This is a genomic window from Allobosea sp. P1_B10, assembly GCF_056406735.1.
On the sequence record NZ_JBFTZP010000007.1, the window covers coordinates 109,835 to 222,084 of the forward strand.

Consider the following 112,250-nt stretch of genomic DNA (forward strand, 5'->3'; position numbering starts at 1 on the left):
CGGCGGCGGCTCGCACAAGCTGACGCTCGCCAACCCGATCGCCGCCGATCTCTCCGACATGCGGCCCTCGCTGCTGCCGGGCCTGATCCGCGCGAGCCAGAGCAATGCCGATCGCGGGCTAGCCGATGTCGCGCTGTTCGAGGTCGGGCAGGTCTTCCAGAGCGACGAGCCGGAAGGTCAGCTCATCGCGGCGGCAGCGCTGCGTCGCGGCACGGCCACGCTCGAGGGTGTGGGCCGTCATTGGGACGGCGCCGCCAAGGCTGTCGACGCGTTCGACGCAAAGGGCGACGTGATGGCGCTGCTGGCGGGCCTCGGCGTTCCCGTCGGTGGGCTGCAGGTCGTTGCGGGCGGGCCGGACTGGGCCCATCCCGGCCGTTCGGCCACGCTGCGCTTCGGACCCAAGGGCGTCATCGGCGCCTTTGGCGAAGTGCATCCGAAGGTGCTCAAGGCGCTCGACGTCAAGGGACCGCTGGTCGCCTTCGAGATCCATCTCGATGCGCTGCCGCTGCCGAAGTTCAAGCCGACCAAGGTCAAGCCGAAGCTGGTTCTGTCTGGCTTCCAGCCGGTGACGCGCGATTTCGCCTTCATCGTCGACAAGGCGGCTGCCGCCGGCGACATGGCCAAGACCGCGCAGAACGCCGATCGCGCGCTGATCTCGGATGTCTCGGTCTTCGATCTCTATGAGGGCGCCGGCGTCGAGGCCGGCAAGAAGTCTGTGGCGCTGGCTGTGACGCTGCAGCCCATCGAGAAGACGCTCACCGAAGTCGAGATCGAGGCGGTCGGCGTGAAGATCGTCGCCGAGATGGCCAAGCGCTACGGCGCCGCGCTGCGCGGGTAGGGAAAGCCCGCGTCATGCTCGGGCTTGACCATGGCATCTCCTGCAAGAGGTTCTCGGGTCGACGCTTTGCTCCGCCCGAGAACGACGCGTGCTGTGACGCCCCCCGACCATTGATCAGGATTGTGTAATAATCGATGCGAGCAATCCCCGAGCGATCGGGGTATCGCCTGCAGAGCGTTGCAACCCTACGATCCCAAAATGACCGTCACCGACCTTCCTGTCCGGGACAGCCTGTTCCCGGGCTTCCGCCTGCTTGATGTCACGACATCGGGCGCGCGGATTCGCGTGCGGACGGGCGGGCAGGGGCCGGCATTGCTGCTGCTGCACGGCTATCCGCAGAACCATGTGCTCTGGCACAAGGTCGCGGCCCGGCTGCAGGACCGCTTCACGCTCGTGTGCGCCGACCTGCGCGGCTATGGCGACAGCGAGAAGCCGCCGACCGACGCGCAGCACGCCCCCTATTCCAAGCGCGCCATGGCCCTGGACATGGCTGAGGTGATGACCGCGCTCGGCCATTCCAGCTTCGCCGTCGGCGCGCATGATCGCGGCGCGCGTGTTGCGCATCGTCTGGCGCTCGACCACTCCCACCGCGTCACGCGGCTGGCAACGCTCGACATCGCCCCCACACGCGAGATGTACGCCAACACGACGGACGCCTTTGCCCGCGCCTACTGGCACTGGTTCTTCCTGATCCAGCCGGCCCCATTTCCCGAGCGCATGATCTCAGCCGATCCCTCCGCCTACTGGCTCAAGAAATGCGGGTCGGGTTCGGCCGGCCTGACGCCGTTCACGCCCGAGGCGCTTGCCGAATACCAGCGCTGCTTTGCCGATCCAGCCGTGATTCACGCCAGTTGCGAGGATTATCGCGCCGCAGCGACCATCGACATAGCTCATGACGACGCCGATGGCGGCCGGAAGCTCGACCAGCCGCTGCTGGCGCTCTGGGGCGAGCACGGCGTCATCGGCCGCTGTTTCGATCCGCTGGCGCTTTGGCGCCTGCGTGCACAGGATGTGCGCGGCCATGCCTTGCCTGGCGGGCACTATCTGGCGGAAGAAGTCCCTGATCTCGTCGCTGCCGAATTCGCTGCCTTCCTTGGAGTATCACCATGACCGGAACCAATCGCGTCCATCGCATCGCCGTGATCGCCGGCGACGGGATCGGCAAGGAGGTCATGCCCGAGGGCCTGCGCGTGCTCGAGGCCGCCGCGAAGAAATACGGCTTTTCCGTGCAGGTGGACGAGTTCGACTTCTCCTCCTGCGACTACTACGCCAAGCACGGCAAGATGCTGCCGGACGACTGGAAGGCCCAGATCGGCGGCCATGACGCGATCTTCTTCGGCGCGGTCGGCATGCCGGCGCAGGTGCCCGATCACATCTCCCTGTGGGGTTCGCTGCTGCTGTTCCGGCGCGAATTCGACCAGTATGTGAACCTGCGACCCGTGCGCCTGATGCCCGGCGTCCCCGGCCCGCTGGTCGGCCGCAAGCCCGGCGACATCGACTTCTTCGTCGTTCGCGAAAACACCGAGGGCGAGTACTCCTCCGTCGGCGGGCGCATGTATGCCGGCACCGAGCGCGAGATCGTCATGCAGGAGACGGTCATGAGCCGCGTCGGCGTCGACCGCGTGCTGAAATACGCCTTCGAACTGGCCATGCGCCGGCCGCGCAAAAAGCTGACCTCCGCCACCAAGTCCAACGGCATCTCGATCACCATGCCGTACTGGGACGAGCGGGTGAAGGAGATGGCGAAGAACTATCCCGAGGTCACCGTCGACCAGTACCATATCGACATCCTGACCGCGCATTTCGTGTTGAATCCCGACCGTTTCGACGTCGTCGTGGCGTCGAACCTGTTCGGCGACATTCTGTCCGATCTCGGCCCGGCCTGCACCGGCACCATCGGCATCGCGCCCTCTGGGAACATCAATCCGACCGGCGAATTCCCCTCGCTGTTCGAACCGGTGCACGGCTCGGCGCCTGATATCGCAGGCAAGGGTATCGCCAATCCTGTCGGCCAGATCTGGTCGGCTGCGATGATGCTCGACCATCTCGGCGAGACCGAAGCCGCCAAGGGCATCGAGGCCGCGATCGAGCGCGCTCTGGGCGACGCCCGCACGCGGACCCGCGATCTCGGCGGCAGCCTGGATACCGAGGCCGCCGGCAAGGCTGTCGAACAGGCTCTGGGCTGACGACGTTGAAATGCGTGCCCCGCTACCGCATGCTGGAAATCCGGCATGCGGTAGCGGAGCACATCGTTGGCAAGATTTAGGAACGACCGGATATGGAGATGTCTACCCTCTTCGCGACCGACCCCTTGATGTGGGGGAAGCTGTTCGAAATCGTGATGCTCAATATCGTCCTGTCGGGTGACAACGCGGTCGTCATCGCCCTGGCATGCCGGGCGCTCGCGCCCGGTCAGCGGACGATCGGCATCGCACTCGGGGCCGGCGTCGCGGTCGTGATGCGCGTGCTCTTCACGGTGCTGATCGCCTCGCTGCTGAACATGCCCTTCCTGCACATCGTCGGCGCGGTCCTCCTGGTCTGGATCGCGGTGAAGCTGATCATCGAGGATGGCGAAAGCGACGACAACGCGATCGCCGCCAGCAGCAAGCTCTGGAAGGCCGTCCAGACCGTCGCAATCGCCGATATCGTCATGAGCCTCGACAATGTCCTGGCGATTGCTGCCGTCGCCAAGGACTCGATTGCGCTGCTGGTCGCGGGCCTGATGATCTCGATCCCGCTTATCGTGGTCGGCGCTTCGCTCATCACCGGCCTGCTGAGCCGTTTCCCGATCCTGGTCTGGGCGGGTGCCGCCCTGCTCGGCTGGGTCGCCGGCGAGATGTTCGACAGCGACCCCTGGCTGATCAAGACATTCGGTGAAGCGCTCTTGCACAAACTCGAATACCCCGCCGCAATCCTGGGCGCGCTTCTCGTGCTCGGGCTTGGCTATTGGCTCAAATCCCGCCGGCCCGAACCGGCCCTCTGACACAGGGATAGACCGTGTAATGGACTTCTCATCATCCCAATTCTGGGTATCGCTGCTCCAGATCATCTGGATCGACCTGCTGTTGTCGGGCGACAACGCGGTGGTCATAGCGCTGGCCTGCCGCTCGCTCCCGCCAAAACAGCGGACGGTCGGCATCTGGCTGGGCGCCTCGGCGGCGATCGGCTTGCGCATCATCTTCGCGCTGGTTGTCACCTACCTCCTGCTGGTGCCGTATCTCAAGATCGTCGGCGGCCTGCTGCTGTTCTGGATCGCGGTCAAGCTCGCCATGGGCGAGGAGGAGTCGCACGACAACATCGAGGGCGGCACATCGCTCTGGCAGGCGGTGCGAACCATCGCGATTGCCGACGCCGTGATGAGCCTCGACAACGTCATCGCCATCGCCGCCGCTTCGCGCGGACACCCTGAACTGTTCATCTTCGGCCTGCTGCTCTCGATCCCGCTGATCATCATGGGCGCGCAGTTCCTGACGGCCATCATTACCAAATACCCGATCCTGATCTGGCTCGGTGCGGCCCTGCTCGGCTGGATCGCGGCGGAGATGCTGATCGGCGACATCGCCGTGCTGCAATGGCTGCAGGTCAACAAGCCGAGCTGGGTGACCACTGTGCCGCTCGATGTCAGCGCCATCGGCATCGCACCGGCCAAGATGCCGCACTATGTGAGTTCGGTGATCGGAGCGCTGTTTGTCTGCGTCGTTGCCTACCTGCTGAAGAAGAAGCCGGCCGATCAGCCCGGCTGATCCCTGCCTTCAGCCCATCGTCACCATCGCGGCGGCCAGGATCTCCTGGCCGCCGTTCTTTTTGATGATCCGCCCGAGGCCCGAGGTCACGCCTGGGCAATCCGGATCGTCAACGGCAAGGCTTTCGTCCTCGCCCAGTATCACGCAGAAACTCTCTGGGGCTCTCACGAAGCCAAGGCCCAACGCTTTCACATAGGCCTCCTTGGCGCTCCACAGCCGGGCGAAATCCAGAGCCCTTGTGGCCGCGGGAAGAGCAAGCAGAGCCGTGCGCTCGCGCGGGTGCAGCGCTCCAAGCGGCAATGCGAGAGCCGGATCGACCCGCTCGACATCGATCCCGACAGGCCGCTGCGCGAGCGCAATGGCGACGAAACCGCCGCGCGTCGCCAGCGAGATGTGAAGGCCTGCGTGCCCCGGGGCTTCCAGCAGGGGGCGGCCGTTCGCGTCATGGGCGATGCCGATTTCCGCTGCCGGCACGCGCAGCTGCCGGGACAGGATGGTCCGGGCGGTACCGCGCCGCAGCGCCGAACGCGCGACCAGATTGGCCGGAGCTTCGCCGGTCGCGATCAGCCAGGCAGCAGGCAGGTGGGGCGCGATCGCATCGGGGGAGGTCAGCCAGATCATGCGCTCAGCGTAGCCAGCCGGCCGGGATTTGTCCCGTCCTGCGCTCCGGTCATGGAGCGCCTACAGGCACGCGCATTGACGCTTGGGCCCAGCGGGCATTTGGAAGGGGAATGCCTGTGCGAGTTCTCGACCGATGATCGACAAAGCCGCTCCCCTGACTTGGCAGGGCACGCTGCTGGGCGTGCGCCGTGTCTCGGTGCTGATCCCCGGAATCGTGGTTTTCGCGGTGGCCTTCGGTGCAGCTGCCGCTGCAAAAGGGCTTAGCCTGCTCGACACCATGCTGATGAGCGCCTTCGTCTATGCCGGCGTGGCCCAGCTCGTGGCGATGGAAATCTGGCGGCCCGAATGGACATGGGGCGCGATCGCGGGCCTTGCCGCCGTCACGGCGACGGTCAACGCCCGCATGATCCTGCAGGGCGCGTCGATCCAGCCATGGCTCGCGCGATATCCCTGGGCGCTCAATGCAGCCCATCTGTTCCTCTTCACCGACGCAAACTGGTTGATCGCCACGCGCTATCGCGCCGAGGGCGGCCGCGACCTCGGCCTGCTCGTCGGCTCCGGCATAGTCCTGTGGATTGTCTGGCTCGTGACCACGGGGGTCGGCTACATGCTGGGCGCGCTGGTGGCCGATCCGCGTGTGTATGGCATCGACCTCGTCATGCCGATCTTCTTCGCCAGCATGATCGTGCCGATGTGGCGCGGACGGCGCGCGGCGCTGCCCTGGGTGGTTGCGGGGCTGGTCGCGCTCGTCACGGCCAAGCTGATGGACGGCTACCTCTTCATCATCATCGGTTCGCTTTCGGGCGCTGTCACGGGAGCCTTCCTCGATGGCCCTGCCTGAGCTCGGAACCTGGGGCCCTTATGTCGCGATCGCTGCGATGGCGCTCGCGACCTATCTCTGCCGCATCTCCGGCGTCGTGCTGATGAGCTTTATCCCGCTGACCCCGCATGTCCGCCGAGGACTGGCGGCGCTGCCGGGCTCGATCGTCGTTGCCACCGTGCTGCCGTTGATCGAGAGGCTCGGTCTGGCGGCTGCGCTGGCGCTCGTCGCTGCCATCGGCAGCATGTTGCTGAAGCGCAGCGAACTGCTCGCCCTCGTCGTCGGAATGGCGGTGGTCTCGGCTGCCCGTGCGTTCGGTCTCTGATCCATCAGCCGTTCGGATTGCACCCATCACATCCCGTCATCGCCAGTGAGCGCACTGTGTGTTGACGCGGACGAGCCGCAGGCAGACGGTGCGGCCACCAAATTCGGATGAGCAGGAGCGCCTTGATGGCCTGGTATTCGCAGACATGGACCTGGTTCGGGGGAGAATGGCTTGAGGGCAACCCGGGCATCGCCGGGCCGCGCAGCCACGTGCTTTGGCAGGCCTCGTCCGTCTTCGACGGCGCGCGCTATTTCGACGGCGTCGCCCCCGACCTGAACCTCCACGCGGCGCGCGTGAACCGCTCGGCGACGGCCATGGGCCTCAAGGCCAGCATGCCGACCGAGGAGATCATCGCCAAGGCGCTTGAAGGCGTAAAGAAATTCAGCGGCGACGTGCCGCTCTACATCAAGCCGATGTATTGGGGCGAGGCCGACGGCCCCTCGAGCATCATGCCTGATTATGACTCCACCCAGTTCTGCCTGTGCCTGTTCGAGGCGCCGATGGGTGACCCCGGCAAGGGCTTTTCGCTGACCAAGGGCGCTTATCGCCGCCCGACGATGGAGACTGCGCCCACCGACGCCAAGGCCGCCTGCCTTTACCCCAACAATGCCCGCGTGCTGCGCGTCGCCAAGGAAGCCGGCTTCGACAATGCGCTGGTGCTCGACATGCTCGGCAACGTCGCCGAGACCGGCACCTCCAACATCTTCCTGGCCAAGGATGGCGTGGTGAAGACGCCTGTGCCGAACGGGACCTTCCTGAACGGCATCACGCGCCAGCGCGTCATCGGCCTGTTGCGCCAGGACGGCGTCACCGTCGAGGAAACCAGCCTGAGCTACGACGACTTCCTCAACGCCGACGAGATTTTCGGCTCCGGCAATTATTCCAAGGTCATGCCGATCGCCCGCATTGACGACCGCGTGCTGCAGCCCGGCCCGCTCTATCGCAAGGCGCGCCAGCTCTACATGGACTTCGCGCACTCGAAGGCCTGACCACATGACACGCCTCGTCACCCGGCTGACGCAAAGGCTCGGCATCGACCATCCGGTCGTGTCCGCGCCGATGGCGTTGGCCGGGGGCGGGGCGCTTGCTGCGGCCGTCACGCGGGCCGGCGGGCTCGGCCTGATCGGCGGCGGCTATGGCGATGCCGCCTGGCTCGAGAGCCAGTTCGCAGCCGCTGGCAATACGCGTATAGGCTGCGGCTTCATCACCTGGTCGCTGGCGAAGCAGCCGCATCTGCTGGGCGCCGTGCTCGCGCACAGGCCGGCTGCACTGATGCTCTCCTTCGGCGACCCAACACCCTTCGCAACCGAGATCGCGGAGGCCGGCGTTGCGCTGATCTGCCAGTGCCAGTCGATCGCTCATGTCCGGCAGGCGCTGGATGCCGGCGCGGCGATCATCGTGGCGCAGGGCGCGGAGGCCGGCGGGCATGGCCACCGACGCGCCACATTGCCCTTCGTGCCCGAGGTTGCCGATCTGATCGCGCGCGAAAGCCCGCAGACGCTGTTGCTGGCGGCAGGCGGCATCGCTGATGGCCGCGGGTTGGCTGCTGCACTCATGCTCGGCGCCGACGGCGTGCTGGTCGGGACCCGGTTCTGGGCCAGCCGCGAGGCGCTGGTCCATGCGAACCACCAAGCTGCGGCGGTTGCTGCGACCGGTGATGCCACCGTCCGCTCGTCGCTTCCGGACATAGCCCGCCAACTGGATTGGCCAAAACCCTTCGACATCCGCGTCAGCGACAACGCCTTCATCCGCAAATGGGCTGGGCGCGATACCGAGCTGAAAGCGGGGATTGAGGAGGAGGGGCCCGCCTACCGCTCCGCCTTCGCAGCCGGCGACCCTCAGAACGCTGCGGTGATTTTTGGCGAGGCCGCTGGCCTGATCACCGATATTCCCTCGGCAGGCGAGATCGTCGAGCGCATGGTCGACGAGGCCGTCGCGGTGCTGGCAGCCGGAGCCACGCTCGTCCAGCGCTGACGCAAAGGCTCAGCGCAGCAGCCGCAGAAGCCCGGCCGCCTTCAGGCCACCCGCGACGATGACGATATAGATCGCTCCCGCAAGCACGCCGACCACCGCCAAGGTTGCGAGGCGCTGTTCAAGCGGAAAGCCCGCCAGTGCCATGAGCAGGACGGGCGTCAGCACGCGCGCGACGATACCTGCGATCACCGCCCCCGCGAGCACGATGACGATCAGGCCGGGCAGGCGCCGGTCGGGCTTGGTCAGGCCGCGCCTGAGCGCCAGCAGGAACAGCGCGCCCGCATTGATCCAGGCGCCGGCCGCGGTGGCGAGCGCGAGGCCTGGCGCACCCCAGTCGCGCCAGAGCAGCAGCTTCAGCGCGACATTGGTCGCAATTGCCGCGAGTGAGATCAGCATCGGCGTTGTCGTATCGCCGCGCGCCTGGAAGCTTGCGACCTGGCTGCGGATCAGCACGATCGCTGGCAGGCCGACCGCATAGGCGAAGAGCACTGCACCCGCAGCCTGGCTCGCGGTGGCGTCAAACCGCCCGCGTTCGAACAGGGCGGAGACGATCAGTTCGGGGATTGCAAGGAAGGCAGCCGCGAAAGGCGCCGCCATCACGATCGTCAGCGCAACGGCGCGGTTCTGCGCGTTGTTGGCGCCGCTGACGTCGCCGGCCGCGAGCATCCGGCTCATGGTCGGCAGCAGGACGGTGCCGACGCCGATGGCAATCACGCCGATAGGCAGTTGATACAGGCGCTCGGCGTAATAGAGCGCGGAATAGGCGCCGCGCGGCAAGAGCGAGGCGATGATCGTGTCGGCGAAGAGTGCGATCTGGACACCCGCCGAGCCGATGACGGCAGGCCCGAAGGCTTTCAGGAAGCGCTTCACGTCCGCGTCGATCCGGGGACGTGCCAGGGCTGCTGCAACGCCGGCCCGGCGCGCGGCGACAGCCAGCAGCAGCCATTCCAGCACACCCGCAACCGCCACGCCCCAGGCGGCGGCGTAGGCCGCGCTCGGAAACAGGAAAGCGACGAGCAGGGCCACGATCAGGCAGAGATTGAGCAGGACAGGCGCTGCCGCCGCCACGGCAAAGCGGTCGACAGCATTCAGATTGGCCGAAAGCAGCGTCACCATCGTGATGAAGAGCAGATAGGGGAAGGTGATCCGCGTCAGCGAAACGGCAAGATCGAAGCGTTGCGGGTCATTGGCGAAGCCGGGTGCGAGCAGGCGCACGATCTCGGGCATGAAGGGCAGCGCGAGCGCCAGAAGCACGAGCTGCACGATCAGGTTCAGCGTGAAGACGCGGTTCGCAAACAGCGCGGCTGCGGCAGGTCCCGCCTGCTGGCGCACCCGCGCATAGGCCGGGATATAGGCCTGGTTGACCGCCCCTTCGCCGAAGATGGTACGGAAATGGTTGGGCAGGCGCAGCGCGACCGAGAACGCGTCCATCATCGCGCCAGCGCCGAGCGTGGCGGCAAGGACGATATCGCGCACAAAGCCCGAGACGCGCGAAAGTAGGGTGAAGCCGCCGACCGACAGGATCTTTCTGAGCATTGCGTCCCTACCGGCGGGCTTCGTCGCAGGCCGTCTTCCTGTGCAGCCGCATAGCGGCGTCTGCCCGGATGGTCCAGTGCGCTCTGTCGCGCGCCGACGCCAGCCCTAGCGGATCAGCGGCGGCAGTGCGTCGCCACGCGGATGGTCGACGGTGCGCGCATCGAAGCCAACGCGCTCGCCGATCAGATAGAGCGGCCGCCGCTTCACCTCGGCGAAGATGCGCCCGACATATTCGCCGATCATGCCCAGCGAGATCAGCTGGATACCGGAAAAGAACATGATCGAGACGATCAGCGACGGGAAGCCCGGCAGATCCGTGCCGAAGAACAGCGTGCGCAGCAGGAAGAACAGCGCCGCAAACGCTGCGATGATGGCGATCAGCACGCCGGCCCATGTCGCGATCTTGAGGGGGATGGTCGAGAATGAAGACAATCCGTCGAAGGCGAAGCTGAACAGCTTCCCAAATCGGAATTTCGTCTCGCCAAATTGCCGGTCCGCAACCTCGAAGGAGACGCCCGTCGAGGGAAAGCCGACCCAGGCATAGAGCCCCTTGGAGAAGCGCGCCCGCTCCGGCAGCGCCCGCAATGCGTCGACGACCTTGCGGTCGAGCAGGCGGAAATCGCCGGCACCCTCCGGTAGCGGGGTTTCGCCGAAATAACCGAAGATCCGGTAGAACGCCTTGGCGAGGTTGCGCTTCGTCGCGCTCTCGCCCTCGCGCCCTGCGCGCTGGCCATAGATGTTGAGGAAGCCCTCGCGCCATTTGGCGAGGAAGACAGGAATGACCTCGGGCGGATGCTGGAGGTCGGCATCCATGATCACCACGGCCTCGCCGCGCGCATGGTCGAGACCGGCAGCGATGGCGATCTCCTTGCCGAAATTGCGGCTGAAGGAGATAGCACTGATGCGGGGGTCGCTCGCGTTCAGAAGCTTGAGCACGGCAAGGCTGCCGTCGCGGCTGCCGTCATCGACGCAGACGAGTTCCCAGGATGAGACCTGCCCGGCGAGAACGGCGTTCAGCCGCTCGACCAGCAAGGGCAGGTTATCGGCCTCGTTATGGACGGGCACGACGATCGAAAGCTCGGGCCGCGCGGTCTGGGGCCGGGATTGCGTCTCATGCGGGGCGGCAACTGTATCGGACACGAAAGACCTCTCCGCGTCTCTCGCCAGCCGACGCCGGCTTGAGGCTCGACAGGCGGGACGCGATCTGCACACAAACCTCGAAGCCGCGCCCTCCGCAAGGGCAGGCGACTCCCTCGCGGCCTTTACACGGCCCAAGATGAACCGGAAATAACAGACCAGATGCCGAGTGGTTTCGTTCTCTGCGCCGATGATTTTGCGCTGACCGATGGCGTCAGCCGGTCGATCCTGACGCTGCTGGAAGGCGGCAGGCTCTCCGCAGCCGGCGCGATGACGAACCGCCCGCATTGGCGCGCCTTTGCGCAGGATTTCGCGGACCATGGCGAGCGCGCCGACCTCGGGCTGCACCTCAACCTAACCTGCGCCGCACCGCTGGGAGCGATGCCAGGTCTCGCTCCGGGCGGTGTGCTGCCATCTCTGTCCACGGTTGCGCGCGGCGCGCTGGCCTCCGCCGCCATCCGGCGCGAGATCGGCGCCGAAATCGCGCGCCAGCTTGACGCATTCGAGGATGCGCTCGGCCGCGCCCCGCGCTTTCTCGACGGCCACCAGCATGTCCATGTCCTGCCTGGGGTCCGTGCGGCGGTGCTGGATGCGTTGCGGACGCGGTACCCGGTGGGCAGCGTCTATCTGCGCGATCCGTCCGACAGTCTGCGGGCGATTCGCACGCGGGGTGTCGGCGTGGGAAAGGCGCTGGTCATTTCAGGCTTGGCCCGCGGCCTGCGTCGCGCAGCGACGGCCCGCGGCATTCCGCTCAATCGCGGCTTTTCGGGCGTCTCCCCGTTCGATCCCGCTCGCGAGTTCGGCGCCGACCTCGCGCGCTTCCTGATCGCGCCGGGGCCGGCCCATCTCGTCATGTGCCATCCTGGCTTCATCGACGACGAACTGGCGACGCTCGATCCCGTGATCGCGACGCGCCCGCTCGAGCATGACGCGCTGACGCGCTTCGTGCCCCCGCCGGGCATGGCCATGGTCAGGTTCACCGAATTGCCGGGGTCGGCGACGCCCTGACGGTGCTCGGAAACGCGATTTAGCTGACGCAACGCAAGCCATTCTTTACCTCGTTCGTTCATCCTGTTTGGGGCGGCCTTATGGGATGGGTTCGCTTTGCTGGGCGACGACCGGGGATATCAATACGATGACATGGTTCAAGCGGACTGCGGCAGGCAGCCCGGCTCCGGATTCGGTCAGGGTTGGCGCCCGCCTCTCCCTCAGCAGCCAGATCGCAGGCGCGGCGGTCGCAATCGTCGCTATCGCCATCGTCTTCGTCGTCATCGGCGTCGCGCGCTATAACGAGACCAAGACGCGCGGCGATCTCGAGGAGAAGATGACCGCGCTGACCACGATGGTCGTCAACGTGGCGCCCGCGCTGATCCTGGCGCGCGACACCACTACGCTCGGCTACATCCTGGAATCGCTCCGGCGCGACCCCGATTTCGACTCCGGCATCGTCGCCGATGACGTCTCGGCGCTCGCCAGCGCAGGCCGCAACGAGGAGGCCCGCCTGTCGCTGACGCCCCGCGCGCTGACGGCCGCCCTCGGAATGGAACCCTGGGCGAAGCTCTTGGAAACCCGCGAGGCCCAGATCGAGGACAGCTCTTATGTCATCAAGCTCTATGGCGTGAGGGTCGGCGGCAACCAGAAGCAGATCGGCTATGTCGCGATCCGCTTCGACAAGACTCGTCTCGCCGCCCGGGCGAACTGGGAGCACGTCGCCACCATCGGCTTCGGCCTGGCCATCCTGCTGGTCCTCGGGCCGCTGCTGTGGTTCTCGCTGTCGCGCACCATGAAGCCGCTGACGAGCATGACAAGCGCGATCGTCAGCCTGTCCGACGGCAAGCTCGACACCCCGATCGACGCGATGGGCCGGCGCGACGAGATCGGCGCCATCGCCCATGCACTCGGCATCCTCAAGGTCAGCCTCGCCGAGCGGGCGACCCTGCAGGAGAAGCAGCATGTCTCCGAATCGGAGCGCCGCCTGCACCAGCAGCGCGTCGACCAGTCGATCGACATGTTCCGTGCAGAGGTCGGCGCGGCGCTGGAAGCCTTCAAGAGCAATGCCGATCGCATGAGCGAAGCCTCAGACGGGCTGGCCCGCGTCGCCGCCGAATCGTCCGAGCGCGCCGCCCGCGCCGCGCAGAACAGCCACGGCGCCTCGGCCAACGTCGAAAGCGCGGCCCAGGCTGCCGAGGAGATGGGCGCTGCCATTCGCGAGGTCGAGTTTCAGGTCCGCCGGGTCCGTACCGAGATCGTCGCTGCGGCTTCGGCCTCCCGCGCCACGGCAAGTTCGGTGCATGCGCTCGACGAGACCGCGCGCGCCATCGGCGAAGTCGTGAACCTGATCCGCGACATCGCCGCGCAGACCAATCTCTTGGCTCTCAATGCGACCATCGAGGCCGCCCGCGCCGGCGAGGCCGGGCGCGGCTTTGCCGTCGTCGCCTCTGAGGTCAAGAGCCTCGCCTCCCAGACCGCCGATGCCACCGACCGCATCGTCGCGCAGGTCGGCGCCATCCAGGGCGCGACCGGCGAAGTCGTCGGCGCGATCCAGAACATTGCCGAGCGCATGGGCGCGATCGAGAATTTTGCGAACTCGGTTGCGACCTCGATCGAGCAGCAGGCGATTGCGACTGGCGAGATTGCCAGCGGCGTCGCGATGGCGAGTTCGTCGGCGCTCTCGGTCTCGAGCGATCTCAGCGTGCTGGCCGACAGCGTCGAGGAAACCGGCCGTTCCGCCGAACAGGTCCGCGATGCCTCTAGCGAAGTCGCAGCGCAGGCCCTGCGCCTGGGCTCGACGGTCGACCAGTTCCTCCACAGCGTCGCCGCCTGACAGAAGGCAGCCACAGCGTCCGCAAGACAAAAAAACGGGGCCGCGAGGCCCCGTTCTCATATCCGGACCTGACTTTAGGCTCAGGCCTTCGAGGCGGCGTCGAAACGCTCGGCCACATAGTCCCAGTTCACCAGGCTCTCGAGGAACGCCTTGAGATAGTCGGGACGACGGTTGCGGTAGTCGATGTAGTAGGAGTGCTCCCAGACGTCGACGCCCAGGATCGGGGTCGCGCCGGTGACCAGCGGGCTCTCGCCATTGGGGGTCTTGCTGACGGCGAGCTTGCCGCCCTTCACCTCGAGCCAGGCCCAGCCCGAGCCGAACTGGCCGACGCCTGCGGCGACGAAGTCTTCCTTGAACTTGTCGACCGAGCCGAACGAATCGACGATCGCCTTCTCCAGCGCGCCGGGGATCTTGCCGCCGCCATTGGGCTTCATCCACTTCCAGAAGTGGAGGTGGTTGTAATGCTGGCCGGCATTGTTGAACACGGCCGGGTTCTTGCCGTGGGAGGCCTTGACGATCTCCTCGAGGGACTTGCCCTCGAATTCCGTGCCCTTGATCGCGTTGTTGCCGTTGGTGACATAGGCGAGATGATGCTTGTCGTGGTGGAACTCGAGCGTCTCCTTCGACATGAAGGGCTGGAGTGCATCATGCGCGTAGGGCAGGTCGGGAAGGGTAAAGGTCATAGAGCCTCTCCTTGGGCTGTCAGATCGCTCGGGCTGAGCAAACCGCTAAAAATGAGAATGGCTTGCCGATGAACGGCACAGGTGTCGGAGCGCCCCAGGACGATCCGCCATTCCGGGTAACAGTTAAGCCTCCGCATGGTCACGGGCAACTGCCGGTGCGAGCGGTGAGGCCATGTCTTTGGGGAGGACGCCTCATTACGGCCGGATTCGTGGGGATACCGGGATTTTCAGATATAGCCTGAATGGGATATTGAAACGCTCCCTTATTCAATACGTTAGATGATGGCGGAACCATTCTGGGTTCCGTCGGCCCTCGCGCCGCCTTTTCAGGAATGCAGCAGTGATCATCCTTTTCGTCCTGGTGGGCGTTCTCCTTCTCGGCGGCGGCGCGGCGACCATCATCGACGGTCTGCCCTATCTCGTGCTCGAGCGCGGTTTCACGCAGGTCATCGTCGGCACTGTCGCGGCTACGGGCGGTGTCCTGATGCTGGCGCTGTCTCGTGTGCTCCTCGAGTTGCGAAAGGTCAGGACGACCCTGTCCAACGCGATGATGGCAGTCTCCGTCGCGTCGATGTCCGGCGAGGTTTCGGCGCCGGCGCCGGCCCTCGCGCCCGGCTCCTCAGGTGACGCGGCGTTGGCGACGGGAGCAGGGCTGGCGGCGGGAGCAGGTGCTGCCCTGGTCGCGACACAGGTCTCTGCCGGCGAAACCGGGACAGAGGACGCGCCGACGTCCGACAAGCCCGCCGACCACGAGACCGACGAGCCGGATCTGTTCGCGCAGGCGTTGTCGCGGGACGACGATGCCGACTGGCACGCCAGCGATGCCGAAGCGGCCAGTGCCGAGGAGCCCGCGGAGCCGCAGGAAGCGCCGGTCTACGATCAGCCCGCCTGGCTCGGCGAGGTCGATCTGGAGCGCGAGCAATCCACCGAAGCCACTTCGGAGGCTGCTCCCGAGAGCGATCTGGAGCCCGTGGAGCCCACGGCCGACCTGCCTGAACCCGACCCGGAGCCGGACCATGCAGGCGCCGAGGCGGCCGATCTCACGAGCCACGAGCCGGCCGAACAGGTCGCGAGCTACGACAAGCGGACCGAACCCTGGCTGGGTTGGCCTGAAAAGGCCGACGAACCCATCGCCGAAGCCGAGGCCGACAAGGCCAGGACCGCTGCCGCCGATGAGTTCGACACGCTCCGCGAGAGCCTTGCAAGCCAGCTTGCCGAGCCCGACGGCAAGACAGACGCGCGTTCAGGCCATGATGCGGCGCTGGCCGACCCGCTGCACGATGCGGAAACCTGGATGACGTCCTCGGGCACGCGCCGCGAGCCGTGGTTCGAGCAGCAGGATGGCCAAACCGCGGTCGCTGCGGAGCCCGGGGTCGACGATGCCGTCGAAGCAGCGCACACCCTCCAGCCGCCGCCCTGGCCGCCGCAGACGCGTGACCATGCGGTCGAGCCGACATTCACGGCGACCTGGGACGACGCCGACCGGCAGGGCGAGTTGGCGGCCTCCGAGACCGATCCGGCTGAGCCCGCCGACGCGACGCCTGCCGAACCCGTCGAACAGGTATCGGCTCCTCCCGCAGCGATCGAGCCCGCCGAAATCGACGTCTCGCCGGCTCCGGAACCAGAGCCTGCACCGCCGGCGGCGTCGAATGAAGGCATCGTCGGCGCCTATCAGGTCGGCGACGCGCATTTCACCATCTTCGCCGATGGCTCGATCCAGGCGCGCACGCCCGATGGCGACTACAAGTTCGGCTCGATGGAGGAGCTGAAGACCTATCTCGCCAGCGAGAAGAGCCGGCTCGGCGTCTGATCAGCCGAGCGGCTTGCGCGCCTGCGGCCAGGCCTCCCCGACGGCCTGGATCGCAAAGGCGTAGGCCAACGCGGTTTCCTTGAGCGAGTCGAAGCGGCCGGCCGAGCCGGCATGGCCGGCATCCATATTGGTGTGCAGCAGCACCGGCCCGCCGGAGATCATGGTCGCGCGCAGGCGCGCCACCCATTTCGCCGGTTCCCAATAGGTCACACGCGGATCGGTCAGGCCCGCCATCGCCAGGATCGGCGGGTAGGCCTGAGCCTGGACGTTGTCATAGGGCGAGTAGCTTCGGATGAAGTGGAAAGCCTCGACGTCGCGGATCGGGTCGCCCCATTCGGGCCATTCCGGCGGCGTCAGCGGCAGCGTGTCGTCGAGGATCGTATTCAGCACATCGACGAAGGGCACCTCGGCGATGATGCCGGCGAAGAGTTCCGGCGCCAGGTTGGCAACCGCTCCCATCAGCATGCCGCCGGCGCTGCCGCCTTCGGCGACGATGCGCGCGGGGGCCGTGAAGCCGCTCTGGCAGAGCTCGTGCGCAGCGGCGATGAAATCGGTGAAGGTGTTGGTTTTCTTGTCGCGCTTGCCCTCGAGATACCAGTTCCAGCCCTTGTCCGTGCCGCCGCGCACATGGGCGATGGCATAGACGAAGCCGCGATCGACGAGGCTGAGCGGGCGCGTCCGGAACGAGGCCGACATCGCCGAGCCATAGGAGCCATAGCCGTAGAGCAGGCAGGGTGCGCTGCCGTCGAGCTTGATATCCGCGCGGTGCAGGATCGAGACGGGCACCTTCGCGCCGTCCTTCGCCGTGGCGAAAATCCGTCGCACGCGATAGGCCGCCGGATCATGTCCGGACGGGACCTCCTGCCGCTTCAGCAGAACACGCTCGCCCGTCACCATGTCGTAATCGTAGGTTTCGGCCGGGCGCGCCATCGAGGCGTAGACGAAACGCAGCGTGTCTGTCTCGAACTCGTAGCCTGCATCGAGCCCCAGCCCATAGGCTTCCTCGTCGAAGGCGATGCTGCTTTCGGTGCCGCTGTCGAGTTCGCGGATGACGATGCGCGGGAGTCCGTCCTCGCGTTCGAGACGGATGAGCCGCCCCTTCAGGCACAGATGGCTCAGGATCAGCCGGCCGGGCTTGTGGGGTATGAGATCGCGCCAGTTTGCGGGATCGGGCGAGGCGACGGGCGTGGTCACGAGCTTGAAGTCCACGGCCCCGTCGGCATTGGTCAGGATCATGAACTCATCGCCGTGATGCTCGACGCTATATTGCCTGCCGACCTGTCGTGGTGCGATCGTCACGGGCCGGGCATCGGGGGCGGCGAGGTCGAGCACGCGGATCTCGGAGGTCTCGTGATCGCCGATCGAGATCAGCAGGAAGCGGCCCGACTGCGTCTCGTCGATATCGACGAACATGCCGGCGTCGCTCTCGTCATGCAGCACTTCGTCATCCGCCTGGGCGGTGCCGAGCCTGTGGCGCAGCACCTGCGAAGGGCGGTGGTCGGCATCAAGCCTGACATAGGCGAACGAGAGCGCATCGCGCGCCCAGACGATTTCGCCGGTCGAGTCCTCGATGCGGTCGTCGAGATCGCGCGCGCTCGCGAGATCGCGGACCCGGATCGTGTGCAGTTCCGAACCCGCCTCGTCGGCGCTCCAGGCCAGCAGCTTGTGATCGGGGCTGTGCACGGCGTCGCCGAGGTCGAAGAAATCCTTGCCGTCCGCCAGCTTGTCGGCATCGAGCATGATCGCCTCGCGGCCGGCCTCGCCGCGGGGCTTGCGGCAGATCAGCGGATGCTCGCCGCCCTTGCGGTAACGCGAATAGTACAGGAAGGGCCCGTCGGGCTGCGGCACGCCGGCATCATCCTCCTTGATGCGGCCGCGCATCTCCTTCACCAGCAGGCGCTGCAATTCGCGCGTCGGCGCCATCTGCGCCTTGCAATATGCGTTCTCGGCCTCGAGATAGCTGCGGATGTCGGCTGGAAGTACATCAGGGTCACGCAGCACATCTTTCCAGTTGACCGCGCGCAGCCACGAATAGTCGTCGCTGAGTTCGGTGTCGTGGACGATGCGGGTCTGGCGTCGCACCTCGGCCTGCGGGGGGGTGAGCAGCTTGCGGTTTCGCGCTGATTTCGTCGATTCCGTAGGCGTTAGCGGCATTTCGATCCCCTTCTGATCCGCGAGAGGTAGAGAGCGCGCCGGCGGTTGACAAGGCGAGCACCGAGCGCGCGAAACTAATCTGCGGAAACATTTGCTAACACCTGTGAAAACACCGCTCCGCGCAATATTGATTGTGTTTCATCGTATTCGTTTAAAGATATTGGGTTGCAGCGCCGTTAGTGATCGACTAGATGAACGAGAGATCGATCCGTTGGGATGATTCTGCGGCTGGGGGTCCTTGACCAACCCTTGGCCCTTGTCAGGACAGGCACAACCGTCCCGGGACGCAGGCGATCACCACAGACTTTAGGTCCAAGAACACAGAAGGAGTGATCTCACCATGCTTGACAATGACGGATCGGATTTTATTGAGCTGACAGCGGACATCGTCTCCGCCTATGTCTCGAACAATTCTGTTCCAGTATCCGATTTGCCGGCTCTGATCGCCGATGTTCACTCCGCGCTCGGTCGCGTTGTTGGCGGTGTAGCCCCCGTCGTTCCGGCGGAAGCTCCCAAGCCTGCAATCCCGGTGAAGAAGTCGATCACTGCCGACTTTTTGATCTGCCTGGAGGACGGCAAGAAGTTCAAGTCGCTCAAGCGCCACCTGCGGACGCAGTACAACATGTCGCCCGAGCAGTATCGTGAGAAGTGGAGCCTGCCGCCGGATTATCCGATGGTTGCGCCGAACTACGCCGAAGCCCGCTCGCAGCTGGCGAAGAAGATGGGTCTGGGCCAACAGCGTCGCAAGCGCCGCTGAGGCAGGTCCCGGTCCACTCGCCGGGATTTCGACCAAGACTACCGCAGGGCTGCCGGACTTCCGGTGGCCCTTTATTTTTGGGCCGCGCCCGCGGCCGGCGAGCCCGCGAGCTAAGCCCTTGCAATTCATGAAATAGGAATATATACCTAAAGTTCATTGTCGCGCGGCGGACGGCGGCGCTCTCATGGAGAACATACAATGAACATAGACCAAGGCAAGCATCATGACCCGCTGGGCCTCACCGCTGCGGCGCGGCTGACCGAGGCTGCCATCGCGACCATGGCAGGGCTTCCCGCCGCGAGCATGCGCCAGACGAGGCGGGGTCGCGGCCCGGTAGCCCAGGCGCGCCAGACGGCGATGTACCTCGCCCATGTCGCGTTCGGGCTGTCCCTGACGCGCGTCGGCATCTGCTTCGGGCGCGACCGCACCACCGTCCGCCACGCCTGCGAGCTGACCGAGGATCGACGCGACGATCCCGCCTGGGAACTCGGTCTGGCGGCTCTGGAGGCGGGGCTGCTCGCCCTGAGCGGAGCACTCGCTTCGGAGGCACGTTCATGAACGCCGGACAGGCCATGCAGCGCGATTGCGAGCGGTTGCTGCGTCACCTCCAGAAGGCCGGGGCCTTCGCCGTGGTCTCGCCGCTTGGTTGCGGCCGCATCGCGCTGTTCCGCGACGAGACCGGGACCAGCCTCGGCGCCGGATATGTACCGGCCGCTGCGGCTGACGCGCTGGTTGCAGAGGGACGGGCCGCATGGGACGGGACGGGCAGGGGGCAGCGATTGCTGGCAACGCCAGAACCCGCGCCGCAGCGCGCGTTGGCGAGCCGGGTCATGGTCGTCGATGGCGTCGCGCAGGCTGTCCTGGTGGACGAGCGCGAAAGCCCTTTGCTCTGGCTGCATCGCCGCCTGGGCAAGGACGGCCAGCCGCAGATTTCGGCCGCGCAGTTTGCTGCTGGCGAACGCTTCCGCTCTGACCTGACACTCGCCCAGATGCTGCCGCGCACGACGATGAACTGGGACGCCTCGCTCGCGCCGGGCGTACGCAACGTCGGTCCGCGCGACCCGGCCAGCGCCTCGGACAGCGCGCTTGCGGCGCGCCAGCGGGTGCGCACCGCGTGCGAGCGCCTGGGCCCGGAATTGTCGGGGCTCGCGATCGACGTCTGTGGGTTCCTGAAGGGGCTCGATCAGGTCGAGCGCGAGCGGGGCTGGCCTGCGCGCTCGGCCAAGATCGTGCTGCGGCTGGCGTTGTCGGCGCTCGCGACGCAGTACGGCCTCGAGATCCCGGAGGGCTCCGGCCGCCGGCACGGAGCCTGGCGCGCGCAGGATGCGCGCCCTGCCATCATGCCCGGTGCTGCGCGCGGCTGAGGCTCAAGTCTCGAGCGCGGCCCGGGCGTCGGATTTGATCCGGTCGATCATGGCGCGAACGCCGTTCGAGCGCTGCGGCGTCAGATGCGCGGCCAGCCCGAGCTTCTCGTAGATCGCGAAGGCATCTGTCGCCACGATGTCGCGGGCGGTGTGCCCGGAATAGATCGCCAGCGCCAGCGCCACCAGCCCGCGTACGATATGGGCGTCGCTGGCGCCCCGGAAATGCAGCACGGGCCCGGTTTCCGGCGCCTCTTCGCGACGCATATCGAGCCAGACCTGGCTGGCGCAGCCGCGCACCTTGTTGACGTCGTTATGCGCGGATTCCGGCAAGGGTTCGAGATCGCGCCCGAGCTCGATCAGGTAGCGATAGCGATCGTCCCACTCCTCGAGCAGGTCGAAGTTATCGATGATGTCGTCGAGGCTTGCACTCATATCCGGTCCGCGACCGCCGTTGCGGGCGAGGGGGTATGCAACGGCGCGAGGCAAGCGTCTTCGGCGCGTCGCGCCGCGCCGTCAAGCCTCAACGCAAGCGAGGCGCACTCTCTCTTGGCGGAGCCTCGGCGCGGCCCGATAGCGCCGGCAGCGCCATGGCGAGCAGGCGCTGGCGCGTCTCGGGGTCGAGCCCCGCCAGGATCTGCGCGGTTTCGCGCGCGGCCGACAGGCTCTGGGCGGCGCTATCGACGTCGATCTGCGAGGCGGACCTCGCCAGGCGCTGAGCCGCGGCGCCGATCTCGGTACCTGCATGCTTCTCGCTCTGGACGGGCGAATTCAGCGCGATGACGCCGATGACCGCTAGGCTGCGCAGGATATAGGCCATAACCGATCCCCAATTCGGCCGGTGGGTCTAGCCCGCCCCGGCATTCGTCTTCCCGAACCCTCAGCGACCATAACCGCAGAACTCGGAAGATGGCGTCATTCCGGCCCGATGCATTTGAATTGATTGCCACTCTCGATCTTCAGCTTCCATTCACCCTGACGCAACATCGCGAAGCTGCGAATCATGTGGCCGAAATTCCGTAACCCGCTGGAATAACGTGGCTAATCGCGCGAGCATGGCTTGAAGGGCGCCGACAGGACGCTCCGCTCTTAAGCCCCGCTTAAACCGCTGTGGCGAGGATTGCTCCAACACGGGCAGTCAGAGCCCGCCAAGGGTCAGGCGTTGCAGTTTCCTATGAAGATAGCGGCGATAAAAACTCAGGTAGCGGCGATGGTGCACGCATCCGTGCCGCCGAATTCGCTCGAATGGGTTCGCCATGAGCGCTTCATCCTGACGCGACTGTGCATAGGCGCTGTCGCGCTCGGGCTCGCGCCGGCCTATCTCGCATGGCGCGGCACGCCCGGCGTGCTGGAAGCCATCGTGCTGCTGGCCGCGGCGCTGCCGCTTCTCTCCGCTCTCCTGCTCTCGCGGACCGCCCGGCTCGACCTCGCTCACTGCGTGTCCGCAACTGCGCTCGCGCTCTTCATCTGCGCGCTTTCGGGCATGACCGGCGGGGCCGTCTCGCCCCTGCTGCTCTGGCTCGCGGTCGTGCCCGCCGAGGCGACCTTCTACGGGGCCCGTCCCTATGTGGTGCGCGCCAGCGCGATCGCGGTTGCCGCATTGCTCAGCGTGCTGGCGTTGCATCAGTTCGGCGTCTACGCCGCGCCTGCGCCCTGGACCGCCGCAATGATGCCGGTCCTCGTCACGCTCGCGATCCTGCATTCCATGGCGATCGCCATCGGCTTCCTGCGCCGGCGCGACGACGAACTGCTCGAGCACCGGGCGACCGATGCCCGCGCACGGCTTTTGCTCGACCATGTTGGAGATCTCGTCACCTGGCACGACGCCAACGGCGGCGTCGTCTTCGCCAATGAAGCGGCGAGGGCGCTGACCGGCGCCCTGCCGGTAGAGCTCTACGGCCGTGGCCTGCTCGACCGCGTCCATGTCGCCGACAGGCCCTTATTCCTGAAGGCTTTGAGCGATGCCGTCCACGGCACCGCTGGCGCCAGGGTCTGCTTCCGCACGCTCTTCGTGCCGCAGGGCGAGGGCGCCCAGGCTCCGGTTTCCCTCTGGCTGGAGATGCAGGCGCATCGGATCGCCAATCCCGGACTGAACGGCGCCGCTGTCGTCTGCGTGATGCGCGATATCACCGCGCGCCGGGCGGTGGAGGACGAGCGCGAGCGCGGCCATGCCGAGGCTCTGAAGGCCAATGACGTGAAGGGCCACTTCCTCGCCACCGTCAGCCACGAACTGCGAACTCCGCTCAATGCCATCATCGGCTTTTCCGAGATGCTGAGCAGCGACGTCCAGAACTGGCTCGACGACGCGAAACGCCAGGAATATGCTCGGATCATCCACGATTCCGGCCACCACCTGCTGGACGTCGTCAACACCCTGCTCGACATCTCGAAGATCGAGAGCGGCGCAATGACGCTGGAGCAGGATGCGTTCGATCTCGGCGCTGTCGCCCAGGATTGCTGCGCGCTGATGGCGCTGCGGGCTGAAGGCGGCGGCATCACTTTGGAGCGCGTCCAGGGGCCCGACTTGCCAGTGGTCGTCGGCGATCGCCGCGCCCTGAAGCAGGTCATGATCAACCTGCTGTCGAACGCCGTGAAGTTCACGCCGGCGGGAGGGCGCGTCGTGCTTGCCCTGGTCCGCGATGGCGACATGGTCGATCTCTCGGTGTCCGACACCGGCATCGGCATCTCTGCCGCCGATCTGCCGAAATTGGGTGATCCCTTCTTCCAGGCCAAGGGCTCCTATGACCGCACCCATGAAGGTACAGGCCTCGGCCTGTCCGTCGTGCGCGGGCTGGTCGGCCTGCATGGCGGCAAGCTGACCGTCGAGAGCGCTCCCGGAACCGGCACGCGCGTCGCCGTCAGGCTGCCGATCGGCGGGGTCGCCGCGACCTCCCAGCCGGTGAAAATTGCGACCTTCGCCAGGGCTCCGCGCCGGAGCATGGAGACCAAGGAACCCGTCCGCCTCACCGCCTGACCAGATACGACGACGCCACCCGCATAACGCCCACCGAGCAAGAGCCCCGCATGTCCACGATCGCCGCCCGCGCCCATTCCGGCTCGACACTGTCCGCCCCGGCCCGACGGGCTGCGCCAATCCGGCGCAAAGCGTCGTGGTTCTCGCGGCTGGCCCGTTCCGTCCAGCGCCGCCCGGCCCGGGCCCTGCTGGTCATGACCTTCGCCGGCGTGGCCGGTGCGATCCTGCTGAACGCGATTCTGTTCCAGAAGACGCGCCATCCTGCGCCGATGGCCTCGGCACCCGCTTCCTCGCAGACGCCGCGCACCGTCGAACGCCGCGCCGAGACGCCGACCGCCACCCCGGTCGCCCCTGTCGCGACACCGGCCTCTGCGCCGGTCCCGCCCTCGCGCCCGAACGATCTATCGCAGGCTCCACGCGAGGCGCAGATCCGTCCGCCGGCGGCCGTGACCAGCGTGCCGCGCAGCGCCGCGGCGCCCGCCACGCAGGCGCCAGCGCCCGCTCCGGTTGTCCGCGCCGCCGCTCCGCGCGACCCGATCGCCGACCTGATCAATGGCGGCGACATCCGCCCGCCGGCCGATATTCGTGGGGCGCGCTCGGCCTCCGCGCGCCGTCCGGGCGAAAACTGACTGCACGCGGATGGCCCGCCTGACCAGTGATTTCTGGGTCTCGGCCTATCTACGCCAGGCCGCCCATGACGGGCTCGACGCGGTGCTGCGCCGGCGCGGTGCACAGGAAGCCGGCGCGATCTTCGTGAAGCTCGATCGGCTAGACGGCACAGCTGCCCTTTATGGCCCGGCGCCGCAGACGCTGGCCGATCCCGATGGCGGCCGGCGCTTCCAGCTCATCCTCGATTCCGATCCGGGCTCCGTGGAGGAGCGTGTCGAGCGCGAGCGCCGCTTCGACCCCGATCTGTGGCTGGTCGAGATCGAGAACCGGCGCGGTGATCCGCGCCTCGACCTCGTCGAGCCCTGAGGCGCCTCAGCCCTGCTCGCGGCGCAAGCCGAGCCGCCGCATGACGCCGCCGACCAGCGATTGATTGTCCGCCTTGCTCGCACCCGGGCGGGCCGGCGTGCTGCTGGGGTCCATCGCCGGCTGGTAGCGCGTCTTGCGGGGTTCGGTTCGCGACCGGGCGCCAGCGACCTGCATGACGACCCGCTGAGCCACAGACGGCCGCGTGGCACGCATCAGGGCGACGAGCGCGAAAATGCGGTCGACCGAGTGGGCCGCGTCGTCGCCGAGCCTGATCAGGAAGCGCGTCGCATCCTCGACGCTTGCGCCGGCGGCCATCAGGGCGAGCGCGGTGAGATCGCGCGAATGGTCTCCGGCAAGCGCATCGGCCAGGGTGCCGTCGGCGCCGAGCCGGTCCGCGATCGCGCCGAAGGCGCCGACCGGGTCCTCGCCTGCCGTGGCGAGCCAGCCCGCGAGCTCATCTTGCGCCAGCTGCGGCCGGCGCTCCGACGGGGAGAGCGAGTCCAGCGCCGTCAGCGATTCCAGGATGGCTGTGCGCCGATCGGGACCAGCCTGCAGGAACAACGGCGTCAGCTCGACGCTCGCGATGTCCGTCCGTGCCAGCAGGCCCGGAGCGTAGGCGGCGTCGGTGCGCGAGCGTTCGACCAGCACGTCGAGCGCAGCCCGCGGCATCGGCGAGCGGGTATTGGCGATCAGCGCGAGGTCGATCGCGCGATCCTCGCGATCGACCAGGATCAGGGTGGCGGTGGCCGTCAGATCGGGGCGCTCGGCCAGCGCCACGGCAATGTCGCCGTCGCCGTCCTCGGCGAGAGCTTCGATCTCGGTCTCCGTAGTGTTCATGCCATGGCGCAGCAAGGCCGCCAGCACCGGGCCGCCGCGCGCCTTCAGCGCCTGCAGCACCTCGGGCGGCGTGTGGCGCCAGCCTGCGAGCTTGCGCGCGAGGATCAGGGCCGTGGCGTCGTCGATGCTTGGCACCAGCGCCTGCGCCATGTCGCTGAAGATCGCGAGATCCTCCTGCGGAGGATTGGGCATCGTCATCAGCAGATCCGCCTTTACGCGGAGCGAGACCTGGCTGAGATCGAGACCACCTTCACGGGCGAGGCGGGCGAGCTGGGCGAGTTCTGCTGAAATTCGCGATGGCATTGACTGCAACTCGGGTGGGGAATTTGGCTATTATACGCATGATAATCCCCGAGGCTTTAATAGGGCGTTAACCATGTGGGGGCCTGATGCAACGAGGAGGGCCTAAGCGTCAATGCGGGTTCGGCCCGCGCGGGCGCAGCCCTGCTGCCAACCGCAACCAGGCGCCAGACACGGAGGCGCGTCGATGTCCATCGTCATTCCCTTCGCGCCGCGCGCGAAAACTGCCCACCTCCCTGCGTCTGCGCCGAGTGCGCCGGCGCAGATCCTGTTCTTCACCGGCGTGCGCTATGAGCGTCAGCCCGAGCCAGCGCCTGCCGAGACGCAGGCGCGCCGCCGGGGACGTCCGCCGCGCACGACAGTGCGCGCAACCGTCGCCAGGCATCCCGTGTGACCATCGCCTTCGATACGATCCCGAAACCCGCTCGTGCCCTTCGATTGGTCGCCGTCCTGCTGACCGGGCTGGCGGCGGGCGCCTGCAACACGTCCGGCGATTTCGGCCGTCCCCGCGCCGATCTATGGAACGATACGATCCTGCCCCAGGTCGGTTTCAGGGCTGCATCGTACCGGGGCGAGGCGGCGTCGCCGTTCCGGATGACCGACGACGAGAACCAGCTGCGCGATCGCGCCTGGCGCTTCGTCATGCCGGCCAGCGAGCGCGACTACTTCGAACGCGAGGTCTCGGCACTGGTCTATGCGCGTGTGCTGCCGGTCGACAAGCAGTCGATGGCGATCTCCGACTACCATCGCGCCCTTACGAGCGGGTCCTACGTCTCGCAGGCGTCGCGCTATAACCGCCTGGCCGAGGACGCCAACGCCGACCGCCTGCTGATCTCGCCGTTCCGTGGCAATGCAGCCCGCGTCGTTGCGGCCGACAGGGTGCGCCTGCGCATGGTCGACGGCTCGCCCCTGGTTCCGCCCGACAAGCGCGATCCGGCCTTTGCGCGCGTGGTCGAAAACGAGGGGCTGATCCTCTGGGTCTGCGAGCGCGTTCGCTTCCGCGTCGAGAGCTATCGCTACGCGCTTGCCAATCTCGTGGTCGAAACCCCATCGCGCGAAGCGATCCGCGCCGAGCGCGCGATCATGGCGCTCGAGGCCGAGGCCGTGCCGATGTGCAAGCTGTCGCTGATCGGTGTCTTCGGGGGCGCCTCCGATGCACCGCCGCCGCCGGAGCCGGAGACCCAGCGCCCGGTCGTCTACAAGGGCTGAGGCGTCCGACGGAAATCCTCAATCGGCCGCGCCGCAGGCCACGCCGGTTGCCAGCGCCTCGGCATCCGCACGGTCGGAACCGCGTCCGGCAGGGACCCGCGCCACGATCAGGCCCTGCTGCGTGTCCGAGACAATCCGCAGTTCGCGCACGGGCTCGTTTTCATCGTCGCGGGCGATGCGCTCGTCCTGCTGTGGCTCGGTCATCACGACGAACTCTATCACGCCGCGGATCGCGGCACGGTCCGTGATGGCGTAGAGCACGCCGCCGCCGCGCCGGTGAACGGTCAGGCCCAGAGGCAGGGCCGCAATGCGCGCCACGACACGGACCGGCCCCGCGCTCAAGTCGTAGCCGCACACGGCCGTCGAAACGTAGGGGTCGGCCTCGCGCAAGGCTGCCAGGCCAGTTGCATTCGCAGGGCCCGAGACCAGTTCGGCCCGGCCGCCCGCACCCAAAGCGAGATAGGCGCTGGTGGCGTCGCGGTCAGACAGGACGGGGATCAGCAGCACGGCAACGATGTGGACGATACCCGCAAGCACCAGGCCGGCAATCGTGCCCAGTGCGAAGCGGCGGGCGGCGGCTGCGAGGCGGGCACCCCATCCTGGCCGTACGGCCGCGCCCTGCCGGGTCTGCTCGAGCGTGCTCATCGGCAGTCGAGCCTCGTGATGCTCGGCAGGATGGCCGGACGCAATTCGCTGGCCTGGCTCGAGATCGGGGTGTCGTAGAGCCGAAGGCGGAACTGGAAGCGGTCATTGCGTGGCAGAGGCAGCCAGTTGCCGGGCTGGGGTGCCGAGGCGGCTGCGATCCGCATCGCGCCATCCTCGTCGCGGATGATCTCGGCATCGCTGAAGCCGCTGCGCTCCAGCGGCAGGCGGAACGGCAGCCCTTCCATGTCGGAAACGTTCAGCGTCCAGCGGCGAGTCGTCGGCGTCGCGCCCGAGATCCTGTAGCGGCAGCGGCCATCGAGCGCAGCGCCGTGATCATCGCGCGTGGCGATCAGTTCCAGGCCTTCGCCTGCGCCGAGCGGCAGGTGCACGCCGCGCGCCAGATAGGCCCGCATATAGGGATCGACGCCGCGCCCGCCGCCCCGCGGCCAGGCCGTCCAGGGGCCGATCTCGACCTGGCCGATCCAGGGCCGCCCCACGGCCGTGTACTGGGCGGAGGCGAGCCCGAGACCCGCCCCGATGGCGATGACGTAAGCGAGGTCGAGAACGCGCAAGGCCGTGCTTTCCGCGCCGGCCATCGAGGAGCCGGCGATCACGAGTTGAGCCAGCCGCGACGGCGCCGTCAACCGCCTTGGCGGGTCAGGCAGCGAGCGCGTCTCCATATCGCTTTTACGTCATTGCGAGCAAAGCGATGCAATTCAGGACGACATGGCGCTCTTCCGACCTCTGGATTGCTTCGTCGCATGCGCTCCTCGCAATGACAGGCACTGCCTGCACATCATGCTAGCGCGTCTTCGTCTCGCGTCCGGGCACCGCGTTGATCCCGGTCTGGAACGAGGTGCGAGCAGTCCGCACGGGCTCGATCGTCTTGAACATCGCACCGACCGAGGACAGCACCTCGAAGGAGCGACGCGGCATATGCCCGGCGCCCGGTCCGGCGGCGGCTGGCGCGGCACCGGCAGGGGCGGCCGCGCCCGCCCGGGCGACGGTGGAGGCCTTGGGATCGGCAGGAACCGGCACGCCCGGTATCGGCTTCAATTCCAGGCCCTGATGCGCGAACTGCATGATCTCCTTCCAGGTCATCGCGGGCAGGGCGCCGCCGGTCATGTTGGCGGTCTCCGAGGAATCGTCGTTGCCGAACCAGACCGCGCCGACGAGATTGCCGGAATAGCCGACATACCAGGCGTCCTTGTAGCCGTTGGTCGTGCCGGTCTTGCCGGCGGTCACGACGCCCTCCAGCGCCGCGCGGCGACCGGTTCCTTCTGTCGGAACCTTCGACAGCATGAAGTTCATGTCCTGCGCGACCTGCGCGCTCAGGACCTGCCGGGCAGGCCCCTCGTCGCGGTCGTGCCGGTAGATTTCGTCGCCCTGCGAATTGTGGATCTCGATGGCAGCATGGGGGCGCGCCCGCTTGCCACCATTGGCGAAAACCGAATAGCCGGCGGCCATGTCGATCACCGTGACCTCCGCCGCGCCGATCGGCAGCGAGACGGTGTCGTTCAGCGGTGTCGTCAGGCCCATGGCGCGGGCGGTCTCGACAATCCTGTTGCGGCCGATGCGGGCTGCGCGGGCCTCATGCGTCTCGCCCGTCGCCTTGCCGATCGCGATCGACATCTGCACGGGGATCGTATTGATCGACTTGGCGAGCGCGGTGGTCAGCGGCATCGAGCCGGCATAGGAGCGCCCGTAATTGTTGGGGCACCAATTGCCGATGCAGACCGGACGATCGGTCACGATGGTGTTGGGCCGGTAGAGCCCCGCCGACAGCGCCGCCGCATAGACGAAGGGCTTGAACGAGGAGCCGGGCTGGCGAAGGCTCGATGTCGCGCGGTTGAACTGGCTCGCGCCATAGTCGCGACCACCCACCATCGCGCGTACCGCCCCGTCGGGGTCCATGATCGCGGTCGCGGCCTGTTTGGCGCGGTAGGTCGGGCCGTGCTGGCGCAGGATCTGCTCGATCGCCTCGTCGGCGCGGTCCTGGATCGCCGGGTCATGCGGTGTCTTCACGGTCAGCACCCGGTCCGGGCCGATCTTGCCGTCGTCGGCCAGCTTCTTGATCTCGTCGAAGGCCCAGTCGAGATAATAATCGGGCCTCGCGTCGCGCTTGCGGTCGACCGGCGTCGCGGGGTTGCGCTTGGCGCTGTCGATCTGGCCGGCGGTCAGGAAGCCGGCATCGACCATCGCATTCAGCACGTCGGCGGCACGCGCCCGCGCTGCGGGAAGATTGACGTGGGGGGCGTATTTGGTCGGTGCCTTGAACAGGCCGGCCAGCATCGCGGCCTCGGCCAGGGTGACGTCCTTCACCGACTTGCCGAAATAATAGTCAGCCGCCGCGGCGACGCCAAATGTGCCGCCACCCATATAGGCGCGGTCGAGGTAGAGCTTCAGGATCTCGTTCTTGGTGAGCCGGGCTTCCAGCCAGATCGCCAGGAAGGCTTCCTTGATCTTGCGGTCGAGCGAACGTTCATTGGTCAGGAACAGGTTCTTGGCGAGCTGCTGCGTCAGCGAAGAGCCGCCCTGCACCACGCCCGAAGCGCGCGCATTGACGGTGACGGCCCGCAGCGTGCCGAGCAGATCGATGCCGAAATGGTCGTAGAAGCGCCGGTCCTCGGTGGCCAGAACCGCCTTGATCAGGTGGTCGGGCATCTCCTCGAGCTTCAGGGAATCGTCGTGCCGGGCGCCGCGATGGCCGATCTCGGAGCCGTAGCGGTCAAGGAAGGTCACGGCGAAGACCTGGTGCTTCAGCGCCTCCTCGCGCCCCTCCTGGAAGGACGGGATCGCCAAAGCGAGCATCAGGAAGGCGCCGACGATGCCGATGTTGAGCCCTTCGCTGGCGAACTCGACGGCCAGGCGCTTGCCGCCGCCGACGCTGAAGCGGTCGGCGAAACTGCGGATCCGCTCATGGAATTCGCCGGCACGGCGAGCCGCGCCCCACAGGCCGGCATCGACCCATGAGTCGAAGGCAAGCGCGGAACGCCTGGCCTTGGTCGCCCATCCTGCCTTCTTGAATTCCATGCCGTTGCGGCACTCCAGACAAGAACCCCGGGCATTGTCCCGCCGCGACATGGTCTTGGCAACACAATCCCGGATGCTGACACATAAGTGCCGTTTTATCGCCCGATAAGGGGCAGGATGGCCTGTTTGAGCAGTTTTCGCGCCGTCGCATGACATTATGGTTGACACTGCCGGACGTCCGGCGGGCGGGGTAGCCCCGATGCGTTGCTGCGGCTGCGCGACGCTTTCCTCGCGGGGCAGGGTGGCGCATAAGCACGGGCATGACCGACAAGCCATATTCGAGCGAGCCGTTCTGGCGCACCACTGCGCTGGAGGCGATGGACCAACAGCAATGGGAATCGCTTTGCGATGGCTGCGGCCGCTGTTGCCTGATCAAGCTCGAGGATGAGGACACCGGTGCCATTCTCGCCACCGATATCGGTTGCAAGCTGTTCGACGGCACCAGCTGCCGCTGCAAGGACTATCGCAACCGGTCCACCCTCGTACCCGATTGCGTGACGCTGACGCCCGAGGCGGTGCGCACCCTTCGCTGGCTGCCGCCGACCTGCGCCTATCGGCTGGTCGCCGAGGGCCGGGACCTGCCCTGGTGGCATCCGCTCGTCTCTGGCGACCCGCAGACGGTGGTCGATGCCGGCGTTTCGGTCAGCGGCCGGGTTTTCACGAGCGAGGATGAAATCGACGAAGACGACATTCCCGATCGCATCGTAAACTGGCCGCTGCGCTGGCCGCGCGGAGCCAAGGCCGGAAAGCGCTGAGCGAGCGGTTTCGTCTGTCGCCCCTGGGGCGCGACGACGTGCCGCTCATTGATTGTTCACGTGGTTTTCGGCATGACCACGCCGCGTCGCTGAGTGGCGGCGCGGACGAAACCAATCGACCGCCGTGGCGTTCCTGCGCTCGGCTGTGTTCTGGAAAAGGCTGTTTCGATGGTTGATGGCAAGGCGGCAAGCGGCAAGTGGGTCTACACTTTCGGCGACGGCAAGGCCGAAGGCGCCGCGGAGATGAAGAACCTGCTCGGCGGCAAGGGGGCGAACCTCGCCGAGATGAGCAATCTGGGCCTGCCGGTGCCTCCGGGTTTCACCATCACCACCGAGGTCTGCACCTGGTATTACGATAACGGCAAGCAGTTCCCCGCCGCGCTCGACGCGCAGGTCAAGGCCTCGCTCGCGGAGATGGCGCGGCTGACGGGCAAGGTCTTCGGCGATCCCGCCAACCCGCTGCTGGTCTCGGTGCGCTCGGGCGCCCGCGCCTCGATGCCGGGCATGATGGACACCGTGCTCAATCTCGGCCTGAACGACGTTACCGTCGAGGCCGTCGCCAAGGCTTCGGGCGACGAGCGTTTCGCCTGGGACAGCTATCGCCGTTTCATCACCATGTATTCCAACGTCGTGCTCGACGTGGACCATGGCGCCTTCGAGGAGGCGCTCGAGGACTACAAGGAGCGCAAGGGCTACCATCTCGACACCGATCTCGTCGCCGCCGACTGGAAGGTCCTGGTCGGCAAGTACAAGGAGATCGTGCGCAAGGCACTCGGCAGCGACTTCCCGCAGGACCCCGAGGCGCAGCTCTGGGGCGCGGTCGGCGCCGTGTTCTCATCGTGGATGAACGCCCGCGCGATCAAGTATCGCGAGCTCAACAGCATCCCCGCGGCCTGGGGCACGGCGGTCAACATCCAGTCGATGGTCTTCGGCAACATGGGCGAGACCTCGGCCACCGGTGTCGCCTTCACCCGCAATCCCTCGACCGGCGAGAACGCGCTCTATGGCGAGTTCCTGATCAACGCCCAGGGCGAGGACGTCGTCGCCGGCATCCGCACGCCGCAGGACATCACAGAGGCCGCCAAGGCGGAAGCGGGTTCCGACAAGCCTTCCATGGAGAAGGCGATGCCGGAGGCCTATGCCGAGCTCGTCCGGATCTATGGCATCCTCGAGAAGCACTACCGCGACATGCAGGACATGGAGTTCACCATCCAGGAGGGCAAGCTCTGGATGCTGCAGACCCGGTCCGGCAAGCGCACGGCCAAGGCCGCGCTGCGGATCGCGGTCGAACTCGCCAAGGAAGGCCTGATCTCGCAGGAGGAGGCCGTCGGTCGCGTCGAGCCCGGCGCGCTCGACCAGCTCCTGCACCCGATGATCGACCCCAAGGCCGAGCGTCGCATCCTGACGACCGGTCTGCCGGCCTCGCCCGGTGCCGCCGCCGGCGAGATCGTCTTCAACTCCGACGATGCCGAGAATGCCAAGAAGGCCGGTCGCAAGGTCATCCTGGTCCGCATCGAGACCTCGCCGGAAGACATCCACGGCATGCACGCGGCCGAGGGCATCCTGACCACGCGTGGCGGCATGACCTCGCATGCGGCGGTCGTGGCGCGCGGCATGGGCAAGCCCTGCGTCTCGGGCGCCGGCCAGATCCGCATCGACTATGCCAAGGGCACGCTGACGGTCGGCCAGACGATCCTGAAGGCCGGTGATTTCATCACGATCGACGGCGCGGCCGGCCAGGTCATGCTCGGCGAGATCAAGATGCAGAAGCCGGAGCTCTCCGGCGAGTTCGGCACGCTGATGGGCTGGGCCGACAAGGTCCGCCGCCTCAAGGTGCGCGCCAATGCCGAGACCCCCGAGGACGCCCGCACCGCGCGCGAATTCGGCGCCGAGGGTATCGGCCTCTGCCGCACCGAGCACATGTTCTTCGACGAGGACCGCATCCAGCCGATGCGCGAGATGATCCTGGCCGAGAATGACACCGGCCGTCGCGCGGCGCTCGCCAAGCTGCTGCCGATGCAGCGCCAGGATTTCGTCCAGCTCTTCACCATCATGGGCGGGCTGCCTGTCACCATTCGCCTGCTAGATCCGCCGCTGCACGAGTTCCTGCCCCATGGCGAGGCCGAGGTCGCCTCGGTCGCCAAGGCTCTGGGCGTCACGCCCGAGGCGCTGAAGCACCGCGCAACCGAGCTGCATGAGTTCAACCCGATGCTCGGCTTCCGCGGCGTGCGCTTGGCGATCGCCTATCCCGAGATCGCCGAGATGCAGGCCCGCGCGATCTTCGAGGCGGCCGTCATCGCGGCCAGGGACACCGGCAAGGCGGTGATCCCCGAGGTGATGGTGCCGCTCGTCATGGGCGTCGCCGAACTCGACCTCGTCAAGGCGCGCATCGACTCCATGGCCAAGGCCGTGATCTCCGAGAGCGGCGTCGAGCTGACCTACCAGGTCGGCACCATGATCGAGCTGCCGCGCGCAGCTCTGATGGCCGGCGAGATCGCCAAGAGCGCCGAGTTCTTCTCCTTCGGCACCAACGACCTGACCCAGACCGCGCTTGGCATCAGCCGCGACGATGCCGGCTCGTTCCTGGGCGCCTATACCGCCAAGGGCATCCTGGCGAATGATCCCTTCGTGACCATCGACCAGGAAGGCGTCGGCGAACTCGTGAAGATAGCCGCTGAGCGTGGCCGCAAGGCGCGCCCGGGCATCAAGCTCGGCATCTGCGGCGAGCATGGCGGCGATCCCGCCTCCATCGGTTTCTGCGAGAGCGTCGGGCTGGACTACGTCTCCTGCTCGCCCTTCCGCGTGCCGATCGCGCGTCTCGCGGCGGCGCAGGCAGCGCTCGGCGCCGTGCGCGCCAAGGAAGGCTGAGAGCAGCCTAGGAGCAGACCGCGGCTACGCCGGGAGCATCGGGGCGGCTGGGCGTAGTCTGCCCGCCCTGATCACTTGGACAGCAGGCGCAGCGGTGGCTGCGTCGACGCTGCCGGGCTGAGTGAGCGGCACAGCGCGACGACCTCCGAGGCCGGGCAGGGCTTGCTGAACAGGAAGCCCTGGACCTCCGTGCATTGCTCCGACAGCAGGAAGTCGAACTGCGCCTCGGTCTCCACGCCCTCGGCGGTCGTCGTGATGCCGAGGCTTTCGCACAGGCCGGTGACGGCCTTGATGATCGCCCGGCTCTCCTGCTGGTCGCCAAGGCTGCGCACGAACGACTTGTCTATCTTGATCTTGTCGAACGGGAAGGCGCGCAGGTAGCCCAGCGACGAGCAGCCCGTGCCGAAATCGTCCATCGTGATCCGGACACCCAGGCTCTTCAGCTTGAACAGCGTGGCCGTTGCGGCCGTGATATCCTCGATCAGCGCGTTCTCCGTGATCTCGAGCTCGAGCCTCTGGGGCGCCAGCCCGGAGCTGAGCAGGGCCCGGCCGACCGCATCCGCCAGGCCGCGATGGGCCAGCTGGACCGGGGAGATATTCACCGCGACCCTGAGATGCTCCGGCCATGTCGTGGCTTCGCTGCAGGCCTGCTCCAGCACCCATTCGCCGAGCGGGACGATCAGGCCGATCTCCTCGGTCAGCGGGATGAAATCGGCGGGCTGGACCTGACCGAGTTCGGGGTGATTCCAGCGCAGCAGCGCCTCGAACGAGACCAGATCGCGCGTGCTGACCTTCATCAGTGGCTGGTAGTAGACCTCGAATTCGCGCTCGGCCATGGCGCGGCGCAGCGCGGTTTCCATTACCCGACGCTTTTGCATGCGAGCGTCCATCGCGGGCTCAAAGAAGTAGAACCTGCCGCGGCCTTCCTCCTTGGCGCGGTAGAGCGCCATGTCGGCGTTCTGCAGCGCACGGTCTGCCTCTTCGTCTGCATTGATCAAGGCGATGCCGACGCTGACGCCGATCACGATCTGGTGCCCGAGCAGGTCGTAGGGGCGGCTGAGCTCGGCAACCAGCCGCTCGGCCAGAGCGGATGCGCCGACGGGCTGCGGAGCCCCGGTCTGGGCAATCGCGAAGTCGTCGCCGCCGAGCCGCGCGATCGTGTCGCTGTCGCGGACGGCTGCACGCAATCGTTCGGTCACGGCGCAGAGCAGGGCGTCACCTGCTGGATGGCCAAGCGTATCGTTGACCTCCTTGAAGCGGTCGAGATCCAGGCAGAGCACTGCCTCGGGATGTCCGCGCGAGGCGCGCGAGACCGCCTCGTCCAGCCGCTCCCGGAAGAGGAGGCGGTTGGGCAAGCCGGTCAGCGCGTCGTGGTGAGCCATGTGAGCGACGCGGGCCTGGGCCTGCCGGCGCGCATCCACATCCTCGAGCACGCCTACCCACTCGGTGATGCTGCCGTCCTCGGCCGTGATCGCCGCGCCGCGCCCGCGCACCCAGCGCCACTGGCCGTCCGCAGCCGCGACCCGGAATTCGACATCGAGCAGGGCACGCCTGCTGTTGGCCTCGTACCAGACGGCGTCGACGACGGCGCGATCACTCGGGTGGATGCTGTCGAGCCATGCATTGCCGAACGCGGTCGTCTCCGGCTGCCCGGTGAGTTCCGACCACCCGGTCGCGGACAACACCTCGCCGGAGCTGGCGCGACGCCAGAACACGAGGGCCCCGACCTCGGAGAGCGCCCTGTAGCGACGCTCGCTCGCCGCCAGCTCGCGGGCCGTGCGGCGCTCCGCCTCCGCCTGCAGGCGCAGCGCCGCCTCGGCGCCCTCGATGCTGGAGCGCAGCGCCTCGAATTCCGCGATTGTCGATGGCTGTGCGGGGATGATGTCGGCCTGGCCTCCCTCGGTGGCGACCGCTGCCGCATGGCGGGCGAGCGACTGGATCGGCCCCAATACGAGACGGGCGATCCAGGTTGCAGCCAGCAGGGCGAGCAGGATCGCGAGTGCGCTGCCAATCGCAAGGCCGACCAGCGGCTGCTGCCAGCGCGCATTGAAGACCGCGAGCGGTTCGCCGACGACGACGGCCCAGCCCGGCGTCCCATGCACCTTCTGGAATGCGAACACGACGTCGCCGCCCTCGGCCGTAACAGCCTTGAAACTGCCATGGTCGCCGCCCGCCGCCTCGAGGTTCTCCCAGTCCGGTACGGTGCGCCCGATGAAACGCGCCGGATCGCGCGACCTTGCCACGATTCGCCCGGCCCCGTCGGTGACAGCGACGAGCATGTTGCTCAGTGCGGGGCCTCGCTGCTGCAAGGTGCGCACGAGCTTGCCTGGCGGTACCGCCAGCGACAACACCAGGCTGGCCTGCCCCGCAAGCGGCCGCGCGACCGAGATCGCCAGTTCGGGCTCGCTGCCCGGCGAGGCAGTGAAGAGGTTCGAGAGCGCTGGCTGGTCGCTAGCCGCCGCCCGCTGCAGGACCGAGCGCGGTATGCCGGATCTCGAGATGCCGTCGTCTGCCGTCTCCGTTGATTTCGCCACGGTGTCGGCGACGATGCGCCCGCCCAAAGGCGCACCGGCCTGCTCGAGCCAGCTCAGCCACTGGTCGCTCCCGCCGTCGGGCGCTGTCGGGGCCGAGGCGAGGGCGGAGAGAAATGCTGAGCGCTGCTCGAGTTCGCTTTCCACGGCCCGCGTCAGCGTCCGCGCCGTATCCATCAACTGTGCGGACGATGAGTCGCGAAAGGCCGAGCCCGCATGCCAGACCGCGATTCCGATCGCGCCGATGGCCGGGGCGAGCGCCAGAAAGATCAGGGCAAGCAGATAGGTCCGAAGCGGACGGAGTGCTCGTGGCAACCGCTCTACTGGCAGGAGGGCTTCGCCGAACATCCTCGTGTCCTCGAACAACATCCGTTGTGAAGTCTAGGTCTAGGGCGAATAGAAAGCCTCATGATTGTGCGACGCAGCCGTTGAAAATGGCAAGGGGTGCCGGATTCGGTAAAGCCGGTGTCTACGTAAATCCGACAATCGCAGGGGATCATCCTGCCTCAGGGTCACGTCGGGGGGTGGTAGGGTTGTGCCGGGACCGTTTGACGGCGCGCGCGGAGCGCTTTTCCCAGAGGAATCCTTGCCGCTGCTGGACCCCCTTTGCAAAATGTGCTAGCCCACCCCACGTAAGACGAGATGCGGCCGGGTTCTGGCCATTCCTCCGCGCGGGCTTTTGTCCGGTCGGCGGTCACGATTCAGATCCACCACTCATCGCTACAAGACCAGAGCGAGGCGTCCGCGCGTCGAGCCCTGGGTCGCAATCATACGCGGATCTGAAACGTAAGGACTACCTTCCATGGATAAGGGCACCGTCAAGTGGTTCAACACCACCAAGGGCTATGGCTTCATCACCCCGTCTAACGGCGGTCAGGACATCTTCGTCCACATCAGCGCTGTCGAGCGCGCTGGCCTCCGCGAGCTGGTCGAAGGCCAGGTCGTGTCCTACGAGCTCGTTGCCGATCGCAAGACCGGCAAGACCTCGGCCGGCAACCTCGCCGTCGCCTGAGACTAAATGATATCGGCCGGGTGGGCGTCACCAGACGCTCGCCCGGTTCGCAAACGACGACACCTTCCGGCGCTGTGGCTTAGCGGTTCGCCGGCAGGAAAGAGCAAATAGTCAAGGCCGGGCGCAATCCGGCGGCACAGCCGATACCCACATGTGCCCCTTGCGTCGCGGCGTCCAGAAAGTCTTGTTTTGACACAATTTACCGACCTCGGGCTTGCTGAGCAGCTTCTCAAGGCGCTCGCAGCTGAAGGTTACACCACGCCCACGCCGATTCAGGCGCAGGCGATTCCTCCGATTCTCCAGGGCCGCGACCTGCTTGGTGCAGCCCAGACCGGTACCGGCAAGACGGCCGCCTTCGCGCTGCCGCTGCTGCACCGCCTGCTCAACCAGCCGCGCCGCATGCAGCCGCGCAGCGTTCGCGCCCTGATTCTCTCGCCGACCCGTGAGCTCGCCGCGCAGATCGAGACCTCGATCCGCGCCTATGCAAGCTTCAGCACCATCAAGTCGACCGTCGTGTTCGGCGGCGTTCCCGTCGGCAAGCAGATCCGCGCGCTCGGCCAGACCGTCGACATCCTCGTCGCCACGCCCGGCCGCCTGCTCGATCTCGTCGACCAGCGTGCCGTCTCGCTGCGCGAGATCGAATACCTCGTCCTCGACGAGGCCGACCAGATGCTCGATCTCGGCTTCATCCATGCGCTGCGCCGGATCGCCACCCTGATCCCGGCCAAGCGCCAGACGCTGCTGTTCTCGGCGACCATGCCCAAGCCGATCCGCGACATCGCCGGCGCCTACCTGACCGACCCTGTCGAGGTTTCGGTGGCTCCCGTCGCGACAACGGCCGAGAAGATCGACCAGCGCGTGATCTTCACGCAGCCCGGCGACAAGCCGTCGCTGCTGGCGCGGACCCTGAGCGTTCCCGAAATGGAGCGCGCGATCGTCTTCACGCGCACCAAGCACGGCGCCGACAAGGTTGTCCGCCAGCTCGAGATCTCGGGCATCAAGGCCGCCGCGATCCATGGCAACAAGAGCCAGGGCCAGCGCGAGCGGGCGCTGGGCTCCTTCCGTGATGGCGAACTGCGCATCCTGGTCGCCACCGACATCGCCGCTCGCGGCATCGATGTCGACGGCATCAGCCATGTCGTGAACTTCGACCTGCCGAACGTTCCCGAGACCTATGTCCACCGCATCGGCCGCACCGCGCGCGCCGGAGCGTCCGGCATGGCGATCGCGTTCTGCACGCCCGAGGAACGCGGTGATCTCGCCGCCATCGAGAAGCTGACCCGCGTCGCGATCACGCCGATCGGCGAAGTCCCGTACTGGGATGGTCGCACCCCCAAGAAGCCCCCGCAGAACCAGGGCCGTGGCGGCCGTGGCCAGCAGAATGGCGGCGGTGGACGCGACGGCGGCCGGCCGTCGGGCCAGCGCCAGGGCGCCAAGCCGAATGGCGGCGGCAAGCCCGCGCATGCCAAGCCGGCTCATGCCGGTGGCCGCAGCGAGGGAAGCCGTGCCGACGCGCCGCGCAATGACCGTCCGGCCCGTGCCGAGCAGCCTGCGCAGCGAAAAGAGGGGACTTCTGCCAAGGAAGGGCTTGGCGGCGTGGCCTTCTTGCAGCAAAGAACAGATCAACGACGCACCGACGGCGCCCGGCGCCGCGCGAACTGAACGCGCGACACGCCAGAGTCGGACCGGGTCGAGTTTGAACGCGATCCGGTCCAAGCGCCAAAGGGCACACGAAGGACGACAGTATGGCTAAAGAAGAACTGCTCGAATTCGACGGGACCGTGGTCGAGGTCCTTCCCGATGGCAATTATCGGGTCAAGCTCGACAACGAACACATCATCCTGGCCTATGCGGCCGGCAAGATGAAGAAGAACCGTATCCGCACCATCGCCGGCGACCGTGTCGTCGTCGAGATGTCGCCTTATGATCTCGATCGCGGCCGCATCAACTTCCGCCAGAAGACAGCCGGTCCCGCTCCCGGCGGTCCCCCGCGTAACCAGAACTTCCGTCGGCGCTGAGAAGGCCCCATGCGTTTCACCCGCGTCGAACTGCTTTTCATTGCTGTCGGCGCGGCGCTTGGTGCGATTGCTGCCTATAGTCTCAAGGCGGGTTGGGTCGCGGGTTCCGCGGGCTTCCCGCCTTTCGTTTGGGTCCTGCTCGGCCTCGGCCTCGTCGAGGTCGTCGGCGGACTTGCCACCGGCCACGCGCCCGGCGGCCTTATACGGATGCCAGCGCGCTTCCTGGCCTTCCTTGTCGGCGTCGGCGTGCTCGTGCTGATCAATGGCGGGCTCGCCTGAAGAGCGCCGTCATAGTCGGGCCTGACCGGCCATTTTTGAACCAGTATCGTCTCGTCCTGAAATTCTCGGGTCTGCGCGTCGCTGCGCCCGAGCATGACGCGGCGCTGCCGTTATGCTTGCCCCTGTGGCGAGCACTTGAACATGCTCGACGAAGGAAGCCGTGGATGGTCGGCACAAGACCGACCATGACGGAGAAGGTACCGCTCACACAGAGATCAAAAAAAACCCGGCCTGAGCCGGGTTTTGAGTGGTATTTTCCGTAGTCAAAGGGTCTCGGTAGATAAACCAGTAGAAGAAATCCTCAGTAGCCGGCGCGTGCCCAGTGCTTCGAGCCGGGGCTCACGAGCACCGAGCGCTGGCGCGTCTCGTAGACGGCGGGAACGGTGTGGTGCACGACCTGCGTCGGCCGAACCATGACCTTGCGCTGGCGCTGCGTGTAGACGGGCGGCAGCGTCTCGTAATCGACGCTCGCCGGAGCGACCTCGACCGTGCGCTGCTTGTAGCCGTAGCGCGGCTGGTCGTAGACCCAGCAGCCGGTGGTACGGCCATAGGCGTCCGTGGTGACTTCCCAGCGCTTACCGCCGGGCGAGATCATGACCTTCTCGGTCACGGTCGAATACTGGGCGGGACGATGATGCGGGATCTGGCGAGCCGGATGGATCATCACCTTCTCGGTGACGTAATCGTATTCGGCCGGGATGACCTGTGCCTGCGAACGGGCAGGGCGGGCGAGATAGGTTTCGTCGATGGTCCCGTAGACCGGCGGCGTCTGCACCAGATTGTAGCAGGACGCGCCCTGGCAGGGAGCCGGACGGCAGGATGAGCCGAAGCAGCCGCCAGCCTGTGCGCCCTGGGCGCCGAGCAGCAGAATGCCTGCGAAGGCGGAGGCGGCAAAACCGGTGGTGGAGAGAACCTTGGTGCTCATGTCTGACCCAGCCAGTGGTTGCGGCATCGGCGTGCCGCTTGTGGGATCAGAAAGCCCATTCAAACTGATGAACGCAAGGTAAACGCTAAAACAAGGTAAAATTAACCATAGTGCCTTGGACCCATGCGATTCAGGGGTGTTGAAAGACGGTGAACGAAATCGCTCGAATGCCCATCTTTCCGCGGTGATCCACGCTGATCTTCAGGACTAATCCCATCGGAGGAAGGCGTGAACGCTATCGCCCCAGCGCTGGCGGGCGCGACCTTCAGGTCTGGCCCGGCTTCAGCTGATAGAAGACATGCTGCCCGATGGTGTCCATCTTCCGCAGCTTCTTGGCCCAGTACGGCCGGACATAGTTGGCGTGGTAATGCGTGGAGCCGCCGACCTCGGCGAGATAGGTCGTGCCGTCATAGACCTCTCGAGCGATCCGCACGGCTTCGCGCCAAGGGCCCGGCTCCGTGATCCGCAGCGACTTGCCCTCGCATGTGAAGGTGAACTGGCAGGCCAGGTAGCGGTTGCTGTTCTGGTAGACGACCCCGCAGACGCTGTCGGGGTAGAGGCCGCTCGCGACACGGTTGAGCACGACCTGGGCCACGGCCGCGCGGCCTTCATCCGATTCGGAGCGTGCCTCGAAATAGACCGCCTCGGCCAGGCAGCGCTGCTGCCGCGCCATGTCGGTCGGCACGATCAGGTTGAGGTAGCTGCGGCGCGGGCCGGTGTCGGCCTTGGCGATCGTGCTGGTCGACTGGCCGGGGCGTCCCTTTGCGAGGCGGTCAGTGCGGGCCGGCGCGGCGGGCGTCGCCGGCGGAGCCAGCGTCGCGACATTGTAGTTGACGACAGGGGTCGTGGAGGCGCGTGCGCTTGCGGCGGCCACGGATGGCGAGGAGCCGTCGATGCTCTCCAGGTGCAACTCGGCCTGCCGCGGCGAGGTTATGACGCGGCGCGGCGAGTGCGGCGATGCGTCCGACAGAGCCGGGTCGGTCAGGCCTTCTTCATTGGCATAGGGCTCGAAACCCGTCTGCGGCCCGTGAATCGCCTCCGCCTCGCGCTGTGCGTCGAGCGAGAAACCGCCCGAGATCAGGCCCGGCTGGGTATCGCCGAAGACGACGCGCTGGAGTTCGCGCGACAGGTCGACCGATATGCTCGGCCGCAGGCCCGGCAACGGGTCGCCCTTGGCGCTGCGGTCGACCTCAGGGAAACCGGCGGCCGTCTGCTTCATGTCGTCGCGCGGCTGGCGCGGATCGATCGCGATGCGCCGCTCAGGGTCGTCGAAGGACAGATGCGCCAGCTTGACCGTGGACGCCAGCGCCAGCCCTGGCAGGCGGAAGGCCGTGGCCGCGACGAGCATGGACGGACCCTCGGCCAGCGCCGAATCGACGTTGGGCGCCGCGCGCGGGATCAGCGAATAGGGCAGGGCGTCGGGGCCGTAGTTCTGGCCGGCGGAGGCGGTGAAGGAGACGAGCATGCCTGCCGACAGCGCCCATGGCGCGACGGTGGCCAGAGCCCATTTGAGCCCGAGCAGACCGAACCGCCTCGTACGCCTGCGCAAACGCACCTGACTCACACTCGTTTACTCGCCCAGAGACCCGACTGGCAGCGAAACGTGCCGGATCGCACGCATTCGCGTTCGCAAGTTATTGGCTGGGTAAGGTTGAGCCGCGGTTAATGACGACTTCCGGTGGCGTGCCATTTCGGATACGCCGGCCGCTCATCTGAGCCTGTGATGCTGTTGCTCACGAAAACGCGTTATTGCACTTGGGCCAAGCCGATTATCGTGCAGCCACACGTTGGTGCTGAATCAGACAATTCCGGAGACTGTCCATGAGTGCCGCTCCCGCACGCAACTATGCTCCGGAAATCATCGTGGCCGCTGGCTGCATGATCGCGCTGATCACCTTCGGGCCGCGCGCCAGCGCCGGTCTCTTCCAGATCCCGATGACGGTCGAATTCGGCTGGGGCCGCGACACCTTCTCGATCGCCATCGCGATCCAGAACCTGCTGTGGGGGCTGGGCGCGCCCTTCGCCGGTGCGGTCGCCGACCGGTTCGGCACGGTGCGCGTGCTCTGCTTCGGCGCGGTGCTCTATGCCGCGGGCCTCGTCGTGATGGCCTACGCCGCAACGCCGATGACCCTGCATCTCGGCGCGGGAGTGCTCATCGGCTTTGGTCTCTCCGCCTGCTCGTTCAATCTCGTGCTCGCGGCCTTCGGCAAGCTTCTCCCGGAATCCTGGCGGCCGATGGCTTTTGGCGCCGGCACCGCCGCCGGCTCCTTCGGCCAGTTCCTGTTCCCGCCGATCGGCAACATCCTGATCGACCAGATCGGCTGGCACCAGGCGCTGGTCGTCTTCGCCGGCTCCGTGCTGCTGGTCATGCCCTTCGCGATCATGCTGGGCACCCGCAAGGGCGCGTCAGCACAGCCGGCTTCGGCCGTAAACCTGCCCGGCCAGAGCATCAAACAGGCCCTGACAGAGGCTTTCCGGCACCGCTCCTATGTTCTGCTGGTCCTCGGCTTCTTCACCTGCGGCTTCCAACTCGCCTTCATCACCGCCCACATGCCGGCCTATCTCAAGGATGTCGGCATGGCCGCCTGGGTCGGCGGCTGGACGCTGGCCGTGATCGGGCTGTCCAATGCCGTGGGCTCGCTCTGCTCGGGCTGGCTCTCGACGCGGATGCCCAAGCGCCATCTGCTGGCTTGGATCTATCTCGGTCGTGCGGTCGCGATCGCGGTCTTTATCCTGCTGCCGCCGAGCCCGGCGACGGCGCTCGCCTTCGGTGTCGTCATCGGGCTGTTCTGGCTCTCGACGATCCCGCCGACCTCGTCGCTGGTCATGCTGATGTTCGGCACGAAGTACATGGCGATGCTCTACGGTTTCGCCTTCTTCTCGCATCAGGTCGGCGGCTTCCTCGGGGTGCTCCTCGGCGGCGTCCTCTACGAGGCCACGGGCTCCTACCAGGTCGTCTGGTGGCTCTCTGTCGCGCTCGGTCTCGCCTCGGCGCTGATCAACCTGCCGATCGTCGAGAAGGCCGTCGAGCGGCCGGTGGCGCAGCCGGCCTGAGGTCAGGGGCTGCGGAAAAGACGCACGCCGGGTGCTTGCAGACCGGGCGTCATTGCAGGAAGCGAAGCGAGGAAGCAGTCTAGGGCCCAGTGCATCATTCGCCTGGCTTGCTTCGCTTCGCTTGCAATGACGGAACCACCCCCGGAGACGCCCATGACCACGTTCAAGGCCCTTGTCGCGACCAAGGGCGAGATTGCCCCCACTCTCGCCATCACCGACTTCGCCGAGGCTGACCTGATGGAGGGCGACGTGACCGTCCGCGTCACGCACTCCACGGTGAACTACAAGGACGGCCTGGCGGTCACCGGCAAGGCTCCCGTGGTGCGGCGCTGGCCGATGATCCCCGGTATCGATTTCGCCGGCCGTGTCGAGACCTCCGACCATCCCGATTTCAAGCCCGGCGACCTCGTCGTCCTGAACGGCTGGGGCACCGGCGAAACGCATCTGGGCGCCTATGCCCAGAAGAGCCGGGTCAAGGGCGACTGGCTGGTGCCGTTGCCCGCCGGCATGAACCCCGCCGAGGCAATGGCTATAGGCACCGCCGGCTACACCGCGATGCTCTGCGTGCTGGCGCTGGAGAAATACGGCCTCAAGCCCGCAGACGGCCCGGTCGTCGTGACCGGCGCGGCCGGCGGCGTCGGCTCCGTTGCCATCGCATTGCTCGCCAAAGCGGGCTGGCACGTCATCGCCTCGACGGGGCGCGCGGACGAGGCCGAGTATCTGAAGGCGCTCGGGGCAGCCGAGATCATCGACCGCAACGAGTTCTCCGCGCCCGGCCGCCCGCTAGGCAAGGAGCGCTGGATCGCCGGCGTCGATGCTGTCGGGTCGCACACCCTCGCCAACCTGCTGTCGATGACGAAGTACGGCGGCGCGATCGCGGCCTGCGGCCTGGCGCAGGGCATGGATCTGCCGGCATCGGTGATGCCGTTCATCCTGCGCGGCGTGGCCCTGCTCGGTGTCGATTCCGTGATGTGCCCCAAGCCGCGCCGGCTCGAGGCCTGGGCGCGCCTGGCCACCGACCTCGACCGAGACACGCTGGCGAAGATGACCACGACGATCCCGCTCGACAGCGTCGTCGAGACCGGCAAGGCGATCGTCGAAGGCAAGGTGCGCGGGCGTGTCGTCGTCGAGATCGGCTAGATCGGGCGCGAATCGACAGTCGTTTCGCTGCAGTTGCACGCAACGTCATCCGTATGGATGACGTTGCCTCAGATATTCGATGAGATGCTCTTCACTGCCCGTCGCTTTGATCTTGGGCAGGAAGGGCGGATGATGAGGATCTTCCTGAAATCCATCAGGTGCTACAAGGACACCAGCGAAGCGGATTCCGATGAGCCTTACGCGCTCGTCTTCACGGCCCGGCGCGGATTTCCCCCGGCTGCGAATACCGTTCTCTACGGCCCCTGGGGGGATGTCGACTCCGGCGAGAGCCGCAAGACGGGCATGTTCTTCTACGGCCCAGGCGGACTGCCGCTCGTCCCGCCGGCGAATATCTGGGGCATCAGCGGACAGCCTGAGCCGGCGCCGGATCCTCAGAACGTCGTGATCATCGCCGCCTTGATGGAAAACGACAATGGCAAGGCCGCTGGCATCAGGGCGGGGCTCCACGCGCAGCTTTATGCCGATCTCGTCTCAGCGCCGGCCGAACTCTCGCGCGATCAACTCGTGCAGCGCCTGCTGAAGACCATGCGTGACGCCCTGAAAGGTCCGATCACCATCGGTGTCCTCAACAATGACGACCTCATCGACGTCGGCGAAATCCAGATCGCCAACAGCCTGCGCGCGCGATTGCCGACCGTGGTGTCGAAGCACATGACGGGAGATGGCGGGCGCTACGAGCTTTTCTTCGAGATCGCCCCGTAGCGCTGCGTCGCTACGCCGTGCCCTCCAGCAACCCGCGCAGCTTTGCCAGTTCCGCGCCGCAGAACTCCATGAAGGCCCGTACCCGCGGCGCATTCCTGATGTCGGGATGGGTCAGGATCCACAGGCCCGTCGAGAAGTCAGGATCGGGCGGCGCCAGTCGGACAAGGGACGGCCGCTGGTCGGCGATGAAGCAGGGCAGGGGCCCGATGCCGAGCCCGTTCTCGACAGCCTCCGTCAGCCCCAGTACCGCCGAGCTTCGCAGCGCGATCCGGTCGGGCGCGACATGGTCGCGGACATAGCGCGCAGCCTTAACATGGGCGAGTTGGTCGCCGAGCGTGACCCAGTTGCGTTGGAAGAGCGCCGACGGGTCGGCCATTTCCGCCGCGCTCGGAGCCTCCTCCCTGCGGCCATAGATTGCCCAGTTCAGGGTCGCCAGCCGCCGTCCCACCAGCGTCTCGCCGGGCGAGTCGCTGGCTCGGATGGCGACGTCGGCATCGCGCTTCGACAGGTTCAGCGTCTGGTTGCCGATCACGAGGTCCAGCCGGATCAGGGGACTGGCCGCGCGGAAGGCGGCGAAGATCGGCAGCAGCACGTTGAGATAAAGCGTATCGGTGGTCGTGATGCGGACCTCGCCCGACGGCGCGACGTCGCGTCCCGCCAGGCGCCGGCCGAAGGCTGTGACGTCTTCGTCCATCCGGGCGGCGAGGGTTGCCATCTCGGCGCCGGCTATCGTCGCGACGTAGCCGGTCTTGCGCCGCTCGAACAAGGTCAGGCCGAGTTGGTCTTCCATCTGGCCGAGGCGGCGGAACACTGTGGAATGGTTGACGCCGAGCGCCGAGGCGGCGCCGGTCAGCCCGTCATGATCCGCGATCGCCTTGACGAGGCGAAAATCATCCCAGGCAAGGTTCGAATTCATCAGGCGCCGAGGCTCCACGGTTCACCCGAACCAATCCGATATCTTGCAGCTTTGCAAGGCGCGCCGGTTCAACGTGGAGCAGCTGCCCGTTTCAGGCGATCGTTGATGGCCTCTCCGAGCCCTTCCATGGGGATCGGGGCGATGGCGATGACCGACGGGCCGTCCGCATCGAGTCGACGGAGGAAGCTGAACAGGTTGGAGGCGGCCTCCGCCAGGTCGCCGGTGGGGCTGAGGTTGAGCGAGATGGCCGCCGAATTCACGCCGTCCACGGCAGGTCCGAAGCCGAGCCAGGCCTCGCCAGCCTGTGGCCCCTGCGCGCCGAGCCGGACTCGCGCCGATGGCGCATAATGGGATGCAAGAAGTCCCGGCGAGATCGGCGCGACGCCGCTTTCGCCGGCCAGAACCAGCGAACGGCCGATCACGCCCTCGATCGCGCCGCGCGGTATGCCGCCAGGGCGCAGCAGGCGCGGCGCGCCGTCCAGGCAGGCGACGATGGTCGATTCGAGGCCGACCCTGGTCGGCCCGCCATCGAGCACGGCATCGATCCGCCCGTCGAGCTCGGCCACCACATGCTCGGCACTGGTGGCACTGATCCGGCCGGAGCGATTGGCCGATGGCGCGGCGATGGGCCGGTCCGCGAGCCGGAGCACCGCTTGCGCGACGGGGTGGGCGGGCACGCGCAGGCCGATCGTATCGAGCCCCGCGCGGGCGAGATCGCTGACGGTGCAACCCGGCGAGACCGGCACGACCAGCGTCAGCGGCCCCGGCCAGAAGGCACGCGCCAGAGCCAGCGCGTTGGCGTCGAACAGACCCTGACGCTGCGCGGCGGCGAGGTCGGGCAGATGCGCGATCAGCGGGTTGAAGCTTGGGCGATCCTTCGCGGCGTAGATCCCCGCCACAGCAGCCCCGGAGGTGGCGTCGGCGGCAAGGCCATAGACGGTCTCGGTGGGGAGCCCGACGAGCTTGCCCTCGCGCAGACATGCGGCGGCCATGGCAATGCCGGCCTCGTCAGGCCGCAGATGCTGCGTAATCCGTCCAGCCAACAGGATTGACCTCTAATGGTTTAGATATAAACTAATTGCGGGCCGACACGATCGCGACCGTGGCGCGTAGCGTCGGGGATAGTTCCTCGCTACCATCGCGGCAACGTCAAAAGCAGATCTTTGGCCGGCTGCGGCCGGCCTCTAAGGCGCCAAGGAGACATTTATGAGCTATCGCGCCCCCGTTGAGGACATTCTTGCCACCCTCCGCCATGTGGCGGGCCTCGATCGCCTGCTCGCCGACGGCCTCGCACCGGAACTCGAGGGCGGCGTCACGGAAGCGGTGCTCGACGAAGCCGCCAAGTTCGCAGCCGACATCCTGAGCCCGCTGAACCGCGTCGGCGATGCGCATGGCTCGACACTGAAGGATGGCGTCGTCACCACGCCTCCGGGCTGGAAGGAGGGCTATCAGGCATGGGCCGGAGCGGGCTGGAATGCGCTGCCCGGGCCTGAGGAGTTCGGCGGACAGGGCCTGCCGACGCTGCTGCAATCGGCCTGCACCGAGATGTGGAACTCGGCCGCCTTCGCCTTCGCGCTCGGTCCGTTGCTGACTGTCGGCGCCATCGAAGCCGTGCATGCCCATGGCTCCGAGCATCTCAAGCAGACCTATCTGGCAAAGCTCGTCTCGGGCGAGTGGATGGGCACGATGAACCTGACCGAGCCGCAGGCTGGTTCGGACCTCAACGCACTTCGTTCGAGGGCGGAGCGAGCCGAGGATGGTACCTACCGCATCACCGGCCAGAAGATCTTCATCACCTATGGCGAACATGGGATGACGGATAACATCATCCATCTCGTGTTGGCGCGCCTGCCTGATGCCCCCGCCGGCACACGCGGCATCTCGTTGTTCCTGGTGCCGAAGTACCTCGTCAACGCCGATGGTTCGCTGGGCGAGCACAACGACGTGCGCTGCAGCGGCATCGAGCACAAGCTCGGAATCCATGCGTCACCCACCTGCTCTATGGCGTTCGGCGACAAGGGCGGTGCAATCGGCTGGCTGATCGGCGAGGAAAATCGCGGACTGGCCTGTATGTTCACGATGATGAACAATGCCCGCCTGAACGTCGCGCTGCAGGGCGTCTCGATTGCCGAGCGCGCCTACCAGCAGGCTCTGGCCTTCGCGCAGGAGCGTCGGCAGGGCGCGGCTATCGATGCGCTCAAGGGCGCGCCGATGAGCCCGATCATCGTCCACCCCGACGTCCGCCGTATGTTGATGGACATGCGTGCCAAGACGCAGAGCGCCCGCGCCATCGCCTATATGGTCGCCGAAGGGCTCGACCGGGCCAAGCGCGAAACCGATCCAGGCAAGCGCAAGGCCTCCGCCGAGCGCGCTGCGATCCTGACGCCTGTCGCGAAAGCCTACGCCACCGACATGGGCATCGAGGTCGCCTCTACGGGGATCCAGGTCCATGGCGGCATGGGCTATGTCGAGGAAACCGGTGCTGCCCAGCATCTGCGCGACGCCCGCATCGCCGCGATTTACGAGGGCACCAACGGCATCCAGGCGATCGATCTCGTACTGCGCAAGCTGCCGCTCTCGGGCGGCGAGGCGGTCAAGGTGCTGATCGCCGAGATGCGAGGGATCGTTGCTGAAGTCGAGGGCGCAAACACGCCGGGCTTTGGCCACAGCGCCGCACGTCTGGCTGCTGCCGTCGACTCGCTGGAGCGCGCGACCGACTGGATGCTCGCTACCATGGGCGGCCGCCAGGCCGACGCATTGGCTGGCGCCACGCCATATCTGAAACTGTTCGCGCTGGCGCAGGGCGGCACCGGGCTGGCGAAGAAGGCGCTCGCCATGCGCAGCGAGGACGGCGGCCCAAGCGCACTGGCCACCGCCCGCTTCTATGCCGAGCACGCCGTCACCGAGGCCCCGGCGCTCGAACTGGCGGTCACCGAGGGTGCAGGCGCGGTCGAGGACGCGGCGGCGGTCTTCGCCGCGTGAGCGAAGCCGCCCGCCCGCTCGCAAGCAAGATCTGCCTCGTCGCCGGCGCCTCTCGCGGGCTCGGACGTGGCATTGCGCGGGCGCTGGGCGAGGCGGGTGCGACGGTGATCGTGACGGGCCGCTCCAGCGAGGCCGGCCCGCGCACCGATCAGCGGCAGGAGACGTTTGAGGACGCCGCCCGCGAGGTCGACGCGGCGGGTGGCAAGGGCCACCCCTATCGCTGCGACCACGTCAACGAACGCGAGGTCGATGGGCTTGTGTCCTGGGCCTTGCGCCGGTTCGGCCGGCTCGATTGCGTCGTCGATGCGGTCTGGGGCGGGAATGAGGGCTATGACGGCGAACGCTATCCCGATGGCTCGCAATTCGGCACGCCGTTCTGGCGTCGGCCGGTCGCCCGGTTCGGGCAGAATTTCGAGACCGGTGTTTTCGCGCAGGTGCTTCTCGCCCGCGCCGTCGCTCCTGCCATGGTCCAGAGCCGCAAGGGCCTGATCGTCACGGTCGGCTTCGACACGTCGGCGGGATATCTCGGCGATGTCTTCTACGATCTCGCCAAGGCGACGATGAACCGGCTGACCCTGGCGATGGGCCATGAGCTCAAACCCTATGGCGTCACGGCACTGGGGCTCTCGCCCGGCCATGTGCTGACCGAGCGCGTGCGCGATGCCGGCATGGCTGCCGAGACCACCGAGACGCCGCTCTATGCCGGGCGCGCAGTTGCGGCGCTCGCGGCCGATCCGCAAGTCGCGCGCCATGCCGGTCAGGTCCTGCATGTCGCCGATATCGCGCGCAGCTACGGCTTTACCGACCGGGACGGCACGCAGCCGGCCCGCTTCACCATTCCATCCTGAAGGCAGGGGACGCAGATGTCGCTCAAGAACAAGACGCTCTTCATCACCGGCGGTTCGCGCGGCATCGGGCTCGCCATCGCGCTCAAGGCTGCCCGCGACGGCGCCAACGTCACCATCGCCGCCAAGACCGCCGAGCCGCACCCCAAGCTTCAGGGCACGATCTACACGGCCGCCGCCGAGATCGAGGCCGCCGGCGGCAAATGCCTGCCGCTGATGGTCGATGTCCGCGACGAGCAGAGCGTCGCCGAGGCGATGGCGAAGACGGCCGAAACCTTCGGCGGCATTGACATCGTCGTGAACAATGCCAGCGCGATCTCGCTGACCAACACGCAGATGACCGACATGAAGCGCTTCGATCTGATGAACCAGATCAACACGCGCGGCACCTTCATGGTCTCGAAATACGCGATTCCCTTCCTGGAAAAGGCCGAGAACCCGCACATCCTGATGCTGTCGCCGCCGCTCGACATGTCGATGCGCTGGTTTGCGCCGCATCTGGCCTATTCCATCGCCAAATACGGCATGAGCCTGTGCGTGCTGGGCTTGGCCGGCGAGCTCGCGCCCAAGGGCATCGCGGTCAACGCGCTCTGGCCGCGCACCACGATCGCGACCGCGGCAGTCCAGAACCTGCTCGGCGGCGACAAGATGGTGCAGGCGAGCCGCACGCCCGAGATCCTGGCAGACGCCGCCTACATGGTCTTCGCGAAACCCTCGCAGACGTTTTCGGGGAACTTTCTGATCGACGACAGCTTCATGGCGGGCGAGGGCGTCACCGACTTCACGCCCTATCGCGTCGACCCTTCGGTGCCCCTGATGCCCGACTTCTTCGTGCCTGCGGACAGCAAGCCGCCGGAGGGTGTCAAAGGCGGCATGTGAGTGGCTGCACCGCCCCCGTCATCGGTTTGACACCATGACGGGATTGGAGTTCTTGCAGCGCAGCGAGGCAGCCTCGTTTGCCGCCGAAGGTTGCCTGCCATGCTCCTGATACACAACGTCTGCGCCGACCGTGGCGATCGCCTGATCCACCGCACCCTGTCGGCGGACGAGCCGATTCCGGTTGGCTCGGTCTGGATCGACCTGCTCAATCCCACCGCGCATGAAGACAAGAGGGTCGAGGCACATATCGGCATCTCGATCCCGACTCGCGAGGAGATGCACGATCTCGAGCCCTCGGAGATCATCTACACCGAGAACGGCGCGCATTACATGACCGCGCGCGTCATCTGCCAGTCGGACACCAACGTCCCGAAGCTTGCCGATGTCACCTTCATCCTGACGGAGACGGCGCTCGTCACCGTTCGCTACGACGAGCCCGGCGCCTTCGGCATCTTCCTGAATCGCGTCGGCAAGCCCGGTGGCTGCGGCATCCAGCCGGAAGCGATCATGGAAGGACTGTTCGAGGCCGTGGTCGACCGCGCGGCCGAAGTCCTGCGCGGCGTCGGCGACAAGGTCGATGCCGCCTCGCGCCGGATCTTCGATGGCCGTTCTGCCGATGTCGAGCAGGGCGGGGCCTATCAGGGCGTCATCCGCAAGATCGGCCAGTACGAGCACATCATCTCGAATGTCCGCGAGAGCATGGTCTCGGTGGAGCGCGTGCTGCTTTTCCTATCGGCCAACTACAAGCGGCCGAAGAAGGCTGCGAGCGGCTTCTCGCCGGAATGGCGCACATCGATCCGCGACGTCCAGGCCATCGAGGAGCACGCGACATTCCTCTCCAACAAGCTGCAGTTCATGATGGACGCAACGCTCGGCCTGGTCTCGATCGAGCAGAACAAGATCATCAAGCTGTTCTCGGTCGTCTCGGTGGTGATGATGCCGCCGACCCTGATCGCGTCGATCTACGGCATGAACTTCAAGCTCATGCCCGAACTGGATTGGCAGTTCGGATATCCGATGGCGATCGTCCTGATGGTCGTCTGCGCGGTGCTGCCCTATTTGTTCTTCCGATGGAAGAAGTGGCTCTGAGGCAGACGCCTCAGGGCGCGGGCGAGATCTCGGCGAGCAGCCAGTCGCGGAACAGCGCCACTTCCGGGCGCATTCGCGCCAGCCTCGGCGTCAGCAGGTAGAAGGCTCGCTCCGACGCCAGGTTGATATCCGTCCCGAAGGGCGCAACCAGCCGCCCCTGCGCGATATCGCCGGCAACCAGCGCCGACGAGGCGAGGGCGACGCCCTGGCCGTCCAGCGCGGCCGCCAGCGCCAGTGCGGTCTGGCTGAAGCGGCGGCCGACTGTCTGCGGCGTGGGAGCGTTCGCCAGCTCCAGCCACAAAGCCCATGAATCATGCGCGTCGTGTAGCAACGCCGCATGGGCGAGATCGGCGGGCGCGGTCAGCGTAGTGGCGACTTCGGGACTGCAGACCGGAAACAGGTCGTCGGCAAGCAGGCGCTGGGCCTCCAGCGAGCGTTCGAACGGCGGCGCCGAGAGCCTGATCGCCAAATCCGGCAGGCCGTGGCCGCCCAATCGCTCCTTGGTCTCCGAGGCCAGCACACGCACTTCGACATCGGGAGCGACAGCGGAAAAGCCGCGCAGCCGGGGGATCAGCCAGCGGGCAGCGAAGGACGGCGTCGCCGTGACCGTGACGCCATGCCGCTCGCGTTCGCGCAGCGGCTCGATCGATGCCATCGCGCCTGCGATCAATGCGAAGGCCCGGCGGATCTGGGGCTGCAAGGCGCGGCCGGTCGGCGTCAGGTTGAGACCGCGTGGCTCGCGGTCGAACAGCGGCAGGCCCAGGCTCGCCTCGAGCGCCCTGATCTGCTGCGCGACGGCACCATGGGTCACGCCGAGCTCCTCGGCGGCGAGCCTGAAATTGAGGTGCCGGGCCGCTGCATCGAACACGCGCAGGGTGGCAAGAGGTGGCATTCGCGACATCGCCGCTGTGTAGCAGCGCTACAGGGTTGCCGCACGGGAAATCCATGGCCCGCCTGTCACGGGCGCTCTATCAATGAGACCTGGATTTAAGGGAGACGAACCATGACGAAGAAGGTTGCCATCATCACGGCCGGCGGCAGCGGCATGGGCGCGGCTGCGGCGCGCCGGCTCGCGAAAGACGGATTCGAGGTCGCGATCCTGTCCTCCTCGGGCAAGGGCGAGGCGCTCGCCAATGAACTCGGCGGGCTCGGCGTCACCGGCTCCAACCAGTCCACTGACGATCTGAAGCGACTTGTGGATGCCACCGTCGCTCGCTGGGGCCGTATCGACGTGCTGGTGAACAGTGCCGGCCACGGCCCGCGTGCGCCGATCCTCGAGATTTCGGACGAGGACTGGATCCGCGGCATGGAGGTGTATTTCCTCAGTGCTGTCCGCGCGATCCGGCTTGTGACGCCGGTGATGCAGAAGCAGCGCTCGGGAGCGATCATCAACATCTCTACGGCCTGGGCGTTCGAGCCGACCGCGATGTTCCCGACCTCTGCTGTCTTCCGCGCGGGCCTGGCGTCGTTCACGAAGGTCTTCGCCGACACCTATGCGGCCGAGAACATCCGCATAAACAATGTCCTGCCGGGCTGGATCGACAGCTTGCCGGCCACCGACGAGCGTCGGGCGGGCGTGCCGATGCAGCGCTACGGCCGGAGCGACGAGATCGCAGGCACGATCGCCTTCCTCGCCTCCGACGATGCCGGATACATCACCGGCCAGAACATCCGCGTCGACGGCGGGATTTCGCGCTCGGTTTGAACGCCTTCGCTGATCGTCATTGCGAGGAGCGAAGCGACGAAGCAATCCAGCAGGGTGTAGCGCTCTACCCTGCTGGATTGCTTCTCTTCGCTCGCAATGACGGGGTCGGCGAAAGCCCCTACGCTCCCAGAACCCGCGCCATCACGGCGTCGAGACCGGCATCGCCACGTTCCAGCCAGCCCGGCACGGGCAGGTCCTTGGAGCGCAGGAACTCAGGGTTGAACAGCTTTGACTGGTAGCGCGTGCCGTAGTCGCACAGCACGGTCACGATGGTGTGGCCGGGGCCCATCTGCTGCGCCAGCCTGATCGCGCCGGCGACATTGATCCCTGAGGAGCCGCCCAGGCACAGCCCCTCATGCTCCAGCAGGTCGAAGACGATCTGGACCGCCTCGGCGTCGGGGATCTGGAACGAGACGTCGACGGGCGCGTCTTCGAGGTTCTTGGTGATGCGGCCCTGGCCGATGCCCTCGGTGATCGAGGAGCCCTCGGCCTTGAGTTCGCCGGTGGTGTAATAGGCGTGCAGGGCAGCCCCCATCGGGTCGGCCAGGCCGATCCTGATCGCGGGATTGCAGCGCTTGAGCGCCATGCCGACTCCGGCCAGCGTGCCGCCGGAGCCGACGGCGCAGATGAATCCCTCGACCTTGCCTTGGCTCTGTTCCCAGATCTCGGGGCCGGTGGTGTCGATATGGCCCTGCCGGTTGGCGACATTGTCGAACTGGTTGGCCCAGATCGCGCCTTTGGGTTCGCTCCTGGCCAGTTCCGCTGCGAGCCGGCCCGAGACCTTCACATAGTTGTTGGGGTTGGCGTAGCCGACGGCGGGCACCTCGACGAGCGTCGCGCCCGCCAGCCGCAGCATGTCCTTCTTTTCCTGGCTCTGCGTCTCGGGGATCACGATCACGGAGCGGTAGCCGAGTGCATTGCCGACCAGCGCGATGCCGATGCCGGTATTGCCCGCTGTGCCCTCGACGATGACGCCGCCCGGCTGCAGGAGCCCGCGCGCCTCGGCGTCGCGGATGATGGCCAGCGCGGCGCGGTCCTTCACCGACTGGCCGGGGTTCATGAACTCGGCCTTGCCGAGAATCGTGCAGCCGGTCGCATCCGAGGCTCGCTTGAGCTTGATCAGGGGCGTATTGCCGATGGCTTCGATGACGCCGTCGCGGATGGTCATGACGAGATTTCCCTGTTTGGCTCCAGTCTGATAGGCGAAAGCGCAGAACAGGTCACCAGCACGCCGCGCATGCCGTCCCTTGCAGGAGACAGCCCGGCCGACAATCACCTGACCAAGAAATCAACCGGTCAAGAAATCAAGACGATGAACGAACCTTTGGCGATGAACGAGATCCTGACCATCGCGCGGCTGGGCCAGCGCGGCGACGGCATCGCCGAAACGCCGACAGGCCAGGTCTTCGTGCCCTATGCGCTCCCCGGCGAGACCGTGCGAGCGGTGCGTGACGGCGAGCGCGGCCAAGCGGTGGAGATCATCGCCGCAGCCGATTCCCGCATCGCCGCGATCTGCCCGCTCTTCACCCGCTGCGGCGGCTGCGCCGCCCAGCATATGGAGGACGGCCTCTATCGCGCCTGGAAGCGCCAGCAGGTCGTGACCGCGCTGAGCCGCGCCGGCGTCGAGGCCGAGGTCGCCGAGGTCGTGGACGCGCATGGCGCCGGACGCCGCCGCGTCACCTTCCACGCCCGCCGCGAGGGGCCGGGCATGATGGTCGGCTTCATGATGGCCCGCAGTCATGATCTCGTGGCGGTCGAGGCCTGCCCGGTGCTGGCGCCCAATCTGGCGCGGGCTCCGGCCGTCGCGCAGCTCCTGGCCAATCGCCTGGGCGGCTCCAACAAGCCGCTCGATATCCAGGTCACCGCTTCAGAAGCAGGGCTCGACGTCGATATCCGCGGGCACGGCCCCGCTGGCGACAAGCTCAGGCTCTCGCTGACCGAAGCTGCCGAGCGCCTCGATTTGGCGCGGTTGGCCATGCATGGCGAGATCGTCGTCGAGCGCAGGCCGCCGCTGCAGCGCATGGGGCGCGCCGTCGTGGCGCCCGCTCCGGGCGGCTTCTTGCAGGCCACCGCCGAGGGCGAGGACATCCTGGCCGGCCTCGTCAAGGCCGCATTGCCCAAGGCCAAGGCCGTGGCCGACTTGTTCGCAGGCTGCGGCCCGTTCAGCTTCCGCCTTGCCGAGCAGGCCAAGGTCCATGCCGTCGAAAGCGACAAGGCCGCGATCGCGGCACTGACGCGCGGCGTCGGCCTGACCCAGGGCCTGAAGCCGATATCGAGCGAGGTCCGCGATCTCTTCCGCAGGCCGCTGCTCGAGCATGAGCTCAACGCGTTCGACGCCGTGGTGCTTGATCCGCCGCGCGCCGGCGCCGAGGCGCAGGTCCGCCGGATCGCGGGCTCGAAGCTCGCCAGCGTGGTCTATGTCTCATGCGATGTCGGCAGTTTCGCACGCGACGCTGCGATCCTGGTCGCGGGCGGATATGCGCTGGAGGGTGTGACGCCGGTCGATCAGTTCCGCTATTCCGCACATATCGAATTGGTCGGCGTCTTCAGGCGTCCGAAGAAGAAGAGCTGAGGCGAGAAGGCATATGAGCGCATCCATTCTCGATGGCATGGCCGGCATTGTCGGCGACAGGAACGTCATCGTCGAGCCCGACGCGATGGTGCCCTATCTCAAGGAATGGCGAGACCTGTTCCGTGGCACAGCGCGTGCCGTCGTGCGCCCGAGCTCGACGGAGGAGGTTGCGGCCCTGGTCAGGCTCGCGGCCGAAACCGGGACGGCGCTGGTGCCGCAAGGCGGTAATACCGGGCTGGTTGGCGGCCAGATCCCGACGGCTGACGGGCGCGAGGTCATTCTTTCGCTGCAGCGTCTCGACCGTATCCGGTCGGTGGATCCGCAGAGTGACACGATGACGGTGGAGGCGGGGGTCACGCTCCAGCGCGCGCAGGCTGCTGCAGAGGCTGCCGGGCGCCTGTTCCCGCTCTCGCTCGCCTCCGAGGGCAGCTGCACCATCGGCGGCAATCTCTCGACCAATGCCGGCGGTACCGCTGTGCTGGCCTATGGCAACGCCCGCGAGCTCTGCATGGGCCTCGAGGTCGTCACGGCCGATGGCCGGATCTGGAATGGCCTGCGCCAGCTGCGCAAGGACAATACCGGCTACGACCTCAAGAACCTCTTCATCGGCGCGGAAGGCACGCTCGGCATCATCACGGCCGCCGTGCTGAAGCTGTTCCCGCTGCCGGCCGCGCGTGCAACCGCGTTCCTGGCCGTGCCGAGCCCCGAAGCCGCGCTGGAATTGCTCAACGCTGCCAAGGCAGGCGCCGGCGGCACGCTCACCACCTTCGAGTTGATGTCGCGCTTCTGCCTCGACATGGTGCTGAAGCACGCCTCGGGCACGCGCGAGCCCTTGAGCGAGCCGTCGCCCTGGTATGTGCTGATGGAGGTCTCCTCGCAGTCGGCGGCCGGACTCGACGAGGCTGTAGAGGCATTCCTGGGCGAGGCCCTGGAAAAGGGGCTGGTCACCGATGCCGCGCTCGCGGGCTCGCTGACCCAGCGCGCCGATTTCTGGAAGCTTCGCGAGATGCTCTCCGAGGTGCAGACCTATGAGGGCGGCTCGATCAAGCACGACATCTCCGTGCCGCTGCATGCGGTGCCGGCCTTCCTCGAGCGCGCCTGCGCGACTGTCGAGGCGATGGTGCCGGGCTGCCGTCCGGTCCCCTTCGGCCACATGGGCGACGGCAACATCCACTTCAACGTCAGCCAGCCGGTGGGTGCCGACAAGGCCGCCTTCATCGCACGCTGGAGCGAGATGAATGCGGCCGTACACGACATCGTCTCGGAGCTGCACGGCTCGATTTCTGCCGAACACGGCATCGGCCGGCTGAAGCGCTACCTCCTGCCCGGCGTGAAGGACCCCGTCGAACTCGCATTGATGCGCACGCTGAAGGCGACGCTCGACCCGCAGGGCATCCTCAACCCTGGCGCGGTGCTGTAAAGCGCCGTCGCCAGCCCGCCATCGCGGCGCTGCGTGACCAAGCGGCAATGCCCTGCCCAAAGAAGCGGCAGGGCGTTGTTGACCGGCCATGGGGCCGCCTCTAGCCTGATCCCACATAAAGATGAGGGGTCGGTTCACATGAATGGCGTGGCGCGTCTGGTCTCGGAATTCCTGCACACGCCGCCGCGCCGCCTGACCCGGCGGATGGCTATGGCGCTTGCGCTGGGCGGCGCCTTCGCGCTCGCCACGCCGCTGGGCGCATCGGCCCAGACCCCCGTGAAGTTCACGCTCGACTGGGTCTTCCAGGGGCCGACCTCTCCCTTCCTCGTCGCGCTCGACAAGGGTTACTACAAGGCCGAGGGGCTGGACGTCACCATGGACCCCGGCCAGGGCTCGGCCGGCGCGGTCCAGCGCGTGGCGACGGGTGCCTATGACATCGGCTTTGCCGATGTGAACTCGCTGATCGAGTACAATGTGAAGGCGCCGGGCAAGGAAATCCTCTGCGTCTTCATGGCCTATGACTTCCCGCCCTTTGGCGTGCATGCGCTGAAGAAGAGCGGCATCGCCAAGCCGGCCGACCTCGCAGGCAAGAAGCTCGGCGCCCCGGTCTTCGACGCTTCGTTTCGCCTCTTTCCCGCCTTTGCCAAGAAGGTCGGCGTCGATGCCACCAGCGTCAACCACGTCAACCTGACGCCGCAATTGCGCGAGCAGTCGCTCGTACAGGGCACCGTCGACTTCATCTCCGGGCACTACTTCTCGTCGATCCTCGACCTCAAGGCGCGCGGCGTGAAGGAGGCAGATGTCGTCTCCTTCAACTACAGCGACTTCAAGATGGACGTGTACGGCAACGGCATCATCGTCTCGCCGGCATTCGCCGCCAAGCCGGAGGTCGTGACGGGCTTCCTGCGCGCCACGGCCAAGGCCTGGAAGGAAGTCGCGGCCAATCCGGCACTGGGCATCGCTGCCGCCAGGAAGCGCGATCCCCTGATCGACGAAGCGCTGGAGACCGAGCGCCTGAACATGTCCCTGAAGATGAACGTCCTGACCCCCTTCGTGAAGGAGAACGGCATGGGCGATGTCGATCCCGGCCGTTTCGCCCGCTCGGTCGTCGATGTGGCCGAGGCGTTCGGGCTGCCCGCGGCGCCTGCGCCCGACAAGGTGTTCTCCAGCAAATACCTGCCGCCCAAAGCCGAGCGGATGGTCGCGCCTTGAGCACCCCCCGTCATGGCCGGGCTTGACCCGGCCATCTCCCGCACGCCTCTCACCCTGAGATCCTCGGGGCAAGCCCGAGAATGACGCCCTTCATGCCGCAGAGCGCCAGCGAGCCCCTCGTCGAACTGCGCCAGGTCAGCCTCGCCTATGGCAGCGGCCCCTCCCGCGTACAGGCGCTCGACGACGCCACGATCAGCATCGCCAAGGGCGAGTTCGTCGCCGTCGTCGGGCCCTCGGGCTGCGGCAAGTCCACGCTGATGAAGCTCGTCACCGGCCTGCTGCCGCCGACCGGCGGGGAGGTGCGCGTCCACGGCCAGACTGTTAAGGGGCCGATCCGCGGCGTCGGCATGGCTTTTCAGGCGCCCACTCTGATGCCATGGCGCACCACGCTCGACAACATCCTGCTACCGCTGGAGGTGGTCGAGCCGCACAAGCGTCGCTTTCGGCGGCACCGCGCCGAATATGTCGCGCGCGTTGAAGCGCTTCTGGCGTCCGTAGGCCTGCAGGGTTTTGGCGACAAGTTTCCCTGGCAGCTCTCAGGCGGGATGCAGCAACGCTCCAGCCTGTGCCGTGCTCTGGTGCATGAGCCCGAGATCCTGATGCTCGACGAGCCCTTCGGTGCGCTCGACGCCTTCACGCGCGAGGAGCTCTGGGGGGTGATGCAGAAGCTCTGGATGGAGCGCCGCTTCACCGCGGTGCTCGTCACGCACGATTTGCGCGAGGCCGTCTACCTCGCCGACACCGTCTATGTGATGAGCCGGCGGCCGGGCCGCATCGTGAAACTCCGCCGGATCGAATTGCCGCGCCCGCGCACGCTTGAAACCACCTTCACTGTCGAGTTCGTCGACATCGTGCACGAGCTGCGCGAGCGCATCCATCTGGAGCATGCGTGATGAGCGAGGGACAACGCCGCATCCTCCTGATCGCCATGCCCTGGCTCACCATGGCCGGGCTGCTGCTGCTCTGGGAGGTCTCCTGCATCGTCTTCGAGGTGCCCGAGATCCTGGCGCCGCGCCCGAGCCGCATCGTGCAGGTGATGATCCAGCGCTGGGACATCCTGCTGAAATTCTGCCTGGAGACGCTGAACACAACGATCATCGGCTTCGCGCTGGCAATCGGCTTCGGGCTCCTGCTCGGACTTGCTGTCGGGGCCTCGCCCTTCATCTATTCCGGGCTGTACCCGCTGCTGATCGCCTTCAACGCGATCCCAAAGGTGGCGATCGTGCCGATCCTGATGATCTGGCTCGGCGTCGGCGCGCTTCCTGCGGTGATCACCGCCTTCGTCATCTCGTTCTTCCCGATCGTCGTGAACGTTGCCACGGGGCTGGCCACCATCGAGCCGGAAATGCGCGACGTGATGCGCTCGCTCGGCGCCAGCCAATGGGAGATCCTGACCAAGGTCGGCGTGCCCCGCGCGATGCCGTATCTGTTCGCCAGCCTGAAGGTCGCGGTGACGCTGGCCTTCGTCGGCTCCGTGTTGTCCGAGACGGTCGGCGGCAATCGCGGCATCGGCTTCCTGATGCTCTCGGCCGGCGCGCGCAACGATTCCGCGACCACTTTCGCCGGCCTCTTCGCGATCGCCATCATGGGCATCGCGCTCTATGCGCTCTGCGCGCTGGTCGAGCGCCGCATGACCCGCTGGGCCTTCCGCGGCGAGATCGTGGGATAAACCTCCGTCATTGCGAGGAGCGCAGCGAGGAAGCAATCCAGGGGCGCCGCGCGTTACGTCCTCCTGGATTGCTTCGCTGCGCTCGCAATGACGGTCAGGGAACTGGTCGAACACCGCCTGGCCCGCTGGCCCTTTTGCCATCATTCCGAAGGGCGCAGCGACGAAGCAATCCAGACCGGCGAGATCTGCGGCTCCTGGATCGCTTCGCTGCGCTCGCGATGACGCCTACGGCGTCGCGACGTACCCATCCCGGCGCGGATCGGCGGCGCCGGTGAAAACGCCCGTCGCCTGGTCGATGGCGACGCCCTGCATGCCGCCCGTCACCCAGGTGAAGCCGGTGTTCAGCACCTCGATGTCATGACCGCGCGCCTTGAGCGCTGCTGCGGTCTCGACCGAGATACGGTTTTCGACCTGGACATGCCGGCCGTCCCAGAGACGGGCCCGCGGCGCCTCGATCGCAGGCTGCAGGCGCAGGCCAAAATCAATGTGCTGGATCAGCGCCTGAGGCTGCGTCTGCAGGATGCCGTAGCTGCCGGGCGTGCCGAGTGCGAGCACCGGCTTGCCGTCGCGGATCGAGATGCTCGGCGCCATGCAGATCGGCAGCGAGGAGCCGCCCTTCGAGCGGTTGGGGCTGCCGGGCTGCACGTCGGCCCAGTACAGGAAGTTGTTGAGGCAGACGCCTGTGCCGGGCACCACCACGCCGCTGCCGAACAGCGCGCCCAGGCTCTGCGTCAGGCAGACCAGGTTGCCCTCGCTGTCGGCGATCGAGAGCGAGGTCGTATGGCCAGGATCTTCGGTCGTCTGTGGCAGCCACTGCTCGGTCGGGCCGGTGATCGGCTGGCCGTTGCGCACGATGGTGCGCAGGCGCTCCACATTGGCGTCCGACATCACCTGCGCCAGAACCTCCGCGCTCGGGTCGTTATGGGCAATGCGCTCACCCGCCGCGAGGCGGATGGCGCGGTAGACGAGGTCGAGATGCTCGACGCCGTTGCGCTCCAGTGAGGCGAGGTCGAAGGCTTCCAGGATGCGCAGTGTCAGCAGGAACTGGAAGCCTTCGCAGGCCGGCGGCGGCACGTTGACGCTCAAGCCCCGATAGTCCGCAGCCAGCGGCTCGCGCCAGACGGGGGCGACGTCGAGCAGGTCCTGCATCGTCATTACGCCGCCCAGGCTGTTCAGGTGCGAGATGATCTTCTCGCCGAGTGGGCCGCCGTAGAGATAGCCGGGTCCCTCGGCGGCCAGCTTGGTCAGCGTCGCGGCGAGATCTCCCTGCCTGACGACATGGCCCTGCGGGAGGCTCTTGGCGCCCTGCGTGTAGTTCGCGGCCCAGACGCCGTGCAGATCGGGATACCGCGCCATCACGGGGATCAGGTCGTTGAAACTGTGCGTTCCGAATTCGGCCAGCGCGAAACCGTCTGTCGCGAGCGCGATGGCCGGCGCGAAGATGTCCGCCAGCGACTTGCGACCATAGCGCGACGCCAGCTCGCACCAGCCGGCGAGGTTGCCGGGCGTGCCTACCGAAAGTGCACCGCGCTCAAGGTCCGAGCGCTGCGTGAAGCGCTCGGCCGGAAAGCTCTTTGGAATGGTCGGCACGAAATCCAGCACCCGGACCCGCGATTCATTCGCGATCCACGCTGTCGCCAGGCCCTGGCCCGCGAGGCCCGACATGAAGGGCTCGACCACGTTGAGGGCGGCGGCGGTCGCTGCGGCCGCGTCGAAGGCATTGCCTCCGGAGGCGAGGAGCTTCGCGCCGGCCTGGGCTGCGAGCGGATGGGCAGCGGCAACCATGCCGTGGCGGGAACTGATCGTCGGACGGGTGCCTTGCATCATCGTGTCTGTTCTCCCCTTGGCCGCTTGTGTCGCGGGCACCGGATCACAGCACGTTTCGCCCGTCAGAACAGGCTGCCTTGCCCATCGTTTGCGGTCTTCCGGGCTGCTTTGCGCGCATGGCTCACAGGGGCTTTCGCCGGCTCAGGAGCGGGCTCCGCCACGCGGGCAGCCGCCGGATCGAGAAGGTCCTGGATCGCGGGATTGTCGTTGGCGACCTTGTTCACGGCCGGGCTGATCCGCACCATCTCCAGCAGGTCCTCGGGCGGCGGCTTCAGCAGGCGCTGGACGGCGTTCCCGTCCGCAGCCGGGTCGAGCCATGCGTCATGGTCGGCGGGGGCGATGATCACCGGGCAGCGATCATGGATCGCCGACATCAGCCCGTTGGCGGGGCCGTTGACCAGCGCGACGGTGTCGATCTCCGAGCCGTCGGGCGAATGCCAAGTCTCCCAGAGCGCGGCGAAGGCGAACAGGCCGCGATCGGGCTTGCGGAACAGATAAGGCCGGCTCTCCTTGTCGACGCGATGCCATTCGTAGAAGCCGTCGGCCGGCATCAGGCACCGCCGGCGGGTCAGCGCGGCACGGAAGGAGGGCTTCTCATGGGCGCTCTCGCCGCGGATATTGATCACCAGCGGGAAGCTCTTGGGATCCTTGACCCAGCCCGGGATGAAGCCCCAGCGCATCAGGATGAACTGCCGTGCCCCGTCATGGATGCGCACCACGGGAACAGGCTGCGTCGGCGCGATGTTGTAGCGCGGCGGGAAATTCGGCCTCTCGCCATAGCGAAACAGCGCCTGCATGGCGTCCGGGGGCAGGGTGATGGCGTAGCGTCCGCACATGATCTCGAAGATGTGGAGACACGAGCGGCTCCGATCAACACTTTATTTGGGTTCGTCGGTCATGGTCGCAGCGTTATGGGGCTCAGGATGACAGTTGCGGCGATGCAGGCGCTGGCTACCGCTGTGGACGATCCGCGGTTCGTTCCGTCGACGCCGCAATTGTCGACCGACTATCTCAATCGCTACGGCGAAGCGCTGATGCTGCTCGAGATGGTGCCGATGGACCCCGAGATCGTCGCGGATCTCGAGGCCTGGCGCGCCGTCGACTACCGCGCGCATTTCAAGGCGTCCAGGCTGCGCTGCACGCCCTCCGCCCTGGCCGCCTATGACGGGCTCGCCGACGAACACCGCCGCGCGTTCGAGACGCTCTGCCGCGCGATGGACCGGATGATCACGACCGTCACCGCGCTCCTCGTCGAACGGCGGGATGTTAAGCAGAAGGGCTATGACGTCGCGGCGATCATCGATGTCGCCAGTGCCGCTTTGCGCCTGCTGATCGGCCGGGCGACACAGTTCATCAATGCGAACGGTCGCGTCGAGATCGCTGGCATCGACAGCACCAGCCTCCAGGCCGACATCGACGCGCTGTTTGCGGCTTAGCCTGCTGTCCGTGACATAAGCACGCGACCCGGATCGGCAGGCCTCGGTCTCAGCCTGCCCGGCGCGCGCCGACCAGGAATTCGCGGTTGCCGTCGCCGCCCTCGATCGGGGAGGGCGCAAGTCCCAGCACGGTGAAGCCGAGCCCTTCGAGAACCGCGACGATCTCCTCGCAGACCCGGGAATGGATCGCCTCGTCGCGCACCACACCTTTCTTCAGCGCGGCACGGCCGGCTTCGAATTGCGGCTTGATCAGCGCGGCGATCTCGCTTGCCGGGGCGAGCAAGGCCGCGACCGCGGGCAGCACGAGCTTGAGCGAGATGAAGCTGACATCAATGGCCGCCAGTGACGGCCGTTCCGGCAGCGCGGACGCGTCGAGCGTCCGGATATCCTGGCCTTCGAGGCTGAGCACGCGCCGATCGCCTCGCAACGAGGCGTGCAACTGCTCGCGGCCGACATCGACGGCCGTGACATGCTTGGCGCCGCGCTTCAGGAGTACATCAGTGAATCCGCCGGTGGAGGCGCCCACATCCAGGCAGGCCCTTCCTGCCGGGTCAAAACCGAAGGCGTCGATCGCGCCGACGAGCTTGAGCCCACCGCGTGATACATAAGGGTGAGGCGCCTGCGCCGTCAGCACGGCGTCAGGGAAAACCATCTCCGAGGCTTTGCGGATTGCCACGCCATTGGCCGTGACGAGGCCGGCGGCAATCGCGGCCTGTGCCCGCGCTCGGCTCTCGAAGAAGCCGCGTTCGACGAGCAACTGGTCTGCACGACTCTTCATGGCGTCGAGATCGCTGCGCGATCAGGCCCGCTTGACGGCGCTGGGCTGGCCGAGCGCGGCCTCGACAGTGCGCACTATGCCTGCAGCGTCGAGACCGGCCTGGGCATACATCGCCTCGGGCTTGTTATGGTCCTGATAGATGTCGGGCAGGGTCAGGGTGCGAACCTTGAGCCCGCCATCGAGCAGGCCCGTGCGCGCCAGCAGATGCAGCACATGGCTGCCGAAACCGCCGACGGAGCCTTCTTCGACGGTGACCAGGATCTCGTGCTCGCGCGCCAGGCGCAGGATCATCGCCTCGTCGAGCGGCTTGGCGAAGCGCGCATCTGCGACGGTCGCGGACAAGCCGCGCTGGCCGAGTTGCTCGGCCGCCATCAGGCATTCCGCCAGTCGCGTCCCCAGCGAGAGCAGGGCAACACGTGTGCCTTCGCGGACGATGCGGCCCTTTCCGATCTCGAGCGGGACGCCGAATTGCGGCATCTCGACGCCGACGCCTTCGCCGCGCGGATAGCGCAGGGCGATCGGCCCCTCGTCGAAGGCCGCGGCGGTCGCGACCATATGGGTCAGCTCAGCCTCGTCGCTGGCGGCCATCACCACCATGTCGGGCAGGCAGGCGAGATAGGCGACGTCGAAGGCCCCGGCATGGGTCGCGCCGTCGGCACCAACGAGTCCAGCCCGGTCGAGAGCGAAGCGCACGGGGAGCTTCTGGATCGCGACGTCATGCACGACCTGGTCATAGGCGCGCTGGAGGAAGGTCGAGTAAATCGCGCAGAACGGCTTGTAGCCCTCCGTCGCGAGGCCGGCGGCGAAGGTCACCGCATGCTGCTCGGCGATCCCCACGTCGAAGGTGCGGCGCGGGAATTCCTTGCCGAAGGCGTCGAGCCCGGTGCCGGACGGCATCGCGGCGGTGACGGCGACGATCTTCTCGTCCTGGCGGGCGGCCTTGATCAGGGCGTTGGCAAAGACGCCGGTATAGCTCGGGGCATTCGCGGGCGCCTTGGCCTGCTGGCCGGTGACGGGGTCGAACTTGACCACCGCATGGTACTTGTCCGGCGTCGCCTCGGCCGGGGCATAGCCCTTGCCCTTCTGCGTCACGACATGAACCAGCACCGGCCCCGATTCGGCATCGCGCACATTGCGCAGCACCGGCAGCAGATGGTCGAGATTATGCCCGTCGATCGGCCCGACATAGTAGAAACCGAGTTCCTCGAACAGCGTACCGCCGGTCCAGAAGCCTCGCGCGAACTCTTCGGTCTTGCGGGCCTTCTCGTGGAAAAATCGCGGCAGCTTCTCCGCCAGATATTTTCCGACCTCGCGCAGCGAGCGATAGGTCCGCCCCGAGACCAGTCGTGCCAGATAGGCCGACATCGCGCCGACAGGCGGGGCGATCGACATGTCGTTGTCGTTCAGGATGACCACGAGGCGCGAGCCGAGCGCGCCGGCATTGTTCATCGCCTCATAGGCCATGCCGGCCGACATGGCGCCGTCCCCGATGACCGCGACGACGTTGTTGGGCTTGTGCGAGAGATCGCGCGCCACGGCCATGCCGAGCCCGGCCGAGATCGAGGTCGACGAGTGGGCCGCGCCAAAAGGGTCGTATTCGCTCTCGCTGCGCTTGGTGAAGCCCGACAATCCGCCGGGCTGGCGCAGGGTGCGGATGCGCTCGCGGCGGCCGGTCAGGATCTTGTGGGGATAGGCCTGGTGGCCGACATCCCAGATCAGGCGGTCGTCGGGCGTGTTGAAGACGTGGTGCAGCGCCACGGTCAGTTCGACCACGCCGAGCCCGGCACCGAGATGCCCGCCGGTTACGGAAACCGCGTCGATCGTCTCCAGACGCAATTCGTCGGCGAGCTGCCGCAGATCGCTATCGGGCAGCTTGCGCAGGTCCTGGGGCGTATGGACGCGGTCGAGAAGAGGGGTGCGAGGGCGCTGTGTCACCGCCACGGTCTATCGCATCGCAGCCTCCGGACACAAGGGCAAGCCGGCACGTCAGGCATGCATAGGTCGCTCTGACGCGGGCAGACAGGAAACGGGTGGGCCGCCCGAATTCGGGATGACAGGTTGAATCCACTCAGCAAGCCCTGGATCCCGTGATGTCGCACCCCGTCCTGCCCGCGCTGCTCCTTGCCGGCATTCTCGCGCAGTTCGCCGACAAGCTGGCGCTCGACACAATCACGCTGGCCGCAACGCAGGCCGGCGCGAGCCCGCGCCTGCTGGGATTGCTCGTCGCGGCGCAATCGGCGGCCTGGCTCCTGGTCTCGCTGCCGGCCGGCGTCGTCGCCGATCGCGTCGCGCCCCGCAGCCTGATCCTGCTCGGTGGCGGGCTGATGCTGGCGGGCTCGCTGGTCGGTGCCGGCCTGCTCGCGCTCGGCGCAGTCGGCTGGGCGCTTGGCCTCTCGACCTTCGTGGCGGCTTCGGGCCCGGTGCTGATCGCGCTGTCTATCTTCGTGCTGCTGCCGCGCGTGGTGCCAGTGGCGGGTCTGCCGGGCGCCAATGGCCGGCTTGAACTCGGCCGCGCCTGCCTCAGCCTCGCCGCACCGCTGATCGCAGGCTGGGCGGTCGCGCGCGGTATCGGGGCGCTCGGGCTGGTCCTGTGCGCCGCGATGGGCCTGATCGTGCTCGCTGCCGCCTCGCGCCTGCCAGCGGACCGCCCGGCCGCCCAGCCTCGCCAGGCCTTGCACCGCGCCATCGCGGAGGGTGGCGCCTTCGTGGCCCGCCACCCCTATCTCAAGCCGATCGCGCTCTGCGCCGTCGGCTGGAACATGGCGTTCTTCGCCTTCCTTGCGATCGTGACGCCCTATGCGGCACGCATCCTGCTGCTCAGCCCCGAGATGATCGGACTGGCCTCTTCGGCCTATGGCGCAGGGCTGATCGTCGGCGCGCTGTTCGCAGCACGCCTGATCGCGCAGTTGCCGACCGGCGTGCTGCTGGTCTTCGGTCCCGCCTCGTCGCTGGTCGGCGCAGGATTGCTTGCCATCGCTCCGCAAAACCTCGGCCTGCCGGCGTTGGCCTTCGCGTCGTTCCTGTTCGGCTTCGGCCCGATCCTGTGGTCGATCGTGCAGACCAGCCTGCGCCAGGCGGTGACGCCGCAGGCCTTGCTGGGGCGCGTCAGCGCGACGCTGACCACCGCGACCTATGGCATGCGCCCGCTCGGCGCGCTGGCCGGCGGACTTGCCGGCGAATGGCTCGGCCTTCAGGTCGCGATGCTGCTGCCCGTCGCCCTGTTCGCGCTGTCGCTGCTGGCGATCCTGGCCTCGACCATGCCGCGGCTGAAGGCGCTGCCGGAGGGCGAGCTCAGCCCTCAGGCAGCGGAATGAACTCGGCCTCGTCGCCGGGAACGGTGTCGAAGCGCCCGGCCTTCCATTCGGCCTTGGCCTGGTCGATGCGCTCCTTCGAGGAGGATACGAAGTTCCACCAGATGTGGCGCGGGCCGTCCATGGGCTCGCCGCCGACGATCATCAGCCGGCTCTGGTCGATGCCGAGGATCGAGATGCGGTCGCCCGGCTTGAAGATCAGCAATTGCCCGGCAGCGAATTCGTCGCCCGCGATGTCGATCTTGCCGGAGACGATGTAGATCGCGCGCTCGTCGTAGTCGGGGTCGAGCGGCAGGATCGCGCCCGGCGAGAGCACGGCCTCGGCATAGAGCGTGTCCCAGGGAAACTTGACCGGCGAGGTCTGGCCGTAGGCCGAGCCCATGATCAGGCTGATGCGCTTGCCCCCCTCGACGATTCGCGGCAACTCCTGCGCGGCGTGATGGACGAATTCGGGCGCGCCTTCCTCATGCTTCTTGGGCAGCGCGAGCCATGCCTGGATGCCGAACAGCTTCGGCGGCTTCTGGCGCTCTTCGAGCGACGTCCGCTCGGAATGCACGATGCCGCTGCCGGCCGTCATCAGGTTTACTGCGCCGGGCCGGATCGCCATCTCGGTCCCCAGCGAATCCCGGTGCATGATCTCGCCGTCAAAGAGATAGGTCACGGTCGAGAGGCCGATATGCGGATGAGGGCGCACGTCGATACCCTGGCCGAGCAGGAATTCGGCCGGCCCCATCTGGTCGAAGAAGATGAAGGGCCCGACCATCTTGCGGCCGATGGAGGGCAGGGCGCGGCGGACGGAGAAGCCACCGAGGTCATGCGCGCGCGGCACAATGACCTTCTCGATCGCCTCGCAGGACCGGGCGTCGCCCAGGATCGGATCTTCGGCCGGAAGTTGCGACATGTGCAGTCCCTCTCGCCTGTTGCGACTGGTCGGATGCCCAGGAGCAAAGCACGCCGGAACCGTGCCGACCAGATGACGAGGCGCGAAAGCTACTTGTCGACGTCGAGCGGAGCGGTGCCGGTCGGCTTGCCGTCGGCGCCGAGCGTGATCTTCTCGATGCGCGCCTCGGCGTGTTTCAGCAGCGCGTCGCAGCGGGCCTTCAGGGCCTCGCCGCGCGTATAGATGTCGATCGATTCCTCGAGCGCCACGTCGCCGCGCTCGAGCCGGGCGACGATCGCCTCGAGCTGCTTCAGCGCCTCCTCGAAGGGAAGGGTGGCGATGTCGGCGTTGGGTGTGGTGTCGGTCAAGGCGCGAATCCCGTTGGGGCGCTGTTATCGGTCCTGGGGCGTTGCCCTGCAACCCCGTCGGGTCAAACCGGCAGCACCGAGCTCTTCTTGATCGTGCGCAGTGTCAGCGTCGACTGCACCCGCGTCACGCCCGGCAACTGGGTCAGGATATCGGTGTGGATGCGCTCGAAATCGGCGCTGTCGCGGTAGATCACGCGCATCAGATAGTCATGCGCGCCGGCCAGCAGATGGCATTCTAGGATCTCGGGCAGGTTCTGGACCGCCTGCTCGAATCCTTCCAGCGAGGCGCGGCCCTGCTGGTCGAGCGTCACGAAGACGAAGGCCGTGCCCGGAAAGCCCGCGATCTTGTCGTCGAGCATCATCGCATAGCCGCGGATCAGCCCGCTTTCCTCGAGCTGGCGCACGCGGCGCAGGCAGGCCGATGGCGACAGGTGCACCTTCTCGGCAAGGTCGGAATTAGTGATGCGCCCGTCCATCTGCAGGATGCGCAGGATGGAGCGGTCGCGGGAGTCGAGTTCGATTGTCATGGGGTCGGCAAGCCTCTGTTGCCGAGATGCATTGTCGCAATTTCAATGCGTTGCAAGCAATTTTCTGCGTCGGTTCGGAAAATCCGTGCAGCGTCCGGCGGCAAGCTCGCACTGCGCCGCACGAAGCTGCCTCTGCGGAACCGCGCTTTGGCGGAGCCTCAGGCGAGCGCCAACTGGAACGGCGCACCCTCGAACGCGTCAGCGCCACGTCCGATCCGGTCGATCGCCGAAACCATCCGGCCCTCGCGGCCGAGCATGGCGTCGGCGATGGCGACGAGGCGGGCATTCGGCGTGGCCGAGGGCGAGGCGGCGCGCAGCGCCTGCGCGATATCCTCTTCCGCTCGCTGCGGGCCGAGTGCGCAGGCCGTGATGAAGGCGCCGGCGGTCGAACGGCTGATGCCGGCCCAGCAATGGATTACGATCGGCGCCCGGCGGTCCCAGCCCTGCACGAAATCGAGGAAGCGCGCGACATGCTCCTCCGCCGGGACGATGTGCCCGTCCATCGCGGCAACGATGTCGGACATGCCCAGGAAGAGATGCCGCTCGGCAGGAATGCCGGGTGGCCGCTCCACGACGGTGTTGGCGTTGATCAGCGTCACGACATGGCTGGCGCGCACGCTCGCCACGGTCTCGTGAAGCCTCGCCAGGGAGGAGACATGAAGTGTCGGCATTGCGGCGGGTCCTGTGGGCGGAGGCGCTCCGGTGCAGCTCCGGCTCGCACATCCTAGCGGCCTGGTGCCGGTTGCGGCTAGAAGCATGGCGCTGCCCATCACGCTGTCCACCGTCAAAAGGCCCCGATGAACCTCTGGTTTCGCCTGCTCTGGCTGTTGCTTTCCACGCCCTTTCGCCCGCGATTGAGCCTGCCGGCTGAGGCTTCCGTCCTCGGTTTTCGCGTCTGGCCGCACGACCTCGATACCAGCATGCACATGAACAATGGCCGTTACTGGAGCCTGATGGACCTCGGTCGCACCGACCTCATGCTGCGCACTGGCCTGTGGCGCGCGGTGCTGCGCCATCGCTGGGTGCCGGTCGTGAATGCCGGGACCATCCGTTTTCGCCGCGAATTGCGGTTGTTCCGCGCGTTCAAGGTCGAGACCACCATCCTGTGCTGGGACGAAGCCTGGCTCGTGATGCAGCATCGGATCATCAGTCGGGGCCGCGACGGCGCCGAGATCGTCGCGGCCCATGCGCTCGTGCGCGCCGCGCTCTATGACCGGGCGGCGAAGAGCTATGTCCCCGTGGCGCGGCTGCTGGCCGAGATCGGCGTCACCTCGCAGAGCCCGGAGCCAGGCCCGGAGGTCGCGGCCTTCCTGGCGTCGGAGGATGCGATGCGATCCGCAGCCGCAATCGCGAACTGAGCCTTACTCCGCCGCCACGCGCGTCGCGCGCCACTGCGCCAGCAGGGCCCGCAGGGCGCCGGGCTTCAGCGGCTTGTTCAGCAGATGCACATCCAGCGCCGCGGCGGCCTCGCGGATATGGCGCGTGCGGTCGGCGGTCAGCAGGATCGCCGGCAGGGGCCCGCTGGTCCTTTCGCGCAGCGCGCTGATCGCGGTCAGGCCATTGCCATGGTCGAGATGATAATCCGCGATCACGACGTCGGGCGGCTCCGGCGCGCGCAGCGATTGCAGGGCCTCGTCGAGGCCGTCGGCCGTCACCACCTGGCAACCCCAGCCCTCGAGCAATCGCTTCATTCCGTCCAGGATCGCCGGCTCGTTGTCGAGCACCAGCAGGCGCAGGCCGGCAAGCTGCCCGGCCGGGGCGCTGCGCGGCGAACTGGCGACGGCCATCGCCGGCAGGGGCGAGGCGCGCGGCACCAGCACCGAGAAGCGCGTACCCCGTCCCGGTATCGAGGTCAGCGTCAGGCGGTGGTCGAGAGCGCGGGCTATGCGCTGGACGATCGAAAGCCCGAGGCCGAGGCCGCGCGCCACCTTCGCGCCCTGGTCGAGGCGCTGGAACTCGCGGAACACGGTCTTTTGCTTGCTCTGCGGAATACCGAGCCCGGTATCGAGAATCTCGACGGAGACCTGTCCGCCGCGCCTGCGGCAACCGACCAGGACCTTGCCGTTTGGCGTGTACTTGATGGCGTTCGAGACGAGGTTCTGCAGCAATCGCCGCAGCAGGCGCCGGTCGGAGCGCAGCGCGAGATTAGTCGGCATGAAGACCAGCTCGAGCCCCTTCTCCTGGGCGCTCGGCTCGAATTCGCGCTGGAGCTGGCGCATCAGTTCGTCGACGCGGAAGGCGGTCGCCTCGGGCTTGAGCGCGCCGCCATCGAGACGCGATATCTCCAGCAGCGCGGTCAGGATCTCCTCGACTGCGTCGAGTGAGGCGTCGATGTTCTCCGCGAGATCGGGACTTCCAGCCGCCCTGTCGCGCTCGACCAGTGAGGTCGCGTAGAGCCGGGCGGCATTGAGCGGTTGCAGGATGTCGTGGCTGGCCGCTGCCAGGAAGCGGGTCTTGGAGGCGTTCGCCAGCTCCGCCTCGGCCTTGGCGCGCTGGAGCTCGGTGTTGACGCGCAGGATCTCCTCGGTGCGCTCGGCGACGCGCCGTTCGAGGGTCTCGTTGGTGCGCGCCAACTCCTCCTCCGCCACCACCGCATCGGTGATATCGGTATAGGTGGTCACGAGGCCGCCGTCGGGCAGCGGGTTCGAGCGGATCTCGATGACCTTCTTCGACGGGAACAGCTTCAGACGGACGGGCTCGCGATCGTTGACGAAGCTCTCCAGCCGCGAGGCCATCAGGTCGTCCTGCTGGCCGTCGCCATAGGCGCCGCGCGTGGCGTTGTAGCGCACGACTTCGTCCAGCCCGGTGCCGAAGCGCACCAGCGAGGGCGGCAGGTCGTAGAGCTGGATGAAAGCCTGGTTCCAGGCCAGCAGGCGCAGGTCGCGGTCGAGCACCGTGATGCCCTGGCCGGCATGGTCGAGACCGTGCTGGAGGATGTCGCGATTGTACTGCAGGGCGGCCGACGCATCGTCGAGCAGCTTGAAGGCAGCCTCGGTGGAGAGGTTGCGCCGCCGCAGCAGCAGCGACAGCACGAGCCGGGCCGATGCCGCGCCGATCGCCGAGGACAGGAGATGCTCGCCGAAGCGCAGCAGATGGATATCCGCCTCGCGATTGCCATTGGGGGCATCGCCCCGGCCGGAGGCAAAGCTGTCGAAGGCGCGCTGCGTCCGCTCCTGTCCGAGATAGCGCCCGATCGTCGATTGCAACTCGGCCTCGGTGACGCTGGAGCGCCACAGCGAGAACGACTGAGCCATGGTCGCCCGGTCGGAGGCGACGAAGGCGTTGGCCTGCAGGCGCTCCATGGCATTAGCCGGGCGCAGCAGCGAGAAGCCGATATAGGCGATGATGTTGAGCCCGAGGCTCCAGACCACGCCATGCGGCAGGCTCGGCAGGTCGAGCCCCAGCAGCGCGCCCGGCCGCAGGGCGGCAATCCCCGCCGGACCGTGCTCGACCAGATCGGTCCAGATGCTCTGCGGATATGCGAGGCTCGGCAGCAGCAGCGTATACGCCCAGGTCAGGGTGCCGATCGTCAGGCCAGCGGCCGCACCCAGAGCCGTGCCGCGCCGCCACAAAAGGCCGCCGAAGAATGCCGGTGCGATCTGCGCGGTCGCCGCAAAGGAGAGCAGGCCGATCGAGACCAGAGCCGCTTCGCCGGCGGCGCGATAATAGGCGTAGCCCAACAGGATCACGATCAGGATCGCGACGCGGCGTATGATCACGACCTGCGAACCGAGGTCACCGCCCGTCGTGCCGCTTTCGTCTCCATGCGAGGTCAGCATGGCGACCGAGCGCGAGGGGTCGCTCAGGCCGCGGCGTCCGCGCAGCAGTAGCGGCATCACCAGATGGTTCGAGATCATGATCGCCAGCGCGACCGAGGCGACGATCACCATCGCCGTGCCGGCGGACAGGCCGCCGACGAAGACCACCAGCGCCAGCCAGTCGAGGTTTCGCTGCAGCGGCAGCAGCAGCACGGTCATGTCGCGGTCGACGCCCGCGCCCGGCAGCAGCAATTCGCCCGACATCGCCAGCGGCATCACGAACAGGTTGATCAGGATGAGGTAGAGCGGAAACATCCAGGCGGCGCGGCGGACATCGCGCGCGTCGCGATTCTCGACGATGGTCATGTGGAACTGGCGCGCCAGCAGCAGGGCTGCACAGGACGAGAGCAGTGTCAGCGTCAGGAACATCGTCCAGTCGGAGGTGCGTTCCCACAGCGGCGGCGCGAGGTCGGGCAGCTTGGCCGACTTGATCAGCAGGTCGGCGGCGCCGTCGAACATGCCGTAGACCACGAAAACGCCCAGGACGAGGAAGGCGACGAGCTTGATCAGTGATTCCACAGCGATCGCGAGGACCAGCCCGTCCTGATGCTCGGTGGCATCGATATGGCGGGTGCCGAAGGCGCAGGCGAAGCCGGCGAGCACCATCGCCACCAGGAATGCGAGGTCGCTGAGCACAGGCGCATCGGGCGTCAGCGCCTGCCCGCCCGTCGCGGTCAGGAAGACCGACAGCGAGTTCGAGACCGCCTTCAATTGCAGCGCGATATAGGGCAGGGCGCCGATCACCGCGACGAGACAGACCAGGGCTGCGACGCGCTCGCTCTTGCCGTAGCGCGCGCCGACGAAATCCGCGATCGAGGTGATGTTCTGCGATTTGGCGATCTCGACGATGCGCGCGACGAAGCGATGCCCAAACCCGATCACCAGGATCGGTCCGACATAGATCCCGAGGAAGTCGAAGCCCGCGCGGTTGGCGAAGCCGACCGAGCCGTAGAACGTCCAGGACGTGCAGTAGACCCCCAGCGCCAGCGCGTAGATCGTCGTGCGCGCACGTCCGCTCATGAGCCGCCGGCCCGAGGTGTCGGCGATATGGGCGATCGCAAACAGCACGCACAGATAGGCGAGAGCCGACAGGATGACTGTCCAGGCCGGGATCATTGCGACTCCATCGCCCCGCATGGGCGCGAGCGTGAGCCTAGCTCCCCTCCGCTGCGCTCGCCATAGCGCTTTGGATGCAGCGGAGGCTGCCGCGAGAGGCGGAACCTTGGGAAAACAGCCCGCTTCGGCCACCTAGGCAGTCCGGCAGGGGTTCAATGCAGGCGGAAACTCGACTAGCGTCCTCGCCCAGGGCCATTCAGCCCGGCAATGCAAAGGGATCCGGTATGCTGAAGGAATTCAAAGAATTCGCCCTCAAGGGCAACGTCATCGACCTCGCCATCGGTGTGGTCATCGGCGCGGCCTTCGGGAAGATCGTCGAATCCATGGTCGGCGACATCATCATGCCGATCATCGGCGCCGTCCTCGGCGGTCTCGATTTCTCGAACTACTTCTTCGGCCTGAGCAGCACGGTGAACAACCCCGTGCTTGTCGAAGCGAAGAAGCAGGGCGCCGTTCTGGCCTATGGCTCCTTCATGACCGCCGCCGTCAACTTCGTGATCATTGCAGCGGTGCTGTTCATGGTGGTGAAGGCGATCAACACGCTCAAGCGCAAGGAAGCAGCCGCTCCGCCGGCCCCGCCGGCGCCCGCTGCGGACGTCGTGCTCCTGACCGAAATCCGTGATCTCCTGAGGCAGAAAACGGTCTGAGGACACCCGTTCCGGTCGCGGCGATTCATCACCGCGACCGATTGACCTGATCTCGCGATTTCATGCACCGTTGCGCCGCCATCGGCTAAACAGGAGCATCCAATCACGAGGTTCCAGCCGATGACGACCACGACGCTTCCGGGCGCCAGCCTGATCGATTCCCTCAGGCCCGAGGCCCGCAGCGCGCCCGAGAGCGGCATCGTCGAGGTGATGAACCACGGCCGGATGCGCGAGGGCCTGATCCCGCTCTGGGTCGGCGAGGGCGACCTGCCGACGCCCGATTTCATCGTCAAGGCGGCCAACGCCTCGCTTGCGGCCGGCGAGACCTTCTACACCTGGCAGCGCGGCGTGCCCGAATTGCGCGCGGCGCTGGCGCGCTATCACGAGCGGCTCTACGGCCAGTCCTTCTCGCCCGAGCGCTTCTTCGTCACGGGCTCCGGGATGCAGTCGGTGCAGCTTGCCGTGCGCCTCGTCGCCGGCCCCGGCGACGAGCTCATCATCCCCACCCCGGCCTGGCCCAATTTCGCCGCGGCCATGGGTGTCGCTGGCGCCAAGGCCGTCTGCGTGCCGATGGACCTGCATGAGGGGCGCTTCACGCTCGACCTCGACAAGCTCGCAGCCGCGATCACGCCGAGGACGCGCGCGCTCGTCATCAACTCGCCTGCCAACCCCACGGGCTGGACCGCGACAAAGGACGAGATGGCGGCGCTGCTGGCGCTCGCCCGCAAGCACGGCATCTGGATCATCGCCGACGAGATCTACGGCCGTTTCGTCTATGATGGCTCAGCGCGCGCCGCCTCCTTCCACGACGTCATGGACGAGAACGACCGCGTCCTGTTCGTGCAGACCTTCTCCAAGAACTGGGCGATGACAGGCTGGCGCATCGGCTGGATCGAGGCGCCTGCCGCGCTCGGCCAGATTATCGAGAATCTGATCCAGTACTCGACCTCGGGCTCGCCGGTCTTCGTTCAGCGTGCCGCTACCGCCGCACTGGACGAGGGCGAAGGCTTCATCGGCGAGCAGATCGCGCGCGCTGCCGAGGGCCGCAAGATCATTGCCGAGGGCCTGAAGGCGACGAACCGCGTCTCGCTCGCGGCCCCGGTGGGCGCCTTCTACCAGTTCTTCTCGGTCGACGGGCACAGCGATTCCCGCAGCCTCGCCGTCGAACTGGTCGACAAGGCCAATGTCGGCCTCGCACCCGGAACCGCCTTCGGTCCCGGCGGCGAGACGGGTATGCGGCTCTGCTTTGCGCGCAAATCATCCGACCTCGTCGAGGCGGTCTCGCGGCTACAGCGCGCCATCGCGACGCTGTGAGGCGCACGCGCCTGCTTGGCGCGCACCCCCGCCCTGCGCAGGGGCGGGGGTGTGCCATTTGACCGGGCGGGGTGCGCCCGCCATGAACGCTGCGGGCGCCGCCACACCGCGACGCGCAGCGCGGACGCCATGGCAGTTTTCGGTTACCCCTCCAGACGGCTGACGACCCTGTGGCGCGAGGCGCTGGTCATCGGCCTCGCATTGACAGGGGGCGGGTTGCTCGCGCTCTGCGGCGTGCCGGCGGCGTGGCTGTCGGGCTCGATGCTGCTGGTCTCCGCGGTTGGCCTGCTGCGACCCTTGCCGGATCTGCGCAAGCCCTGGTTTGACACGACGATGCTTCTGTCGGGCACGCTGATCGGTTCCGCCGCGACACCCGAAGCCCTCGCCATGGTGGTGCGCTATCCCAGTTCTCTTGTGCTCCTGTTCGTCGCGCTTGCGGCCATCATGCTCGCATCGGGGGCCTATCTCCGCTACGTCGCCGGCTGGTCCTGGATTGATTCGCTGCTCGCCTCAGCCCCCGGCGCGCTTTCGGCCGTCATCGCCGTGGCGCAGGCCAAGGGCGCCAATATCGGCCGCATCGCGGTCATCCAGCTCTTCCGCATCCTCGTGCTGGTGGCGGCGCTGCCGAGCATCATGCAGCTTGTCGGGGGAATAGGAGAGGGCGCAGGCCAGGTTCCGGCGTTCGCGATCATAGGTGCCGGCGAAATGCTGCTGGTCCTGCTCTGCGGGTTCGCAGCCAGCGTCGTCTTCGAGCGCATTGGCGTCACCGCGCCCGGGATTCTCGGGGCAACGCTGGCGAGCGCCGTCCTGCATGGAACCGGCGTCGTCCACGGTGTGCTGCCACCTTCGATACAGATCGCCGTGCTCGTGCTGCTCGGCGCCGTGATGGGCGGGCGCGTCTCGCATGTGAAGCGGCACGAATTGCTGGCGCTGTTTCCGCTGGCGATCGGCGGCTTCGTGGTCTCGATCGTGGTGGCGTTCGCCTTTGCCTGGCCGGCCGCCTGGCTGGCCGGCGTGCCCTATGCCACCGCGATGGCGGCTTTCGCGCCCGGCGGCCTCGAGGCCATGGCGATGCTAGCGTTCGCGATGGGGCTCGACCCGCTCTATGTCGGCGCGCACCATCTCGCGCGCTTCATGATGCTGGGGCTTGCGATGCCGTTGATCGTGGCGCGGATGAAGCCCAACCCGCCTGGCAGCTGAGCCTCAGCGCGCCGGCCAGCTCGCGCCATTGGTATGCGTCATCACGGCATAGAGCGAGGTCGTGCCGCAGATGAAGAGCCGGTTCAGCTTCGGCCCGCCCCAGGCGAGATTGGCGACGATCTCGGGAATCGCGACCTTGCCGACCAGCGTGCCGTCCTGGTCATGGACATGCACGCCATCGGCAGCGCTTGCCCAGACCCGGCCCTCGACATCAAGCCGGAAACCGTCGAACAGGCCCGCCGTGCAGGTGGCGAACACGGTGGAATGTCCGAGCTTCGTGCCATCGGGCGACAGCTGGCAGGCGCGGATGTGGCGCGGCCCGTGCTCGGGATCATGGCTAGCGCCGGTGTCGGCGATGTAGAGGATGCTCTCATCGGGCGAGAAGGCGAGCCCGTTCGGCTTGACGAAATCATCCGCCACAAGCGAGAGCGCGCCGCTGCGGCCGTCGATGCGGTAGACATTGCAGCGGCCGATCTCGCCGTCGGACTTGTCGCCCTCGTAATCGCTGAGGATCCCGTAGTCGGGATCGGTGAACCAGATCGAATCGTCGGATTTCACGACGACGTCGTTGGGCGAGTTCAGGCGCTTGCCCTGCCAGCGATCGGCCAGAACGGTGATCGTGCCGTCATGCTCGGTGCGCGTGACCTGCCGGCCGCCATGCTCGCAGGTGACGAGCCGTCCCTGCCTGTCGACGGTGTTGCCGTTGGAGTTGCGCGCCGGCTGGCGGAAGACGGATGTCTGGCCCGAGAGCGCGTCGTGCCGCATCATCCGGTTGTTGGGAATGTCCGACCAGACCAGCGTGTTATGGGCCGGGAACCAGGCCGGCCCCTCCGACCAGCGAGCGCCGGTCCAAAGCCGTTCGACGCGTGCGGAGCCCGGAATGACCCGGTGGAAACGTGGGTCGAGAACAGTCACACCGGTGCCTTCGATCACGCCGTACATCACGAACTCTCTCCCCAACTTATCGCGGCACCATCAGCGAGACCGGCGCGAACGGCAAGCCTCACAAGGCAAGGCCGTCATCCCAATAGGGCGTGGCGCCGTAGAGTTCGCCGAGATAGTCGACGAAGGCGCGCACTTTCTGCTCCATATGCCGCCGGCTCGGATAGACCGCGTAGACCGCGACCCGCCTGCCGACAGAGTAGTCCGGCAGCACCCGCTGCAATGCACCTGATTTCAGTTCAGGCCCCACGTCCCAGGTCGAGCGCAGGGCGATGCCGACGCCTGCCAGGAGCGCCTCGCGGATCACCTCGCTGGAATTGGTCCGCAGGGGGCCGTTGACGCGCACGGTCACGGGGCCGTCGGGCCCGTCCAGTCGCCAGTGGTCGGCGTTGTGGGCAATCAGCGTATGGCGGGCGAGGTCCTCTATCGATGTCGGCAGGCGGTGGGTGGCGAGATAGCTGGGAGCCGCGCAGAGCACACGGTGGTTGGGCGCGAGCCGCTTCGCCACGAGGCTGGAATCCTGAAGGTCGGCGATGCGCACCGCGACATCAAAACCCTCGCCGACGACATCGACGAAGGCGTCGCTCAGCACGAGCTCGACTGTTACCTGCGGGTTGGCATCGAGGAACGGCTTCAAATGCGGCGCGATGTGCAGGCGGCCAAAAGAGGTCGGGGCCGATACGCGCAGATTGCCCCGCACCTGGCCCGCGCCACTCGCCACCCAGGCCTCGGCATCCTCGATCGAGGACAGGATCGAGACGACGCGCTCGTAGAAACCCTGGCCGGCCTCGGTCAGCGAGAGCTGGCGGGTGGTGCGCTGGAGCAGGCGAACGCCGAGGCGTTCCTCCAATCGCCTGATTCGCTTGGAGATAACCGCAGGCGAGAGGTTGAGCTGGCGCCCGGCGGCCGACATGCTCTTGGCCGTGACGACATGCGCAAACACGTCGAGATCGCCGAACCTGTCCATGCGTGATCCATCTTTTCCGAATTGGAAACAATCATGCACGAAGACCCCGCTGCAAGCGAGTTGGAATTGGTCTAGGGTCGGTTCCGTTACMGTTTCGCCGGGGATCGTCATTGCGAGCGAAGCGAAGCAATCCAGGGGTCGACGAGCTCCACAAGTCTGGATTGCTTCGCTTCGCTCGCAATGACGGCGAGCCGACCGGCAGAATTCTTCGAGGTCGACCATGTCCGCGATCGCATTTCCCGTTCCCGATGCCGGCATCCTGGCCCGCCGCGATGCGATCATTGCCGGCCTGGCGGGACTGGTCGCGGCCGAGGCGCTGATCACCTCGGCCGATGAGCGCCGGCCCTATGAGACAGATGCTCTGACCGCCTATCGTCGGCTGCCGCTGGCGGTGGTGCTGCCCTCGACCACCCAGGAAGTGGCGGCGGTTCTGCGCTATTGCAGCCAGCAGGGCGTGCCCGTCGTCCCGCGCGGCGCCGGCACATCCCTGTCGGGCGGCGCGATCCCACAGGAGGACGCCATCGTCATCGGCGTCTCCAAGATGAACCGCATCCTGGAGATCGACTACGCCAACCGCGTCGCGAAAGTGCAGGCCGGCGTCACCAATCTCGCCGTCACCGGGGAGGTCATGGCCGAGGGCTTCTTCTATGCGCCCGATCCGTCCTCGCAGCTCGCCTGCTCGATCGGCGGCAATATCGGCATGAACTCCGGTGGGGCGCATTGCCTGAAATACGGCGTCACCACCAACAATGTGCTGGGCGTCACCTTGGTGATGCTGGATGGGAGCATTGTGGAGATCGGAGGCGCCCATCTCGATGCGCCCGGCCTCGACATCCTGGGCCTGATCGTCGGCTCGGAGGGCCAGCTCGGCATCGTCACGGAGGCCACGGTGCGCATCCTGCGTTCGGCGGAGGGCGCGCGCCCCGTGCTCTTCGGCTTCCCGACCAGCGAGCAGGCAGGCTCGGCGGTCGCCGCGATCATCGGCGCCGGCATTATTCCAGTGGCAATGGAGTTCATGGACAAGCCGGCCATCGAGATCTGCGAGGCCTTCGCCAAGGCCGGCTACCCGATGGATGTCGAGGCGCTGCTGATCATCGAGGTCGAGGGCTCCGACGCCGAGATGGACGCCCAGCTCGCCCGCATCGTGACGATCGCCAGGGAGCACGGCGTCAAGACGGTGAAGGAAAGCCAGTCTGCGATGGAATCCGCCGCGATCTGGAAGGGCCGCAAATCCGCGTTCGGCGCGACCGGGCGGATCGCTGACTACATCTGCATGGACGGCACGATCCCGACCGGGCAGCTGCCCTATGTGCTGCGCCGCATGGACGAGATCGTGAAGGGTTATGGTCTGCGCGTCGCCAACGTCTTCCACGCCGGCGACGGCAATCTGCACCCGCTGATCCTCTACAATTGCAACGATCCCGTAGAGGCGCAGAAGGCCGAGGATGCCGGCATGGACATCCTGAAGCTCTGCGTCGAGGTCGGCGGCTGCCTCACCGGCGAGCATGGCGTCGGCATCGAGAAGCGCGACTTGATGACGGTCCAGTTCAACGAGGTCGACCTGCACCAGCAGATGAGGGTGAGGGCGGTGTTCGACCCGGGTTGGTTGATGAACCCCGCAAAGGTGTTTCCGCTGGAAGGCAGGATCGCCGCGTGATCATCCACACCCCCACCACAGAGGCGCAGGCCTGCGCCGTCGTGAAATCGGTCTTTTCGTCCGGCGTGCCGCTGGCGATCCGGGGCGGCGGCACCCGCTCGGGGCTCGGTCGCCCGAGCCAGGCCGCCAGCACCCTCACCAGCGCCGGCCTGACCGGAATTACCCTCTACGAGCCCTCCGAAATGGTGATCGGCGCGCGCGCCGGGACCTCGCTGGCAATCGTCCAGCAGACTCTCGCCGATCGCGGCCAGATGCTGCCCTTCGAGCCCATGGACCATCGCGCGCTGCTCGGCTCTTCCGGCGAGCCCTCGATCGGCGCGGTAGCCGCCGGCAACATCTCCGGCCCGCGCCGCATCAATGCTGGCGCGGCGCGCGACTCCCTGATCGGTGTAAAGCTGGTCAACGGGCGCGGCGAGATGATCAAGTCGGGCGGGCGCGTCATGAAGAACGTCACGGGCCTCGATCTGGTGAAGCTCGTCGCCGGCAGCTTTGGCACGCTCGGCTTCCTCACCGAGGTGATCTTTCGCGTGCTGCCCGTGCCCGAGCGCGTTGTGACGCTGGTCTGGCACGGATTGAGCGACGAGGCCGCCGTCGCGCTGCTGTCTGCCGCGCTCGGCTCGCCCTTCGAGCCCTTCGCCGCGGCGCATCTGCCCGCCGGCATCGGCGCGGAACAGGCGCGCACGCTGCTGCGGCTGGAGAATTTTACGGCCTCGATCGACTACCGCGCCGCCGAACTCGCGGCCCTGCTCAGCGCCCATGGGGCGCCCGAGATGCTCGAAGGCGATGCCTCCTCCACGCTGTGGACGGACGTGCGCGACGCCCACTTCTTCGCCGGCACGCAGGAAGCCGTCTGGCGTCTCTCGCTCGCGCCGACCAACGGTCCCAGGGCGACCGCCGCGATCGCGCGCGCCATTCCCGACGCCCGCTGGTTCTACGATTGGGGCGGCGGGCTGGTCTGGCTGGCGACGCCGGTTGCAGGCGATGCCGGCGCGGCTGCCATCCGTTCCGCGATCCTGCCGCTGGGCGGTCACGCCACGCTGGTGCGCGCGCCCGATGCGGTCCGGGCGAGCGTCCCGGTGTTCCAGCCATTGGCCGAACCGCTCATGCGGGTGACGGCGGGCATCAAGACGAGTTTCGACCCGGTGGGGATCTTGGAACCCGGCCGGATGTATGCGGGGATATGAACATGGGCGCGGGGAACCCCTCTCCCGGATGGGAGAGGGGCAGGGGTGAGGGCCGGACGGTGCCAGCTGATGTGCAGGCACACCCTTATCCGGCGCTCGGCGCCACCTTCTCCCATCCGGGAGAAGGACCAGCCGTCGCGGGTGACAGGACGATCAGAGCGTAGCCATGCAGACCAACTTCAGCCCGGCCCATCTTGCTTCGGATCCGCGCCTGCCGGCGTCGGAAAAGATCCTGCGCACCTGCGTGCATTGCGGGTTCTGCACCGCGACCTGCCCGACCTATCTCTTGCTCGGTGACGAGCTCGATAGCCCACGCGGCCGCATCTACCTGATCAAGGACATGCTGGAGAACGGCAAACCGGCCACCGCCGAGGTGGTGAAGCATGTCGACCGCTGCCTCTCCTGCCTGTCCTGCATGACGACCTGCCCCTCGGGCGTGAACTACATGCACCTCGTCGACCATGCCCGCGCGCATATCGAGGAAACCTATGAGCGCGACTGGGCCGACCGCACCCTGCGCCGCGTGCTGGCGGCGGTGCTGCCCTATCCCAACCGCTTTCGCGCCGCGATGGTCGGCGCGCTGATCGCAAAGCCCTTTGCCGGCCTGTTTGGTCTGCTGCCAATTGTCGGTGCGCGGCTCAAGGCCATGCTGACGCTAGCCCCGCTGCGGCTTCCGACGCGTTCGTCCATGGAAGGCCCGCAAAGCTTCCCCGCGATCGGGGCGCCTCGCAGCAAGCGCGTCGCCATGCTGTCGGGCTGTGCCCAGCCGGTGCTCGATCCCGCTATCAACGAGGCTACCATCCGGCTGCTGACGCGACACGGCGTAGAGGTCGTGCTGCCGGAGGGCGAGGGCTGCTGCGGTGCGCTTGTGCATCATATGGGCCGCGAGCACGACGCGCTGTCCTTCGCCCGCAACAACATCGACGCCTGGATGGCGGAGGTCGAGGGCGAGGGGCTCGATGCGATTCTGATCACGGCGTCGGGCTGCGGCACGACGATCAAGGATTACGGCTTCATGTTCCGCAATGAGCCGGCCTATGCCGAGAAGGCAGCGCGCATCTCTGACCTCGCCAAGGACATCACCGAGTTCCTCGCGACCATCGAGCTCGACCACACGCGCGACGTCGCGATGCCGATCGCCTATCACTCTGCCTGCTCGATGCAGCACGGCCAGCAATTGAAGGACGGCCCCAAGCGCCTGCTGGCGGCAGCCGGCTTCAAGGTCAAGGAGGTGCCCGAAGGGCATATCTGCTGCGGCTCGGCCGGCGTCTACAACATCCTCCAGCCGGAGATCGCGGGACAGCTGCGCGACCGCAAGGTCGGCAATATCGAGAAGACGCGTCCGGTGCTGGTCGCCACCGGCAATATCGGCTGCATGACGCAACTCGCAAAGGGCTTTGCCGACAAGGGCGCGACAACGCCGGTCGTCCACACCGCCGAACTGTTGGACTGGGCGACGGGCGGCCCGCTGCCGGAAAAACTGGCGCGGGCAGGGCTCGAGGATCGTCCCTTGCGGGCCGTGCCGACGCTGCAGGCTGCGGAGTAAATCGCTCCCCGTCATTGCGAGCGAAGCGAAGCAATCCAGGCATACGTATAGCGCTGCCGTTCCTGGATTGCTTCGCTGCGCTCGCAAGGACGGGCTGTGACGGCGCGCTTGCCCCGCGCGCCCTGCCAAGTTACCGAACGCACACCTGTTTCAGCGGGCGGCGCCCGCATTCAAAATTCGAGAAGTGAACACCCATGTCGAAGCCCGACAAGCTCAAAGCCCGCCAGCCGCGTGGCTTCGTCGACCGCGGCCCTGCCGATGTCGCCGCGACCGAGCGCATGCTTGGCGTCATCCGCGAGCAGTTCTCGCTCTATGGCTTCGACGCGGTCGAGACGCCCTTCGTTGAGTTCTCCGACGCGCTCGGAAAATTCCTGCCCGACCAGGACCGGCCCAATGAGGGCGTCTTCTCCTTCCAGGACGATGACGAGCAGTGGCTTTCGCTGCGCTACGATCTGACCGCGCCGCTCGCCCGCTATGTCGCGGAAAATTTTGACGCGCTGCCAAAGCCCTATCGCAGCTATCGCGCCGGCTATGTCTTCCGCAACGAGAAGCCGGGCCCGGGCCGTTTCCGCCAGTTCATGCAGTTCGACGCCGATATTGTCGGCGCCGGATCGGTCGCGGCCGATGCCGAGATCTGCATGCTCGCCGCCGATACGATGGAAGCGCTCGGCATCAAGCGCGGCGACTATGTCGTCAAGGTCAACAACCGCAAGGTGTTGGACGGCGTGATGGAAGCGATCGGCCTCGGCGGCGAAGAGAATGCCGGCCGCCGCCTGACTGTCCTGCGCGCCATCGACAAGCTCGACAAGTTCGGACCGGAGGGCGTCAAGCTGCTGCTGGGCGAGGGCCGCAAGGATGAGAGTGGAGACTTCACCAAGGGCGCTGGCTTGAGCGAAGCTGCGATTGAAAAAATCGTCGACTTGTTAGAGATGCCATCGCTCGACGAAATGCTGAGTTATGATGCCAATAACTTCACCTTGGATCAGGCTCCACGATCTGAATTTTCGGATAGCGATCTTTTCCACGAAGGTGTGTCGGAACTCGCTACAATTTCGAAAATGTTCGTGAAATCTGGATATAAGAGCGATCGCGTACGCATAGATTTCTCCGTCGTACGCGGGCTCGAATACTACACCGGCCCGGTCTACGAGGTGGAGCTAACCTTCCCCGTCACCAATGACGACGGGCAGGTGGTGCGCTTCGGTTCGGTTGCGGGCGGTGGGCGTTATGACGGGCTCGTCGGTCGCTTCCGGCCTGAGCCGGTGCCGGCGACAGGCTTCTCCATCGGCGTCTCGCGCCTGTTCTCGGCGCTGAAGGCGGTGAAGTCGCCGATCGTCGACAACAAGGTCGATCTGCCGCTGGTCGTCGTCACCGCGATGGACAACAAGAGCCCTGAGCACATGCCGGGCTATCAGGCGATGGTCTCGCAGCTGCGCCAGGCCAAGACCGAAGCCGGCAAGCCGCTGCTGCGCGCCGATCTCTATCTCGGCTCCTCGGGCTTCAACGCACAGATGAAGTACGCCGACCGCCGCGGTGCCATCTGCGCCGTGATCCAGGGGTCTTCGGAGCGCGAGGCCGGCACGGTCATCATCAAGGACCTGATCATGGGCGCCGAGCTCGCTGCCGCTGGCCGCGAGGTCAAGGATTCCGCGGAGCACAAGGCCCGCCAGGCCGAGGCGCAGTTCCCCGTGCCGGCAGCGGAGCTTGTCGAGGGCGTGAAGCGGGTGCTGAAGCGGCACGCGTAGCGCTGCGAACGTCATGCTCGGGCTTGACCCGAGCCGCCGCCGTCATGCTCGCCCTTGTGGCGAGCAGCCACGTCTTGAACGCAACCTTCGCCCAATAAAGACGTGGATGGTCGGCACAGGGCCGACCATGACGGGAATTCGCCGCCCGAGCATAACGCCTGCGAATTCCCGTTCACCCATTTCCCTAAAAACAATCGAAAACGCGCTGCATCGCTGCTAGGACAGCGCCCGTAACAGGATGAACCCAGCCGTGCCCGCCATCAGCGCCAGCATCGAGACCGTGATCGCGTTGTTCGCGCGCGAGGGCTATGCCCGCGCCGAGCCCGCGATCCTGCAGCCGGCCGATGTTTTCCTCGACCTTTCGGGCGAGGATATCCGCCGCCGCATCTTCATGACCCAGGACGCCGATGGGCGCGACTGGTGCCTGCGGCCCGAATACACCATTCCCGTCGCGCTCGATCATATCGCCTCGGGCGCCACGGAACCGGCCGCCTATGCCTATGCCGGCCCGGTCTTCCGCATGCGCTCGCGCGAGCCCGGCGAGTTCGCCCAGGCTGGCCTTGAATCCTTCGGCCGCGAGGATTTTGCCGCGACCGACGCCGAGATCATGGCGCTGACCATCGAGGCGACCGCCGCGCTCGGCCTCGCACGGCCAAAGATCGTGATGGGCGATGTCGCGCTGCTGAACGCGCTCCTCAATGAACTCGCGGTGCCCCAGGCCGCCCGCCGCCGCCTGATGCGCGCCGTCGTGCAGGGCAAGGGCGCCGCTGCCGTCGACGCGCTCGATCCGCCGGTCGCGGACGGCGACGCCGCCCATGCCGGCCTGCTCAAGGCGTTGGAAGGCCAGAACCCCAACGCCGCAAAGGCTTTCGTCGAGGATGTGCTCTCCATCGCCGGCATCTCGACGGTCGGTGGCCGCAGTGCCGGCGATATCGCCGCGCGCTTCCTGGCCCGTGCAGCCGAACGCGAAAACCCGGTCTCGACCGAGATCCGCGGCATCCTGGCGGAAGCCCTCTCGGTCTCCGGCGATCCCGACACCGTGTCCGCGACCTTGCGTGACCTTGCCGGACGCGCCTCGCTGGATCTCGCCGCGCAGCTCGACGCATTCGACGAGCGCACCGGCTTCCTGGCCGTGCGCGGCGTCGATGTCGGCGCGATCGCCTTCCAGACCGGCTTTGCCCGCAATCTCGACTACTACACCGGCTTCATCTTCGAGCTTCACGACACCACCCGTACCGACGGCAAGCCGGTCGCCGGCGGTGGCCGTTATGACGCCGTGCTGGGCCGGCTGGGCGCCACGCGACCGACGCCCGCTGTCGGCGCATCGCTCTGGCTCGACCGGCTGGCGGGAGACGCCGCATGACTGACGCACCGCTCGTTCTCGCCGTGCCCTCCAAGGGCCGGTTGCAGGAAAACGCCACCGCCTTCTTCGGGCGCGCCGGCCTGAAATTCGTGACCTCGCGCGGCGAGCGCGACTATCGCGGCACGATCGCGGGTGTCGAGGGCGCCGAAGTTGCCTTCCTCTCGGCTTCCGAGATCGTCTCGCAGCTCGCCTCGGGCGCGGCCCATTTGGGCATCACCGGCGAGGATCTGGTGCGCGAGCAGGTGTCGGACGCCGATGCCGCCGTCGAGATGCTGACGCCGCTCGGCTTCGGTCACGCCAATGTCGTGGTCGCGGTGCCCCAGGCCTGGATCGACGTGCGCAGCATGGCCGATCTCGACGACGTCGCCTCGACCATGCGGATCAAGCAGGGCCGCAAGCTGCGCGTCGCGACAAAATATGTGAACCTGACGCGGCACTTCTTCGCGCAGCACGGCATCGCCGATTACCGCATCGTCGAGAGCCTCGGTGCGACCGAAGGTGCGCCGGCCGCTGGTAGCGCCGAGATCGTGGTCGACATCACCACCACGGGTTCGACCCTGTCGGCCAATGCACTGAAAATCCTCGATGACGGCGTCATGCTCGCCTCGGAGGCCAATCTCGTCGCCTCGGTGCGCGCACCCTGGAGCGATCGTGCGCGGGCGGCTGCCAACACCATCCTCTCGCGCATCGCCGCCGAGGAAGAGGCCCGCACCATCCGCGAGATCCGGGTGCAGCCGATCGGCGCAGACGTTCTGGCCGGCGTTCTCGAGCGCTTCGGCGCCCGTACGCCGTTTGGCACGGCGGCGCAGGGCGGCGTGCAGATCCTGCATTGCCCAGAGAAGTCCGTTTTCGCGCTGGTCGAGCATCTCGCGGCCAATGGCGCGGACGACATCACCGTCAGCGCGCCGACCTATCTCTTCCGCAAGGCCAATCCGCTCAGCGAACGACTGCTCGCGCGAATCTGAGCCGGCACCGACGCCCGAGTGGGCCGTTCGCTCGCGGGTCCGGGCGTTGCGCGCGTCGAATCCGGCGCGGGCGCTGCCCCGTAAAATCCCGAATCTGAGTTTATGGCAGCGGTTCAGGATTGATCCCGAACCAATACGCGGTTACGCGCTTTCACCAGGGTGAGGCCGCGGGTTATCATCACGGCCATGACTGCAGGTAACAAAACGATGAACCGACGCCTTGGCTACGCTGCCCTCCTTGCCGCTTCCGTATCGGCGCTGCCGCTGCTGACCGACCCCGCGTCCGCCCAGCGCAGGCCCAAGCCTGCCGAACAGCCCACGCTCGAGCAGCGCGAAGGCCCGGCGGTCAAGCAGGACAAGAACTTTCCGCTCGGCGCCTCCTGGACGGCGATCGCTCTTAACGGCCGACCGATCACCGATCGCCGCATCACCTTGCAGGTCGACCAGAACCTGCGCGGCACCGGCTTCGGTGGCTGCAACACGTTCTCGGCCTCAGCCTATCCGCTGCGCCAGCAGGGTTTTGCGGTCGGCCCGCTGGCATTGACCAAGCGCGCCTGCGACAAGGGCGTGCTCGACTTCGAGCGCAGTTATCTTATGGCCCTGCGCGGCGCTCGTAACTGGGACGTCGTCGCCGGCAAGCTCATCATCAAGGGCGCGGCCGGCGAAATCCAGTTCGACCGCGGCATCTAAATCCAGCGCCGCCCAGCTGGCCCAGCCGGCATAGGGCTGAGAAGCCGCGCGAGCGGCCTCGACCCGCTCTCCATCAGCAGGCGCCAGGCCCTGTGATGGATTGCGGGTTTTTTGTCTTTCCGGGTCAGATATCGCGAGCGGCGTCGCCTGGACGCCGCGTGCCCGGGCGGTCAGCCGAGGCTGGCCGCCTCGCGCTGTGTGGCCCTGGGGCTGAAGGTGCCGTCTTCATTGCGCTGCATTGCGACGATCGCGTCGTGCATCTCGCGCAGGGTCGAGCGGTGACCGATCGAGACGATGCGCGTCTGCGGCAGGCTGCTTTCGATCGTGGCGTAGATCTCGCCTTCGAGTTTCTCGTCGAGCGAGGCGGTCGCCTCGTCGAGGAAGAGCCAGTCGGGCTTGGCCAGGAGCGCGCGCGCGACGGCCAGGCGCTGCTGCTCGCCGCCCGAAAGTCGCTGGCCCCAGAGATCGACTTCGTCCAGCCGCTCGTTCAGATGGGCGAGCTTGACCTTCTCCATCGCCGCGTGGATCTCGGCGTCGCTGTATGTCGCCTCCTCGGAGGGGTAGACCAGGGCTGCCCTGAGCGAGCCTTGCGGCAGATAGGGCCGCTGCGGCAACAGCATGACATGTGCGTTGGCGGGAACGCCGACCCGGCCCTCGCCGAAGGGCCATATCCCGGCGATCGCCCTGAACAGCGTGGACTTGCCCGAGCCTGACGGGCCGGTGACGAGCGTCCGGCGGGCGGCGCCGAGGTCCAGATCGTTCACCCGCACGATCGGCTGGCCGTTCGGCAGGCTGAGCGTCATGCCGGTCACGTTCAGCGCGCTGCCTGCCGACGCCGAGACGTCGATGCCCTGGCCGTTGCCGCTGGCCGCCTTCGCCTGGGCAATTGCTGCCTCGAAGGTTGTGAGGCGGTTGATCGAGGCGAGGTAGGAGGCGATCGTGTTGTACCGGTCGATGAAGAACGACATCGCGGTCTGCACGCGGTCGAAGGCCGATGCTACCTGCGTCATGATGCCGAGCGTGATCGCGCCGGTGAAATAGTGCGGTGCCAGCAGCACGTAGGGCACCACGACGTTCGCCTGGCTGTAGGATGCCGTGAAGGTGGTGAGCTTCACGCGGGCCCAGACCAGCCGGTAGAAGTTCGTGACGATGTCGCCGAAACGCTCGCTGAGATGGCGCTGCTCCGACAGTTCGCCGCGCATCAGTGCGATCTGCTCCGAATATTCGCGCAGGCGTGCCAGCGAGAAGCGGAAATTCGCCTCGCGACGTTCCTGCTCGAATTCCAGCCCGATCAGCGGCTTGCCGATCAGATGGGTGATCCAGGTCGCAGCGATCGAATAGATCAGCGCCATCCAGAGCAGGAATCCGGGAATGACGATCGATGTGCCGGGGATCGTGATCGGGATCGGGATCGACCACAGGATGATAGAGAACGAGACCAGGGTCGAAACCTGCGACAGCAGCGGCAGCGCGAAGTTATAGGTCTGGTTGACGAAGGAGCGGGTGTCTTCAGCGATGCGCTGGTCAGGGTTGTCGGCCGTGCCGGCGAGCGAAATGCGGTAATGCGTGGGGCCGTTGAGCCAGTGGCCGGTATAGGTTTCGGCCATCCAGCGCCGCCAGCGGATCAGCAGCGTATAGTTCGCCACCATCTCGATCAGGTTCGACATGACCGAGATCGCGGCCCAGACACTGAAAACGAAGATCAGCTGGTACCAGAAGGTCGGTGCGTCCTTTTCCTGGATCGCATTGTAGAAGTCGCGATTGAAGAAGCTCAGCCGCAGCGAAATGCCGACCTGCAGCTGGTTGAGCACCACGAGGAAGATCAGCAGCATGGTGCCGAGATGGCCCAGGCGGACCTGGAACGAGCCGAAGGGCCAGAGCTTTGCGGTGGTGGGCTCGGTCGATTCGAAATAGGGCGAGGCGAGCCGCGCGATCCGCTGGATCACCGGGATGAAGGAGATCAGGTAGATCAGGATGCCGAACACGGCCACGGTCGTGCTCAGGCTTGCGGGCGGCGCAAGCGCCTGCGCCGAGGCTGGCCAGTAGCCCAGCGCAGCCAGGATGCTGCCGGCCCCGAACAGCACGTACTCGACGCCGAAGATGCCGGAGAAGATCTTCAGGAAGAAGGGCAGGGCGGTCGCGCGGAAGGTCGCCAGCGCCAGCAGCGCGCCTATCACGCCCATGCCAATCAGTCCGGCGCTGCCGCCTTGCTGGCCTGTCAGCAGGGCAAGCGCGGCAAGCGCTGCGACGGCGAAACTCAATACACGCATGAGGACGATCCTGGCCGGGTGGTGCGGCGCGAGGCGCCGTGATTCGGACCATGTCGCAGCCGCTGCGGCCATTCAATGGCTGGCGGCCCAGATGAGCGAATTGTCATCTGCCCGACAGAAAAAAGGCCCGGCTTGCGCCGGGCCTTCGATAGTCTCGCAGAAGCGAAGCTTGCCTGGACCAGGGGTCCATGCAGCCGCCGAAACCGGGCTTGCCCGGTTCCGGGATTTCAGACGCTGGGAGCGCCTGGACTTCCTCAGAAGTCCATGCCGCCCATGCCGCCGCCGCCCATCTGGGGCATCGGCGAGTCCTTCTTCGGGAGCTCGGCGATCATCGCCTCGGTGGTGATGAGCAGGCCAGCGATCGAAGCTGCGTCCTGGATCGCCGTACGCACGACCTTGGTGGGGTCGATGATGCCGGCCTTGACCAGATCGCCGTACACGCCGGTCTGGGCATTGTAGCCGAAGGCGTATTCCTTGGACTCGAGCAGCTTGCCGACCACGACAGCGCCATCATCACCGGCGTTGTCGACGATCTGCTTGGCCGGGGCCATGATCGCCTTGCGGACGATCTCGACGCCGGTCTTCTGGTCGTCGTTGGCGGTCTTGATCGCCTTAACGGTCGAGAGAGCGCGCAGGAGGGCGACGCCACCACCCGGCAGGACGCCTTCTTCAACGGCGGCGCGGGTCGCGTTCAGGGCGTCGTCGACGCGGTCCTTCTTCTCCTTGACTTCGACTTCGGTCGCGCCGCCGACGCGGATGACCGCGACGCCGCCGGCCAGCTTGGCCAGACGCTCCTGGAGCTTCTCACGATCGTAGTCCGAAGAGGTCTCTTCGATCTGCGCCTTGATCTGGGTGACGCGAGCTTCGATGTCCTTCTTCTTGCCGGCGCCGTCGATGATCGTGGTGGTCTCCTTCTCGATGCGCACCTTCTTGGCGCGTCCGAGCATGGCGAGGGTCACGGTCTCGAGCTTGATGCCGAGGTCTTCCGAGATCATCTGACCGGCGGTCAGGATCGAAAGGTCCTCGAGCATCGCCTTGCGGCGATCGCCGAAGCCAGGAGCCTTGACGGCTGCAACCTTCAGGCCGCCACGGAGCTTGTTGACGACGAGCGTGGCAAGAGCCTCGCCTTCGACGTCTTCGGCGATGATGAGCAGCGGCTTGCCGGTCTGCACCACGGCCTCGAGGATCGGCAGCATCGCCTGCAGCGACGACAGCTTCTTCTCGAAGATCAGGATGTAGGGGTCTTCCAGCTCGGCGACCATCTTCTCCGAGTTGGTGATGAAGTAAGGCGAGAGATAGCCACGGTCGAACTGCATGCCCTCGACGACGTCGAGTTCGGTCTCGGCGGTCTTGGCTTCCTCGACGGTGATGACACCCTCGTTGCCGACCTTCTGCATGGCGGTGGCGATCATCTGGCCGACCGACTCATCGCCATTGGCCGAGATGGTGCCGACCTGCGCGACTTCCGCGTTGGTCGTGACCTTCTTGGAGTTCTTCTTGAGGTCGGCGACGATGGCCTCGACCGCGAGGTCGATGCCGCGCTTCAGGTCCATCGGGTTCATGCCGGCGGCAACCGACTTCAGGCCTTCGCGCATGATGGCGGCGGCGAGAACGGTCGCGGTCGTGGTGCCGTCGCCGGCATGGTCGTTCTGCTTCGAGGCCACTTCGCGCACCATCTGGGCGCCCATGTTCTCGAACTTGTCAGCGAGCTCGATCTCCTTGGCGACGGTGACGCCGTCCTTGGTGATGCGGGGAGCGCCGAACGACTTGTCGATGACGACGTTACGGCCCTTGGGGCCCAGGGTCACCTTGACGGCGTTGGCGAGGATTTCGACACCGCGGAGCATCCGGTCGCGGGCGTCGGTGGAGAACTTGACGTCTTTGGCTGCCATGAGAGCAACTCCTTAGAAAATTTCGGGGAAGGCGGTCTCAGGCGTTCAGCCGATGACGCCCATGATGTCGGATTCCTTCATGATCAGGAGATCCTGGCCGTCGATCTTGACCTCGGTGCCAGACCACTTGCCGAACAGGACGCGGTCGCCCTTCTTGACGTCCAGCGGGGTCAGCTTGCCGGCTTCGTCGCGGCCACCGGGGCCGACGGCGATGACTTCGCCCTCTTGGGGCTTTTCCTTGGCGGTATCGGGAATGATGATGCCACCCTTGGTCTTCTCTTCGCCATCAAGGCGACGGACCACGACGCGGTCATGCAACGGACGGAACTTCATGGTTCAGTCTTCCTCTCTAGAATTGGGGCAGACGGCCGCTGTCTCGTAGGACTGCCGACCGGCATCCGTTAGCAGTCTCGTTTGATGAGTGCCAACCGATGCCGCGGAGATAGGCTCGGCCCCCTGGAGAGTCAAGGAATCATCGGATCATAAAGTGAATCCGGCGGGTCGGGCGGCGCCTGCGACATTGCGAAAACGGCAAAGCGTTTCCCTCCGTCCTTGTCCCGCCTTAGCATGGCGGAATGACGACCACGGCTCTCGATCCGCAGCTCGACGATATCGCGCGCTCCTGCGTCGCGCTGCATGTTCGCATGACGGCGCGCGCCGTGACCCGTGCCTATGACGAGGCGATGCGCCCCAGCGGCCTGAAGATCACGCAGTTCGTCCTGCTCTCGGCCCTGAGCACGGGGGCCTGGCGCTCGGTCACCGAGCTTGCCGAACGCTTTGCGCTCGAGCGCACCTCTTTGACCCGCAACCTGCAGCTGCTCGCCGCCGAAGCATTGATCGAGCCCGTCGAGTGCAAGGGGCGGGCCTCGGTCTATGCCGTCACCGACAAGGGGAGGGCGGCAATCGAGGCCGCCATTCCGTTTTGGCGGGCGGCGCAGGAGCGCATCGAGGGTGGGCTCGGCAAGGAGCGCTGGACCCAAACCCGCGACGGATTGAAAGCGTTGCGCCGCGTCGCCCGGCGTGCGGACTAACCCGAGCTTGACCTGAGCCGTTGCTCACCCGTAACGTGTATCTACACATTATGGAGCTGGTGCTATGGCGAGAGCGGTTGGAGTGGTGGCGCGCGACGTGCTGCTTGCCGGCGACGGGTTGAGCTTCCTGCGTGGCATGGTCGAGGGCAAGCATCCCGGCCCACCCTTCGCCGATGCGATGGATTTCGACATAGCCGAGGTCGAGGAGGGACGCGTCGTCTTCACGGGAAAGCCATCTGCGCGCTTCTTCAACCCGCTGGGCACGATCCATGGCGGATGGACCGCGACGATCCTGGATTCTGCCATGGCCTGCGCCGCGCACAGCACGCTGAAGACCGGCGAGGGCTACACGACGCTGGAAATGAAGATCAACTACGTCCGGCCCGTCATGCCCGAGAGCGGCACCGTGCGCTGCGAGGGCAAGCTGATCCACCGCGGCGGTACCATCGCGACGACGGAAGGCCGGCTGCTCGACGAGCGCGGCCGGCTTCTGGCGCACGGCACCGAGACCTGCCTGATCTTCCCTGCCAAGGCGAAGGGGGAGAGCCCGGCGTGAGGTTTACCGCGCCTTTTGCCGGCTGACCGCCACCGCTCCCGCCACGATCAGCAGCGCGCCGGCATAGGTCGTGATCTCAGGCACCTCTCCGAACATCAGGTAGCCCAGGAGGCTCGCCCAGATCAGGGCCGTATATTCGAGCGGCGCAAGCCGCGACGCCTCGGCTCGTGCGAAGGCGGAGACCAGCATGAAATGGCCGCCGACCGCCAGTGCGCCGGCCAACGCATAGGCCGCGAGGTCGCCCGCCGTCATCGGCACGAAGGCGAGGGCTGCCGGAATGGCGAGGCATACCGCCGGTCCGCCATTCTGGAACATCACGATGATCGCAGGATGCTCCTTCTGCGCGATACGCCGCAGCAGGATCAGGTTGAACGCATAGGCGACGGCCGAGAACAGCGCGGCCGCGACGCCGAGTTCGGCGGTGGTGACATTGCCCTGCAGCCGCGGCCAAACCATCACCAGCATGCCGGCGACACCGAACCCGAGTGCCTGGAAGATCCGGCTGTCGAGCCTCTCCTTGAGCAGCAGGCCGCCGAGCAGCGCGACGAAGACAGGCGCCAGGAAGGACAGGGTCAGGGCTTCCGCCAGTGGAAGAACCGAGATCGAATAGAAGAAGCTGCCGGCTTTCAGCACCACGACCGGCACGCGGATCAGGTTGCCGATCACGCTGGCGCGCGTCGGGAAGGCCGGCCGGGCGAAGGCCAGGAACAGTAGGGCGAAGACGCCGCCCATGGCGAAGCGCATGAACAGGGCGACGATGAAGGGATGATCGCGCATCTGCCCCTTGATCACCGCGTCCATGGCGGTGAGCAGGGCGATTCCGAGCGCGGCGCGAAACGCCGTCCCGAGCGTCATGCCGGCAGGCCGGTCAGGCTTTTGCGGAAGTGATATTCCCAGGTGAACGAGACGTCGCCGAGATAGCGCTCGCCGGGCCAGCGCACGAAGCCGAGCTTTTCATAGAAGCGGTGCCCGCGCGTGAACTTGCTGTCGGACCACAGCATCATCTCGCCATAGCCGCCATCCCCAGCGAAACCGAGCGCCTGCGCAAACAGCGCCTGCGCAAGGCCGGAACCGCGAAAGGCGGGATCCGCATAGACCTTGAAGATTTCGACCGCATTCTGCTCGGGCACCGGGAGAACGCCGAGCGACCCCGCAATGCCGCCGCCGGGCGCGTCCGCGACCCAGAGCCGGCCGCCCTTGCCGAAGAAGTGGCTGGCTGGGGCGCGCAGTTCGGGAAATTCCGCCCATTCGAAGAAGCAATGCGGATACTCGGCAAAGCTTGCTGCAACGAGTTTCGCCAGCGGCTCGGAATCGGAGTCGCGGGCATCGCGGAGCGGAGGCAGGAGCGTGGTGATTCCGCTTGCTTACGGCCTATCGCAACGCGCGAACAGGGCCGCGACAGCACGCCCCGCATACCCGCCACGCAGCGTCGTGCACGCGCAAGGCCCGCCATTTCGCGGTTTACCCAGTCGCAAGCGCCGCTCCCGCTTGGAAAACCGGGGGTTCGCGGCTAGCCATGACAACGCCACGCCTCTGGCGCCCGCCCGAGTCGCACGATCTCCGCCGCATTGGCGCCGTGACCGAGACGACATGACCGTCCTGCTGCCCTTCGTCATCAATGCCGGCCTCAATTTTGTCCTCGGGCTGCTGATCGCCCTGTTCCTCGGCCCGGCCGAATTCGGGCGCTATGCCATCGGCGCGGCGATCATCGTGCTGGTCAACACGGCCATGCTCGACTGGGTCAAGCTGTCGGCCGTGCGCTTCTATTCGCTGAAATCCCGCGAGGAGCAGCCGGAAATCCGGGCGACCTTGGATGTTCTGGCGGCTGGCATCAGCATCGCCCTCTCGGGTCTGCTTGTGGCCGCGATCGTCGCCGGCATCGACTTCAAGCTGCCGGCCATGCTGCTGGCGGCCGCCGTGCTCGGCGGCGTCGGGGCGGGGCTGTTCGACTATCACGGCGCGATCGCCCGGGCCCGCTTCCTCGATGCCGCCTATGCCAAGCTCATCATCGTCAAGAACCTGGTCGCGCTGGTGCTGATGGTCGGCGGTGCATGGTTGACGCGGGACCCGACCGTCGTGCTGCTTGGCGGTCTCGTCAGTGCAGCGGTCGCGCTGTTGACGGTGCGACGCGCGCTTGCCGACGCGCCGCTCTCGATCGCCGCTGCTCGCAAGGACCTGGCCCGGACTTTCATGCTCTATGCGCTGCCGCTGGTTGCGGGCAACGCGATCTACTCGCTGATCCCGTTGCTCAACCGCTCGCTGCTGGCCGGGACCTATGGCTTTGCCGAGGCCGGCTATTTCTCGCTCGCCTCCGACATGGGACTGCGGCTGTTCGGCACGCTCGGCGCGACGCTCGAGATCGTTCTGCTGCGCGAGGTCATCCGCCTCGACGAGGCGCGTGGGCGCCTGCCGGCGCAGAAGCGCATCGCCAAGAACATGCTGATGGTGCTGTTGGTGGCACTACCGATCGCGGTCGGGCTGTGGATGGTCCTTCCGGCCTTCGACCGCCTGATCGTGCCGCCGAGCTTCCAGGGCCGCTTCGCAGGCTACATGGAAATCCTGCTGCCGGGCTTCACGGCGATCACGCTGTTCCAGGCGGCGCTTTATCCGGTCTTCCTCATAGGCAAGCGCACGGGCATCGCTACGCTCGTCGCCCTGCTCGGCCTGGCGGTTAATGTCTCGCTCGCCTTCTGGCTGGCGCCGAAGCTCGGTCCCCTCGCTTATGCCTGGGGCCAGAGTGCGGCGCTTCTGAGCGTGCTCGGGGTTACGGCTGTCGCCGCGCTGCGCAGCCTTCCGGTCGCGCCGCCCTGGCGCGATTGCGCGCTCGTCGTGCTCGCGGCGGCGGTGATGGCGCTGGCGATCTGGCCGTTGCGGGATCGATTTGCGGCGCCTGTCGAGCTTCTCCTGCAGGTCGTCATCGGCGCGGCGATCTATGTCGGTGTGGTTCTGGGCTGCGACATCGGGCGGCTGCGCACGAGCCTGCGGCTGTGGTGGCTGGCGCGCAAGGCGAGGCGCGGCTGAGCGGAAGTTCGTGCTGCTAGGCCGCGGTCGTTCGACAACTCTTCATTCACCCTGTGCATTGCCTGACAGGTAAGGTTAATTCGTTGAAATATACGGATTAATGCCGCTGGAGGCCTGTCGAAGTCAACGATTCACCATTCCTTTTAAGCCTGATCGGCAGGCTCTCCGCAGGTTGATGTCGAGAGAGTTTGCGTCATGCGTCGAGTCCGCTTCCTGCCTGTCCTGTCCCTCGCGGCTGCGATCTCGCAAGCCGGGGTAGCCTCGGCGCAAGACCCCTTCGACCCCATGACGACCGCCTCCCCGGCGCGCGGGAATTATGGCGGCGGCTTCATCGAGATGATGATGACCGGCCGCGACCCGACCCCGAGCGGACGTGGCGGCGCCGTCTACAATACCCCGCGCGGCTACTCCGCCTATGGGCAGAGCCGGCAGGCGCCCGCAGGATACTACCAGAACGATCCTTTCGCGCCTGAGGCGCAGCCCCGCGCGCCGGGGCGGCGCATGGCGGCGCTCGGCGAACCCGTCCGGGCCCAGCGCCCGATCGAGCGCGTCGTCGATCCCCGCTTCCAAAAGCAGGAAGTCGCCTATGACGGCCCCCACAAGCCCGGGACCATCATCATCGACACGCCGCAGCGCTTCCTCTTCCTGGTCCAGCCCGGCGGACGGGCCTTGCGCTACGGCATCGGCGTCGGCCGCCCCGGCTTCTCCTGGGCCGGCATGAAGACCGTCAGCCGCAAGGCAGAATGGCCGAGCTGGACGCCGCCGTCAGAGATGCTGAAGCGCCGGCCCGATCTGCCGCGCTACATGGCCGGCGGTCCCGAAAACCCGATGGGCGCGCGCGCCATGTATCTGGGCTCCACGCTCTACCGCATCCACGGCACCAACGAGCCCAACACCATCGGGCAGGCCGTGTCCTCCGGCTGCATCCGCATGACCAATGACGATGTGACCGACCTCTACGAGCGCGTCCGGGTGGGCGCCAAAGTCCTGGTGATCTGAGCGGCACGAAGCCTGGCGCATTTTCGGTCTGCTCCATGAAAAAGCCCGCCCGGTCTGCACCGGGCGGGCTTCATCATGTGTGGCCCGCGAGGAGGCCGGGACGGGTTACGCCCAGCTGTCGTCGTCGCCGCCAGTGTCGAAGCTGGAGCCGTCATCATAGCCATCGTCGGCGGGCGTCTCCTGCGCAGCGGTCTGGTAGTTTGCCGCGTTCGAGGACCCGTCGTCGTAGCTCGTGTTGTCGCCCGCGGTCTGCGCGTTTCCGGCGCCGCTCTTGTCGGTGTCCGAGGTCGCGCTTGCCTCGGCCGGCTTGGCTGTCTCACCTGCGGCCTTGTGCCCGCCGAAGGCGTTGGTCAGGACGTTGCCGAGCATCATGCCTCCTGCAACACCGGCCGCGGTTGTCAGGGCGGAGGCCATGAACCCACCACCGGCACCGCCGCGGGCAGGCTGCTGGCCGGGCTGGTTACCCCAGGGTCCGGGCTGCTGGCCCATCTGTCCGGGAGCTGCCTGCATCGCCTCGGGCTGGCGCGTATTCCAGACTGGAGCCGCCGGCTGCTCTGCCCGCTGCGGGAAGGTCGGGACCGAGCGCGGGCGCGCCGGCTCGGGAGCCGCCTGGCCGCCTCCGAATATGCCGGAGAGAAAGCCGCCGGCCTGGGCGGGCGCCGGGGCAGGGCGGTCCTGCAGATCACGCAGCTGCGCCTGCAGACCCTCGACCTGCGTCTGCAGGTTGGTCAGGGCCTGTTCCTGCACATAGACCGCCTGCGCCATGGCATAGGGCGCGTACGGTTGCTCGCGCAGCCTGTCGGCGATGTAACGTTCAGCCTCGGGGTCGCGGGGCTGGTTGGCCGCCTGTCTCAGACGGTCGAAAATCCCGGCGATCACGTCGCGTTCTTGCGGCGTCATCGTCATCTCCTCTCATGTCGGGCGGCGCGGTTGCGCCGCCTCACAAGAGGTGGTGGCTGCGTGTGACGGTATCAAGGCGCGCGGGCTTCGCGCGCCCGCCGGCCTCACATGTCTTCGGAGGTGAACTCGTCGAAGGTTTCGCCATCCGCCGGCTTCATCAGGCCGCTGCGGTTGAGCACCACGACGGCCGTGCCGGTGGGGACGCGGCTGTGCAGGTCGATGATGTCCTGGTTGAACAGGCGGATGCAGCCAGAGGAGACCGACTTGCCGATCGACCAGGGCTCCGATGTGCCATGGATCCGGTAGAGCGTGTCGCGGTCGCCCTGATAGAGATAGAGCGCGCGGGCGCCGAGGGGATTGTCGAGCCCCGACGGCATTCCACCGGCCCAAGGGCCGTTCTTCTCGGGATCACGCGCTATCATCGCAGGAGTAGGCGTCCAGCGCGGCCAGGCGGCCTTGCGGGCCACGGTGGCGCGGCCACGCCACGACATGCCCTGCTTGCCGACGCCGATGCCGTAGCGGATGGCGCGGCCATCTTCGCGGACCAGATAGAGGAAGCGGTTGTCGGTATCGACGACGATGGTGCCGGGCGCCTCGCGGGTCGGATAGGCGACTTCCTGGCGCAGGAACCGCGGGTTGACCTCGGAGATATCCGTCGCGGGCAGCGGGAAGGTCTCGTCCGGCATGTCGCCATACATGGCGAGATATTCGGGGCTGATGCGCGGGGCCCGGGCGACCTCGAACGGCTCCTGGCGCGAGCCGACGCAGGCAGCGAGCAGCATCGGCATCATGAGGGCAGCGCTGCGTCTGGTCATACGGCCGAGATCAGCGGGGGAGGCGGAGGCGGTCGGCGCGACGGGCATGAAGTTTTGTCTCTGCTTATTGGTCTTGCGGCGGAACGTGGCGGGGCTGCGGTTCTGCAATCGCAGCGTGTCCCGTCGACCCTTTGAAGGCGGTCGAGATGGCCGTGGGGTGTAGACGATGTGGCGAAAGTGTGGCGGTTACCGGCTGTGTCGGATCGGCAACAGGTGAGGCCATGTCTCTGGGAAGGCGCGCATTCAATCTGGGCGTGCAGACATCTGCGAAAGCCGGCGGCCGATGCAGCCGATACGCGGTGTTTAACGCGGAAAAGTCCAAGGTTAAGCGTTTATTTAAGGATTATGACAAAGAACAGGCTTGTCCCGCAAAGATTTTCAGCGTGCGACAGGGGTGGCCTTCCCGGGTCTCTCTTCCAGTTACTTCCCAATACCCGGTCGGCTCGGTTGCGCTTTGGCGGCACTAGCCGTGTCCGGTCAAAAACACTCGGCCGGAGGCAAGTTCTCGTGAAGTCACTGCGTACCAAAATTCTGGCCATGCTGTTTATCGTCGCCAGTGGCGCGATTATTTCCGCGATACTGAGCCTTTACGGACTGACCAGGGCAAGCAGCCTGAACGACCGCTCGAGCATCCAGGGCGACATCGCGCTGGTCACGGAGCGAATCAACGGGCTCGTCACGGGCGTGGTGATGGATGCGCGCGGCGTCTACATGTCGAAGACGGCGCAGGAAGCAGAACCCTTCGCCAAGGGCATGGAGAGCCGCTTCCCGCTGCTGCGTAGCCAGGTCGCCGAACTCGGCCGCATGGTGCCGGCTGGCGAGCGCGAGCGCGCGGGCCGCATCGAAAAGGCCATTGCCGATTTCATCACGTTCCGGTCCGAGACCGTGCGCCTGGCGCGGCAGGTCTCGACGGCCGCCGCGAACGAGCAGGGCAACAATGATTTGAACCGCGAGAACCGCAGGGGCCTGAACGAACTCCTGGCCGGGTTCAGTAAGCGCAACGAGGATGTCGGCAACGTGCTCGGCGAGGAGGCCGCGAGCTTCACCCGCCAGGTCCAGTGGATCCTGCCCGTCGTGCTGCTCGCAACGCTGCTGGCCTCGCTTGGCGCAGCGATGCTGTTCGCGCAGCGCTCAATTACCAGGCCGTTGCTCGATCTCGCGGGCGTCATGGAGCGCCTGACAGCGGGCAATACCACGCTCGAAGTGCCCCATGTCGAACGCAGCGACGAGATCGGCACCATGGCCCGTGCGGTTTCGGTGCTGCGCCAGGCGACCGAGCAGGTCGCGCAGTTGCAGGAGCAGGAGCGGACGGCATCGGCTGCTCGCATCGCCCGCGCCCAGTCGATGGAGGCCGTCGTCTCCGATGTCGGCGATGTCGTCGCGGCCGCCGCCTCGGGCGATTTCTCGGCGCGTCTTCAGATCGACCACGCCGACGAGCAGATGCAGAGGCTTGTCGAGGGCATCAACGAGATCAACGGGGTTGTCGACAGCGCCACCAGCGAGTTCTCGCAGGCCCTGCAGGCGATCGCAGGTGGCGACCTGACCACCCGCATCGACACCGCCTATCGCGGAAAATTTGCCGAACTCAAGGGCGCCATCAACGACACCGTCGAGCGGCTCTCCCAGACGGTGCGCACGATCCAGATCACCTCGGCCGATGTCGGGCTCGCGGCCCGCGAGATCAACACCGGCGCCGACGATCTCTCCAAGCGCACCGAGGAGCAGGCCTCGTCGCTGGAGCAGACGGCGGCCACCACCGAGGAACTCGCGGCATCCGTGAAAGCGTCCGCGCAGGCTTCGCGTGAGGCGGCGGCGATCGCAGACGAGGCGATGCAGGCCGCCCAGGCCGGCGGCGCGATCGCCGGCGAGGCCGTCGAGGCCATGGCGCGCATCGAGAGCGCCTCGCAGAAGATCTCCGAGATCATCCGGGTGATCGACGACATCGCCTTCCAGACCAACCTGCTGGCGCTGAACGCGGCAGTCGAAGCGGCGCGCGCCGGCGATGCCGGCAAGGGCTTTGCCGTGGTCGCCTCCGAGGTGCGTACGCTGGCGCAGCGCTCGGGCGCAGCCGCGAAGGATATTTCGGGGCTGATCTCGTCCTCGAACGCCGAGGTCGGCGAGGGCGTCAAACTGGTGCGTCAGGCCGGCGATTCCCTCACCCGGATTCTCTCGGCCTCCCAGAAGGTTGCCGCCACCATCGCAGACATCTCGGCGGCCTCCGGCGAGCAGGCCAACGGCATCGACGAGATGAGCCAGGCGGTCGCGCATCTCGACGAGATGACGCAGGCCAATGCGGCACTTGCCGAGCAGAGCGCTGCGTCCGCGGGGTCGCTGTCGGGCCGCATCGGCCAGCTCAACGACCTCGTCGCGGCCTTCCGCACCGGCCATGAGGCGTCGCCCGCGCGGGCGACAGGCCTTGTGGCAGCCGCACCGCCGCGAGCCAATACGTCCGCAGCGAAAACACGCGCCGAGCCGCAGCGCCTGCGCCAACTCGCCGAGGCCGCTTTCGCCCAGAGCCGCGCCGCGGCAGCCGCTCCCGCTGCGCCCCAGCGTCAGCTGGCGCCTGCACGCAAGGTCGCCAACAGCCGGGCCAGCGATGCCGGCTGGGAAGAGTTCTGAGCGCCAAACTCAGGTTATGATACGAAAAGGCCACCCTCGCGGGTGGCCTTTTGCTTTTGGGCTATGCGTTTCGATTAGCGGGTGGCGCGGCGTGTGCTGCGTACGACCGTGGGGGCCGTGACCGCGCCGGCTGCACCGCCGACCACTGCCCCGACCGGGCCGGCGACGACCGCGCCGGTGCCCGCGCCGACAGCCGCACCGCCGATGCGCTGCTCGGTGGTGTTGCCGCAGGCGCCCAGGGTGAGCGCGGTGGCGGCGATGAAGCTGAGTGTCGAGATTTTCATGGTGCTATCCCAAAGGGTTGAATAGCGTCACAACGTCCTGCCGTAGCGAGATGTTCCGTGCCGCCCTCAGTCGGCGCCTCGGTCTGGATGCCCGGCATCGCGATGCCGCATGGTCGCCGTGCGTAGGGTGTCGCTGACCGCGAACCGCTGCGCGGCTAGACTAGAGCGACTGCCACGCGTTCACAGGCGAGCGAGCACCATGCCCCGCTTCATCTGCCGCCAATGCGGCGCGCACTTTCCCGAGGCTTTGACACCGCCCGAACATTGCCCGATCTGCGCCGACGAGCGCCAATATGTGCGCTGGGGCGGGCAGGACTGGCTGACGCCGCAGGCAATGGCAGCTGAGCACAGCATAGCCTGCGAGCGCGATCACGGCGTGCTGGGCTTTCGCGTTGCGCCGGCCTTCGGCATCGACCAGCGCGCCCTGCTGGTCGAGGCGCCGGGCGGCAATGTGCTCTGGGACTGCATCGGATTGGTCGCGCGGGATGCGGTCGAGGCGATCCGCGCCGCTGGCCCGGTGATCGGTATCGCGATCTCGCACCCTCACTACTACAGCGCGATGGCGGAGTGGGCGAGGGCGCTTGGCGTGCCTGTCCATATCCATGCCGCCGATGCGGCCTTCGTCACGGAGCCGGACCCGGCGATCCAGCATTGGGACGGAGAGGCGCTGCAACTGGGGCCCAGCCTGACCCTGCTGCGGTGCGGTGGTCACTTTCCGGGAGCCACCGTGCTGCATGACGCCACGGGGGCCGGCGCGCTGTATTGCGGCGATACGTTGTAAGTCACGCCCGATCGCCGGCACGTCAGCGTGATGTATTCCTATCCCAACGACATCCCCGTAAACGCCACCACGATTCGGCGGATCCAGGCGGTGCTGGAGCCCTATCGCTTCGACAGGGTCTACGGAGCGTTCCAGGGCCGCGTGATCGCAGCGGGCGCAAAGGCAGCGCTGGCGCGCTCTTTTGCGCGTTACCTCGATGCAATCGCCGGATGATTTCCGAATGGAAATGCAGCTGCGCCCTTGCGATAACCGGAAAAATCCTTATACAGCCGGCATCGCATCAGCCGCACCATTCGCGTGGGCGATGAGGGTCCCTACGATCCGCGTCGCAAGGCTTTCGTTTTTGGACCGGTTTGCCGACAGCGGCGACCGGCGGAGTTGAGACCGATGAAGATCCGCAATTCGCTGAAGTCGCTTCGCGCCCGCCATCGCGACAACCAGCTCGTGCGCCGCAAGGGCCGCGTCTACATCATCAACAAGGTCCAGAAGCGCTTCAAGGCGCGTCAGGGCTGAGTTTTTCGCGCGGTTTCAGAGCTGCGCGACAGACTTCCTTGATTGGACGAAGATAGCGGGGCGCCTGCGGGCGTGGCCCGCTTTTTTCGTCTGTCCGCTCGCCGAGGCGTGAATTGACGCCTCGCGCCGTGACATGGCACGCTGGGGCATGATGAAGATCAGTCTGCTTCCCGCTGTCCTGATTCTGGCGTTTGCCGCCACGGGCTCGTTGAGCACCCTCTCCGCCCAGGATGCGCCGCCGCTCAGGCCGGGAATCGTTCCGCCTCTCGGCAAGGACGACAATCCGGTCGCATCCGCGCCGTTGCGCAGTCCCGCTGCGACGCTCGACCGCCTGTTCGAGCGTTTGGCGGCGGCAAAGACGCCCGAGGAAGCCAAGGGCATCGCCAACCTGATCCAGCGGCGCTGGGCCCGGTCGGGCTCGGATACCGCCGATCTCCTGATGAGCCGTGCCCAGACCGCGATGCGCGACAAGAATCTCGAGCTCGCGATCGAACTGCTCGACCGGATCGTCAGTCTCGATCCCGATTGGGCCGAGGCCTGGAATCAGCGGGCAAACGCGCTGTTCATCGCTGGCGATCCGATACGCTCGATCATCGATATCGGCGAGGCCCTGAAACGCGAGCCGCGCCACTTCGGCGCCATGATGGGGCTCGGTGCCATCCTGCGCCAGCAGGGAGACGACAAGCGCGCCATGGTGGCCTACCGCCGCGCGCTCGAGATCTATCCTCAGCTCGAGGCGGTCAAGGACGCGGTGCAGTCGCTGTCCCTCGATGTCGATGGGCGTGACGCCTGACGGCCAGCACGCCTCCCTGAAATTCTCCCGCAGCGCAAAACCAGGCGGCCTGCGCCAGCGTAGAATCCTCATGCTGATCCGCGCGGCCCTCATCCTCGTCATCGTTGCCGTTGGCGCGCTCGCTATCCACTCCGAATGGCTCGGAATCAGGGCTGAGCGCGATTATCCGCCCGCGGGCGCATTTTTGACCCTGCCGGGGGGGCGTATCCACTATGTCGAGCGCCAGGCGACAGGAGAATCGCATGGCACCGTCGTGCTCGTCCATGGCGCATCCTCGGCGCACGCCGACCTGCTGGCGACGCTGGGACCCGAGCTCGCGCATTACCGCGTGATCGCGCTCGATCGGCCAGGGCATGGCTGGAGCGACCGGATGGAGGGGGAGGCCATGGCCGACCCATCCCGCCAGGCCGCCATCCTGATGCAGGCGCTGGACCAGATCGCACCGGAGCGCTTCGTGCTGGTCGCGCATTCGCTCGCCGGTGCGCTGTCCACCCGCATTGCGCTCGATCATCCCCAGCGGCTGCGCGGCTTGGTCCTGCTGGGTGGGGTGACGCATCCCTGGCCCGGTGGCATCGCCTGGTATCACCATCTTGCCGCCTGGCCCGTGATAGGGCCGGTCTTTACGCGAATTGTCGCGGTTCCGCTGGCGAGCCTGATGCTGGACGCGGGCGCGAACAGCGTCTTCGCGCCGCGCCCGGTCACGCCAGGCTATATCGAAACCGGCGAGATCAGGCTGCTGCTGCGTCCAAAGACCTTTCGCGCAAATTCCCAGGACATCGCTGCAGCCTACGCCTTCGTCACCGCGCAGGCCCCGCGCTATCGCGAGCTGAAGGTGCCGGTCGTGGCTGTCACCGGCGACAGCGATGCGATCGTCTCGCCGACCATCCACTCGGCCGCGATCGCACGGCAGGCGCCGCAGGGCCGCTTCGTGCTGCTGCCGGGTGTCGGCCACATGCCCCACCATGCCGCACCCGAAATCATCGTCGAGGCAGTCGACCAGATGGTCGGTCCGCGCTCCAGCCTGGCGCTGAATCAAGAATAAGCGACCGCCGCGCTGTGTGCGGCAAACACTGCTCGATGCCGTGAAGTCGCAGGCCAATCGAGAAGACCTCCCCTACCGGCGCTTCATTCGGCGCACCCTTGAGCGGGCGCTGGCATCGGTCAACAGCAGGAAGAGCGCCTAGGCACCGTCAAGCCTTGTCGACATGCTCCTTCGCCACGAAGGCGATGCGGACCATGTTGGTTGCGCCCGGCGTTCCGAAGGGCACGCCGGCGACCACGATGATGCGATCGCCGATGGCTGCAAAGTCCTCGCGCACCGCGAATTTGCAGGCGCGGAAGGCCATGTCGTCGGCGTCGCTGGCGTCCTTTGTGATGACCGAATGGACGCCCCAGACAAGCGAGAGCTGTCGCGCCGTGGCGCGGTTGGGCGTGAGCGCCAGCACCGTGGAGTTCGGCCGCTCGCGGGCTAGGCGGAAGGCAGTCGAGCCTGACGACGTCCAGGCGGTGATCACCTTGAGGTGCAGCGTGTCGGCGATCTCATGCGCGGCCTTGGCGATGGCGTCGGCACCGGTCGCTTCCGGCTCGGCGCGCTGGGCCTCGAGAATCGAGCGGTAGACAGACTCGCCTTCGACCTCCTCGGCGATGCGGTTCATCATGGTCACGGCTTCGATCGGATACTGGCCCGCCGCGCTCTCAGCCGACAGCATCACGGCATCGGCGCCCTCGAACACCGCTGTCGCGACGTCCGAGACCTCGGCGCGGGTCGGGACCGGCGCGGTGATCATGCTTTCCAGCATCTGTGTCGCGACGACGACCGGCTTGCCCATGCGACGGCTCATCCGGATGATGCGCTTCTGCGTTCCCGGCACCTTTTCCAAGGGCATCTCGACGCCGAGATCGCCACGCGCGACCATGATCGCGTCCGAGGCCTCGATGATCTCCTCTAGGCGCAGTAGAGCCTGCGGCTTCTCGATCTTGGCCAGCGCCAGGGCGCGCCCGCGCACGATCTTGCGGAGATCAGCCATATCCTCGGGGCGCTGCACGAAGGACAGCGCGATCCAGTCGACGCCGGCATCCGCCGCTGCTTCCGCATCCGAGCGGTCCTTGTCGGTCATGGCGGAGACCGGGATGGTGGTGTCGGGCAGGCTCACGCCCTTGCGGGAGGAAAGGCGGCCGGCGATGGTCACGCGCGTCACGGCCTGCGTCGGCGTGGCCTTCTCCACCACGAGGCGGATCTTGCCGTCGTCGAGGATGAGGTTGTGGCCGGGTTCCAGCGCGGTCAGGATTTCGGGATGGGGCAGGTGCACGCGCTTGACCGTGCCGGGCGTCGGGTCGGAGTCGAGCACGAAGCGCGCGCCCTTCTCCAGCATGACGCCGCCGTCGCCGCCAAACTGGCCGACGCGCAGCTTCGGGCCCTGCAGGTCCGCCAGGATGCCGACGGGGCGCTTGAAGCGGTCTTCGAGCGACCGCAGCATGGCGACGCGTTCGGGCAGCGTGTCGCGCTGCGTGTGGCTCATGTTGATGCGGAAGACGTCCACGCCCGCCTCGAACAGTTTCGCGCACATCTCCACGGTGGCGGACGCCGGCCCGAGGGTGGCGATGATCTTGATCCGGCGCTCGCGCTTCATGTCGATATCCTCTTAGGGTCTTGGCGGCGCGGTGCCGGTGGGGTCGGTCAGCTGGATCGTCCAGCTCTTCTGTTCGCCGGTGTCGACTTCGAAGAAGCCGTCGCGGTCATAGCCGCGCGCCAGGCAATCCGTGATGCCGCGGATCGTGAATTCCTTGTTGCGCGTGCACATGGTGGATTTCCCCGTCCACTGGCCGCCTTTGTCATAGTCGATGGCGTGCACATAGTAGAAGCGCGCCGCCAGCGTGCCGCGCAGCAGGGTCTCGCAGCCGCGTGGCGCGATGTTCCACCAGCCCTCGGTCACCCAGCCCTGCGCGTCGCGATAGCCGATGGCGACCCCGATGCGGCTGGCGGTGGTGTTGCACATGCGCAGGTCGGCAAGCGCCGGCGCGCTGAGCCCGGCGAGGCCAGCCGCGAGCAATGCGAGGCGAAGGAAGATGCGAGCGATTCGGGTCATGGTCTAAGGGTCGATCAGGATGACGCGGCAATCATTGACGTTGGTCAAGGTCGGCCCCGTCCGCAGGAGGTCGCCGAGCGGCTCGAAGAAGCCGGTCGAATCGTTGTCCGCCAGCGATTTGGCAGGAGCGAGGCCGAGGGCTTCCGCTCTCGCCAGGGTCGTGGGGTTGATGATCGCCCCTGCCGGGTCGGTGGCCTCGCCGCCGCCGCCATCGGTGCCGTCGGTGTCGCCCGACAGGGCGACGATGCCCGGCTCGCCCGCCAGTGCGATGGCAAGCGCCAGCGCATATTCCTGGTTCGGCCCGCCACGGCCTTGGCCGCGCAGCGTCACCGTGAGTTCGCCGCCCGAGAGGATCACCGCACGGCGACCCTCGCGCTTCAGCCGCAGAGCCAGCTCTCCATGGGCCGCCGCGACGTCGCGCGCCTCGCCCTCGCAATCGGCTCCCAGGTCATGCACCGCGAAGCCCGCCTGCTCGGCCGCGAGCCGCGCGGCGGCGATGGCGTCGGCCGGGCGCGCGATGATGCGGAACTCGCCATTGGCGAAGGCGGGGTCGCCCGGCTTGGGTGTCTCGTTGTCGCGGTCGTTCAGCAGGTCCCGCGCCGCGGGGGGCAGGTCGAGCCCGTAGCGCGCGACGATCTCGCGCGCTTGCGCCGTCGTGGTCGGATCAGGCACCGTCGGCCCCGACGCGATCGCGGTCGGCTCGTCACCGGGCACGTCCGAGATCGCCAGTGTCAGCACGCGCGCCGGCGCGGCCGCCACTGCCAGCCGGCCGCCCTTGATGCGCGAGAGCCGCTTGCGCACGATGTTCATCTCGCCGATCGGCGCGCCCGAGCGCAGCAGCGCCTTGTTGACCGCCTGCTTCTCGGCAAGGGCGAGCCCGCCGGCAGGCGCGACCCAGTTCGCCGAACCACCACCCGAGAGCAGAACGAGCACGAGATCCCCCGCAGTTGCGGATGTGGCAAGCTCCAGCGCGCGGGTCGCGCTGTCGATGCTGCCCTGGTCGGGCACGGGGTGGCCGGCCGCAATCATCGGGATCTGGCGAGTCGGTGCCTCATAGCCATGCCGGGCGACGGCGTGACCGACGAGGCGATCCGCCGGAAACCCGGCATCGAGGTAATGGGCCTCGGCCAGCGCGGTCATGCTGCCGGCAGCCTTCCCGGCTGCGAGCAGGATCAGGCGACCCGTCCCAGGGGGCGCGGGCAGATGCGCCGGCAGGCAGCCGGCCGGATGCGCACGCGTTACCGCTGCATCGAAAATCCGGCGACCGATTGCGCGCAGATCGTCGCGGTTGGCGCTGAGATCCTGCATGCTTCCCCCAATTCAGCCCGAGAAGCCGTGTCGATTTGGTCGACTTTCGTTGCCGAGTCTTTTAAGTCCCCTGCAGGCGAACGTCATCAGGCTTTTGCCGATATAATCATACTTTTAGAGGCATCGCATGCGATCGGATTTCGCGGCGGGTGAGATCGTCGCCACGCTGGCGCCGGGCGAGGTCGAGGTCATACCGGGCAACCCCGCGACCGGAATGTTGCTGCTCTGCGACCACGCCACCAACGCCATTCCGCCGGAACTGAACGCGCTCGGCCTGCCACCTGCGCAGCTGGAACGCCACATCGCCTATGATATCGGTGCAGCCGAGATGACGCGGGCCATGGCGCGCGCACTGGGCGCACCGGCGGTTCTGAGCAATTTCTCGCGGTTGCTGATCGATCCCAATCGCGGTCTCGACGATCCCACCCTGGTGATGCGCCTGTCCGACGGCGCGATCGTGCCCGGCAACCGCCATCTCGACGATGCCGGGATCGCCGCACGGATCGCCCGCTATTACGCGCCCTACGACGCTGCCATCGACACCTGCGTAGAAGCGGCCATCGCGGCCGGTCATCCGCCCGCGATCATTTCGCTGCACTCCTTCACGCCGTTCTGGAAGAGCGCGGCCCGGCCCTGGCACATCGGCGTGCTCTGGGACCATGACGGGGCCCTATCGCAACTGCTGATCGCTGCGCTGCAGCAGGAGAGCGATCTCGTGGTCGGCGACAACGAGCCCTATAATGGCGGGCTGCCCGGCGACACCATCGACCGCCACGCGACCCGGCGCGGCCTTCCCGACACGTTGATCGAGGTCCGGCAGGACCTGATAGCCAGCGACGCCACCGCGCGCGACTGGGGTCTGCGGCTGGCGCGCATCCTGCCATCCTGTGTCGCGGCGTTGGACCAGGGCGGTGCGAACGGCACCGCCTGAGACATCGCGTCTGTTGAGGGCGGCTGCTGCGTGGGTTGACGCCGGCCCCCGCGCGGTGCGAACCCTCCGGCCAAATCTCCCCACCCGATACATTCAAACCATCGAGAAGGACATCAGATGGACGATCCGGTTGCTGGCGACCAGCTCAAGAGCATTGTCGAGCGCATCGAGCGCCTCGAGGAAGAGAAGAAGACGATCTCCGACGACATCAAGGAGGTCTACGCCGAGGCCAAGGGCAATGGCTACGACGTGAAGGTGCTGCGCAAGGTCATTGCGATCCGCAAGCGCGACGCCAATGAGCGTGCCGAGGAAGAGGCGATCCTCGACCTCTATCTCCAGGCGGTCGGCGAAAGCGCCTGAGCCAGAACAATCCCGTCATTGCGAGCTTAGCGAAGCAATCCAGCAGGGCACAGCGCCCGACTCCGCCGGATTATGTCGTCATGCTCGCCATGACGGGCGCGGGAGGCGGCCTGCTTCCTCCCCATCACGCTACGTGATGCGGCGCATCACGCGATTTCGCGTGGCATGCCGCTCCACACTTGCCAGTCTGTCGATCTCGCCCAACGGAGATCGCCATGCTGCTCGTCGGAATGCTGGACAGCCCCTATGTACGCCGCGCGGCCGTCACAGCGACGCTGCTGGGCCTTGAGTTCGAGCATCGCTCGGTCTCTGTCTTCCGGCACATGGATGCCTTCCGTGCCATCAACCCGCTGATCAAGGCTCCGTCGCTCGTCTGCGACGATGGCACTGTGATCACCGATTCCAGCCTGATCATCCATCATTTCGAGGACGTCGCCGGCCGCTCGCTGCGGCCTGACGAGCTTGCTGCCCGTGCCCGCGACCTGAGCCTGACCGGGATCGGCATCGTAGCCGCCGACAAGGCCGTCTCGATCGAATACGAACGCAAGCGGCCTGAAGCACAGCGTTACGCTCCCTGGCAGGAGCGCATCGTCGCCCAGCTCGACACCGCGCTCGACCTGCTCGATGCGGCTGCAACCCGCGGTGAGGTCGCGGCCGGGC

Annotated in this window: 105 protein-coding genes (2 of these 105 running past the window's edge); 65 read left to right on the plus strand and 40 right to left on the minus strand. The window is 66.8% G+C overall.

Annotated elements, in window-relative coordinates; translation table 11 throughout:
• The 5 genes from pheT to AC1D2L_RS16100 all read left to right on the plus strand — a co-directional run.
• Positions 1–838: the final stretch of a phenylalanine--tRNA ligase subunit beta gene (gene pheT, locus AC1D2L_RS16080; RefSeq protein WP_476846890.1), read on the plus strand. Its footprint begins 1,586 nt before the window's first position; 838 of the gene's 2,424 nt are visible here — the last part of the coding sequence; the start codon falls outside the window, past its left edge; it ends in the stop codon at positions 836–838.
• 198 nt (positions 839–1,036) lie between these two features.
• Entirely contained in the window at positions 1,037–1,948 is a 912-nt protein-coding gene (locus tag AC1D2L_RS16085) for an alpha/beta fold hydrolase (RefSeq protein ID WP_476846891.1), read from the plus strand.
• Positions 1,945–3,024, plus strand: coding sequence for a tartrate dehydrogenase (locus AC1D2L_RS16090; protein WP_476846892.1), 1,080 nt, complete (start codon positions 1,945–1,947; stop codon positions 3,022–3,024). The genes AC1D2L_RS16085 and AC1D2L_RS16090 overlap by 4 nt, the downstream gene beginning before the upstream one ends.
• A gap of 98 nt (positions 3,025–3,122) precedes the next feature.
• The gene (locus tag AC1D2L_RS16095) at positions 3,123–3,821 is read left to right on the plus strand and encodes a TerC family protein (RefSeq protein ID WP_476846893.1); all 699 of its coding nucleotides are present in this window, start codon (positions 3,123–3,125) and stop codon (positions 3,819–3,821) included.
• A gap of 19 nt (positions 3,822–3,840) precedes the next feature.
• Positions 3,841–4,581: a TerC family protein gene (locus tag AC1D2L_RS16100; RefSeq protein ID WP_476846894.1), complete on the plus strand. Its 741-nt coding sequence runs from the start codon at positions 3,841–3,843 to the stop codon at positions 4,579–4,581.
• A gap of 9 nt (positions 4,582–4,590) precedes the next feature.
• Here AC1D2L_RS16100 and AC1D2L_RS16105 read toward each other — a convergent pair whose 3' ends face one another.
• On the minus strand, positions 4,591–5,202 hold the full coding sequence (locus AC1D2L_RS16105) for a 4'-phosphopantetheinyl transferase family protein (protein WP_476846895.1): 612 nt from the start codon (positions 5,200–5,202) through the stop codon (positions 4,591–4,593).
• A 133-nt stretch (positions 5,203–5,335) separates the two neighbouring features.
• On the opposite strand from AC1D2L_RS16105, the gene AC1D2L_RS16110 reads away from it, so the two are divergent.
• The 4 genes from AC1D2L_RS16110 to AC1D2L_RS16125 all read left to right on the plus strand — a co-directional run bounded on the left by AC1D2L_RS16110 (position 5,336) and on the right by AC1D2L_RS16125 (position 8,321).
• Positions 5,336–6,043: an AzlC family ABC transporter permease gene (locus AC1D2L_RS16110; RefSeq protein WP_476846896.1), complete on the plus strand. Its 708-nt coding sequence runs from the start codon at positions 5,336–5,338 to the stop codon at positions 6,041–6,043.
• Positions 6,030–6,347, plus strand: a complete 318-nt coding sequence (locus AC1D2L_RS16115; RefSeq protein ID WP_476846897.1) for an AzlD family protein — start codon at positions 6,030–6,032, stop codon at positions 6,345–6,347. Before AC1D2L_RS16110 ends, AC1D2L_RS16115 begins: the two co-directional genes overlap by 14 nt.
• Before the next feature lie 125 nt (positions 6,348–6,472).
• Complete coding sequence (locus AC1D2L_RS16120) at positions 6,473–7,336, plus strand: branched-chain amino acid aminotransferase (protein ID WP_476846898.1); 864 nt, start codon at positions 6,473–6,475, stop codon at positions 7,334–7,336.
• Positions 7,337–7,340: 4 nt separating this feature from the next.
• Positions 7,341–8,321, plus strand: coding sequence for an NAD(P)H-dependent flavin oxidoreductase (locus AC1D2L_RS16125; protein WP_476846899.1), 981 nt, complete (start codon positions 7,341–7,343; stop codon positions 8,319–8,321).
• A gap of 9 nt (positions 8,322–8,330) precedes the next feature.
• Here the strand turns inward: AC1D2L_RS16125 and murJ are convergent, their stop codons facing one another.
• Positions 8,331–9,857, minus strand: a complete 1,527-nt coding sequence (gene murJ, locus AC1D2L_RS16130; protein ID WP_476846900.1) for a murein biosynthesis integral membrane protein MurJ — start codon at positions 9,855–9,857, stop codon at positions 8,331–8,333.
• A gap of 105 nt (positions 9,858–9,962) precedes the next feature.
• Positions 9,963–10,997 (minus strand): glycosyltransferase family 2 protein, encoded by a 1,035-nt coding sequence (locus AC1D2L_RS16135; RefSeq protein WP_476846901.1) that lies wholly within the window; start codon positions 10,995–10,997, stop codon positions 9,963–9,965.
• 159 nt (positions 10,998–11,156) lie between these two features.
• Between AC1D2L_RS16135 and AC1D2L_RS16140 the strand changes: the two genes are divergently transcribed.
• Both AC1D2L_RS16140 and AC1D2L_RS16145 read left to right on the plus strand, forming a co-directional pair.
• Positions 11,157–12,002 (plus strand): ChbG/HpnK family deacetylase, encoded by an 846-nt coding sequence (locus AC1D2L_RS16140; protein WP_476846902.1) that lies wholly within the window; start codon positions 11,157–11,159, stop codon positions 12,000–12,002.
• 127 nt (positions 12,003–12,129) lie between these two features.
• Positions 12,130–13,818 (plus strand): methyl-accepting chemotaxis protein, encoded by a 1,689-nt coding sequence (locus AC1D2L_RS16145; protein ID WP_476846903.1) that lies wholly within the window; start codon positions 12,130–12,132, stop codon positions 13,816–13,818.
• 80 nt (positions 13,819–13,898) lie between these two features.
• On the opposite strand, the gene AC1D2L_RS16150 is transcribed toward AC1D2L_RS16145, so the two are convergent.
• Positions 13,899–14,501: a superoxide dismutase gene (locus AC1D2L_RS16150; RefSeq protein ID WP_476846904.1), complete on the minus strand. Its 603-nt coding sequence runs from the start codon at positions 14,499–14,501 to the stop codon at positions 13,899–13,901.
• A gap of 340 nt (positions 14,502–14,841) precedes the next feature.
• Here AC1D2L_RS16150 and AC1D2L_RS16155 point away from each other — a divergent pair, with 340 nt between their 5' ends.
• Positions 14,842–16,311 carry a hypothetical protein gene (locus tag AC1D2L_RS16155; RefSeq protein WP_476846905.1) on the plus strand — a complete coding sequence of 490 codons (1,470 nt, stop codon included), beginning with the start codon at positions 14,842–14,844 and terminating at the stop codon, positions 16,309–16,311.
• Here the strand turns inward: AC1D2L_RS16155 and AC1D2L_RS16160 are convergent, their stop codons facing one another.
• On the minus strand, positions 16,312–18,465 hold the full coding sequence (locus tag AC1D2L_RS16160) for a S9 family peptidase (protein WP_476846906.1): 2,154 nt from the start codon (positions 18,463–18,465) through the stop codon (positions 16,312–16,314).
• Between the two features lie 340 nt (positions 18,466–18,805).
• Here AC1D2L_RS16160 and AC1D2L_RS16165 point away from each other — a divergent pair, with 340 nt between their 5' ends.
• From AC1D2L_RS16165 to AC1D2L_RS16175, 3 genes are all read left to right on the plus strand, one after another.
• Entirely contained in the window at positions 18,806–19,222 is a 417-nt protein-coding gene (locus AC1D2L_RS16165; RefSeq protein ID WP_476846907.1) for a Ros/MucR family transcriptional regulator, read from the plus strand.
• A gap of 198 nt (positions 19,223–19,420) precedes the next feature.
• Positions 19,421–19,780, plus strand: coding sequence for a helix-turn-helix domain-containing protein (locus AC1D2L_RS16170; protein ID WP_476846908.1), 360 nt, complete (start codon positions 19,421–19,423; stop codon positions 19,778–19,780).
• The gene (locus AC1D2L_RS16175; RefSeq protein ID WP_476846909.1) at positions 19,777–20,586 is read left to right on the plus strand and encodes a DUF6456 domain-containing protein; all 810 of its coding nucleotides are present in this window, start codon (positions 19,777–19,779) and stop codon (positions 20,584–20,586) included. Before AC1D2L_RS16170 ends, AC1D2L_RS16175 begins: the two co-directional genes overlap by 4 nt.
• Before the next feature lie 3 nt (positions 20,587–20,589).
• Here the strand turns inward: AC1D2L_RS16175 and AC1D2L_RS16180 are convergent, their stop codons facing one another.
• Both AC1D2L_RS16180 and AC1D2L_RS16185 read right to left on the minus strand, forming a co-directional pair.
• A complete protein-coding gene (locus AC1D2L_RS16180; RefSeq protein ID WP_476846910.1) occupies positions 20,590–21,018 on the minus strand; it encodes a SufE family protein in 429 nt (142 codons plus the stop codon).
• Positions 21,019–21,106: 88 nt separating this feature from the next.
• Positions 21,107–21,403: a hypothetical protein gene (locus AC1D2L_RS16185; protein WP_476846911.1), complete on the minus strand. Its 297-nt coding sequence runs from the start codon at positions 21,401–21,403 to the stop codon at positions 21,107–21,109.
• 390 nt (positions 21,404–21,793) lie between these two features.
• On the opposite strand from AC1D2L_RS16185, the gene AC1D2L_RS16190 reads away from it, so the two are divergent.
• Genes AC1D2L_RS16190 through AC1D2L_RS16200 form a run of 3 tightly spaced genes read left to right on the plus strand, consistent with a single transcriptional unit; the run spans position 21,794 to position 24,532 of the window.
• Positions 21,794–23,557, plus strand: coding sequence for a sensor histidine kinase (locus tag AC1D2L_RS16190; RefSeq protein ID WP_476846912.1), 1,764 nt, complete (start codon positions 21,794–21,796; stop codon positions 23,555–23,557).
• Between the two features lie 50 nt (positions 23,558–23,607).
• Positions 23,608–24,186 (plus strand): hypothetical protein, encoded by a 579-nt coding sequence (locus AC1D2L_RS16195; RefSeq protein ID WP_476846913.1) that lies wholly within the window; start codon positions 23,608–23,610, stop codon positions 24,184–24,186.
• A gap of 10 nt (positions 24,187–24,196) precedes the next feature.
• Entirely contained in the window at positions 24,197–24,532 is a 336-nt protein-coding gene (locus tag AC1D2L_RS16200) for a DUF1491 family protein (protein ID WP_476846914.1), read from the plus strand.
• Positions 24,533–24,538: 6 nt separating this feature from the next.
• Here the strand turns inward: AC1D2L_RS16200 and AC1D2L_RS16205 are convergent, their stop codons facing one another.
• Positions 24,539–25,672 (minus strand): DUF2336 domain-containing protein, encoded by a 1,134-nt coding sequence (locus AC1D2L_RS16205; RefSeq protein ID WP_476846915.1) that lies wholly within the window; start codon positions 25,670–25,672, stop codon positions 24,539–24,541.
• Between the two features lie 184 nt (positions 25,673–25,856).
• Between AC1D2L_RS16205 and AC1D2L_RS16210 the strand changes: the two genes are divergently transcribed.
• Together AC1D2L_RS16210 and AC1D2L_RS16215 are read left to right on the plus strand one after the other, a co-directional pair.
• A complete protein-coding gene (locus tag AC1D2L_RS16210; protein WP_476846916.1) occupies positions 25,857–26,063 on the plus strand; it encodes a hypothetical protein in 207 nt (68 codons plus the stop codon).
• A complete protein-coding gene (locus AC1D2L_RS16215) occupies positions 26,060–26,878 on the plus strand; it encodes a hypothetical protein (RefSeq protein WP_476846917.1) in 819 nt (272 codons plus the stop codon). The genes AC1D2L_RS16210 and AC1D2L_RS16215 overlap by 4 nt, the downstream gene beginning before the upstream one ends.
• A gap of 18 nt (positions 26,879–26,896) precedes the next feature.
• Here the strand turns inward: AC1D2L_RS16215 and AC1D2L_RS16220 are convergent, their stop codons facing one another.
• From AC1D2L_RS16220 to AC1D2L_RS16230, 3 genes are all read right to left on the minus strand, one after another.
• Positions 26,897–27,523, minus strand: a complete 627-nt coding sequence (locus tag AC1D2L_RS16220; RefSeq protein ID WP_476846918.1) for a DUF1254 domain-containing protein — start codon at positions 27,521–27,523, stop codon at positions 26,897–26,899.
• Positions 27,520–28,203 (minus strand): DUF1214 domain-containing protein, encoded by a 684-nt coding sequence (locus AC1D2L_RS16225; RefSeq protein ID WP_476846919.1) that lies wholly within the window; start codon positions 28,201–28,203, stop codon positions 27,520–27,522. Before AC1D2L_RS16225 ends, AC1D2L_RS16220 begins: the two co-directional genes overlap by 4 nt.
• Before the next feature lie 121 nt (positions 28,204–28,324).
• A complete protein-coding gene (locus AC1D2L_RS16230; RefSeq protein ID WP_476846920.1) occupies positions 28,325–30,556 on the minus strand; it encodes a transglycosylase domain-containing protein in 2,232 nt (743 codons plus the stop codon).
• A 260-nt stretch (positions 30,557–30,816) separates the two neighbouring features.
• Here AC1D2L_RS16230 and AC1D2L_RS16235 point away from each other — a divergent pair, with 260 nt between their 5' ends.
• Together AC1D2L_RS16235 and ppdK are read left to right on the plus strand one after the other, a co-directional pair.
• Positions 30,817–31,311, plus strand: coding sequence for a YcgN family cysteine cluster protein (locus AC1D2L_RS16235; RefSeq protein ID WP_476846921.1), 495 nt, complete (start codon positions 30,817–30,819; stop codon positions 31,309–31,311).
• Positions 31,312–31,479: 168 nt separating this feature from the next.
• Positions 31,480–34,179, plus strand: a complete 2,700-nt coding sequence (gene ppdK / locus AC1D2L_RS16240) for a pyruvate, phosphate dikinase (RefSeq protein ID WP_476846922.1) — start codon at positions 31,480–31,482, stop codon at positions 34,177–34,179.
• A gap of 71 nt (positions 34,180–34,250) precedes the next feature.
• Here the strand turns inward: ppdK and AC1D2L_RS16245 are convergent, their stop codons facing one another.
• Positions 34,251–37,058, minus strand: a complete 2,808-nt coding sequence (locus tag AC1D2L_RS16245) for a bifunctional diguanylate cyclase/phosphodiesterase (RefSeq protein ID WP_476846923.1) — start codon at positions 37,056–37,058, stop codon at positions 34,251–34,253.
• 454 nt (positions 37,059–37,512) lie between these two features.
• Between AC1D2L_RS16245 and AC1D2L_RS16250 the strand changes: the two genes are divergently transcribed.
• From AC1D2L_RS16250 to AC1D2L_RS16265, 4 genes are all read left to right on the plus strand, one after another.
• Positions 37,513–37,722 carry a cold-shock protein gene (locus AC1D2L_RS16250; RefSeq protein WP_476846924.1) on the plus strand — a complete coding sequence of 70 codons (210 nt, stop codon included), beginning with the start codon at positions 37,513–37,515 and terminating at the stop codon, positions 37,720–37,722.
• Between the two features lie 189 nt (positions 37,723–37,911).
• Positions 37,912–39,384 (plus strand): DEAD/DEAH box helicase, encoded by a 1,473-nt coding sequence (locus tag AC1D2L_RS16255; protein WP_476846925.1) that lies wholly within the window; start codon positions 37,912–37,914, stop codon positions 39,382–39,384.
• A gap of 83 nt (positions 39,385–39,467) precedes the next feature.
• On the plus strand, positions 39,468–39,740 hold the full coding sequence (infA, locus tag AC1D2L_RS16260; protein WP_068183185.1) for a translation initiation factor IF-1: 273 nt from the start codon (positions 39,468–39,470) through the stop codon (positions 39,738–39,740).
• Positions 39,741–39,749: 9 nt separating this feature from the next.
• On the plus strand, positions 39,750–40,019 hold the full coding sequence (locus AC1D2L_RS16265; protein WP_476846926.1) for a hypothetical protein: 270 nt from the start codon (positions 39,750–39,752) through the stop codon (positions 40,017–40,019).
• Positions 40,020–40,320: 301 nt separating this feature from the next.
• Here AC1D2L_RS16265 and AC1D2L_RS16270 read toward each other — a convergent pair whose 3' ends face one another.
• Positions 40,321–40,944: a hypothetical protein gene (locus AC1D2L_RS16270; protein WP_476846927.1), complete on the minus strand. Its 624-nt coding sequence runs from the start codon at positions 40,942–40,944 to the stop codon at positions 40,321–40,323.
• Positions 40,945–41,209: 265 nt separating this feature from the next.
• A complete protein-coding gene (locus tag AC1D2L_RS16275) occupies positions 41,210–42,499 on the minus strand; it encodes a cell wall hydrolase (protein ID WP_476846928.1) in 1,290 nt (429 codons plus the stop codon).
• 266 nt (positions 42,500–42,765) lie between these two features.
• On the opposite strand from AC1D2L_RS16275, the gene AC1D2L_RS16280 reads away from it, so the two are divergent.
• The 3 genes from AC1D2L_RS16280 (at position 42,766) to AC1D2L_RS16290 (ending at position 45,861) form a co-directional block, all read left to right on the plus strand.
• Positions 42,766–43,998 (plus strand): MFS transporter, encoded by a 1,233-nt coding sequence (locus AC1D2L_RS16280; protein ID WP_476846929.1) that lies wholly within the window; start codon positions 42,766–42,768, stop codon positions 43,996–43,998.
• 153 nt (positions 43,999–44,151) lie between these two features.
• Positions 44,152–45,138: an acrylyl-CoA reductase (NADPH) gene (gene acuI, locus AC1D2L_RS16285; RefSeq protein ID WP_476846930.1), complete on the plus strand. Its 987-nt coding sequence runs from the start codon at positions 44,152–44,154 to the stop codon at positions 45,136–45,138.
• 129 nt (positions 45,139–45,267) lie between these two features.
• On the plus strand, positions 45,268–45,861 hold the full coding sequence (locus AC1D2L_RS16290) for a hypothetical protein (protein WP_476846931.1): 594 nt from the start codon (positions 45,268–45,270) through the stop codon (positions 45,859–45,861).
• Between the two features lie 10 nt (positions 45,862–45,871).
• Here AC1D2L_RS16290 and AC1D2L_RS16295 read toward each other — a convergent pair whose 3' ends face one another.
• Together AC1D2L_RS16295 and AC1D2L_RS16300 are read right to left on the minus strand one after the other, a co-directional pair.
• Positions 45,872–46,777, minus strand: a complete 906-nt coding sequence (locus AC1D2L_RS16295) for a LysR family transcriptional regulator (protein ID WP_476846932.1) — start codon at positions 46,775–46,777, stop codon at positions 45,872–45,874.
• A 68-nt stretch (positions 46,778–46,845) separates the two neighbouring features.
• Entirely contained in the window at positions 46,846–47,826 is a 981-nt protein-coding gene (locus AC1D2L_RS16300) for an L-threonylcarbamoyladenylate synthase (RefSeq protein WP_476847003.1), read from the minus strand.
• Positions 47,827–47,983: 157 nt separating this feature from the next.
• Between AC1D2L_RS16300 and AC1D2L_RS16305 the strand changes: the two genes are divergently transcribed.
• The 4 genes from AC1D2L_RS16305 (at position 47,984) to AC1D2L_RS16320 (ending at position 52,572) form a co-directional block, all read left to right on the plus strand.
• Positions 47,984–49,759: an acyl-CoA dehydrogenase gene (locus AC1D2L_RS16305; RefSeq protein ID WP_476846933.1), complete on the plus strand. Its 1,776-nt coding sequence runs from the start codon at positions 47,984–47,986 to the stop codon at positions 49,757–49,759.
• Complete coding sequence (locus AC1D2L_RS16310) at positions 49,756–50,607, plus strand: SDR family NAD(P)-dependent oxidoreductase (protein WP_476846934.1); 852 nt, start codon at positions 49,756–49,758, stop codon at positions 50,605–50,607. Before AC1D2L_RS16305 ends, AC1D2L_RS16310 begins: the two co-directional genes overlap by 4 nt.
• A 15-nt stretch (positions 50,608–50,622) precedes the next feature.
• On the plus strand, positions 50,623–51,483 hold the full coding sequence (locus AC1D2L_RS16315; RefSeq protein WP_476846935.1) for an SDR family oxidoreductase: 861 nt from the start codon (positions 50,623–50,625) through the stop codon (positions 51,481–51,483).
• Positions 51,484–51,582: 99 nt separating this feature from the next.
• Entirely contained in the window at positions 51,583–52,572 is a 990-nt protein-coding gene (locus tag AC1D2L_RS16320; RefSeq protein WP_476846936.1) for a magnesium transporter CorA family protein, read from the plus strand.
• A 10-nt stretch (positions 52,573–52,582) separates the two neighbouring features.
• Here AC1D2L_RS16320 and AC1D2L_RS16325 read toward each other — a convergent pair whose 3' ends face one another.
• Positions 52,583–53,464: a LysR substrate-binding domain-containing protein gene (locus AC1D2L_RS16325; RefSeq protein ID WP_476846937.1), complete on the minus strand. Its 882-nt coding sequence runs from the start codon at positions 53,462–53,464 to the stop codon at positions 52,583–52,585.
• A gap of 111 nt (positions 53,465–53,575) precedes the next feature.
• Between AC1D2L_RS16325 and AC1D2L_RS16330 the strand changes: the two genes are divergently transcribed.
• On the plus strand, positions 53,576–54,277 hold the full coding sequence (locus AC1D2L_RS16330) for an SDR family oxidoreductase (protein WP_476846938.1): 702 nt from the start codon (positions 53,576–53,578) through the stop codon (positions 54,275–54,277).
• Positions 54,278–54,395: 118 nt separating this feature from the next.
• Here the strand turns inward: AC1D2L_RS16330 and AC1D2L_RS16335 are convergent, their stop codons facing one another.
• Entirely contained in the window at positions 54,396–55,445 is a 1,050-nt protein-coding gene (locus AC1D2L_RS16335) for a cysteine synthase A (RefSeq protein ID WP_476846939.1), read from the minus strand.
• 144 nt (positions 55,446–55,589) lie between these two features.
• On the opposite strand from AC1D2L_RS16335, the gene AC1D2L_RS16340 reads away from it, so the two are divergent.
• From AC1D2L_RS16340 to AC1D2L_RS16360, 5 genes are all read left to right on the plus strand, one after another.
• Positions 55,590–56,849 (plus strand): class I SAM-dependent RNA methyltransferase, encoded by a 1,260-nt coding sequence (locus AC1D2L_RS16340; RefSeq protein WP_476846940.1) that lies wholly within the window; start codon positions 55,590–55,592, stop codon positions 56,847–56,849.
• A 13-nt stretch (positions 56,850–56,862) separates the two neighbouring features.
• Complete coding sequence (locus AC1D2L_RS16345; protein WP_476846941.1) at positions 56,863–58,269, plus strand: FAD-binding oxidoreductase; 1,407 nt, start codon at positions 56,863–56,865, stop codon at positions 58,267–58,269.
• Between the two features lie 138 nt (positions 58,270–58,407).
• A complete protein-coding gene (locus AC1D2L_RS16350) occupies positions 58,408–59,481 on the plus strand; it encodes an ABC transporter substrate-binding protein (protein ID WP_476846942.1) in 1,074 nt (357 codons plus the stop codon).
• A gap of 80 nt (positions 59,482–59,561) precedes the next feature.
• On the plus strand, positions 59,562–60,374 hold the full coding sequence (locus tag AC1D2L_RS16355; RefSeq protein ID WP_476846943.1) for an ABC transporter ATP-binding protein: 813 nt from the start codon (positions 59,562–59,564) through the stop codon (positions 60,372–60,374).
• The gene (locus AC1D2L_RS16360; protein WP_476846944.1) at positions 60,374–61,150 is read left to right on the plus strand and encodes an ABC transporter permease; all 777 of its coding nucleotides are present in this window, start codon (positions 60,374–60,376) and stop codon (positions 61,148–61,150) included. Before AC1D2L_RS16355 ends, AC1D2L_RS16360 begins: the two co-directional genes overlap by 1 nt.
• Before the next feature lie 225 nt (positions 61,151–61,375).
• Here AC1D2L_RS16360 and AC1D2L_RS16365 read toward each other — a convergent pair whose 3' ends face one another.
• Both AC1D2L_RS16365 and AC1D2L_RS16370 read right to left on the minus strand, forming a co-directional pair.
• Complete coding sequence (locus tag AC1D2L_RS16365) at positions 61,376–62,977, minus strand: gamma-glutamyltransferase family protein (RefSeq protein ID WP_476846945.1); 1,602 nt, start codon at positions 62,975–62,977, stop codon at positions 61,376–61,378.
• Positions 62,978–63,039: 62 nt separating this feature from the next.
• The gene (locus tag AC1D2L_RS16370; protein WP_476846946.1) at positions 63,040–63,813 is read right to left on the minus strand and encodes an SOS response-associated peptidase; all 774 of its coding nucleotides are present in this window, start codon (positions 63,811–63,813) and stop codon (positions 63,040–63,042) included.
• 87 nt (positions 63,814–63,900) lie between these two features.
• Here AC1D2L_RS16370 and AC1D2L_RS16375 point away from each other — a divergent pair, with 87 nt between their 5' ends.
• Positions 63,901–64,413, plus strand: a complete 513-nt coding sequence (locus tag AC1D2L_RS16375) for a hypothetical protein (RefSeq protein ID WP_476846947.1) — start codon at positions 63,901–63,903, stop codon at positions 64,411–64,413.
• 49 nt (positions 64,414–64,462) lie between these two features.
• Here the strand turns inward: AC1D2L_RS16375 and AC1D2L_RS16380 are convergent, their stop codons facing one another.
• Both AC1D2L_RS16380 and dxs read right to left on the minus strand, forming a co-directional pair.
• The gene (locus AC1D2L_RS16380) at positions 64,463–65,191 is read right to left on the minus strand and encodes a TlyA family RNA methyltransferase (RefSeq protein ID WP_476846948.1); all 729 of its coding nucleotides are present in this window, start codon (positions 65,189–65,191) and stop codon (positions 64,463–64,465) included.
• Positions 65,192–65,212: 21 nt separating this feature from the next.
• Positions 65,213–67,126, minus strand: coding sequence for a 1-deoxy-D-xylulose-5-phosphate synthase (dxs, locus tag AC1D2L_RS16385; protein WP_476846949.1), 1,914 nt, complete (start codon positions 67,124–67,126; stop codon positions 65,213–65,215).
• Between the two features lie 155 nt (positions 67,127–67,281).
• Between dxs and AC1D2L_RS16390 the strand changes: the two genes are divergently transcribed.
• Positions 67,282–68,505: an MFS transporter gene (locus tag AC1D2L_RS16390; RefSeq protein WP_476846950.1), complete on the plus strand. Its 1,224-nt coding sequence runs from the start codon at positions 67,282–67,284 to the stop codon at positions 68,503–68,505.
• Here the strand turns inward: AC1D2L_RS16390 and AC1D2L_RS16395 are convergent.
• From AC1D2L_RS16395 to AC1D2L_RS16410, 4 genes are all read right to left on the minus strand, one after another.
• A complete protein-coding gene (locus tag AC1D2L_RS16395; RefSeq protein WP_476846951.1) occupies positions 68,483–69,403 on the minus strand; it encodes a pirin family protein in 921 nt (306 codons plus the stop codon). The two genes, AC1D2L_RS16390 and AC1D2L_RS16395, sit on opposite strands and share 23 nt — an antisense overlap.
• A gap of 89 nt (positions 69,404–69,492) precedes the next feature.
• Positions 69,493–69,750 carry an exodeoxyribonuclease VII small subunit gene (locus AC1D2L_RS16400; protein WP_476846952.1) on the minus strand — a complete coding sequence of 86 codons (258 nt, stop codon included), beginning with the start codon at positions 69,748–69,750 and terminating at the stop codon, positions 69,493–69,495.
• Between the two features lie 62 nt (positions 69,751–69,812).
• Positions 69,813–70,277, minus strand: coding sequence for an Lrp/AsnC family transcriptional regulator (locus AC1D2L_RS16405; protein WP_476846953.1), 465 nt, complete (start codon positions 70,275–70,277; stop codon positions 69,813–69,815).
• A 158-nt stretch (positions 70,278–70,435) separates the two neighbouring features.
• Positions 70,436–70,948, minus strand: a complete 513-nt coding sequence (locus tag AC1D2L_RS16410) for a tyrosine phosphatase family protein (RefSeq protein ID WP_476846954.1) — start codon at positions 70,946–70,948, stop codon at positions 70,436–70,438.
• Positions 70,949–71,074: 126 nt separating this feature from the next.
• Between AC1D2L_RS16410 and AC1D2L_RS16415 the strand changes: the two genes are divergently transcribed.
• On the plus strand, positions 71,075–71,635 hold the full coding sequence (locus AC1D2L_RS16415) for an acyl-CoA thioesterase (RefSeq protein ID WP_476846955.1): 561 nt from the start codon (positions 71,075–71,077) through the stop codon (positions 71,633–71,635).
• A gap of 3 nt (positions 71,636–71,638) precedes the next feature.
• Here the strand turns inward: AC1D2L_RS16415 and AC1D2L_RS16420 are convergent, their stop codons facing one another.
• Complete coding sequence (locus tag AC1D2L_RS16420; RefSeq protein ID WP_476846956.1) at positions 71,639–75,211, minus strand: PAS domain-containing hybrid sensor histidine kinase/response regulator; 3,573 nt, start codon at positions 75,209–75,211, stop codon at positions 71,639–71,641.
• Positions 75,212–75,435: 224 nt separating this feature from the next.
• Between AC1D2L_RS16420 and mscL the strand changes: the two genes are divergently transcribed.
• From mscL to AC1D2L_RS16435, 3 genes are all read left to right on the plus strand, one after another.
• Entirely contained in the window at positions 75,436–75,858 is a 423-nt protein-coding gene (mscL, locus tag AC1D2L_RS16425) for a large conductance mechanosensitive channel protein MscL (RefSeq protein ID WP_476846957.1), read from the plus strand.
• Between the two features lie 120 nt (positions 75,859–75,978).
• Positions 75,979–77,172: a pyridoxal phosphate-dependent aminotransferase gene (locus AC1D2L_RS16430; protein WP_476846958.1), complete on the plus strand. Its 1,194-nt coding sequence runs from the start codon at positions 75,979–75,981 to the stop codon at positions 77,170–77,172.
• 129 nt (positions 77,173–77,301) lie between these two features.
• Complete coding sequence (locus tag AC1D2L_RS16435; RefSeq protein ID WP_476846959.1) at positions 77,302–78,372, plus strand: AbrB family transcriptional regulator; 1,071 nt, start codon at positions 77,302–77,304, stop codon at positions 78,370–78,372.
• A gap of 3 nt (positions 78,373–78,375) precedes the next feature.
• On the opposite strand, the gene AC1D2L_RS16440 is transcribed toward AC1D2L_RS16435, so the two are convergent.
• Positions 78,376–79,314, minus strand: coding sequence for an SMP-30/gluconolactonase/LRE family protein (locus tag AC1D2L_RS16440; protein ID WP_476846960.1), 939 nt, complete (start codon positions 79,312–79,314; stop codon positions 78,376–78,378).
• A 61-nt stretch (positions 79,315–79,375) separates the two neighbouring features.
• Positions 79,376–80,281: a LysR family transcriptional regulator gene (locus tag AC1D2L_RS16445; protein WP_476846961.1), complete on the minus strand. Its 906-nt coding sequence runs from the start codon at positions 80,279–80,281 to the stop codon at positions 79,376–79,378.
• Between the two features lie 220 nt (positions 80,282–80,501).
• Between AC1D2L_RS16445 and AC1D2L_RS16450 the strand changes: the two genes are divergently transcribed.
• From AC1D2L_RS16450 to AC1D2L_RS16480, 7 genes are all read left to right on the plus strand, one after another.
• Positions 80,502–81,938 (plus strand): FAD-linked oxidase C-terminal domain-containing protein, encoded by a 1,437-nt coding sequence (locus AC1D2L_RS16450; RefSeq protein ID WP_476846962.1) that lies wholly within the window; start codon positions 80,502–80,504, stop codon positions 81,936–81,938.
• The gene (locus tag AC1D2L_RS16455) at positions 81,935–83,122 is read left to right on the plus strand and encodes an FAD-binding protein (RefSeq protein WP_476846963.1); all 1,188 of its coding nucleotides are present in this window, start codon (positions 81,935–81,937) and stop codon (positions 83,120–83,122) included. Before AC1D2L_RS16450 ends, AC1D2L_RS16455 begins: the two co-directional genes overlap by 4 nt.
• A gap of 166 nt (positions 83,123–83,288) precedes the next feature.
• Positions 83,289–84,668 (plus strand): glycolate oxidase subunit GlcF, encoded by a 1,380-nt coding sequence (gene glcF, locus AC1D2L_RS16460; protein WP_476846964.1) that lies wholly within the window; start codon positions 83,289–83,291, stop codon positions 84,666–84,668.
• 194 nt (positions 84,669–84,862) lie between these two features.
• Complete coding sequence (hisS, locus tag AC1D2L_RS16465) at positions 84,863–86,413, plus strand: histidine--tRNA ligase (RefSeq protein WP_476846965.1); 1,551 nt, start codon at positions 84,863–84,865, stop codon at positions 86,411–86,413.
• A gap of 250 nt (positions 86,414–86,663) precedes the next feature.
• Positions 86,664–87,776: an ATP phosphoribosyltransferase regulatory subunit gene (locus AC1D2L_RS16470; RefSeq protein WP_476846966.1), complete on the plus strand. Its 1,113-nt coding sequence runs from the start codon at positions 86,664–86,666 to the stop codon at positions 87,774–87,776.
• Positions 87,773–88,741 (plus strand): ATP phosphoribosyltransferase, encoded by a 969-nt coding sequence (gene hisG / locus AC1D2L_RS16475; protein WP_476846967.1) that lies wholly within the window; start codon positions 87,773–87,775, stop codon positions 88,739–88,741. Before AC1D2L_RS16470 ends, hisG begins: the two co-directional genes overlap by 4 nt.
• Before the next feature lie 207 nt (positions 88,742–88,948).
• Positions 88,949–89,431 (plus strand): META domain-containing protein, encoded by a 483-nt coding sequence (locus tag AC1D2L_RS16480; RefSeq protein ID WP_476846968.1) that lies wholly within the window; start codon positions 88,949–88,951, stop codon positions 89,429–89,431.
• 170 nt (positions 89,432–89,601) lie between these two features.
• Here AC1D2L_RS16480 and AC1D2L_RS16485 read toward each other — a convergent pair whose 3' ends face one another.
• The 3 genes from AC1D2L_RS16485 to groES all read right to left on the minus strand — a co-directional run bounded on the left by AC1D2L_RS16485 (position 89,602) and on the right by groES (position 93,926).
• Complete coding sequence (locus AC1D2L_RS16485; RefSeq protein ID WP_476846969.1) at positions 89,602–91,701, minus strand: ABC transporter ATP-binding protein/permease; 2,100 nt, start codon at positions 91,699–91,701, stop codon at positions 89,602–89,604.
• 254 nt (positions 91,702–91,955) lie between these two features.
• A complete protein-coding gene (gene groL / locus AC1D2L_RS16490; RefSeq protein WP_476846970.1) occupies positions 91,956–93,593 on the minus strand; it encodes a chaperonin GroEL in 1,638 nt (545 codons plus the stop codon).
• 45 nt (positions 93,594–93,638) lie between these two features.
• The gene (groES, locus tag AC1D2L_RS16495; RefSeq protein ID WP_476846971.1) at positions 93,639–93,926 is read right to left on the minus strand and encodes a co-chaperone GroES; all 288 of its coding nucleotides are present in this window, start codon (positions 93,924–93,926) and stop codon (positions 93,639–93,641) included.
• Between the two features lie 242 nt (positions 93,927–94,168).
• On the opposite strand from groES, the gene AC1D2L_RS16500 reads away from it, so the two are divergent.
• Positions 94,169–94,624 (plus strand): MarR family winged helix-turn-helix transcriptional regulator, encoded by a 456-nt coding sequence (locus AC1D2L_RS16500; protein WP_476846972.1) that lies wholly within the window; start codon positions 94,169–94,171, stop codon positions 94,622–94,624.
• 64 nt (positions 94,625–94,688) lie between these two features.
• Positions 94,689–95,180 carry a PaaI family thioesterase gene (locus AC1D2L_RS16505; protein WP_476846973.1) on the plus strand — a complete coding sequence of 164 codons (492 nt, stop codon included), beginning with the start codon at positions 94,689–94,691 and terminating at the stop codon, positions 95,178–95,180.
• Positions 95,181–95,183: 3 nt separating this feature from the next.
• Here AC1D2L_RS16505 and AC1D2L_RS16510 read toward each other — a convergent pair whose 3' ends face one another.
• Both AC1D2L_RS16510 and AC1D2L_RS16515 read right to left on the minus strand, forming a co-directional pair.
• On the minus strand, positions 95,184–96,035 hold the full coding sequence (locus tag AC1D2L_RS16510) for a DMT family transporter (RefSeq protein WP_476846974.1): 852 nt from the start codon (positions 96,033–96,035) through the stop codon (positions 95,184–95,186).
• On the minus strand, positions 96,032–96,535 hold the full coding sequence (locus AC1D2L_RS16515) for an N-acetyltransferase family protein (protein WP_476847004.1): 504 nt from the start codon (positions 96,533–96,535) through the stop codon (positions 96,032–96,034). The genes AC1D2L_RS16510 and AC1D2L_RS16515 overlap by 4 nt, the downstream gene beginning before the upstream one ends.
• A gap of 235 nt (positions 96,536–96,770) precedes the next feature.
• Here AC1D2L_RS16515 and AC1D2L_RS16520 point away from each other — a divergent pair, with 235 nt between their 5' ends.
• Both AC1D2L_RS16520 and AC1D2L_RS16525 read left to right on the plus strand, forming a co-directional pair.
• Positions 96,771–98,201, plus strand: coding sequence for a lipopolysaccharide biosynthesis protein (locus AC1D2L_RS16520; protein WP_476846975.1), 1,431 nt, complete (start codon positions 96,771–96,773; stop codon positions 98,199–98,201).
• A gap of 195 nt (positions 98,202–98,396) precedes the next feature.
• Positions 98,397–99,200 carry a L,D-transpeptidase gene (locus tag AC1D2L_RS16525; RefSeq protein WP_476846976.1) on the plus strand — a complete coding sequence of 268 codons (804 nt, stop codon included), beginning with the start codon at positions 98,397–98,399 and terminating at the stop codon, positions 99,198–99,200.
• A gap of 105 nt (positions 99,201–99,305) precedes the next feature.
• Here AC1D2L_RS16525 and AC1D2L_RS16530 read toward each other — a convergent pair whose 3' ends face one another.
• On the minus strand, positions 99,306–100,100 hold the full coding sequence (locus AC1D2L_RS16530; RefSeq protein WP_476846977.1) for a DUF2076 domain-containing protein: 795 nt from the start codon (positions 100,098–100,100) through the stop codon (positions 99,306–99,308).
• 104 nt (positions 100,101–100,204) lie between these two features.
• Positions 100,205–100,915 (minus strand): L,D-transpeptidase, encoded by a 711-nt coding sequence (locus tag AC1D2L_RS16535; RefSeq protein WP_476846978.1) that lies wholly within the window; start codon positions 100,913–100,915, stop codon positions 100,205–100,207.
• A 507-nt stretch (positions 100,916–101,422) separates the two neighbouring features.
• Here AC1D2L_RS16535 and AC1D2L_RS16540 point away from each other — a divergent pair.
• Entirely contained in the window at positions 101,423–103,534 is a 2,112-nt protein-coding gene (locus tag AC1D2L_RS16540; RefSeq protein WP_476846979.1) for a methyl-accepting chemotaxis protein, read from the plus strand.
• A 74-nt stretch (positions 103,535–103,608) separates the two neighbouring features.
• Here AC1D2L_RS16540 and AC1D2L_RS16545 read toward each other — a convergent pair whose 3' ends face one another.
• Positions 103,609–103,818 carry a hypothetical protein gene (locus tag AC1D2L_RS16545; RefSeq protein ID WP_476846980.1) on the minus strand — a complete coding sequence of 70 codons (210 nt, stop codon included), beginning with the start codon at positions 103,816–103,818 and terminating at the stop codon, positions 103,609–103,611.
• Between the two features lie 199 nt (positions 103,819–104,017).
• On the opposite strand from AC1D2L_RS16545, the gene AC1D2L_RS16550 reads away from it, so the two are divergent.
• The 5 genes from AC1D2L_RS16550 (at position 104,018) to AC1D2L_RS16570 (ending at position 106,947) form a co-directional block, all read left to right on the plus strand.
• A complete protein-coding gene (locus AC1D2L_RS16550) occupies positions 104,018–104,599 on the plus strand; it encodes an MBL fold metallo-hydrolase (protein ID WP_476846981.1) in 582 nt (193 codons plus the stop codon).
• Positions 104,600–104,629: 30 nt separating this feature from the next.
• Positions 104,630–104,812, plus strand: coding sequence for a hypothetical protein (locus AC1D2L_RS16555; RefSeq protein WP_476846982.1), 183 nt, complete (start codon positions 104,630–104,632; stop codon positions 104,810–104,812).
• 174 nt (positions 104,813–104,986) lie between these two features.
• A complete protein-coding gene (gene ykgO, locus AC1D2L_RS16560) occupies positions 104,987–105,112 on the plus strand; it encodes a type B 50S ribosomal protein L36 (RefSeq protein WP_038363015.1) in 126 nt (41 codons plus the stop codon).
• A gap of 148 nt (positions 105,113–105,260) precedes the next feature.
• Positions 105,261–105,905: a tetratricopeptide repeat protein gene (locus AC1D2L_RS16565; RefSeq protein WP_476846983.1), complete on the plus strand. Its 645-nt coding sequence runs from the start codon at positions 105,261–105,263 to the stop codon at positions 105,903–105,905.
• Entirely contained in the window at positions 105,883–106,947 is a 1,065-nt protein-coding gene (locus AC1D2L_RS16570; protein WP_476846984.1) for an alpha/beta fold hydrolase, read from the plus strand. Before AC1D2L_RS16565 ends, AC1D2L_RS16570 begins: the two co-directional genes overlap by 23 nt.
• A 148-nt stretch (positions 106,948–107,095) precedes the next feature.
• Here AC1D2L_RS16570 and pyk read toward each other — a convergent pair whose 3' ends face one another.
• Genes pyk through AC1D2L_RS16585 form a run of 3 tightly spaced genes read right to left on the minus strand, consistent with a single transcriptional unit; the run spans position 107,096 to position 110,299 of the window.
• Positions 107,096–108,535: a pyruvate kinase gene (gene pyk, locus AC1D2L_RS16575; protein ID WP_476846985.1), complete on the minus strand. Its 1,440-nt coding sequence runs from the start codon at positions 108,533–108,535 to the stop codon at positions 107,096–107,098.
• Positions 108,536–108,547: 12 nt separating this feature from the next.
• The gene (locus AC1D2L_RS16580; protein WP_476846986.1) at positions 108,548–108,991 is read right to left on the minus strand and encodes a DUF1036 domain-containing protein; all 444 of its coding nucleotides are present in this window, start codon (positions 108,989–108,991) and stop codon (positions 108,548–108,550) included.
• Positions 108,992–108,994: 3 nt separating this feature from the next.
• On the minus strand, positions 108,995–110,299 hold the full coding sequence (locus AC1D2L_RS16585) for a glycerate kinase type-2 family protein (protein ID WP_476846987.1): 1,305 nt from the start codon (positions 110,297–110,299) through the stop codon (positions 108,995–108,997).
• A gap of 127 nt (positions 110,300–110,426) precedes the next feature.
• On the opposite strand from AC1D2L_RS16585, the gene AC1D2L_RS16590 reads away from it, so the two are divergent.
• From AC1D2L_RS16590 to AC1D2L_RS16600, 3 genes are all read left to right on the plus strand, one after another.
• On the plus strand, positions 110,427–111,230 hold the full coding sequence (locus tag AC1D2L_RS16590; RefSeq protein ID WP_476846988.1) for an N-formylglutamate amidohydrolase: 804 nt from the start codon (positions 110,427–110,429) through the stop codon (positions 111,228–111,230).
• Between the two features lie 117 nt (positions 111,231–111,347).
• Positions 111,348–111,590, plus strand: coding sequence for a DUF2312 domain-containing protein (locus AC1D2L_RS16595; RefSeq protein ID WP_103872584.1), 243 nt, complete (start codon positions 111,348–111,350; stop codon positions 111,588–111,590).
• Between the two features lie 215 nt (positions 111,591–111,805).
• On the plus strand, positions 111,806–112,250 hold the 5' portion of the coding sequence (locus AC1D2L_RS16600; RefSeq protein WP_476846989.1) for a glutathione S-transferase family protein. It continues 170 nt past the right edge of the window; the window shows 445 of its 615 coding nt (coding positions 1–445); it begins with the start codon at positions 111,806–111,808; its stop codon lies beyond the right edge, outside the window.

Coding starts and splice junctions, on each gene's coding strand:
- hisG (WP_476846967.1), top strand. CDS start 87,773: ATGACTGACGCACCGCTCGTTCTCGCCGTGCCCTCCAAGGGCCGGTTG.
- AC1D2L_RS16530 (WP_476846977.1), bottom strand. CDS start 100,100: ATGACGCCGCAAGAACGCGACGTGATCGCCGGGATTTTCGACCGTCTG.
- AC1D2L_RS16140 (WP_476846902.1), top strand. CDS start 11,157: ATGCCGAGTGGTTTCGTTCTCTGCGCCGATGATTTTGCGCTGACCGAT.
- AC1D2L_RS16335 (WP_476846939.1), bottom strand. CDS start 55,445: ATGACCATCCGCGACGGCGTCATCGAAGCCATCGGCAATACGCCCCTG.
- AC1D2L_RS16525 (WP_476846976.1), top strand. CDS start 98,397: ATGCGTCGAGTCCGCTTCCTGCCTGTCCTGTCCCTCGCGGCTGCGATC.
- AC1D2L_RS16340 (WP_476846940.1), top strand. CDS start 55,590: ATGAACGAACCTTTGGCGATGAACGAGATCCTGACCATCGCGCGGCTG.
- AC1D2L_RS16085 (WP_476846891.1), top strand. CDS start 1,037: ATGACCGTCACCGACCTTCCTGTCCGGGACAGCCTGTTCCCGGGCTTC.
- AC1D2L_RS16405 (WP_476846953.1), bottom strand. CDS start 70,277: ATGACAATCGAACTCGACTCCCGCGACCGCTCCATCCTGCGCATCCTG.
- acuI (WP_476846930.1), top strand. CDS start 44,152: ATGACCACGTTCAAGGCCCTTGTCGCGACCAAGGGCGAGATTGCCCCC.
- AC1D2L_RS16235 (WP_476846921.1), top strand. CDS start 30,817: ATGACCGACAAGCCATATTCGAGCGAGCCGTTCTGGCGCACCACTGCG.
- AC1D2L_RS16395 (WP_476846951.1), bottom strand. CDS start 69,403: ATGTCGCAACTTCCGGCCGAAGATCCGATCCTGGGCGACGCCCGGTCC.
- AC1D2L_RS16145 (WP_476846903.1), top strand. CDS start 12,130: ATGACATGGTTCAAGCGGACTGCGGCAGGCAGCCCGGCTCCGGATTCG.
- AC1D2L_RS16250 (WP_476846924.1), top strand. CDS start 37,513: ATGGATAAGGGCACCGTCAAGTGGTTCAACACCACCAAGGGCTATGGC.
- AC1D2L_RS16225 (WP_476846919.1), bottom strand. CDS start 28,203: ATGGAGACGCGCTCGCTGCCTGACCCGCCAAGGCGGTTGACGGCGCCG.
- AC1D2L_RS16440 (WP_476846960.1), bottom strand. CDS start 79,314: ATGTACGGCGTGATCGAAGGCACCGGTGTGACTGTTCTCGACCCACGT.
- AC1D2L_RS16170 (WP_476846908.1), top strand. CDS start 19,421: ATGAACATAGACCAAGGCAAGCATCATGACCCGCTGGGCCTCACCGCT.
- AC1D2L_RS16450 (WP_476846962.1), top strand. CDS start 80,502: ATGTCCGCGATCGCATTTCCCGTTCCCGATGCCGGCATCCTGGCCCGC.
- AC1D2L_RS16245 (WP_476846923.1), bottom strand. CDS start 37,058: ATGTTCGGCGAAGCCCTCCTGCCAGTAGAGCGGTTGCCACGAGCACTC.
- AC1D2L_RS16095 (WP_476846893.1), top strand. CDS start 3,123: ATGTCTACCCTCTTCGCGACCGACCCCTTGATGTGGGGGAAGCTGTTC.
- AC1D2L_RS16590 (WP_476846988.1), top strand. CDS start 110,427: ATGCGATCGGATTTCGCGGCGGGTGAGATCGTCGCCACGCTGGCGCCG.
- AC1D2L_RS16265 (WP_476846926.1), top strand. CDS start 39,750: ATGCGTTTCACCCGCGTCGAACTGCTTTTCATTGCTGTCGGCGCGGCG.
- ppdK (WP_476846922.1), top strand. CDS start 31,480: ATGGTTGATGGCAAGGCGGCAAGCGGCAAGTGGGTCTACACTTTCGGC.
- AC1D2L_RS16175 (WP_476846909.1), top strand. CDS start 19,777: ATGAACGCCGGACAGGCCATGCAGCGCGATTGCGAGCGGTTGCTGCGT.
- AC1D2L_RS16380 (WP_476846948.1), bottom strand. CDS start 65,191: ATGAAGAGTCGTGCAGACCAGTTGCTCGTCGAACGCGGCTTCTTCGAG.
- AC1D2L_RS16550 (WP_476846981.1), top strand. CDS start 104,018: ATGCCCCGCTTCATCTGCCGCCAATGCGGCGCGCACTTTCCCGAGGCT.
- AC1D2L_RS16210 (WP_476846916.1), top strand. CDS start 25,857: ATGTCCATCGTCATTCCCTTCGCGCCGCGCGCGAAAACTGCCCACCTC.
- AC1D2L_RS16180 (WP_476846910.1), bottom strand. CDS start 21,018: ATGAGTGCAAGCCTCGACGACATCATCGATAACTTCGACCTGCTCGAG.
- mscL (WP_476846957.1), top strand. CDS start 75,436: ATGCTGAAGGAATTCAAAGAATTCGCCCTCAAGGGCAACGTCATCGAC.
- AC1D2L_RS16280 (WP_476846929.1), top strand. CDS start 42,766: ATGAGTGCCGCTCCCGCACGCAACTATGCTCCGGAAATCATCGTGGCC.
- AC1D2L_RS16545 (WP_476846980.1), bottom strand. CDS start 103,818: ATGAAAATCTCGACACTCAGCTTCATCGCCGCCACCGCGCTCACCCTG.
- glcF (WP_476846964.1), top strand. CDS start 83,289: ATGCAGACCAACTTCAGCCCGGCCCATCTTGCTTCGGATCCGCGCCTG.
- AC1D2L_RS16190 (WP_476846912.1), top strand. CDS start 21,794: ATGGTGCACGCATCCGTGCCGCCGAATTCGCTCGAATGGGTTCGCCAT.
- AC1D2L_RS16295 (WP_476846932.1), bottom strand. CDS start 46,777: ATGAATTCGAACCTTGCCTGGGATGATTTTCGCCTCGTCAAGGCGATC.
- AC1D2L_RS16435 (WP_476846959.1), top strand. CDS start 77,302: ATGGCAGTTTTCGGTTACCCCTCCAGACGGCTGACGACCCTGTGGCGC.
- murJ (WP_476846900.1), bottom strand. CDS start 9,857: ATGCTCAGAAAGATCCTGTCGGTCGGCGGCTTCACCCTACTTTCGCGC.
- ykgO (WP_038363015.1), top strand. CDS start 104,987: ATGAAGATCCGCAATTCGCTGAAGTCGCTTCGCGCCCGCCATCGCGAC.
- AC1D2L_RS16090 (WP_476846892.1), top strand. CDS start 1,945: ATGACCGGAACCAATCGCGTCCATCGCATCGCCGTGATCGCCGGCGAC.
- AC1D2L_RS16220 (WP_476846918.1), bottom strand. CDS start 27,523: ATGAGCACGCTCGAGCAGACCCGGCAGGGCGCGGCCGTACGGCCAGGA.
- AC1D2L_RS16585 (WP_476846987.1), bottom strand. CDS start 110,299: ATGCAGGATCTCAGCGCCAACCGCGACGATCTGCGCGCAATCGGTCGC.
- AC1D2L_RS16410 (WP_476846954.1), bottom strand. CDS start 70,948: ATGCCGACACTTCATGTCTCCTCCCTGGCGAGGCTTCACGAGACCGTG.
- AC1D2L_RS16350 (WP_476846942.1), top strand. CDS start 58,408: ATGAATGGCGTGGCGCGTCTGGTCTCGGAATTCCTGCACACGCCGCCG.
- AC1D2L_RS16370 (WP_476846946.1), bottom strand. CDS start 63,813: ATGTGCGGACGCTACGCCATCACCCTGCCCCCGGACGCCATGCAGGCG.
- AC1D2L_RS16270 (WP_476846927.1), bottom strand. CDS start 40,944: ATGAGCACCAAGGTTCTCTCCACCACCGGTTTTGCCGCCTCCGCCTTC.
- AC1D2L_RS16485 (WP_476846969.1), bottom strand. CDS start 91,701: ATGCGTGTATTGAGTTTCGCCGTCGCAGCGCTTGCCGCGCTTGCCCTG.
- AC1D2L_RS16115 (WP_476846897.1), top strand. CDS start 6,030: ATGGCCCTGCCTGAGCTCGGAACCTGGGGCCCTTATGTCGCGATCGCT.
- groES (WP_476846971.1), bottom strand. CDS start 93,926: ATGAAGTTCCGTCCGTTGCATGACCGCGTCGTGGTCCGTCGCCTTGAT.
- AC1D2L_RS16580 (WP_476846986.1), bottom strand. CDS start 108,991: ATGACCCGAATCGCTCGCATCTTCCTTCGCCTCGCATTGCTCGCGGCT.
- AC1D2L_RS16355 (WP_476846943.1), top strand. CDS start 59,562: ATGACGCCCTTCATGCCGCAGAGCGCCAGCGAGCCCCTCGTCGAACTG.
- hisS (WP_476846965.1), top strand. CDS start 84,863: ATGTCGAAGCCCGACAAGCTCAAAGCCCGCCAGCCGCGTGGCTTCGTC.
- AC1D2L_RS16420 (WP_476846956.1), bottom strand. CDS start 75,211: ATGATCCCGGCCTGGACAGTCATCCTGTCGGCTCTCGCCTATCTGTGC.
- AC1D2L_RS16185 (WP_476846911.1), bottom strand. CDS start 21,403: ATGGCCTATATCCTGCGCAGCCTAGCGGTCATCGGCGTCATCGCGCTG.
- AC1D2L_RS16505 (WP_476846973.1), top strand. CDS start 94,689: ATGGCGAGAGCGGTTGGAGTGGTGGCGCGCGACGTGCTGCTTGCCGGC.
- AC1D2L_RS16120 (WP_476846898.1), top strand. CDS start 6,473: ATGGCCTGGTATTCGCAGACATGGACCTGGTTCGGGGGAGAATGGCTT.
- AC1D2L_RS16325 (WP_476846937.1), bottom strand. CDS start 53,464: ATGCCACCTCTTGCCACCCTGCGCGTGTTCGATGCAGCGGCCCGGCAC.
- AC1D2L_RS16570 (WP_476846984.1), top strand. CDS start 105,883: ATGTCGATGGGCGTGACGCCTGACGGCCAGCACGCCTCCCTGAAATTC.
- AC1D2L_RS16535 (WP_476846978.1), bottom strand. CDS start 100,915: ATGACCAGACGCAGCGCTGCCCTCATGATGCCGATGCTGCTCGCTGCC.
- AC1D2L_RS16480 (WP_476846968.1), top strand. CDS start 88,949: ATGAACCGACGCCTTGGCTACGCTGCCCTCCTTGCCGCTTCCGTATCG.
- AC1D2L_RS16205 (WP_476846915.1), bottom strand. CDS start 25,672: ATGCCATCGCGAATTTCAGCAGAACTCGCCCAGCTCGCCCGCCTCGCC.
- AC1D2L_RS16365 (WP_476846945.1), bottom strand. CDS start 62,977: ATGATGCAAGGCACCCGTCCGACGATCAGTTCCCGCCACGGCATGGTT.
- AC1D2L_RS16100 (WP_476846894.1), top strand. CDS start 3,841: ATGGACTTCTCATCATCCCAATTCTGGGTATCGCTGCTCCAGATCATC.
- AC1D2L_RS16195 (WP_476846913.1), top strand. CDS start 23,608: ATGTCCACGATCGCCGCCCGCGCCCATTCCGGCTCGACACTGTCCGCC.
- AC1D2L_RS16390 (WP_476846950.1), top strand. CDS start 67,282: ATGTCGCACCCCGTCCTGCCCGCGCTGCTCCTTGCCGGCATTCTCGCG.
- AC1D2L_RS16110 (WP_476846896.1), top strand. CDS start 5,336: ATGATCGACAAAGCCGCTCCCCTGACTTGGCAGGGCACGCTGCTGGGC.
- AC1D2L_RS16375 (WP_476846947.1), top strand. CDS start 63,901: ATGACAGTTGCGGCGATGCAGGCGCTGGCTACCGCTGTGGACGATCCG.
- pyk (WP_476846985.1), bottom strand. CDS start 108,535: ATGAAGCGCGAGCGCCGGATCAAGATCATCGCCACCCTCGGGCCGGCG.
- groL (WP_476846970.1), bottom strand. CDS start 93,593: ATGGCAGCCAAAGACGTCAAGTTCTCCACCGACGCCCGCGACCGGATG.
- AC1D2L_RS16150 (WP_476846904.1), bottom strand. CDS start 14,501: ATGACCTTTACCCTTCCCGACCTGCCCTACGCGCATGATGCACTCCAG.
- AC1D2L_RS16520 (WP_476846975.1), top strand. CDS start 96,771: ATGACCGTCCTGCTGCCCTTCGTCATCAATGCCGGCCTCAATTTTGTC.
- AC1D2L_RS16555 (WP_476846982.1), top strand. CDS start 104,630: ATGTATTCCTATCCCAACGACATCCCCGTAAACGCCACCACGATTCGG.
- AC1D2L_RS16360 (WP_476846944.1), top strand. CDS start 60,374: ATGAGCGAGGGACAACGCCGCATCCTCCTGATCGCCATGCCCTGGCTC.
- AC1D2L_RS16305 (WP_476846933.1), top strand. CDS start 47,984: ATGAGCTATCGCGCCCCCGTTGAGGACATTCTTGCCACCCTCCGCCAT.
- AC1D2L_RS16105 (WP_476846895.1), bottom strand. CDS start 5,202: ATGATCTGGCTGACCTCCCCCGATGCGATCGCGCCCCACCTGCCTGCT.
- AC1D2L_RS16125 (WP_476846899.1), top strand. CDS start 7,341: ATGACACGCCTCGTCACCCGGCTGACGCAAAGGCTCGGCATCGACCAT.
- AC1D2L_RS16565 (WP_476846983.1), top strand. CDS start 105,261: ATGATGAAGATCAGTCTGCTTCCCGCTGTCCTGATTCTGGCGTTTGCC.
- AC1D2L_RS16430 (WP_476846958.1), top strand. CDS start 75,979: ATGACGACCACGACGCTTCCGGGCGCCAGCCTGATCGATTCCCTCAGG.
- AC1D2L_RS16510 (WP_476846974.1), bottom strand. CDS start 96,035: ATGACGCTCGGGACGGCGTTTCGCGCCGCGCTCGGAATCGCCCTGCTC.
- AC1D2L_RS16165 (WP_476846907.1), top strand. CDS start 18,806: ATGCTTGACAATGACGGATCGGATTTTATTGAGCTGACAGCGGACATC.
- AC1D2L_RS16345 (WP_476846941.1), top strand. CDS start 56,863: ATGAGCGCATCCATTCTCGATGGCATGGCCGGCATTGTCGGCGACAGG.
- infA (WP_068183185.1), top strand. CDS start 39,468: ATGGCTAAAGAAGAACTGCTCGAATTCGACGGGACCGTGGTCGAGGTC.
- AC1D2L_RS16290 (WP_476846931.1), top strand. CDS start 45,268: ATGATGAGGATCTTCCTGAAATCCATCAGGTGCTACAAGGACACCAGC.
- AC1D2L_RS16415 (WP_476846955.1), top strand. CDS start 71,075: ATGAACCTCTGGTTTCGCCTGCTCTGGCTGTTGCTTTCCACGCCCTTT.
- AC1D2L_RS16330 (WP_476846938.1), top strand. CDS start 53,576: ATGACGAAGAAGGTTGCCATCATCACGGCCGGCGGCAGCGGCATGGGC.
- AC1D2L_RS16200 (WP_476846914.1), top strand. CDS start 24,197: ATGGCCCGCCTGACCAGTGATTTCTGGGTCTCGGCCTATCTACGCCAG.
- AC1D2L_RS16445 (WP_476846961.1), bottom strand. CDS start 80,281: ATGGACAGGTTCGGCGATCTCGACGTGTTTGCGCATGTCGTCACGGCC.
- AC1D2L_RS16230 (WP_476846920.1), bottom strand. CDS start 30,556: ATGGAATTCAAGAAGGCAGGATGGGCGACCAAGGCCAGGCGTTCCGCG.
- AC1D2L_RS16315 (WP_476846935.1), top strand. CDS start 50,623: ATGTCGCTCAAGAACAAGACGCTCTTCATCACCGGCGGTTCGCGCGGC.
- AC1D2L_RS16160 (WP_476846906.1), bottom strand. CDS start 18,465: ATGCCGCTAACGCCTACGGAATCGACGAAATCAGCGCGAAACCGCAAG.
- AC1D2L_RS16500 (WP_476846972.1), top strand. CDS start 94,169: ATGACGACCACGGCTCTCGATCCGCAGCTCGACGATATCGCGCGCTCC.
- AC1D2L_RS16320 (WP_476846936.1), top strand. CDS start 51,583: ATGCTCCTGATACACAACGTCTGCGCCGACCGTGGCGATCGCCTGATC.
- AC1D2L_RS16595 (WP_103872584.1), top strand. CDS start 111,348: ATGGACGATCCGGTTGCTGGCGACCAGCTCAAGAGCATTGTCGAGCGC.